The 98,308-nt window shown below is 48.9% G+C and carries 88 protein-coding genes, 2 tRNA genes and 1 other annotated feature; of the genes, 45 read left to right on the forward strand and 45 right to left on the reverse strand.

From position 1 onward, the window contains the following. The first annotated feature begins 80 nt into the window (after positions 1-80). The gene (locus CBE68_RS12820) at positions 81-3,233 is read left to right on the forward strand and encodes an efflux RND transporter permease subunit (protein ID WP_087506499.1); all 3,153 of its coding nucleotides are present in this window, start codon (positions 81-83) and stop codon (positions 3,231-3,233) included. Between the two features lie 7 nt (positions 3,234-3,240). On the opposite strand, the gene CBE68_RS12825 is transcribed toward CBE68_RS12820, so the two are convergent. From CBE68_RS12825 to CBE68_RS12835, 3 genes are all read right to left on the reverse strand, one after another. Further along, the gene (locus tag CBE68_RS12825; RefSeq protein WP_087506500.1) at positions 3,241-3,930 is read right to left on the reverse strand and encodes a hypothetical protein; all 690 of its coding nucleotides are present in this window, start codon (positions 3,928-3,930) and stop codon (positions 3,241-3,243) included. Between the two features lie 56 nt (positions 3,931-3,986). Further along, a complete protein-coding gene (locus CBE68_RS12830; protein WP_087506501.1) occupies positions 3,987-4,883 on the reverse strand; it encodes a TolB-like translocation protein in 897 nt (298 codons plus the stop codon). A 281-nt stretch (positions 4,884-5,164) separates the two neighbouring features. Next, positions 5,165-5,256: transfer RNA gene (locus CBE68_RS12835), tRNA-Ser, on the reverse strand. A 265-nt stretch (positions 5,257-5,521) separates the two neighbouring features. On the opposite strand from CBE68_RS12835, the gene CBE68_RS12840 reads away from it, so the two are divergent. From CBE68_RS12840 to CBE68_RS12865, 6 genes are all read left to right on the forward strand, one after another. Further along, positions 5,522-6,181: a Bax inhibitor-1/YccA family protein gene (locus CBE68_RS12840; protein WP_087506502.1), complete on the forward strand. Its 660-nt coding sequence runs from the start codon at positions 5,522-5,524 to the stop codon at positions 6,179-6,181. A 149-nt stretch (positions 6,182-6,330) separates the two neighbouring features. Next, positions 6,331-7,530 (forward strand): sodium/glutamate symporter, encoded by a 1,200-nt coding sequence (gene gltS, locus CBE68_RS12845; RefSeq protein WP_087506503.1) that lies wholly within the window; start codon positions 6,331-6,333, stop codon positions 7,528-7,530. Positions 7,531-7,600: 70 nt separating this feature from the next. After that, on the forward strand, positions 7,601-7,984 hold the full coding sequence (tusD, locus tag CBE68_RS12850; protein WP_087506504.1) for a sulfurtransferase complex subunit TusD: 384 nt from the start codon (positions 7,601-7,603) through the stop codon (positions 7,982-7,984). A 9-nt stretch (positions 7,985-7,993) separates the two neighbouring features. Next, positions 7,994-8,344, forward strand: a complete 351-nt coding sequence (locus CBE68_RS12855) for a DsrE family protein (RefSeq protein ID WP_087506505.1) — start codon at positions 7,994-7,996, stop codon at positions 8,342-8,344. Further along, positions 8,328-8,600, forward strand: coding sequence for a DsrH/TusB family sulfur metabolism protein (locus tag CBE68_RS12860; protein WP_158100599.1), 273 nt, complete (start codon positions 8,328-8,330; stop codon positions 8,598-8,600). The genes CBE68_RS12855 and CBE68_RS12860 overlap by 17 nt, the downstream gene beginning before the upstream one ends. Before the next feature lie 17 nt (positions 8,601-8,617). Further along, complete coding sequence (locus tag CBE68_RS12865) at positions 8,618-8,971, forward strand: TusE/DsrC/DsvC family sulfur relay protein (protein WP_087506507.1); 354 nt, start codon at positions 8,618-8,620, stop codon at positions 8,969-8,971. 45 nt (positions 8,972-9,016) lie between these two features. On the opposite strand, the gene CBE68_RS12870 is transcribed toward CBE68_RS12865, so the two are convergent. The 7 genes from CBE68_RS12870 to lrp form a co-directional block, all read right to left on the reverse strand. Next, positions 9,017-10,027 carry a hypothetical protein gene (locus CBE68_RS12870; RefSeq protein ID WP_087506508.1) on the reverse strand — a complete coding sequence of 337 codons (1,011 nt, stop codon included), beginning with the start codon at positions 10,025-10,027 and terminating at the stop codon, positions 9,017-9,019. Between the two features lie 163 nt (positions 10,028-10,190). Then, complete coding sequence (locus CBE68_RS12875) at positions 10,191-10,541, reverse strand: hypothetical protein (protein ID WP_087506509.1); 351 nt, start codon at positions 10,539-10,541, stop codon at positions 10,191-10,193. Between the two features lie 71 nt (positions 10,542-10,612). Then, entirely contained in the window at positions 10,613-11,893 is a 1,281-nt protein-coding gene (gene serS, locus CBE68_RS12880) for a serine--tRNA ligase (RefSeq protein ID WP_087506510.1), read from the reverse strand. A gap of 126 nt (positions 11,894-12,019) precedes the next feature. Then, on the reverse strand, positions 12,020-13,336 hold the full coding sequence (locus CBE68_RS12885; RefSeq protein WP_087506511.1) for a replication-associated recombination protein A: 1,317 nt from the start codon (positions 13,334-13,336) through the stop codon (positions 12,020-12,022). A 32-nt stretch (positions 13,337-13,368) separates the two neighbouring features. Then, complete coding sequence (lolA, locus tag CBE68_RS12890) at positions 13,369-13,989, reverse strand: outer membrane lipoprotein chaperone LolA (RefSeq protein ID WP_087506512.1); 621 nt, start codon at positions 13,987-13,989, stop codon at positions 13,369-13,371. Next, complete coding sequence (locus CBE68_RS12895) at positions 13,986-16,427, reverse strand: DNA translocase FtsK (protein WP_087506578.1); 2,442 nt, start codon at positions 16,425-16,427, stop codon at positions 13,986-13,988. The genes lolA and CBE68_RS12895 overlap by 4 nt, the downstream gene beginning before the upstream one ends. 138 nt (positions 16,428-16,565) lie before the next feature. Next, entirely contained in the window at positions 16,566-17,036 is a 471-nt protein-coding gene (gene lrp / locus CBE68_RS12900) for a leucine-responsive transcriptional regulator Lrp (protein ID WP_087506513.1), read from the reverse strand. 151 nt (positions 17,037-17,187) lie between these two features. On the opposite strand from lrp, the gene ald reads away from it, so the two are divergent. The 5 genes from ald to infA all read left to right on the forward strand — a co-directional run bounded on the left by ald (position 17,188) and on the right by infA (position 21,160). After that, positions 17,188-18,303: an alanine dehydrogenase gene (gene ald / locus CBE68_RS12905; protein ID WP_087506514.1), complete on the forward strand. Its 1,116-nt coding sequence runs from the start codon at positions 17,188-17,190 to the stop codon at positions 18,301-18,303. Positions 18,304-18,463: 160 nt separating this feature from the next. Continuing rightward, positions 18,464-19,423, forward strand: a complete 960-nt coding sequence (trxB, locus tag CBE68_RS12910) for a thioredoxin-disulfide reductase (RefSeq protein ID WP_087506515.1) — start codon at positions 18,464-18,466, stop codon at positions 19,421-19,423. Between the two features lie 15 nt (positions 19,424-19,438). Continuing rightward, positions 19,439-20,119, forward strand: coding sequence for a leucyl/phenylalanyl-tRNA--protein transferase (gene aat / locus CBE68_RS12915; protein WP_087506516.1), 681 nt, complete (start codon positions 19,439-19,441; stop codon positions 20,117-20,119). Between the two features lie 6 nt (positions 20,120-20,125). After that, a complete protein-coding gene (locus tag CBE68_RS12920) occupies positions 20,126-20,857 on the forward strand; it encodes an arginyltransferase (protein WP_087506517.1) in 732 nt (243 codons plus the stop codon). An 84-nt stretch (positions 20,858-20,941) separates the two neighbouring features. Further along, a complete protein-coding gene (gene infA, locus CBE68_RS12925) occupies positions 20,942-21,160 on the forward strand; it encodes a translation initiation factor IF-1 (RefSeq protein WP_087506518.1) in 219 nt (72 codons plus the stop codon). Positions 21,161-21,240: 80 nt separating this feature from the next. On the opposite strand, the gene clpA is transcribed toward infA, so the two are convergent. Further along, complete coding sequence (gene clpA, locus CBE68_RS12930) at positions 21,241-23,526, reverse strand: ATP-dependent Clp protease ATP-binding subunit ClpA (protein WP_087506519.1); 2,286 nt, start codon at positions 23,524-23,526, stop codon at positions 21,241-21,243. 71 nt (positions 23,527-23,597) lie between these two features. Continuing rightward, entirely contained in the window at positions 23,598-23,921 is a 324-nt protein-coding gene (clpS, locus tag CBE68_RS12935; RefSeq protein WP_087506579.1) for an ATP-dependent Clp protease adapter ClpS, read from the reverse strand. A gap of 212 nt (positions 23,922-24,133) precedes the next feature. On the opposite strand from clpS, the gene cspD reads away from it, so the two are divergent. The 10 genes from cspD to CBE68_RS12985 all read left to right on the forward strand — a co-directional run bounded on the left by cspD (position 24,134) and on the right by CBE68_RS12985 (position 33,392). After that, a complete protein-coding gene (gene cspD / locus CBE68_RS12940) occupies positions 24,134-24,349 on the forward strand; it encodes a cold shock domain-containing protein CspD (RefSeq protein WP_087506580.1) in 216 nt (71 codons plus the stop codon). Positions 24,350-24,693: 344 nt separating this feature from the next. Next, complete coding sequence (locus CBE68_RS12945) at positions 24,694-26,922, forward strand: NADP-dependent isocitrate dehydrogenase (protein WP_087506520.1); 2,229 nt, start codon at positions 24,694-24,696, stop codon at positions 26,920-26,922. Positions 26,923-27,023: 101 nt separating this feature from the next. Further along, positions 27,024-27,713, forward strand: a complete 690-nt coding sequence (locus tag CBE68_RS12950) for a pseudouridine synthase (protein ID WP_087506521.1) — start codon at positions 27,024-27,026, stop codon at positions 27,711-27,713. A gap of 41 nt (positions 27,714-27,754) precedes the next feature. Next, positions 27,755-28,204, forward strand: coding sequence for an NUDIX hydrolase (locus CBE68_RS12955; RefSeq protein ID WP_087506522.1), 450 nt, complete (start codon positions 27,755-27,757; stop codon positions 28,202-28,204). 90 nt (positions 28,205-28,294) lie between these two features. Continuing rightward, positions 28,295-29,440 (forward strand): tRNA 2-thiouridine(34) synthase MnmA, encoded by a 1,146-nt coding sequence (gene mnmA / locus CBE68_RS12960; protein ID WP_229744629.1) that lies wholly within the window; start codon positions 28,295-28,297, stop codon positions 29,438-29,440. Next, the gene (hflD, locus tag CBE68_RS12965) at positions 29,437-30,063 is read left to right on the forward strand and encodes a high frequency lysogenization protein HflD (RefSeq protein WP_229744628.1); all 627 of its coding nucleotides are present in this window, start codon (positions 29,437-29,439) and stop codon (positions 30,061-30,063) included. The genes mnmA and hflD overlap by 4 nt, the downstream gene beginning before the upstream one ends. A 28-nt stretch (positions 30,064-30,091) precedes the next feature. After that, positions 30,092-31,462 (forward strand): adenylosuccinate lyase, encoded by a 1,371-nt coding sequence (gene purB, locus CBE68_RS12970; protein WP_087506523.1) that lies wholly within the window; start codon positions 30,092-30,094, stop codon positions 31,460-31,462. Positions 31,463-31,682: 220 nt separating this feature from the next. After that, entirely contained in the window at positions 31,683-32,147 is a 465-nt protein-coding gene (locus CBE68_RS12975; protein WP_143824555.1) for a GNAT family N-acetyltransferase, read from the forward strand. Between the two features lie 127 nt (positions 32,148-32,274). Further along, the gene (locus CBE68_RS12980; protein ID WP_087506583.1) at positions 32,275-32,931 is read left to right on the forward strand and encodes a hypothetical protein; all 657 of its coding nucleotides are present in this window, start codon (positions 32,275-32,277) and stop codon (positions 32,929-32,931) included. Between the two features lie 80 nt (positions 32,932-33,011). Beyond that, positions 33,012-33,392, forward strand: coding sequence for a PH domain-containing protein (locus CBE68_RS12985; RefSeq protein ID WP_087506525.1), 381 nt, complete (start codon positions 33,012-33,014; stop codon positions 33,390-33,392). Between the two features lie 26 nt (positions 33,393-33,418). Here CBE68_RS12985 and CBE68_RS12990 read toward each other — a convergent pair whose 3' ends face one another. Beyond that, a complete protein-coding gene (locus tag CBE68_RS12990) occupies positions 33,419-34,147 on the reverse strand; it encodes a substrate-binding periplasmic protein (RefSeq protein ID WP_087506526.1) in 729 nt (242 codons plus the stop codon). Between the two features lie 125 nt (positions 34,148-34,272). Continuing rightward, positions 34,273-35,805 (reverse strand): DUF3612 domain-containing protein, encoded by a 1,533-nt coding sequence (locus CBE68_RS12995; protein WP_087506527.1) that lies wholly within the window; start codon positions 35,803-35,805, stop codon positions 34,273-34,275. A 233-nt stretch (positions 35,806-36,038) separates the two neighbouring features. Here CBE68_RS12995 and CBE68_RS13000 point away from each other — a divergent pair, with 233 nt between their 5' ends. After that, on the forward strand, positions 36,039-38,228 hold the full coding sequence (locus tag CBE68_RS13000; RefSeq protein ID WP_087506528.1) for a malate synthase G: 2,190 nt from the start codon (positions 36,039-36,041) through the stop codon (positions 38,226-38,228). 130 nt (positions 38,229-38,358) lie between these two features. Here CBE68_RS13000 and CBE68_RS13005 read toward each other — a convergent pair whose 3' ends face one another. The 8 genes from CBE68_RS13005 to CBE68_RS13040 form a co-directional block, all read right to left on the reverse strand. Continuing rightward, positions 38,359-38,922, reverse strand: a complete 564-nt coding sequence (locus CBE68_RS13005) for a DUF3833 domain-containing protein (RefSeq protein WP_229744627.1) — start codon at positions 38,920-38,922, stop codon at positions 38,359-38,361. 12 nt (positions 38,923-38,934) lie between these two features. After that, entirely contained in the window at positions 38,935-39,585 is a 651-nt protein-coding gene (locus tag CBE68_RS13010; protein WP_143824556.1) for a chalcone isomerase family protein, read from the reverse strand. A gap of 86 nt (positions 39,586-39,671) precedes the next feature. Continuing rightward, positions 39,672-40,208, reverse strand: coding sequence for a DUF2878 domain-containing protein (locus CBE68_RS13015; protein ID WP_143824557.1), 537 nt, complete (start codon positions 40,206-40,208; stop codon positions 39,672-39,674). 31 nt (positions 40,209-40,239) lie between these two features. Then, a complete protein-coding gene (locus tag CBE68_RS13020) occupies positions 40,240-41,496 on the reverse strand; it encodes an SAM-dependent methyltransferase (RefSeq protein WP_087506531.1) in 1,257 nt (418 codons plus the stop codon). A gap of 3 nt (positions 41,497-41,499) precedes the next feature. Beyond that, positions 41,500-42,246: a DUF1365 domain-containing protein gene (locus CBE68_RS13025; RefSeq protein WP_087506532.1), complete on the reverse strand. Its 747-nt coding sequence runs from the start codon at positions 42,244-42,246 to the stop codon at positions 41,500-41,502. Next, a complete protein-coding gene (locus CBE68_RS13030) occupies positions 42,243-43,538 on the reverse strand; it encodes an NAD(P)/FAD-dependent oxidoreductase (RefSeq protein WP_087506533.1) in 1,296 nt (431 codons plus the stop codon). The genes CBE68_RS13025 and CBE68_RS13030 overlap by 4 nt, the downstream gene beginning before the upstream one ends. Further along, on the reverse strand, positions 43,535-44,335 hold the full coding sequence (locus CBE68_RS13035) for an SDR family NAD(P)-dependent oxidoreductase (RefSeq protein WP_087506534.1): 801 nt from the start codon (positions 44,333-44,335) through the stop codon (positions 43,535-43,537). The genes CBE68_RS13030 and CBE68_RS13035 overlap by 4 nt, the downstream gene beginning before the upstream one ends. Further along, positions 44,332-44,757, reverse strand: coding sequence for a nuclear transport factor 2 family protein (locus tag CBE68_RS13040; protein WP_087506535.1), 426 nt, complete (start codon positions 44,755-44,757; stop codon positions 44,332-44,334). The genes CBE68_RS13035 and CBE68_RS13040 overlap by 4 nt, the downstream gene beginning before the upstream one ends. Positions 44,758-44,980: 223 nt before the next feature. Between CBE68_RS13040 and CBE68_RS13045 the strand changes: the two genes are divergently transcribed. Further along, on the forward strand, positions 44,981-46,327 hold the full coding sequence (locus tag CBE68_RS13045) for a GH1 family beta-glucosidase (protein ID WP_087506585.1): 1,347 nt from the start codon (positions 44,981-44,983) through the stop codon (positions 46,325-46,327). Between the two features lie 28 nt (positions 46,328-46,355). Here CBE68_RS13045 and phrB read toward each other — a convergent pair whose 3' ends face one another. From phrB to CBE68_RS13060, 3 genes are all read right to left on the reverse strand, one after another. After that, positions 46,356-47,798, reverse strand: a complete 1,443-nt coding sequence (gene phrB, locus CBE68_RS13050; protein ID WP_087506536.1) for a deoxyribodipyrimidine photo-lyase — start codon at positions 47,796-47,798, stop codon at positions 46,356-46,358. Positions 47,799-47,810: 12 nt separating this feature from the next. Continuing rightward, complete coding sequence (locus tag CBE68_RS13055) at positions 47,811-48,785, reverse strand: YbgA family protein (RefSeq protein ID WP_087506537.1); 975 nt, start codon at positions 48,783-48,785, stop codon at positions 47,811-47,813. Positions 48,786-48,887: 102 nt separating this feature from the next. Beyond that, positions 48,888-49,091, reverse strand: coding sequence for a DUF2517 family protein (locus CBE68_RS13060; RefSeq protein WP_143824558.1), 204 nt, complete (start codon positions 49,089-49,091; stop codon positions 48,888-48,890). A gap of 137 nt (positions 49,092-49,228) precedes the next feature. Between CBE68_RS13060 and CBE68_RS13065 the strand changes: the two genes are divergently transcribed. Then, a complete protein-coding gene (locus tag CBE68_RS13065; RefSeq protein WP_087506539.1) occupies positions 49,229-50,104 on the forward strand; it encodes a DUF1853 family protein in 876 nt (291 codons plus the stop codon). A 15-nt stretch (positions 50,105-50,119) separates the two neighbouring features. On the opposite strand, the gene CBE68_RS13070 is transcribed toward CBE68_RS13065, so the two are convergent. Genes CBE68_RS13070 through pheS form a run of 3 tightly spaced genes read right to left on the reverse strand, consistent with a single transcriptional unit; the run spans position 50,120 to position 53,808 of the window. Next, entirely contained in the window at positions 50,120-50,416 is a 297-nt protein-coding gene (locus CBE68_RS13070) for an integration host factor subunit alpha (RefSeq protein ID WP_087506540.1), read from the reverse strand. A gap of 2 nt (positions 50,417-50,418) precedes the next feature. Next, positions 50,419-52,800 (reverse strand): phenylalanine--tRNA ligase subunit beta, encoded by a 2,382-nt coding sequence (gene pheT, locus CBE68_RS13075; RefSeq protein WP_087506541.1) that lies wholly within the window; start codon positions 52,798-52,800, stop codon positions 50,419-50,421. Between the two features lie 27 nt (positions 52,801-52,827). Further along, complete coding sequence (pheS, locus tag CBE68_RS13080) at positions 52,828-53,808, reverse strand: phenylalanine--tRNA ligase subunit alpha (protein ID WP_087506542.1); 981 nt, start codon at positions 53,806-53,808, stop codon at positions 52,828-52,830. 310 nt (positions 53,809-54,118) lie between these two features. On the opposite strand from pheS, the gene CBE68_RS13085 reads away from it, so the two are divergent. The 3 genes from CBE68_RS13085 (at position 54,119) to CBE68_RS13095 (ending at position 55,426) form a co-directional block, all read left to right on the forward strand. After that, positions 54,119-54,195: transfer RNA gene (locus CBE68_RS13085), tRNA-Val, on the forward strand. A 177-nt stretch (positions 54,196-54,372) separates the two neighbouring features. After that, positions 54,373-54,639 (forward strand): hypothetical protein, encoded by a 267-nt coding sequence (locus CBE68_RS13090; RefSeq protein WP_087506543.1) that lies wholly within the window; start codon positions 54,373-54,375, stop codon positions 54,637-54,639. A gap of 226 nt (positions 54,640-54,865) precedes the next feature. After that, positions 54,866-55,426 (forward strand): DUF7010 family protein, encoded by a 561-nt coding sequence (locus CBE68_RS13095; protein ID WP_087506544.1) that lies wholly within the window; start codon positions 54,866-54,868, stop codon positions 55,424-55,426. Between the two features lies 1 nt (position 55,427). On the opposite strand, the gene CBE68_RS13100 is transcribed toward CBE68_RS13095, so the two are convergent. From CBE68_RS13100 to CBE68_RS13120, 5 genes are all read right to left on the reverse strand, one after another. Continuing rightward, positions 55,428-56,849: an ATP-binding cassette domain-containing protein gene (locus tag CBE68_RS13100; protein WP_087506545.1), complete on the reverse strand. Its 1,422-nt coding sequence runs from the start codon at positions 56,847-56,849 to the stop codon at positions 55,428-55,430. 11 nt (positions 56,850-56,860) lie between these two features. Next, complete coding sequence (locus CBE68_RS13105; RefSeq protein WP_087506546.1) at positions 56,861-57,739, reverse strand: fumarylacetoacetate hydrolase family protein; 879 nt, start codon at positions 57,737-57,739, stop codon at positions 56,861-56,863. A gap of 12 nt (positions 57,740-57,751) precedes the next feature. Further along, on the reverse strand, positions 57,752-58,885 hold the full coding sequence (gene dgoD / locus CBE68_RS13110) for a galactonate dehydratase (RefSeq protein WP_087506547.1): 1,134 nt from the start codon (positions 58,883-58,885) through the stop codon (positions 57,752-57,754). A gap of 7 nt (positions 58,886-58,892) precedes the next feature. After that, on the reverse strand, positions 58,893-59,759 hold the full coding sequence (locus CBE68_RS13115; RefSeq protein ID WP_087506548.1) for an NAD-dependent epimerase/dehydratase family protein: 867 nt from the start codon (positions 59,757-59,759) through the stop codon (positions 58,893-58,895). 137 nt (positions 59,760-59,896) lie between these two features. Continuing rightward, the gene (locus tag CBE68_RS13120) at positions 59,897-61,027 is read right to left on the reverse strand and encodes a hypothetical protein (protein WP_143824559.1); all 1,131 of its coding nucleotides are present in this window, start codon (positions 61,025-61,027) and stop codon (positions 59,897-59,899) included. Positions 61,028-61,295: 268 nt separating this feature from the next. Between CBE68_RS13120 and CBE68_RS13125 the strand changes: the two genes are divergently transcribed. Then, positions 61,296-61,487: a hypothetical protein gene (locus tag CBE68_RS13125; RefSeq protein ID WP_087506550.1), complete on the forward strand. Its 192-nt coding sequence runs from the start codon at positions 61,296-61,298 to the stop codon at positions 61,485-61,487. An 87-nt stretch (positions 61,488-61,574) separates the two neighbouring features. On the opposite strand, the gene CBE68_RS13130 is transcribed toward CBE68_RS13125, so the two are convergent. Then, positions 61,575-63,806 (reverse strand): S46 family peptidase, encoded by a 2,232-nt coding sequence (locus CBE68_RS13130; RefSeq protein WP_087506551.1) that lies wholly within the window; start codon positions 63,804-63,806, stop codon positions 61,575-61,577. Positions 63,807-64,318: 512 nt separating this feature from the next. On the opposite strand from CBE68_RS13130, the gene pulA reads away from it, so the two are divergent. The 4 genes from pulA to CBE68_RS13150 all read left to right on the forward strand — a co-directional run bounded on the left by pulA (position 64,319) and on the right by CBE68_RS13150 (position 71,103). Next, the gene (gene pulA, locus CBE68_RS13135) at positions 64,319-68,185 is read left to right on the forward strand and encodes a pullulanase-type alpha-1,6-glucosidase (protein WP_087506552.1); all 3,867 of its coding nucleotides are present in this window, start codon (positions 64,319-64,321) and stop codon (positions 68,183-68,185) included. 148 nt (positions 68,186-68,333) lie between these two features. Continuing rightward, positions 68,334-68,786 (forward strand): superoxide dismutase [Ni], encoded by a 453-nt coding sequence (locus tag CBE68_RS13140; protein WP_087506553.1) that lies wholly within the window; start codon positions 68,334-68,336, stop codon positions 68,784-68,786. 313 nt (positions 68,787-69,099) lie between these two features. Beyond that, complete coding sequence (locus CBE68_RS13145) at positions 69,100-70,017, forward strand: hypothetical protein (protein WP_087506554.1); 918 nt, start codon at positions 69,100-69,102, stop codon at positions 70,015-70,017. 141 nt (positions 70,018-70,158) lie between these two features. Further along, entirely contained in the window at positions 70,159-71,103 is a 945-nt protein-coding gene (locus CBE68_RS13150; protein ID WP_087506555.1) for a chemotaxis protein, read from the forward strand. Between the two features lie 48 nt (positions 71,104-71,151). Here the strand turns inward: CBE68_RS13150 and CBE68_RS13155 are convergent, their stop codons facing one another. The 10 genes from CBE68_RS13155 to CBE68_RS13200 form a co-directional block, all read right to left on the reverse strand. Further along, positions 71,152-71,643, reverse strand: a complete 492-nt coding sequence (locus tag CBE68_RS13155; RefSeq protein WP_087506556.1) for a DUF3106 domain-containing protein — start codon at positions 71,641-71,643, stop codon at positions 71,152-71,154. Beyond that, on the reverse strand, positions 71,640-71,888 hold the full coding sequence (locus CBE68_RS13160; RefSeq protein ID WP_087506557.1) for a hypothetical protein: 249 nt from the start codon (positions 71,886-71,888) through the stop codon (positions 71,640-71,642). Before CBE68_RS13160 ends, CBE68_RS13155 begins: the two co-directional genes overlap by 4 nt. 1 nt (position 71,889) lies before the next feature. Further along, entirely contained in the window at positions 71,890-72,282 is a 393-nt protein-coding gene (locus CBE68_RS13165; RefSeq protein ID WP_087506558.1) for a hypothetical protein, read from the reverse strand. Continuing rightward, positions 72,266-72,841, reverse strand: a complete 576-nt coding sequence (locus CBE68_RS13170) for an RNA polymerase sigma factor (RefSeq protein WP_087506559.1) — start codon at positions 72,839-72,841, stop codon at positions 72,266-72,268. Before CBE68_RS13170 ends, CBE68_RS13165 begins: the two co-directional genes overlap by 17 nt. A 122-nt stretch (positions 72,842-72,963) precedes the next feature. Then, positions 72,964-76,050, reverse strand: a complete 3,087-nt coding sequence (locus CBE68_RS13175; protein ID WP_087506560.1) for an efflux RND transporter permease subunit — start codon at positions 76,048-76,050, stop codon at positions 72,964-72,966. Then, the gene (locus tag CBE68_RS13180) at positions 76,050-77,138 is read right to left on the reverse strand and encodes an efflux RND transporter periplasmic adaptor subunit (RefSeq protein ID WP_087506561.1); all 1,089 of its coding nucleotides are present in this window, start codon (positions 77,136-77,138) and stop codon (positions 76,050-76,052) included. Before CBE68_RS13180 ends, CBE68_RS13175 begins: the two co-directional genes overlap by 1 nt. Positions 77,139-77,429: 291 nt before the next feature. Beyond that, positions 77,430-78,599 carry a beta-aspartyl-peptidase gene (gene iadA / locus CBE68_RS13185; protein WP_087506562.1) on the reverse strand — a complete coding sequence of 390 codons (1,170 nt, stop codon included), beginning with the start codon at positions 78,597-78,599 and terminating at the stop codon, positions 77,430-77,432. 7 nt (positions 78,600-78,606) lie between these two features. Next, positions 78,607-80,088 (reverse strand): putative basic amino acid antiporter YfcC, encoded by a 1,482-nt coding sequence (gene yfcC / locus CBE68_RS13190; protein WP_087506563.1) that lies wholly within the window; start codon positions 80,086-80,088, stop codon positions 78,607-78,609. Between the two features lie 83 nt (positions 80,089-80,171). Beyond that, positions 80,172-82,460, reverse strand: a complete 2,289-nt coding sequence (locus CBE68_RS13195) for a TonB-dependent receptor (RefSeq protein WP_143824560.1) — start codon at positions 82,458-82,460, stop codon at positions 80,172-80,174. Continuing rightward, positions 82,451-82,798 (reverse strand): hypothetical protein, encoded by a 348-nt coding sequence (locus tag CBE68_RS13200; protein ID WP_087506565.1) that lies wholly within the window; start codon positions 82,796-82,798, stop codon positions 82,451-82,453. The genes CBE68_RS13195 and CBE68_RS13200 overlap by 10 nt, the downstream gene beginning before the upstream one ends. Before the next feature lie 622 nt (positions 82,799-83,420). Between CBE68_RS13200 and CBE68_RS13205 the strand changes: the two genes are divergently transcribed. The 5 genes from CBE68_RS13205 to CBE68_RS13225 all read left to right on the forward strand — a co-directional run bounded on the left by CBE68_RS13205 (position 83,421) and on the right by CBE68_RS13225 (position 90,301). Next, a complete protein-coding gene (locus CBE68_RS13205) occupies positions 83,421-85,103 on the forward strand; it encodes a cyanophycinase (RefSeq protein ID WP_143824561.1) in 1,683 nt (560 codons plus the stop codon). Positions 85,104-85,288: 185 nt separating this feature from the next. Next, the gene (locus CBE68_RS13210; RefSeq protein WP_087506567.1) at positions 85,289-87,646 is read left to right on the forward strand and encodes a carbohydrate binding family 9 domain-containing protein; all 2,358 of its coding nucleotides are present in this window, start codon (positions 85,289-85,291) and stop codon (positions 87,644-87,646) included. A gap of 65 nt (positions 87,647-87,711) precedes the next feature. After that, positions 87,712-88,689: an NAD(P)/FAD-dependent oxidoreductase gene (locus tag CBE68_RS13215; RefSeq protein ID WP_087506568.1), complete on the forward strand. Its 978-nt coding sequence runs from the start codon at positions 87,712-87,714 to the stop codon at positions 88,687-88,689. 35 nt (positions 88,690-88,724) lie between these two features. Continuing rightward, positions 88,725-89,231, forward strand: a complete 507-nt coding sequence (locus tag CBE68_RS13220; protein WP_087506569.1) for a TspO/MBR family protein — start codon at positions 88,725-88,727, stop codon at positions 89,229-89,231. Between the two features lie 389 nt (positions 89,232-89,620). Next, positions 89,621-90,301, forward strand: coding sequence for an RIO1 family regulatory kinase/ATPase domain-containing protein (locus tag CBE68_RS13225; RefSeq protein WP_087506570.1), 681 nt, complete (start codon positions 89,621-89,623; stop codon positions 90,299-90,301). On the opposite strand, the gene CBE68_RS13230 is transcribed toward CBE68_RS13225, so the two are convergent. Continuing rightward, positions 90,298-90,603: a hypothetical protein gene (locus CBE68_RS13230; protein ID WP_087506571.1), complete on the reverse strand. Its 306-nt coding sequence runs from the start codon at positions 90,601-90,603 to the stop codon at positions 90,298-90,300. The genes CBE68_RS13225 and CBE68_RS13230 overlap by 4 nt on opposite strands. A 222-nt stretch (positions 90,604-90,825) precedes the next feature. Next, positions 90,826-90,956, forward strand: a sequence feature (His leader region). Between the two features lie 29 nt (positions 90,957-90,985). On the opposite strand from CBE68_RS13230, the gene hisG reads away from it, so the two are divergent. The 7 genes from hisG to CBE68_RS13265 all read left to right on the forward strand — a co-directional run bounded on the left by hisG (position 90,986) and on the right by CBE68_RS13265 (position 98,166). Further along, complete coding sequence (gene hisG, locus CBE68_RS13235) at positions 90,986-91,885, forward strand: ATP phosphoribosyltransferase (RefSeq protein ID WP_087506572.1); 900 nt, start codon at positions 90,986-90,988, stop codon at positions 91,883-91,885. A 20-nt stretch (positions 91,886-91,905) separates the two neighbouring features. Continuing rightward, positions 91,906-93,264 carry a histidinol dehydrogenase gene (gene hisD / locus CBE68_RS13240; protein WP_087506586.1) on the forward strand — a complete coding sequence of 453 codons (1,359 nt, stop codon included), beginning with the start codon at positions 91,906-91,908 and terminating at the stop codon, positions 93,262-93,264. Beyond that, positions 93,257-94,324, forward strand: coding sequence for a histidinol-phosphate transaminase (gene hisC / locus CBE68_RS13245; RefSeq protein ID WP_087506573.1), 1,068 nt, complete (start codon positions 93,257-93,259; stop codon positions 94,322-94,324). Before hisD ends, hisC begins: the two co-directional genes overlap by 8 nt. Continuing rightward, entirely contained in the window at positions 94,321-95,391 is a 1,071-nt protein-coding gene (gene hisB / locus CBE68_RS13250; protein WP_087506574.1) for a bifunctional histidinol-phosphatase/imidazoleglycerol-phosphate dehydratase HisB, read from the forward strand. Before hisC ends, hisB begins: the two co-directional genes overlap by 4 nt. Beyond that, on the forward strand, positions 95,391-96,005 hold the full coding sequence (gene hisH, locus CBE68_RS13255) for an imidazole glycerol phosphate synthase subunit HisH (protein WP_087506575.1): 615 nt from the start codon (positions 95,391-95,393) through the stop codon (positions 96,003-96,005). Before hisB ends, hisH begins: the two co-directional genes overlap by 1 nt. After that, complete coding sequence (gene hisA, locus CBE68_RS13260; protein ID WP_087506576.1) at positions 96,002-96,736, forward strand: 1-(5-phosphoribosyl)-5-[(5-phosphoribosylamino)methylideneamino]imidazole-4-carboxamide isomerase; 735 nt, start codon at positions 96,002-96,004, stop codon at positions 96,734-96,736. Before hisH ends, hisA begins: the two co-directional genes overlap by 4 nt. 311 nt (positions 96,737-97,047) lie before the next feature. Next, the gene (locus CBE68_RS13265; protein WP_087506577.1) at positions 97,048-98,166 is read left to right on the forward strand and encodes a phosphoribosylaminoimidazolesuccinocarboxamide synthase; all 1,119 of its coding nucleotides are present in this window, start codon (positions 97,048-97,050) and stop codon (positions 98,164-98,166) included. The last annotated feature ends 142 nt before the right edge of the window (positions 98,167-98,308 follow it).

Here is a 98,308-nt window from a genome sequence, read left to right on the forward strand (position 1 = left end):
ATGGACCATAGCCAGCATAAGAACATGGACCATAGCCAGCATAAGAACATGGACCATAGCCAGCATAAAGGAGAGCAAAAATGATTGCTGCCATCATTCGTTGGTCCATCAGCAACCGGATCACGGTGCTACTATTGACGTTAGTGCTTATAGGAGCTGGCGTTTGGTCGCTGAAACAGACTCCGATTGACGCCATTCCTGATCTCTCGGATGTTCAGGTTATCATCAAAACCAGCTACCCAGGGCAAGCACCAAAAGTCGTCGAGGAGCAAGTCACCTATCCGCTTACAACGGCAATGCTATCTGTCCCAGGGGCACAAACTGTCCGAGGTTTTTCTTTCTTTGGCGACTCATACGTCTATGTAATTTTTGATGATGATACCGATTTGTACTGGGCTCGTAGCCGAGTACTCGAGTATTTAAGTCAAATAAGCCCGCGCTTACCACAAGCTGCCACACCAGAGCTCGGCCCTGATGCGACTGGCGTTGGTTGGGTCTACATCTATGCCTTAGTCGATCGCACCGGGCAGCATGACTTGGCGCAACTACGCTCATTGCAAGACTGGTTTTTAAAATACGAGCTGCAGGCTGTTTCTGGGGTCTCGGAAGTCGCGACTGTTGGTGGAATGGTTAAGCAATACCAAGTTCATGTCGATCCAGATAAATTACGCGCATTTGATATTCCACTCAGCCTGATCCAAACCGCCATTCAACAAGGTAACCAAGAAGTGGGTGCTTCAGTTATTGAAATGGCTGAGGCTGAGTATATGGTCAGAGCAACGGGCTATATTCAATCCATCGACGACTTAAGTCATATTCCACTGGGAGTGAACAACCAAGGCACACCGCTGCTACTGCAAGACGTTGCCGATATCAAACTTGGACCGCAAATGCGCCGAGGCGTCGCTGAACTCAATGGTGAGGGTGAAACCGTTGGCGGCATTATCGTCATGCGCTTTGGCGAAAATGCCCAAGCAACCATCAAGGCAATTGAGCAACGCATCGAGCAATTAAAGCCAAGTTTGCCCGATGGCATTGAGATCGTTCCGGTCTACGACCGTTCGGACCTGATCGAACGCGCGGTCAACAATCTATGGCATAAGCTAGCCGAGGAGTTTGCGGCGGTTGCCATCATCTGCTTATTGTTTTTAATTCATGTGCGCTCATCGCTGGTTGCCGTGCTGACCATTCCTGTTGCAATTCTGGCGGCTTTTGTGGCGATGAAGTGGCAAGGGTTGAACGCCAACATCATGTCATTGGGCGGCATCGCCATTGCTATCGGCGCCATGGTCGACGGTGCCATCGTCATGGTTGAAAACATGCACAAACATCTTGAGCGGCAACACAAACAATCAACCAATCATTGGCAATTGGTCACTCAAGCGGCATCGGAAGTTGGGCCTTCATTATTCTTTTCCTTGCTGATCATTACCGTCAGCTTTTTACCCGTGTTTACTCTGGAAGCACAAGAAGGGCGGCTGTTTTCGCCTCTGGCCTACACTAAGACCTACGCCATGGCTGCGGCGGCAATACTGGCAATTACCTTAGTGCCGGTGCTCATGGGTTATTTTGTCCGCGGCCGCATCGTTGCCGAAAGCCGTAACCCACTAAACCGTTTATTGATGGCAGGCTACCGACCATTGATCAAAGGCGTGTTGGCCTACCCGAAAACCACAGTGCTGATTGCTGCGTTGATCACCGTAGTTGGCTTCTGGCCGGTGAACAAGATTGGTTCCGAATTTATGCCCCCTCTTGATGAGGGCGATTTAATGTATATGCCGACCACCTATGCCGGTATCTCCATTGGTAAAGCCCGGGAACTATTGCAGCAAACCGACAAATTGATCCGCACCGTGCCGGAAGTCAACAATGTCTTTGGCAAAGTCGGCCGCGCCGAGACCGCTACCGATCCGGCACCAATGACCATGATCGAAACCTTCATTCAACTCAAGCCACGCTCACAGTGGCGACCGGGCGTAACAACAGAATCGCTGCAACAAGAGCTCGATCAACTAGTCAATTTTCCTGGCCTCACCAATGCGTGGGTGATGCCAATTAAAACCCGGATCGACATGCTGGCAACGGGGATCAAAACACCGGTTGGGATCAAAGTAGCCGGAGCCGATATCGACGTCATTCAGGACATTGGCCAACAACTTGAAGCGCTGTTAAAGCCGCTAGCAGGAACAGCTTCTGTTTACTCCGAACGAGTCGCTGGCGGACGTTACATTACGTTGGATATTAACCGAGCAAAAGCCGCTCGATATGGACTGAACATCGCCGAAATCCAACAAGTTATCAGCGCCGCTGTTGGTGGCGTCACCATTGCCGAGACGGTCGAGGGATTAGAGCGTTACCCCATCAATATTCGCTATCCCCAGTCTTATCGAGATTCACCTGAGTCTCTGGCCCAGTTGCCCATGGTCACACCAAGCGGACAACGTATCGCTCTGGCTGATGTAGCAACGGTGAGACTCGAAGACGGTCCACCGATGATCAAAAGTGAGAATGCCCGAATCAATGGCTGGACTTACTTGGATGTCACCGGTATCGATATCGGCAGTTATGTGGTCAAGGCCCAGCAAGTCATTGATGAACAGTTAGCATTACCTGCGGGCTACTCCCTTAGCTGGTCAGGGCAATACGAATACATGCAGCGCGCACAACAGAAACTCGCCTATGTGGTGCCGCTTACCTTGGCCCTGATCGTACTGCTGTTGTACTTAAATCACCGTCGTATTGGTGACGTGCTAATCGTCTTGATGACATTACCGTTATCACTGATCGGCGGTATTGGTTTGCTCTACTGGCTTGATTTGAATTTTTCAGTGGCTGTCGCTGTTGGATTTATCGCCCTAGCAGGTGTTGCCGTTGAAACTAGCGTGCTGATGATGCTTTATCTCAAACAAGCCTATCAACAGTGGCTGAGTGATTGTCGAAGCCAACAACAACAGCCAACGTTGCATGGCTTGCGCGATGCCATGCTTGCCGGCGCCGTATTGAGACTGCGGCCAAAACTGATGACAGCGTCGACCATTATTATTGGCCTGATGCCAATTCTGTTCGCCACCGGCACCGGTTCAGAGGTGATGCAACGGATTGCCGCTCCTATGGTTGGCGGCATGGTCAGCTCACTGTTGCTGACATTATTAGTGATTCCGGCAGCCTATTATCTTGTTTGTAGTTATCGCTTGCAGGCTGATGATGCATTGGAGAATGACAACAATGACTAGGGCCTGTTTATGTCATTGCGTATTTAGCTAATGATTGAGTTGTTGTTCGTCGCTGATACCAATCATTAAAAACCAGTTCGAAATCGCTTAGCCTAGCAGTACCGAAGTGATGATCTCGGTACTGCTGGCAGCAATCCAAAAGCCGTTCAGGGTTATCGATTGGTGAACAAAATCGAATAGCCGAGCAATGAGCTGTGACTAGTTTGTAGCGACTATCAAAGCTAGTTTTGAGCGCGGTAGCATTGAAATTTCGCCGCAGCGTATCGCGCAACGTAGCCAACCCATCTCCCACCGGAAACCCTTGAATGACAATACAAGCGGGCGATGCGGTGATGCCGCGAAACTCAATATCGATTGGTCCACTTTGTAACAGCGCATGAGTAAAGACTTCCACGTAATCACCTGGCGCTATGGCGCAAAGCTGGAACCCTTCTATACAGGAAATAATCGACAACAGCGTCAAATGCACTTCATCAACTGGGTAGTAATACTGCGCAGGCTCAACGCCTTTCAATTGGGCAATAAAATTGGCAATTTCGTCGCTCACTGAGCGGCTATTGGCGCTAATGTACGCTAACGCGGTGAGTCCTCGGCGGGTATCTGCTGGGTTATGAATGTTTCGGTCGATTTGGTATTGGCGCTGCTGCAACGCGAAACAAAATTCGCGCCACATATCATCATATATTCGTTGAATCACAGAACACCTGAGGATGACAGCCACTTGGCGCCATCAAAATTTGACGATGCCACAGGTTACTGCGTTGATCGCAAGGTCTCAATGATCTGAGCATCCACCCAGTAAATATCAATATTGCGCTGTTCACTATCGCTACCATCATCAATGCGCCGATTAAACAGGATGTATTTGCCATCAGGTGTCACACTGGCATAAGCATCCCATTTATCAGAATTAACCTGTTCTCCCATATTGATGGCTGGGCCCCATGAACCATCCTGTTGGCGAAAGCTGATGTAAAGGTCTGAATCACCGAAACCTTCCTCTCGCTCACTATCCCAAATTAGATAACTCTCATCAGGCGCAATAAACGGATGGGCTGTCCATTGACCAGAGTTAACCATGGCATCCATTAACTTCGGCGCTTGACGTTGGCCATTTTCCACCGTCGAAATACGGATCACATCGTTACTTTTGTAATCGTCGAACACATAAGTACCCTTAGCAGATGCAGATAGGCGCATAATGCCCCAATCGTCGCGATCAATGAGTGGCCCAAGGCTTTTCCGCTCTGACCAGCTTTCTCCCTCTCGCTCCTTATAGCCCTCAGCCATGTACATTCGATTACCATCAGGCGAAAAGGTCACCTCGCCATCCCGGCGAAACTGCCAAAACTTAGTCCAAACGCCTTGCTCCTGACGAAAGCCAATCACAGTAGGCCGTTCATACTGGTCGTTGAACCCGGTGGTGAAGTAGAACTCATTCATTCCCGGCGCAAATACCCCTTCAAGCTCCCAGCCCGATTTGGAGATAATTCCAGGCGCAAATGGCTCTGCGACCATTCCTGGTGGTTTCTGGCCCATGTACGGCCCAGTTAACACTGGAAAGGATTCGTTGCTGTGGCTTGGATTGCTTAAGGTGAGTGACAACAACGAGGTGGCAATAATGATCTTTACGGGCTTCACGCGGGTCACGATTTAGTCTCCAATTTTGCTCGTATGCCACTATACACAGCAAATACCAGAGTTATCACGCCTTGGCGTTAACCGCTTCGTTACATAATGTGTCGACAGAAATTACCATTAGAGAATCAGGCGGAAGCTTGGAGGCGATGTTGTCTCGCGCTATGCGCTCGGCTCGAACCGTCGGGGGTTCTCACCCTCCCAATTGGCAATAAACCAACCGCTAAAGCATAAAGAGTTTACTGCGCTCAAAACGACGAAAGCCCGCTGTAAAAGCGGGCTTTCTGTGTAAGTGGCGGAGAGGGAGGGATTCGAACCCCCGGAAGGTTTAACCCTTCGCCTGATTTCAAGTCAGGTGCATTCAACCGAGCTCTGCCACCTCTCCGCAGCGAGTGATGCGCATATTAATGACGCCGTTGGTCGTTGTAAAGCAAAAATTTGCAAAAAAATGGCTTTCGCGTTCGAACGCTGAAAAATCAAACAAATTGATACATAAACAACCAGTAATAGTGCTAATTCCACACTGTTTGCGGCTTGAAAAAGGATCCAATCGTCGCCACTATAAGTACCAAATGATAACGAGTCTCGGGAACTCATTAGCGGGTCCTGAACTCTAATACCCTAGTTTGGTAACTAAAGGAGCCGAATCGATGGCACAACAAAGCATGTACAGCCCAGCGGTTGAAGCTGGTTCCATCAATAAGATGGTACGCAACACCTACAGCCTGTTAGGACTGACTCTGCTGTTCAGTACAGTCACTGCAGGTGTGTCGATGGCCATGAACTTGAGCCACATGGTGGCACTGGTGATGATGTTGGCCGCGTTTGGTTTATTATTCGTCGTCAACAAAAAAGCTGACTCAGCGTCTGGTTTGGGTTGGATTTTTGCCTTTACTGGTTTGATGGGCGCCTCTCTGGGGCCGATGCTCAATGCCTATGCCGCGCTTCCAAACGGCCCATCGCTAATCATGCAGGCACTAGGCGGCACTGCGCTGATCTTCTTTGCTCTCTCTGCCTACGCCATGAGCAGCAAAAAAGACTTCTCATTCATGGGCGGTTTTTTGATGGTCGGTTTAGTGGTTGCCATTGTTGCATCCATTGCCAACATCTTTTTGCAAATCCCAGCGATGAGCTTGGCTATCTCCGCAGGCATGGTGCTGATTATGTCTGGGCTGATTTTGTTTGATACCAGCCGCATCATCAACGGGGGTGAGACCAACTACATTCGCGCAACTGTTGCGCTGTATCTCGACGTATTCAACCTGTTCGTTCACTTACTGCACCTATTGGGCGTGATGAACGACGACTAATAGCAGCAAGACTGATCACCAAAGCCTCGCTATTGCGAGGCTTTTTTTCAGCTGCGATTCAACAATAACGTCCTAATATTTCTCACAACATGAGAATGCTTACGTTATGCTTAGTCACTAACCTTATGAATTAAAAGGCTTGGTTTGCCATGGAAAGTTTGCAAGTTCACGGTTTTGTCGCCTTCACCCTCACTATCGTTTTACTGTTTATCGGTAAAGTTGCCATTATGCGCTATCAAGTGCTCAGGACTTACAGTATCCCTGAGCCTGTGATCGGTGGTTTTCTTTGTGCCATTGTAGTGGCGCTGATCTACGCGGTCGCCGATATACAAATCAACTTTCAACTTGATGTGCGAGATTGGTTGTTACTGTACTTCTTTGCTGGTATTGGTCTTCGGTCCGATATCAAAACCTTACTCTCTGGTGGCAAACCGTTGGCAATCCTTGTATTGCTTGCTGTGGTGTACATCATTCTGCAAAACCTCATTGGTATTGGTGCTGCGACTGGCTTTGGCCTCGATCCCAAAACCGGCTTGATGGCAGGCTCGATTAGCTTGATTGGCGGAGTCGGCACTACGTTGGCATGGGCACCGACCTTCGTGGAAGACTTAGGCATTACCAATGGTATGGAAATTGGGGTGGCAGCCAACACCATTGGTCTCATTAGTGCGTGCTGCTTAGGTGGCCCGATTGCCAGTTATCTGATCAATAAACATAAACTCAAAACCGGCTCCCACGAAGATCTTGATGTCGGTGTCGCCCACGACAAAACCCACACCAAAATCGAGCATTACGCCATTTTATGGGCTTGGATGTGGCTCAATGTGGCGCTGATCATGGGCCACTTTCTAGACGTGTGGCTGACCGATCTCGGTGTTCAATTACCTAAGTTCGTTAGCTGTTTGATTGCCGGTATTTTTATTCGCAACGCCATCGCGCCGCTATTTCCGAAACTGCGTTGGCCGGGACAAGAGCAAGGCTTGGCGCTAATATCTGATATCTGCCTCGGTATGTTTTTAACCATGGCGTTGATGTCATTGCAAATATGGGAATTGAAAGGCTCACTGTTATTCCTCGGTACCGTCATGACGTTCCAAATCCTGTTATCGGTGGTGTTTACTGTCTTTGTGGTCTTCAAGGTGATGGGCAAAGACTATGAAGCCACCGTCATCTGTTCAGGATTTGGCGGTATCACCTTAGGCTCGACAGCAACAGCAATCGCTAATATGACAGCGGTAAGCCATCAGTATGGTGCCGCGCATCGGGCGTTTATTGTCGTGCCTTTGGTCTGCGGTTTCTTCGTCGACATTGTTAACGCCATTATTATTAGCTTCTTTGTAGGGCTTTGATTCGGTTGTCAGCCAATCCTGACATCGTTAGGATTGGCTCCCTCTATAACCAAAGGATATTTGCTGACTAATGGCTCGATTCACCTTGCTCATCGATAGTCCCCCAGAGCATTACAATGCTCATTTCAACGCCCTCGCCTATGCCAAGGCCGCGATAGCTCAGGGGCACAGTATTGAGCAAGTGTTCTTTTTCCAGCAAGCAGTCACTATTGCCGACGCCCATCTTGACTGGCCTGCCGACGAGTGGTGCCCTCAACATCATTGGCAGCAATTTGCCAAGCAATACCAGGTGCCTCTGGATATCTGCAGCGCAGCTGCTCAACGCAGGGGACTCGGCGGCGCCGAATCGCTGGAAGAGGCTGAGCAAGTGTTACTGGCCAAATATTTCAAAATTGGCGGCTTAGGTATACTGGTTAAAGCGAGTATCAATAGTGATCGCGTCGTGCAATTTTAGGAGCTGGCAATGATAGTTATTTGGTCAACTCAGCCAGTCATTGGCACCATCAAGGCACGTGAAACCCTTGATGCTGCCCTTGCCTTTGCGGCCTATGATCAACCGGTAAGATTACTGTTTAGCGGTCAAGGAATACGTCAACTGCTGCCAACCGCCAATGCCCAAGATTCCGGAGCGAAAAACCTCGGCAAGCTGTTTAACGCCTTGCCGCTATTTGATATCGACACCGTCTATGTTGCCGCAGACGGTCTTGATTCGATGGCCATCAACCAAGACACATTGATAGGCAACCCCGAGCTAATAACCAGCGATGCGATTCGCCAACTACTGTTGGAGGCAACACATGTCATCCGCGTCTGATACACCAACAGGCTTGCTTTATGTTGTCCGAGATGAATCTTCGTCCGACTGGTATCCCCTTGTTACTCAACATGATGTCATCGTGTTGACTGAAAATGGTGTCTACCGCAATCGCAATCAATTGCCACAATGCCGTCAGGTCTATGCGCTGGCCAATGACTGCACCGCTCGGGCAGTAGAACCGTGGGCAGCTGTGATTGATCACGATACCTGGGTTAGTCTCAGCCTAGAATGCCAGCAAGTTGTAAGAATTTAACAGCAAATAAAAACAGCATGAAAACCACACCACCAACACACCTCAAGCTCGACAACGGTATCGAACTTGCGCTCGACAAGCATGGTTACTTGGCCGACTTTGATCAATGGTCATTGGATGTCGCCCACGCATTTGCCGCACTGGAGCAGATCGAACTAACCGATGAACACTGGGAAGTGGTCAACTTCGTACGTAATTTTTATCAAGAATTTGATACCAGCCCAGCCATTCGTATGCTGGTCAAAGCGCTCAGCAAACAATGGCCCGAAGAGAAAGCCAACAGTCGGTATTTGTACAAACTGTTTCGCAAAGGGCCAGCCAAGCAGGCCACCCGCATTGCCGGTTTACCCAAGCCAGCTAAATGTATCTAATACAAAAACGCCGCCAATATTGGCGGCGTTATACACTTGCGAAGCTTAAATGGCTGCAATCATGGCATTGAGTTTTTGCAAGACTTTCGCCCGATTACCGATAGTCACAATGGTGCCTTTGCGGATACCCTTGCGAGTTTTCTTCAGAGCGTCCTTCACTTCCTTGGTTTGAGCGGCATCCAAACCTGCAACTCTGCGATTGATGTCGGCAACGGCCTGAGCAACTGTAACTTTACAGGTCCGCACAAAGGTCCAAGCACCTTGATACGCCTTGCGAGTTGCTGCCCAGCGCAGGCCTTTGTAGATGCCGTAAACAATCGTACCCAAAACAACTAAAGCAATCTGTGCCAATATCGCCGGCGGCGACCAACATAGCCAAGCTGGCGGGGCGGCAAAAATAATTAGCCCCATCACACTCATAACCTGATGCTGTGTCAGATAGCTGCCTTGCATATCGAGCAGGTTGAAGTAGATAGTGGTTAGCAGTAGATCTTGGGTGAACAACACATCTGCTTTGTTGGTATTGGCGCAATAGTTATTCGCTTCCATCACAAAGTTGCCAACATCCTGATGCAAGATAGCAAACTGCTCTTCGGGTAATTCAAAACTACTAATAAGATCTAAAACGCTTTCCGCGGCAGCTTGAACGTCTTCAGGAAATGGGCGTTTTTCCATATAGCTTGGCAAACCGGGCGGACGGTAAGGGTCGTCCGCGTAGATCTGGAAAAAACGCTCAGCGAACTCGCCACTATCCATCGCTAAAACACCAACATCGGCAGCGGTGTATGGTCGTATGTTTGCCAGGATGGTGTCGCTCAGTTTAAAACCAAGCCGCAAGCTTATGTTGCTACCAAGATTTCGCTTAATGGTTTGCATGGCAACAGCCATGCTGTTGTCGGCATCGCAATAATCGGCTTTCTTCAGTGCAGATTGCGCTTTATTGGCGAGGTAAATGAGCTCTTTACTGAGTGGCTTCGGTAAGCAAGACTCTTGTATTTGAGCCTCAAAAGCTTCGAGGGTTTTATTCAACTGCTTTGCATTTGGTCTGTCTTTCATGGTGACCTCCAAGGATCGGCAGGTTGACAGGGGCAAGGCGGCATTGTTGAGCTTAGTCGTTATAGCCAGAGAAACCAGTAAACACGGCTAGTTCAGTGCCGTTAATGGCAAGCCCGTCATATTATTCTGCAGAGGTTGGAAGTCACCCTAGGTCGCTCGCTGATCAATTGCGTTCATCTTGAACGATACGCAGCATAGGAATTTCATCGTAAAGATTGCATGACCGACGATCAAAACGGGAGCGTAGTGGCTTACCTGTGGCAATAGCCATCAGCGCCGTGTCGTACATCATCTGGCCACCGACGCTAGTGGCACTCCAAGTAATCCACTCCCCTTCTGGGCAGCTGTTCTTCGATTTCCATTTTTTGCAGGGTTTGATGTAAGCCTGAGCATTACTATCAACCTGAGCTTCACAAACATAAAAAGTCAGATCCTTTTGCTTTTTGTTTTTGTCTTTCGCCATGGCACTTGCGCTCAACACAGCCAATGCAATCAACAACACGAGATGTTTCATCTCACTGTACCGCAACACAAAACGCAAAAGGGAGCCATTTGGCTCCCTTTATTCAACGAATTTGCTATCCGTTAACCAATTTGAGTTTTGCCACCCATGTAAGATTGCAACGCTTCAGGAATATCGACCTTGCCATCGGCCGTCTGGTAGTTCTCCAGAATCGCAACCAAGGTGCGTCCTACTGCCAAACCAGAACCATTTAAGGTATGCACTAGCTCAGGCTTTTTCGCGCCCGCAGGACGGTAACGAGCTTGCATCCGGCGCGCTTGGAAGTCACCGACGTTTGAACAAGAAGAAATCTCGCGGTAGGTGTTTTGCGATGGTACCCAAACTTCCAAATCATAAGTTTTGTATGAACCAAAGCTCATGTCACCTGTGCACAGCACAACCTTACGGTATGGCAGATTCAATAACTGCAGCACTTTCTCGGCGTGACCAGTCAGTTCTTCCAACGCGGCGTCGGATTGTTCTGGTGCCACCACTTGTACCAACTCCACTTTATCGAATTGGTGCTGGCGGATCAGACCACGAGTATCACGACCGTATGAACCTGCTTCAGAGCGGAAGCATGGTGTATGAGCCGTCAATTTAATTGGCAGCTCAGCGGCGTCGATAATGGTATCGCGCACCGTGTTGGTTAGCGGAACCTCTGCCGTTGGGATCAACGACATGCCAACACCTTCTTCAGTGGCAGGCTGGGTGTGGAATAAGTCTTCGGCAAACTTAGGCAATTGGCCGGTGCCATACAAGCTATCGGCATTGACCAAATACGGCATGTAGCACTCGGTGTAACCATGCTGCTCGGTATGCAAATCCAACATGAATTGTGCCAATGCGCGATGCAATTTGGCGATCTCACCACGCATGACGATGAAGCGTGAGCCGCTGATCTTCACTGCGGTTTCAAAGTCCAAGCCATCGGCGCCAACGTCTACGTGATCCTGAACGTCAAAATCAAATTCACGAGGCGTTCCCCAGCGAGAAACCTCAACGTTGTCTTCCTCGTCTTTACCTTCTGGCACATCTTCCGCTGGAATGTTCGGCAGGCCAGCCATCAAGTCGGTCAGTTCTTTTTGCAGCTCGTCTAATTCTGCTTTGGCAGCATCGAGTTGCTTGCCCATTTCGCCCACTTCGGCCAGCAGAGGCTGTATATCTTCGCCGGCAGCTTTGGCTTTACCGATGCTTTTGGAACGGACGTTGCGCTCGTTTTGCAGGGTTTCTGTTTTGATTTGCAGATCTTTGCGACGGGATTCAAGACCAAGGTAAGCTTCCTTGTCAAACTCAAACCCTTTGCGGGCGAGTTGGCGAACCACATTGTCCAAATCATTCCTGAGCAACTTTGCGTCTAACATCGTCTATTCCAAATTGGTGCTGTTACCTTGAGCAGATCAACAGCGAATACAAACTAAAAATGAGGGCTGATTTTACCCATAGGATCCCCGAGAGGCAAAGGGCAATTTATTTGATTGGTGGCTCGATCAGCGCTTGTTATCAGAGGCTGCGTCTTGTTGCCGCAAATACGCCAGTTTGTCGGCGATTTTTTTCTCTAACCCGCGATCAGTCGGCAGGTAAAACTCGGTGCCAGACAAGGCATCTGGCAAATAGCTTTCACCTGCAGCATAGGCTCCCGGTTCATCATGGGCGTAGCGGTAACCTTGGTTAAAGCCCATTTCTTTCATTAACTGAGTCGGTGCATTGCGTAAGTGGTTTGGCACTTCCAGGGCGCCATGCTCTCTGACAGCAGCACGAGCTGCCTTAAATGCGGTGTAAACGGCATTCGACTTCGGCGCCACAGCCAAATAAACAATGGCCTGTGCAATGGCCCGCTCGCCTTCTGCCGGCCCAACTCGGTGATAACAATCCCAAGCGGCGAGCGCAATTTGCATGGCTTTAGGATCGGCATTGCCAATATCCTCCGAAGCAATGGCCAGCAATCGACGGGCGGCTAGTAACGGGTCCATACCGCTTTCGAGCATACAAGCAAACCAATACAAGGCGCCATCGGCAGAAGAACCGCGAATTGATTTGTGAAACGCCGATAGCAAATCGTAGTAACGATCGCCCTGCTTGTCGGCTGCTACGGCCTGTTCGCCGGCTGCTTCTTGAATGGCAGCCAAATCAATGACTGGTTGGCCATCTCGGCTCACTGATGCCAAATCACAGGCAATTTCCAAGGTATTCAGCAATCGGCGAGCATCACCGGAGGCGGCCCGCAGTAACGCTGTTTTGGCATCATCGGTAATGGCTTCATTGGATAAATTGAGACCAATATCAGACGTTAGCGCCCGATTCAGCAAATGAGTTAAGTCATCACTATCCAGCGACTTCAGCAAATAAACCCGAGCCCGCGATAGCAAGGCGTTGTTCAATTCGAATGATGGGTTCTCTGTGGTGGCACCAACAAACGTCACGGTGCCATCTTCAATAAACGGCAGCAAAGCATCTTGCTGTGACTTGTTAAAGCGATGAACTTCGTCGATAAACAGCAAGGTGCGTGAAGATTTACTTTGTGCCGACGCAATGGCCGCGCGTATCTCTTTGACTCCTGCCGTCACTGCTGAGATTCGCTCAACATGGGCATCAGTGTAACGAGCAATAAGCTCCGCCAGCGTGGTCTTGCCGGTGCCCGGCGGGCCCCACAAAATCATCGAATGACATTGGCCCTGCTCTAGCGCCCGGCGCAACGCTTTGCCTGCTCCGAGAATATGCGTTTGGCCGACATAATCGGCAAGTTCGGTTGGCCGCATACGAGCGGCCAACGGCTGATGATTGGGACTAGCAAACAAATCTTGCATGGGTTTAAGTAGCGTTGCAGAACTTGGCGCAATTAACCGGCAGAGCGCTGGTCATCGACTTCAACACCATCGGGTATGTCAAAGTGGAACAGCGTTAACTCAGCTGGCGCCTGCGCCGAGAATTGCTGCAACACAAACTGAGTCTGTTTGCCGGTGCTGTCCTGCATCAAAATGCTATCAATGACCTTGCCTTTTAAATTCACCTGCAACCATGCAACAGTGCCCGCAGCACGAGGCACGATACGATAGCCGGCTTCATTTTGGCTGATGTCATACTCATGCCAAATTGCCGGATCATCACTGGTCAACAGCATAAAGGGCGACTGGCCAATAGCCTCTTGCAAGTCGTAGATGCTCACTTGCTCAAGAAACGGGCTATACAGCCACAAGGCATCATTGTTGGCAATCAGTAGTTCTTCATCAGGGGTTTCAACCTGCCAACGGAGCATACCGGGACGCTTTATGGCTAGGTTACCCGTCGATTGTTGCAGCACTTGCTGTTGTTCATCGTAAACGGTCTGCTCAAACTTGGCAGTGAAGCCAGTCATCGAAGCTAAATACTGCTGTAATGATTGCGCATCAGCTTCGTTTGCTTGCGCGGTTCCCATCAGGCCACAAACACCCAGTGCGGCCAAGCGAATCCATTTTGTCATACATCTTTTACCGGTGGCGGAGCAAGGACATCGCGATTGCCGTTGTGACCCGGTGGCGACACAATACCGTCTGCTTCCATCTGTTCAATAATACGAGCAGCGCGGTTGTAACCAATTTTGAGTTTACGCTGCACACTAGAAATTGATCCGCGGCGGCTTTCACAAACAAAAGCAACGGCCTCATCATAGAGCGGATCATAATCTTCTTCGTTACCCGCTTTCTCGCCGGGGATCACCACATCATCGGCAATCTCACCCGCTAGAATTTCGGAAATGTAATTTGGCTTGCCGCGCTTCTTCCAATCATCAACGACAGCATGCACTTCATGATCGTCAACAAATGCACCGTGAACTCGAGTTGGTGTTGGCGAACCTGGCGGCAAATACAACATGTCACCCATCCCCAGTAGTGTTTCTGCACCCTGCTCATCGAGAATGGTCCGAGAATCAACGCGAGAGGAAACCTGGAATGCCATCCGAGTTGGAATATTGGCTTTAATCAAGCCTGTGATGACATCAACACTTGGACGTTGAGTCGCCAACACCAAGTGAATGCCTGCTGCACGGGCTTTTTGCGCGATACGAGCAATCAACTCTTCAACTTTTTTGCCGACAATCATCATCATGTCGGCGAATTCATCGACGATCACCACAATGCGTGGCAATGGTTCGAGCTCAGGCGGCTCGCTAGCAAATTGTTCAGTTTCTTTAAACAAAGGATCGAACAACGGTTGCCCCGAAGCTTTTGCTTCGCGAACTTTAGCATTAAAGCCATCAAGGTTACGCACGCCAACGGCCGACATTAATTTGTAGCGCCGCTCCATTTCGCCAACACACCAACGCAAGGCGTTGGCCGCTTCCTTCATGTCGGTGACCACTTCGGCGAGCAAATGAGGGATGCCTTCGTAAACCGACAGTTCCAACATTTTCGGGTCAATCATGATAAAGCGGACATCTTCCGGCGAGCTTTTGTAGAGCAGACTCACGATCATCACATTGACACCAACTGACTTACCAGAGCCTGTGGTACCTGCAACCAGTAAGTGCGGCATACGAGCTAAGTCAACCACCACTGGCTGACCGGAAATATCTGCGCCGAGCACCATGGCCAATGGCGACTTTGATTCCTCAAACTTCTTAGCAGTGATGACTTCACTTAAACGCACTACTTCGCGCTTCTTATTCGGGATCTCGATACCGACATAGGTTTTGCCCGGGATCACTTCCACGACTCGAACACTGACCGCAGACAAGCTTCGGGCCAAATCTTTTGACAAACTGGTCAGCTTGGCGACTTTAATACCCGGCGCTAAATCCAATTCAAAGCGCGTCACTACTGGGCCAGGGTAGACAGCAACTACTTTCGCTTCGATATTGAAATCAAGCAGCTTCACTTCCACCAACCGAGCAACGGCATCGAGTTCTTCTTGAGTAATTGGATTCTTGTTTTTGTCTGGTTTTTCTAGCAGTTCCAGCGTCGGCATCGGCGCAATCGGCGCTTCATCAGCCAAATCAGATTTCAAGTAAACTGTGCCATCTTCGATCAGGTAGTCTTTGTCATCATCGAGCTTGGCTTTTGGCTTATCGATATCGCCATCAAGTTCAAACGGCGGCTCATCATCAACGCTGTCACCATCTAATGAAGGTTCGATGCGCTCACTGATCTGAGGTTCAGGTTTGTCGTTGCCAATCAGATCTTTCAGCAGCTGGCTCATCGGGGCCGATTTTTCAGGTTCAGGCTCAGGTTCGTTGTCAAATTCAACCGATGGCTCATCCCGTTCAATTTGCTGATCGATGTCATTGTGCTGACTGGCATCGGATTGTTGTGGCTCAACCGCCGCATCTTGCTGGCGCTGGCGCCACCACGCCGGTACATCGCTCAAGCCGGTGAATAACCAAAACACGCCTTGGCCTATTCTTTCTGCGAGCCAAATCAGCGATACCCCAGTGAGTAGATTCATTCCCAATACGATGAGCGCCATCAACAGCAATTGACTGCCGCCAAGACCGACGATGGGTAATAAGCCCTGGGCAATCAAATCACCGACTAAACCACCAGAGCTGTAGTAGTAGAGATCATCGAAGTTAATGCTAGAAATGCCGGTGAGGCCCAGCATCAGACTTAAGCCGCCGATCAAACGTAAGCTAAGCGACAAGTAGTCCAGTTGAGAGAGAACGTATCTGTGGTTAAACAAGGCCCAGCCAAGGAGAGCCGTCAGTAATGGCGCAATGTAGCCAACCCAACCAAAAACAAATAGCAGAAAATCGGCGATCCATGCGCCAGCGGGGCCGGCGGCATTGTGAATGGAGCCGTGAAAGCTGGTTTGCGACCAACCCGGATCACCGGGATGGAACGTCATCAGGGCGATTAGAATAAATAACGCAGCGACCGAAAAGATAATAAGGCCGGCTTCAAATAACCGTTGTAAACCCGACATTTGGGGCCGCGCAACTGGTTCGGTTACAGGTTCGCTCAAAGTACAATCAGTCCGTGTAAAAAAACTGGCTACACCATAACAAAATCAACGTCCATGACCAACGCTTGTAGCCCGGTTTGGGGCACTGAGCCGCTGAATTTATTTAATCTGCAAACGTGTTTTTGCCTGCACTTCCTCCATCACCACGTAGGTTCGAGTGTCGCTGACATTGGGGAGTTTTAACAAGGTTGAGCTTAACATCGCCCGATAGGCTGACATATCTGCCACTCGAGTTTTAAGCAAATAGTCGAAATTACCTGAAACCAAGTAGCACTCAAGGATTTCGTCTAACTGCACAACCGCCGTATTGAAGCGTTCAAACACATCGGGGGCTGCTCGGTCGAGCGTTACCTCAATAAACACCAACAAGCTACCGCCAACTTTGGAAGGGTCTATATTGGCTTGGTAGCCAAGAATCACCCCCTGCTGTTCAAGGCGCCTTACCCGCTCTAAACAAGGGGTTGGCGACAAACCAATACGACGAGCCAATTCAACATTTGAAATACGACCGTTGAACTGAAGCTCTTGGACAATTCGCTTATCAATGCGATCAAGAGGTTTGTTTTGCATATAAAAGAATTAATACCAAGCAACACTGTAAATATCGCATTTTAGCAGAGCATTTCACTTTAAATCTGCAATATTTCAGTGACTAATTCGTTAAATGTACTTTTATACTTTGTTACGTTCTATACCGTCATCCTTATGAGAGATAAAAGCAATGTTGATTGGCGTACCAAAAGAGATTAAGAATCATGAATATCGGGTTGGCATGGTGCCAGCGAGTGTTCGCGAGTTGACCCAACGCGGTCATCAAGTACTGGTGCAAACCATGGCTGGCGACGGCATTGGTTTTAGCGATGATGATTATCGTGCCGCAGGCGCTGATATTGCCGATGATGCCGAAACCATCTTTGCCCGCGCTGAAATGATTGTGAAGGTAAAAGAACCACAAGCTGTTGAGCGTGCCATGCTTCGCCCCGATCAAATCCTCTTTACTTACCTGCATCTAGCACCAGATCCAGAGCAAACTAAAGATTTGGTTGACTCCAAAGCAATTTGTATTGCTTATGAAACGGTGACGGATGCTTATGGTGGTTTGCCGTTGTTAGCACCGATGTCAGAAGTTGCTGGCCGCATGTCGATCCAAGCTGGTGCTCAAGCGCTTGAGCGCAGTCAACTGGGCCGTGGCATGCTGCTAGGTGGCGTACCAGGTGTTGAACCTGCCAAGGTGGTCATTATTGGCGGTGGTATGGTTGGTGTAAATGCCGCCCAAATGGCTGTCGGCATGGGTGCCAATGTGGTGGTACTTGACCGTAGCATACCCGTTCTTCGCAAACTGGATGCTCAGTTTGGCCACTCGATTAACACCGTATTTTCTACCAGCGAATCAATTGAACAACATGTTTTGGATGCAGACTTAGTCATTGGCGGCGTGCTGATTCCGGGCGCGGCGGCACCAAAACTGGTCACCGCTGAACATATCCGAGCGATGAAAAAAGGCGCCGCGATTGTTGATGTCGCAATTGACCAAGGCGGTTGTGTTGAAACTTCAACAGCAACCACCCACGACCAACCAACTTATGTTGTGGACGACGTGGTTCACTACTGTGTTGCTAACATGCCAGGTGCCGTACCGCGCACCAGTACCTTCGCACTGAACAACGCGACCCTGCCGTATATTGTTGCACTCGCCGACAAAGGCTATGAAAAAGCCTTGCAAGAAGACGCTCATTTGCTCAACGGCCTCAATGTATTCCGCGGCCAAATCACCTGCCAAGAAGTCGCCGAAGCACTCAATTACGACTATGTCAGTGCCGAGTCTGTGTTGGCTTAGAAGCTTGCATAACTAAACGCTCTAACGACATAACAAATAAAAGGGCCACTCGGCCCTTTATTTTTGTCTATTTAGACCTACATCGTATTTACCAATAATTATTCTTACACGTACAATCGGCCACTTTGAGTTCGATTATAGATGGCTTGGGAGTCCTTTTATGAGTGAAGCCAAACACTGCAAGTTATTGATTTTAGGTTCAGGCCCTGCTGGATATACCGCTGCAGTTTATGCTGCGCGCGCCAACCTAAACCCTGTTTTAGTAACCGGCATCCAGCAAGGCGGTCAATTAACAACCACCACTGAAGTTGAAAACTGGCCCGGCGATCCAGAAGGTTTGACTGGCCCTGGGTTGATGGATCGCATGTTGAAGCACGCTGAACGCTTCGATACCGAAGTTATTTTTGATCACATTAATAAGGTCGATTTCAGCAAACGACCTTTCACCCTTACTGGTGATTCTGGTTCATTCACCTGTGATGCTTTGATCATCGCCACTGGCGCATCCGCTCAGTACTTGGGCTTAGAATCAGAAACAGCATTCCAGGGTAAAGGCGTTTCTGCATGTGCAACCTGTGATGGTTTCTTCTACCGCAATCAAAAAGTAGCTGTTGTTGGCGGTGGTAACACAGCAGTCGAAGAAGCGCTTTACCTGGCTAACATCGCCTCAGAAGTCCACTTGATTCACCGTCGCGATAGCTTCCGGGCGGAGAAAATTCTGGTCAAACGCCTAATAGACAAGGTCGAAGAAGGTAAAATCATCCTCCATACCGATCGCACATTAGATGAAGTATTGGGCGACGATATGGGAGTCACTGGTGTTCGCGTGCAGGACACCAAGTCGGATGCCAAAGAAGAATTTGACGTCGCTGGCGTATTCATCGCCATTGGTCACAAACCAAACACGCAGATTTTTGAAGGTCAGCTTGAAATGGCCAATGGCTACTTGAAAGTTCAATCCGGCACCGAAGGCAACGCCACCCAAACGAGCGTTGAAGGCGTTTATGCTGCCGGTGATGTGATGGATCATATTTATCGCCAAGCCATTACATCAGCTGGCACCGGCTGTATGGCGGCGTTGGATGCCGAGCGCTTCCTCGATGCCCAAGGCAAGTCATAGTAACCGAAGCCATCAATGCTGAGTCAGCTCAATGACGATCCGGAATACTTTCCGGATCCGTCACTCGCATTAGATGAACCGAATGGCTTACTGGCGTTTGGTGGCGACCTCAGTCCCAAACGCCTGATAGCAGCTTATCGTCGCGGCATATTTCCATGGTTTAGCGACGACGATCCAATTATGTGGTGGTCGCCAACACCTCGCTGTATTGTCTTACCCCAGTCCTACTCACCGGGACGAACGCTAAGCAAACTGTGGCGTAATCATGATTATTCAATCCGCTTTAATACCGCCTTTGAACAAGTGATTTGGGCTTGCTCTGAGCCAACTGAGCAGCGGCCCGATACTTGGATCACCGATGACATGATGCACGCATATATCCAATTGCATCATCAAGGTATCGCTCATTCGGTAGAAGTGTGGCGCCAAGACCTGTTAGTCGGCGGATTATATGGTTTAAAGATCAACGGCATGTTTTGCGGGGAGTCGATGTTTCATCGCCAAACTGGCGCATCAAAAGTGGCCTTTATAGCACTGATTGAGGCCATGAGAAAAAGCGCTATGACTTTACTTGATTGCCAACTTGAGAACCCTCACTTAATGAATTTGGGGGCCCAACTGGTTGATCGCCCACAATTCATCTTGCATTTGAACCAAGCTCTATTGATACAATGCGAGGAGTTCCCCAAAACATAACTCGACATGAGCTCAGACCCTTGGAAACACGATCAGCGCGCTCGTCTGGCACTTAGCCAGCCGTCCAGCTGTAGCTACATTCCCGGCAATGAGGAACAACTGCTTTTTGTGCTCGATCAACGGGTAATGAACGAATATGGCTACGACTATTTGTTGGCCCACGGTTTTCGACGCAGTGGCATGGATGTTTACCGCCCGCACTGCGCCAACTGCAACGCGTGCCAATCACTAAGAATAGCGGTCGCCGACTTTACCCCAAGCAAGAGCCAAAAGCGGGTCATTGCTAAATCAAAAAGTTATCAATGGTTGGTAACCGATGACGTGAGTGATGAACACTTTGCACTTTATAGTCGCTATATAGAGCAGCGTCATCGCAACGGAACAATGTACCCGCCAGATAGACAACAATTAATTCAGTTCGGTCGCTGCGATTGGCTATCGGTGCTGCATTTGGAGTGCTGGTATCAAGATCAGTTGGTTGCTGTTGCAATCACCGACGAGACACCGAATGGGTTATCGGCCTTGTACACCTACTTTGCCCCCGAACTCGCCCACCGTTCGCTCGGTAGCGCCTGTATTCTGCAACAAATTGAACTAGCCAAGGCTATTGGTAAAAAATATCTCTATCTGGGTTATCAAATCGATGCCTGCCAAGCGATGAATTACAAAACAAAATTCCAACCAAATGAAAAATTCATCGATGGCAAATGGCGTATGAGTAAAAAATCGGCAACCTAACCTTTACAGTCATAGGGATTTCGGGCACAATTCCGCGCGCTTAAATAGGTCCATACACTCATGGCAGTTGAACGAGAATCCTGAATGGCTAAAGAAGACAGCATTGAAATGGAAGGCACGGTTCTGGAAACCCTGCCGAATACTATGTTCCGAGTGGAACTAGAAAATGGTCACGTGGTTATTGCCCACATTAGTGGCAAGATGCGCAAGAACTACATCCGCATCCTGACCGGCGACAAAGTAACTGTAGCACTTACCCCATATGACTTGAGTAAAGGTCGTATCGTATTCCGTGCTCGTTAATTTTCGCTCAAAAGTTTCCAACAAAAAGGCCCGCTTTCGCGGGCCTTTTTGTATCTGGAACAAATCCAGCGTTGGCGTTGCTAGGTAGCGCAGTCTGCCGTTTCCTTACCGTAGTCAAAGACTAGCTTACCGCGCTTCAAGGTAATGGTGACCGAGCCGCCGTTGGCTAAACAGCCAAACAGTAGCTCATTGGCCAGAGGTCTTTTCACTGATTCTTGAATCACCCTCGACATTGGTCGAGCGCCCATCGATTTATCATAGCCTTTTTCAGCCAAGTGCTTGCGCGCTTTAGCATCAACATCAAGGGATACGCCTTTGGCATCCAACTGAGCTTGCAATTCGACAATGAATTTATCAACAACCTGCTGAATCACTTCTTCATTCAAGTGGTTGAACCAAATAATGTTATCGAGTCGATTACGAAACTCAGGGGTAAACACGCGATTGATTTCACCCATGGCGTCAGTGCTGTTGTCTTGCTCTTGGAAACCAATGGATTTTTTCACCGTCTCCTGCACCCCGGCATTAGTGGTCATCACCAAAATGACATTGCGGAAATCAGCCTTGCGGCCATTGTTATCCGTTAAGGTGCCATGATCCATCACCTGGAGTAGCAAGTTGTAGACATCGGAATGGGCTTTTTCGATTTCGTCTAACAACACCACACTGTGAGGATGATTCAACACTGCGTCAGTCAGCAAACCGCCTTGGTCGAAACCAACATAGCCCGGCGGTGCACCAATTAATCGGCTAACCGCGTGGCGTTCCATGTACTCAGACATATCAAAGCGAATCAATTCAACACCCATGAGCTTAGCTAACTGCTGAGTGACTTCTGTTTTACCGACACCAGTTGGCCCAGCAAATAAGAAGCTACCTACAGGTTTTTGCTCTTGTCCCAACCCAGAACGTTGTAACAAGATTGCGTCAGACAGCACCTCAATGGCCCGGTCTTGACCAAACACTACCATTTTCAGGTTGCGACCAAGGTTCTTCAGCACATCTTTATCTGTTGATGACACCGACTTGGCAGGGATCCGCGCCATTTTGGCAATAATGGACTCAATTTCATTAACACCAACAGTCTTCTTGCGACGACTCACGGGCACTAGGCGGGTATGAGCGCCGGCTTCATCGATGACGTCAATCGCTTTGTCGGGTAAATGTCGATCATTAATGTATTTAGCGGACAACTCTGCTGCTGCGCTAATTGCTGGTTTGGTGTAACGAACACCATGATGCTCTTCATACCGTGCTTTCAAGCCGAGCAGAATTTTGGTGGTATCTTCAACACTTGGTTCAGGCACGTCTATTTTCTTAAAGCGACGCGCCAAGGCGCGATCTTTCTCGAAAATGCCGCGATATTCCTGATAAGTGGTTGCACCGATACAGCGCAATTGGCCGCTGGTTAGCAGTGGTTTGATCAGATTTGACGCATCCATCATACCGCCGGATGCAGCGCCGGCACCGATAATCGTGTGGATTTCATCGATAAACATGATGGCGTGAGGCTTTTCTTGCAGCTCTTTGAGCAGCGATTTAAAACGCTTTTCAAAATCACCGCGGTACTTGGTACCGGCCAGCAATGCTCCCAAATCCAACGAATAAATCACGCTGTCGGAAATAATGTCTGGCACTTCGCCTTGCACAATGCGATAGGCTAAACCTTCAGCAATGGCGGTTTTACCAACGCCAGCTTCACCAACCAGTAGCGGATTATTCTTGCGCCGGCGGCACAACACTTGGATGGCGCGCTCTAATTCGTCTTCTCGGCCGATCAATGGGTCGATACCATCTTCGGCAGCTAACGCGTTGAGGTTAGTTGCAAAATTGGCCAACACTGAATCGCTCGCTGGGGCCGACTCAGAGCTCTCAACGTCATTGTCCAAGCGGTCTTGGTTAGACGCGGAAGATTCGCTGCCTGAATTCTCAACTTTACGTATTCCATGTGAAATAAAGTTAACCACATCGAGTCGAGATACAGATTCGCGCTTAAGGAAGTAAACCGCTTGGCTTTCTTGTTCGCTGAACATCGCAACCAACACATTGGCGCCAGTCACTTCACTGCGCCCAGAAGACTGGACATGAAACACGGCACGCTGTAACACGCGCTGAAAGCCAAGCGTAGGCTGGGTTTCACGTTCCTGATCTTCGGTTGGTATCAGAGGGGTTGTTTGTTCGATAAATTCGGTGAGGGAAACTTTCAAACGGTCAATGTCAGCGCCACACGCTTCTAAGGCTCCGACCGCCGCAGAATTCTGGAGAAGTGCCAGTAACAAGTGCTCCACCGTCATAAACTCATGACGCTTGTTACGGGCTTCTCGGAATGCATCATTCAACGAGACTTCTAACTCTTTATTTAACATAGGCACGCCCCTTACTAATCATTCCACCTACTAAGGTGTACTTCATGGTAATGCGGTTGGGATCAATGCAATTATTGCGCCTTCTCCATCGAGCAAAGTAACGGATGCTCATTTTCACGCGAATACTGATTGACTTGGACAACCTTGGTTTCAGCGACATCTCGGGTGTATACGCCACAAATTCCGCGTCCCTCGTTGTGGACTTCCAGCATGATCTGAGTCGCTCGCTCAGGTGAATGAGCAAAAAACCGTTGCAGCACATCGATGACAAAATCCATCGGAGTGTAATCATCGTTGTTTAGCAAAACCTGATACAGCTTTGGCTCTCTAACTTGTAATTCAGGCTTCGACTCGACCACATCTTCATGGGCCAAGTCTGTGTTTCTTTCACTCATAATCAATAGTAGCTCAAACCGATATACGAAAATTCGCGCGATAACGCACATTCAACTAACCGCACAAATTACCAACTTTGTATTAACGTTTCCTTGACTCGTACGAACTTTGTACTAGAGTGGCCAAAGGTACAAATTTTGTTCAATCAACGTCTGTCACACATTGATTTTGGCAGAACAAAGTTCAGTCGTAAATGGAAGGATGTAGAAGTATGGCTACCGGAAAAGTCAAATGGTTCAATAACGCCAAAGGGTTCGGTTTCATTTGTCCAGATGGCGGTGGTGAGGATGTGTTTGCGCACTACTCTACCATCGAAATGGATGGTTATCGCACACTAAAGGCGGGACAGGAAGTACAGTTCGAGTTGCACGAAGGCCCCAAGGGTAATCATGCGCTCAAAATCTCGCAGGTTAGCGACGAGAAATAACGTACCTAGAACTATATTTTATGAAGCAGGCTTCGGCCTGCTTTTTCTATTTTGTTACATTGTAAATTTAACCTGTTGTTATTTATATACTTTTTCTTTCAGCTTTAGACATTGGTCAAAGGCACTCATCAAGTCCTATTCAGCATCTCCATAACCCATTGTTAATAAAAGAATTACACCATTGAAAACGGGCTTTTTTCACGACTATTCTATTGCCATACATACTGCTATAATGTCCGCCGTTTTTTTGATCGACTTAACACTCTGACGTGCATCTGCATCTCCCAGAATGCGAATCACACAGCTGCTGGTGACGAAAAATATTTAATTAAAAGGGAAACTAAATGTCTGAGCCAACCTCAAAGATTATCTATACCAAAACTGACGAAGCCCCTGCCCTGGCAACCTATTCTTTACTGCCTATTGTTGAAGCATTTGCTAAAGCCGCCGATGTTGGCGTTGAAACTCGGGACATTTCTCTCGCTGGCCGTATTATCGCAACCTTCCCTGAAAATCTGACCGAAGAGCAGCGTATTTCCGACGCCTTGGCTGAACTCGGCGAATTAGCCAAAACACCAGAAGCCAATATCATCAAGTTGCCGAACATTAGTGCTTCCATTCCGCAGCTAAACGCCGCCATTAAAGAGCTACAAGAACACGGCTACGACATTCCAAACTTCCCAGAAGAACCACAAAACGAAGCCGAAGCCGAAATTAAAGCTCGCTATGCCAAAGTTCTGGGTAGTGCAGTAAACCCGGTATTGCGCGAAGGTAACTCAGACCGCCGTGTTGCAGCACCAGTGAAGGCATACGCTCAGAAGAACCCTCATTCCATGGGTGCCTGGGCTGCTGACTCAAAATCTCACGTTGCTCACATGAGCGAGGGTGATTTCTACGGCAGTGAGCAATCGGTCATTGTTGAACAGGCCGATGACGTAAAAATTGAATATGTTGCTGCATCAGGTGAAGCGCAAGTGCTGAAGGCGTCGACGCCGTTGCAAGCAGGCGAAGTCATCGATTCTGCGGTCATGAGCGTTGCCAAGTTGCGCGAATTCTTTGAAGCGCAAACACAAGAAGCGAAAGAGCAAGGCGTGCTGCTGTCTTTACACTTAAAAGCCACCATGATGAAGGTTTCTGACCCAATCATGTTCGGCCACGCCGTCACCGTTTACTACAAAGAAGTGTTCGAAAAGCACGCAGCATTGTTTGAACAGCTGGGTGTGGATCCAAGCAATGGTGTTGGCGATGTTTACGCCAAGATCGCCAGCCTGCCAGATGCGCAGCGCGAGGAAGTCGAAGCCGATCTGCAAGCCGTTTATGAAACCCGCCCAGCGATGGCAATGGTTGATTCTGACCGCGGTATCACCAACCTCCACGTGCCAAGCGACGTCATCATTGATGCCTCGATGCCTGCGGCAATCCGCTCTTCTGGCCAAATGTGGGGCCCGGATGGTCAGCTAGCCGATGCTAAGTTTATGATCCCAGATCGTAACTATGCCGGTGTTTACCAACAAACGATTGAGTTCTGTAAAGCCAATGGTGCTTTCGATGTGACCACTATGGGTAACGTTGCCAACGTTGGTCTGATGGCTCAGAAGGCTGAAGAATACGGTTCTCACGATAAGACCTTTAAAGCGCCGGGCACAGGTTCTATTCGCGTCGTCAACCAAGCTGGCGAGACACTGATGGAGCATACCGTTGCTGAAGGTGATATCTTCCGCATGTGTCAAACCAAAGATTTACCGATCAAAGACTGGGTCAAGTTGGGTGTAAACCGCGCCAAAGCAACAGGTAATCCAGCGGTTTTCTGGCTTGATGAAAATCGTGCCCACGACGCCAATCTGATTAAAAAGGTCAATGCCTACTTGCCTGAGCACGATACCACCGGTCTGGAAATCAAGATCTTAGCACCAGTCGATGCAACGGCTTACACTCTGGATCGAGTCAAAGCTGGCCAAGACACTATCTCGGTGACGGGCAACGTACTGCGTGACTACTTGACCGATTTGTTCCCAATCTTAGAGTTGGGCACCAGTGCCAAAATGCTGTCTATCGTACCGCTACTTGCAGGTGGTGGATTGTTTGAAACTGGCGCCGGTGGCTCTGCTCCTAAGCATGTTCAGCAGTTCGAGAAAGAGAACCACTTGCGTTGGGATTCTCTGGGTGAATTCCTTGCTCTGGCAGTATCTCTGGAAGACTTGGCAGCTAAGACAGGCAATGCCAAAGCGCAAGTACTGGCTGACGCATTGAATGTCGCAAACGGCTTGTTCCTCGATAACAACAAATCACCATCTCGTCGCGTCAACGAACTGGATAACCGTGGCAGCCATTTCTATTTGGCAATGTACTGGGCCCAGGCGATGGCAGCACAAACTGAAGATGCAGCGTTGCAGGCACAGTTTGCCCCTCTGGCAAAAGCATTGACGGACAACGAGCAAGTTATTGTTAACGAGCTGAACGAAGTACAAGGCAAAGCCATGGATATCGGCGGTTACTTCCAGCCAGACGATGCCAAAGGTGCCGAAGCAATGCGCCCAAGTGCAACCTTCAACAATGCCTTGGCCGCACTTTAAGCCAAATGAGTAACAATTCAATCTGATAAAAGGCAACGCTTCGGCGTTGCCTTTTTGTTTGTTAAGATTGCAGCGTTTATTCATCAAATTTTTGCCAATCAATGACACGTTCTGGTCCTGCCAACAAAGCAAATTCAACCAACAGCAATGGCGCTCGGAGCGGCAAACCGCCTCGTCGCGGCCACCACCATCGAGCAACAAAGCAAAACCGAAAAGCACATCACCAGACGACCAAAGGGCCAATTCAGGTCATCTTGTTCAATAAACCATTTGATGTGCTGTGCCAATTTACCGATCAAGCCGGTCGAAAAACCCTTGCAGATTTCGTCGAAGTCGCCGATGTCTATGCCGCTGGACGGCTCGATCGCGATAGCGAAGGCCTGTTGGTACTGACCAACTCAGGTAAGCTCAACGCCCAGCTGACCCAGCCCGGCAAGAAAACGCGTAAAACCTATTGGGTTCAGGTTGAAGGCGAGCCCAGCGAGTTAGATCTGCAATTGCTTAGAGATGGCGTCGAGCTAAAAGATGGCATGACACTACCGGCGCAAGTCAAACGCATTGATGAGCCCGACATCTGGCCTCGCAATCCGCCAATTCGAGTACGGCAATCGATCCCCGATAGTTGGCTTGAGATCAGTATCGTGGAAGGTCGCAACCGCCAAGTTAGGCGTATGACTGCCGCCATTGGCTACCCAACTTTGCGGTTAATTCGTTACCGCGTGGGCCGCTGGACGCTCGATGGCATTGCCAATGGCCAATGGCAACGGGCCGATACACCGGCCTCCAGATGACACTTGGGCAAAGCTAGTTGCCCACCAAATAAGGACAACCAATGACCGAGCGCTATCGTCCAAACACTACCGTTGCATGGGTAATTGAGTCGCCTGAGGGTTTTTTGTTTGTGGAAGAGAACATCCACGGCAACATGCAATTCAATCAGCCTGCGGGCCACATCGAAGCTGGCGAAACCCTTATCGAGGCGGCCAAAAGGGAGCTTCACGAAGAAACCAGCTTGCAACTTGAGCCTGAGGGGTTAGTTGGCATCTATCAGTTTCCCAACCAGAGCGGCAAGGTGGTTTACTTGCGCTTTTGCTTTTATGCCAAACTAGCTGAATCGCCGGCATTATTGCCCATTGACCCTGCAATTCATGCCTGCCACTGGCTGAGTCGCGACGACATTGCAAAACGTTCCTTACGTAGCCAGTTTGTGTTGACCTGTACCGACGATTACATCGCCGGTAAACGGTTTTCATTGGACTTATTGCACTGCCAATTACACTAATCCGATCCAAGCAGGTTTCGATGCTTACGGTCTGACCAGAATCGTGTTAGAATCGCGCGCCCAAAAATAGTGTGAGGACTGTTCTCTATCATGACTGATGTTGTCATCAATGATTGCTCTGAAAAACGCGTGATCGTCGGTATGTCCGGCGGCGTGGATTCATCTGTATCAGCCTATTTGCTGAAACAGCAAGGCTATCAGGTTGAAGGCTTGTTCATGAAGAACTGGGAAGAAGACGACACCGATGAGTATTGCTCAGCGGCTGAAGACTTAGCGGATGCCCAAGCCGTTTGTGACAAACTAGGTATTGAGCTTCACACCATTAATTTTGCTGCCGAATACTGGGATCGTGTGTTCGAGTATTTTTTGGCCGAGTATAAAGCTGGCCGCACCCCGAACCCGGATATTATGTGTAACAAGGAAATCAAGTTTAAAGCGTTTCTTGAATTCGCTTGTGACGATCTGGGGGCTGATTACATCGCCACAGGCCACTACGTTCGTCGTCGCCAAATCGATGGCCGTTGGCAAATGCTGCGCGGCTTAGATAACAACAAAGATCAGAGCTACTTCCTCTACACCTTGGGTGAAGAGCACGTTGCTCGCACGTTATTCCCTGTTGGTGAATTGGAAAAACCAGAAGTGCGCCGCATTGCCGAAGAGCAAGACCTCATCACTGCCAAGAAAAAAGATTCAACTGGCATTTGTTTCATTGGCGAGCGCAAATTCACCGACTTTCTAAAGCGCTACTTGCCTGCTCAACCGGGCAACATTATGAGCGTCGATGGCGAGGCAATGGGGCAGCATCAAGGCTTGATGTATCACACCTTGGGGCAGCGCAAAGGCCTTGGAATTGGCGGCCGTAAAGATGGCTCTACCGATCCTTGGTATGTGGTCGACAAAGACCTTGAACGTAACGAATTGATTGTCGCTCAAGGCGCTGATCATCCGCGCATGTTCTCCAACGGCTTGATTGCTGAACAACAGCATTGGGTGAGCCGAGAGCCATTAGTAGGCCCGACTCGCTGCACGGTGAAAACTCGCTATCGCCAACAAGATCTTCCGGCTACCGCCACGCCGATCGAGGATGGCAAAGTCGAAGTGGTATTTGATGAGCCACAAATTGCAGTCACACCTGGTCAATCTGTGGTGTTCTATCAACAGGAAGTATGCATGGGCGGTGCGATTATCGATCAGTTAATCCGCAGTCCAGAACAAGCAGGAGCAGTTGCTGAATGACCGACATGAGTATTTATGGCGAACGAATGATTGCCCTTTCGGCTGTTTGTCAAAGCGCCTACGTCGTTAGCCAAATCGCTCGCAACGGCAATGCTGATCAAGATTTGCTGGAAATATCCCTGAACAGTATTTTGTTGACCGAGCCAGACGATACCGCAGATGTATTCGGTGGTATCGGTAATGTTCGTACTGGTGCCCGCCATCTGCTGTCACACATCGAACCAAAATCACAGCCGCGGAATATGGATGTATTCCGCTATAGCGTCGCCCTATTGGCACTGGAACGCCGATTACGCAAAGCCAACGGCGCCTTTGCTGCTTTGGCTGAGCGTATCGAACACAGTAAGCGTCAGCTAGCTCATTCTGAGTTATTGGATGACCAAATGATATCGGGATTGGCGTCTATCTACAGCGATATCGTCAGCCCTGTCGGCCAGCGTATTCAGGTCGCCGGCGCACCAGCCAACCTGAAACCAACCGCTAATCAGAACAAAATTCGAGCCACTCTGCTCGCTGGCGTTCGCGCCGCCGTATTGTGGCGTCAGCTTGGTGGCAACCGACTGCAATTTCTGCTGGGTCGGAAAAAAATGGTCGCCGCCACCAAATCCATTATTTCGTTTTAATCGTTAATCGAGGCATCGGAGCAACCCCATGGAATTATCCTCTCTTACCGCACTTTCTCCTGTTGATGGCCGCTATGGCAGCAAAGCTGCAGATCTGCGCCCTTACTTCAGTGAGTTCGGCTTGATCAAATACCGGGTAACCGTCGAAGTACGCTGGTTGCAAAAACTCGCAGCAACATCAGCCATTGCCGAAGTGCCTGCATTATCTGATGAAGCCAACGCAGTGTTAGATGCACTGGTTGCCAATTTCTCCGAAGCCAACGCTCAACGCATCAAAGATATTGAGCGCACCACCAACCACGACGTTAAAGCGGTTGAATACTTCATCAAAGAGCAAATTGCTGACAACGCAGAATTGAATGCCGTCAGTGAATTTGTTCACTTTGCCTGTACATCAGAAGACATCAACAACTTGTCTCATGGCTTAATGTTGAGTGAAGCACGTAACGACGTGTTAGTGCCATTCATGACGCAATTAACTGACGCTATCAAAGCACTTGCCGTTGAATACAAAACCATTCCATTGATGTCTCGTACCCACGGTCAGCCAGCCTCACCAAGCACCATGGGTAAAGAGATGGCCAACGTCTACATTCGCTTGCGGCGTCAGCTTGAACAAGTAAAAGGCATTGAGATCCTCGGCAAAATCAACGGTGCTGTCGGTAACTACAATGCGCACTTGTCTGCTTATCCAGATGTTGATTGGCACAAGTTCTCAGAAGAATTTGTCACCAGCTTAGGACTAACTTGGAATCCGTACACCACGCAGATCGAGCCTCACGATTACATTGCCGAGCTGTTTGATGCCTATGCTCGTTTCAACACCGTACTGCTTGACTTTGACCGCGATGTCTGGGGTTACATCGCTCTGGGTCACTTCAAGCAAAAAACAATTGCCGGCGAGATTGGTAGTTCAACCATGCCTCACAAAGTAAACCCAATCGATTTCGAAAACTCAGAAGGCAACATTGGCATCGCCAATGCGCTGTTTGGTCACCTGGCGGCAAAATTGCCGGTCAGCCGTTGGCAGCGTGACCTAACGGATTCAACCGTATTGCGTAACATCGGCGTTGGCTGCGCTCATTCTTTAATTGCTATTCAAGCCACTCTCAAAGGCATCAGCAAACTACAAGTTAACGAAGAGTCGTTGCTTGCTGAATTGGATCAGAACTGGGAAGTACTTGCCGAGCCAGTACAAACAGTGATGCGCCGCTACGCGATCGAGCAACCATACGAGAAGCTAAAGGAACTCACACGCGGTAAGCGAGTCGATGGCCCTGGCATGGCTGCATTTATCGATACCTTGGAATTGCCTGAGGCAGTAAAAGATGAAATGAAGCAATGGACGCCAGCTGGCTACATCGGCCGCGCCATCGAATTTGTCGATGAACTCGCATAACGCATTGTCGATAAAATGATGAAGGGAGCTTTCAAGCTCCCTTTTTTATTTTTTATAAAGATCAAATAGTTAATTACCAATCAGTCAACAACAACAGTTTTGTAGTGCTTGCCGTAGCGTATTATTGCCAACGAAAATAGAACCTTACCATTAGAATTGTTGATTTTTTAACCAGCTAGGCTACGCTTTTTTGTTACCATTTCTGACCAAAGCGAAACCCATGGTAAGTAAATTCCAAGTGCGTCAGGTTAACTGGCAAGATGCACGGCAACTATTACAACAAGTTCGCTATCGTGTTTTTGTTTGCGAGCTTCGCGTCGATCCACGCAGTGAGTTTGACGGCAAAGATGAAAATGCTTGGCATATCCTGGCTTGCGATCGCGCAGGCATCCCAGTTGGTACCGGGCGGCTTTGTCGCAACGGAGAAATGGGACGCATTGCAGTGGTCATGGAGCACCGAAATCAAGGCTTGGGGTTAGCGATCACCAAAAGCCTATTTCGTGTTGCTCGCCACCAACAGCTGGCCGATGTGTACATGAAGCCAGAGCTTGACGACTTAGCAAAGTTTACCCAATGTGCCGCCAACCCTGTTGGCCCAGTATTCATGGAAGAAGGCATTCCGCACCAACAGCTAATTTGCTCTGCCGATAATGCTCAGCTACCCGACCTGTCTTATTTGCATTAATTGCGGCACCCTCAACGTATTTAAATTCTGCCATGATGAAATTTGATAAACGGCTTTGCCGTTTGTCATGCCATTGATACCATCCTCACAGCTTAACTCACTGGCCATTTCAGGAATTATCGGCAATATGTTGTTATCAATGATAAAAGCTGCGTTCTTGCAGAACATAAAGCCAGCTATCGCATTGCAGTCGTTGGCTGCAGCTTTAGTGCTTTGCTATTACTTCGTGCCGGCTACACTACCCGTATTCGATTTCTTCGCCGACTTAAAAGCCCAGTATGGTATTGGCTATGCAATGGTTTCGACGGCATTTTTTGGCGGTCTTCTGCCTTTTATCTATCTACTGCTGTCAGGCCGTATCGAACGACAACCAATCGCTCAACTGGCGTTTTACTTGGTGTTGTGGGCATGGTTAGGAGCCTGTGTTGATACCCTATATCGCTTCCAGGGCGACTTGTTTGGCCATGGCACCGACATCATCACCTTGGCAAAGAAAGTGGCAGTAGACCAGTTTATCTACAGCGCATTCTATGCCGCGCCTTTAGTCGCTCTGACGTTCTTATGGAAAGAACAGGGATTCAGCTTTAAACGCTGGCGCGCTGCGTTGAATCGGCAAACGTTCACGCTAAATATTCCCGCCAACATCGCCTCTAACTGGCTGGTGTGGATCCCAGCCGTAGTAGCCATTTATTCGATGCCCTCAGCATTGCAAATTCCCCTATTCAATGTCGTCCTGTGCTTTTATGTATTACTTGTCGCCGTACTCAACAAAGAAAAAAGCTAGTATAAAAACTCGCAAAATGAGCCAGTTGGCATAAGCTTGCAATCGACAAGTACTGCAATCAAATCAATACGGGAGTAACCATGGGACTACTGAGTGGCCTGATGGGCAATGCATCTGAAATCGATAGTGAAGAGCTCCAAGCCGAGTTCGACAATATTTTGTTTGACGGCGAGAGCATTACCCAGGCCTACAAACTGATTCGCGACATGTTCGTGTTCACCGAATACCGCTTGATTCTGGTTGATCGGCAAGGCGTCACTGGCAAAAAAGTCGAGTACCACTCGATTCCCTTCAAATCAATCAGCCAATTTGCGGTGGAAACCGCAGGCACCTTTGATATGGATGCAGAGTTAAAAATTTGGATTTCGAGCAGTAAAGAACCACTCGTGAAGCAATTTAAAAGCGGCGCTAACATCGTCGCTATCCAAAAAGCTATTGCTCAGGGCATTGCAGGCAAATAACGACTATTTCGCCAACGCCGCGACGGTTAATCGTGGCGGCAGTTAGCGATTTGAGCGTTAAATTTGGCCAGAAATTCGGGATTGCGGGAGACAAATCGTTTATCGAAATACACCCCAAGCGGCTTATTCAACAACGGATACGACTTCACTTCTGACAGTTGTCCCCGACGCACAAGCAACTCGGTCATCACACGCTCATTTGCTAAAATTGCATCAACACGTTGAGCTAACAACGTGCGCAACAGCTTCTCTGTCCCAGGTGGTCGAGCGACCACTTGAAAATCATTGGCTTCGAGCCAGGCCAGCATATTGGAACCGTCAAATCCTCCGACTCGCGCCTGATTCTTGAAACTGGCATCGTTGGGATCAAAAGTCGAGTCAGTCAGCAAGAACCACTGCCAGTTTTGTTCAGCGATGGTATCCGACATAACCGCGAACTCATCCCGTTCGGCTTTTTGCGAGGCCGCAAAAAAACCATCAACTTCACCAGATTGAGCCATTTGCTGGGCTCGAGTCCATGGCAGCACTCTTACTTCCAAGCGCCAGCCCATTTGCGCCACGACACACTGCACTGTTTTCACAGCAATACCACTAAACTGGGGATTATTAGCCTTAGACACGCCGACTGGGTAACAACCGTAAGGGCATAGATTGTGAGTTGCCAGTGTTAAGGTCGGCTGGTCTATGGCAGCAGCATTTGATAACCAAAGGCTGGCGCCGATAACAACGGACCGGACAAACTTGGAAATTGGCAATTGGGCTCCCTAACATCGAACGGTTGTTTGTTTTGCCAGAACGATATCTTTGATATACGTGAGTCGATCAAATTCGGCTCGTATTTTAACCCGTTCAGCTATGCGCAACAATTAGCCTAAACTGGTCAGATCAGGCTTTGCAGCGGCTCATAGCAGCTGGGTTCCCTCGGGCAAGCAGCACCGCGCGAACAAATCAATCGGGCATCATTGTAGATACCGCGCTCAATCCAGTTGATATTCAAAATTCGAGCAACACTCATTAAGTCATCCTGAATCTTAATCGGCATTTTTGCAGAACCACCGCCAGCGACACAGATGCGTCGCAAATCATCAGCCAACGTCAGACTGTCACCACCCTGGGCATCAATTGCCGGATTCAAGTCGATTCCGGCACAAAGCACATGACTGTTACCAGCTAAGTCCTTCACTTTGACCGATTCACAACAATAGATCCGAGGTTCATTGCCAACATTCAAGATCGAGATTTGCGCAGAAGTGCCTTTCGCAGGTTGATTGATCATCCGAAACACCGCCCAGTGCTGACAAGGATCTTCTACCGCTCGCATGTTGCCCCAAGGTAATGGAATTCCATTGCCTCGATACACAGCTTTCAACTTTCCCGGTGCGTAAGCATCAAAATAATGCCAGTGAGCATAAGGAGACACTGCGGTCATTCGGCGCATAGCGACCGAGGCCGAGACATCGATCATTTTGTTTACCGCAATTTCATATCCATGGCGATCCAATAACTGACGAAACGGGACTTTTGGACAAAGCAGTGCGCCGGCAAAAAAGCTCGATTCAAAATCGCGCCAAGCATGAAGAATGTCTTGTTGATCCATGGTCGATGACTGCACCGCGGCATTGCCATGTTCATCAACTAGATCTGAATCATGGCCGCCAACCCGCATGATGCTTTTTAGGCCATCTTTGTTATGAAGTACGCAATGGCCGATGTGTACTGCCAAGTCATACTTTAACCGGGTCGGAAACTGCTTGAGAATTTCGTTCAAGTGGAGGGTATGAGGCGGTTCAAAAAACGATGTAGTCACCCCTTTGCTAGTTGCCCCAATCGTCGTGTGAATATCACTCGGAGCACGCTCAAACCACTTTAATTTGACACCAAATCGACCAATGATTTCCATCAGCTCATCAATACTAAGGGGCATTCGTTTTTGGCCAATTTCCTCCGCTGCTCGTTCCAAATCGGGAAAATGATTCTGATGGTGCTCTTGGTGGGCACGGATCAAGAGGTGGGCAAACTGGCGTCCTGTGGTACCCGTTTGAGACAACATTTCAGGAATAGCGATCTGCAAAATGTCATTAGAAAACAAAAAGCTTGGCTCTAGCGCCATCCCATCGATGCCGCCGCGCGAGCCTTTGTTCGGCGTAATCGCCTGCTCTTCTGGGACATCATCAAGAAACCAGTCCGGCTGTTTCTGAAATACCGAAGCAATCACCTCTAACATGGCAACACTCGGTACCCGCTTACCGCGTTCAATCATCGAAAGATACGACACCGACGGTGCAGATTCGGGATCGAGTCGAACACAGCGTGACGACAAATCTTCCATGGTTAAATGGTTACGTTTGCGTAGGTTTCTAATCTTGGTACCGAGAAAGTGACTCTTTCTCATTAAGCTTTTTGTTGGCTTCATTTTGTAAAATTCACAGTGTGAAATTTTTATTGTGAAATTCTAGTTTCGTTTTCACTAGACTACAAAATAACCGAGCACGGCAACCGTCATTCAATGGCATGAATGAGAGGTGCTGCACAAAGTGAACGACCAACAAGTTCAACAAGGACGCAGCAGCCGCAGCTAGGGATCAACAAAAAATCACGCAACAACGTATTGCGTATTGGAGAGACTAAGTTTCGGAGGATCAGGCCATGACAATGCCAGCCCAACAAAACAGCCAGATAAATCAGGATTTCTATCACTTTATTAATAACGAAGTACTACCTGCCACTGACCTGAATCCAGTGCAGTTCTGGCAAGCTTTTGAGCAACTCGTGGATGATCTCAGCCCAGTGAACCAATCACTGCTGGACACTCGCGACCGCTTACAACAGCAAATCGATCACTATCACCATCAACACCAAGGTGAACGCTTCGATGCCGACAACTACCAAGAGTTTTTAACCAGCATTGGTTATCTGCGCGACCAAGGCGATGACTTCACGATCGAAACAAGCAATGTCGATCGTGAGATTGCCACCATCGCCGGACCACAATTAGTTGTACCGATCGCCAATGAGCGATTTGCTCTGAATGCCGCTAACGCTCGTTGGGGTAGTTTATACGACGCTTTGTATGGCACCGATGTCATTCCCCGTGTCAATGGTTTGAAACCCGGTAAGCGCTACAACGAAGCTCGCGGTAACGCGGTAATCAAGCAAGCTAAAGATTACTTAGATCGGGTCTTTCCGCTAGAGCACGGCTCTCACCACAACGTCAGCGCCTATGTGGTTTATTACAAACACTTGTTGGCATGTTTCCCAGATGGCACCCAAAGCGGTCTCCACACGCCTTGCCAATTTGTTGGTTTAACGGGCCACAAAGAACAGCCAACGGCGATTCTGATGAGAAACAATGGCCTTCATGTTGAGCTGATCATCAATCGCAAGGGCCGTATTGGTGAGCATGATTTAGCTGGCATCAATGACATTCTCATTGAGTCGGCAGTCACCACCATCATGGACTTTGAAGACTCAGTGGCAGCCGTTGATGCCGAAGATAAGATTCATGCCTACCGTAACTGGCAAGGACTGATCCGTGGCGATCTCCATGCCTCATTTGAGAAATCGGGTAGCACCATGTTGCGACGGATGCATAAAGACCGCTTCTATACCGGCAAAAATGGCGAAGAAATTCGCTTACATGGTCGCTCACTGCTGCTGTGCCGCAATGTTGGCCTGCTGATGACGACGGACTTAATGTCGAACAAGCATGGTCAGCAAGCACCAGAAGGTATTGTTGATGCTGTGGTCACTTGCCTGATTGCGATGCAAGACTTACAAAAATCAGAAACTGACAGCTTCCGTAATTCGCGAACCGGCAGTATTTATATTGTGAAACCGAAAATGCATGGCCCAGATGAAGTAGCGTTTACCTGTAATCTTTTTGAACGGGTTGAACAGATGCTCGGGCTAGCTGCTAACACTGTAAAAATCGGCATCATGGACGAGGAGCGCCGCACCACGGTCAACCTCAAAGCATGTATTCGCGAAGCCAAACAGCGATTGTGTTTTATTAATACCGGATTTTTGGATCGCACAGGCGATGAGATCCACACCAGCATGCATGCCGGTCCGTTCTTGCCCAAAGCCAGTATCAAAGAACAAACATGGATAAAAGCCTACGAAAACTGGAATGTTGATATTGGCCTAGCTTGTGGCTTGCCGGGCAAAGCGCAAATAGGTAAAGGCATGTGGGCAATGCCTGATGAAATGGCGCAAATGATGAAAACTAAGATTGATCATCCTCGCGCTGGCGCCAATACCGCGTGGGTTCCATCGCCAACAGCAGCGACTCTGCATGCCCTGCACTACCACGACGTTGATGTATTTGCTGTGCAGCAAGGCCTGAAACAGCGGCCAACTGCGAAGTTGGCAGATATTTTAACCATACCGCTGATGGCGGAGAGCCAGCAAAACTTCAGCCACGAGGACGTCGACCGCGAGTTGGAAAACAACATTCAAGGCATCTTGGGCTATGTCGTTCGTTGGATCGATCTCGGTGTGGGCTGCTCCAAAGTACCCGACATTAATCACATCGGCCTAATGGAAGATCGAGCAACGTTGCGGATTTCAAGTCAGCACATTGCTAACTGGCTCCATCACGGCATTTGCAATGATGGCCAGGTGCAAAAGGCGATGTTGCGGATGGCCCAAGTAGTAGACCAACAAAATGAAGGGACTGCGGGCTATCAGCCGATGTCGGCGAATCCAGATAAAAGTTTGGCATTTCAGGCAGCCAGAGCATTGATCTTCGAGGGCGAGCATCAACCTAGTGGTTACACCGAGCCGCTGCTCCATCACTACCGTCTACTGGTAAAACAAGGAGCTTCGACTCACTAGCACTTATTCATTTTAACGAGGTTACTAACAAACCCGTTATGTAAACCCCGTTGCGTCACGGGCTCCAACACTGTTGGAGCCCTTTTTTATCCGCCGCCTTAGGTACGCTGCTGTTAGCCCTATTGCTGCTTTAGTGCTGCTTTTGCATAAACAGCACCACCTGTCCGACCTCCAGACCAAATTTACGCAGAGTGCCGATATTGATAATGACGTTGTCATCAACTTGGTAGAGCCAATCGTTTACCCCTACCACCCACTCTTCGCCATCCACTTCGATAATGAGGTCATATTGCCAGTTCATTGCGTAAGCAACGACGCTACCTGAGGCCTCGCCGACCACATCGCCGGCAGTGCCGGTAATTTCGTCACCATTGACGGAGAGCTGCCAAATTCGGGTCTGCTGTTCACCATCGTCAAACTGAAAGACTTCGTCGAGCACTCCCGTATCGCCTTGCCAACTCGCATCAATCGTCGCGGTAAAACGGCGCTTCACCACGCCACTGCGGTCGCTGACAATGCCCCAGGCCATGAGCTTGCCATCAAAGTATTGTTTGACATCCAATTCACCGGTTTGACCTTGGTAATCATTGAGCGACTGCGAGCAACCGACCGTAACCACAACCATGACAGCAACAATGACCAACAACATGGGCTTGACGGTTATTGCGCCGACGCTCTTGAGCCTATTTAGCATTAACGAAACTCCTTAGTTGGCGCCTAGTAGCGCTAGTCGAAATTGCTGATGTTCTGCCCGCTCGAGCAACCAAATACTTAAAAAATCGCGAGTAAAACTGGCGGAATCAATACGCCCTAAGTTTTTCAATTCACTACCGCGACGAAACCAAAACTCCGAACTACCATCGTTCGCCACCTGAACAATCAGCTCATCGCCTTCTGTGACGTCGGGCCAGAGCTGGTGCAACTGCGTCAGCCACTGGGCTTGCTGTTGGTGATCGCCAATATCAAGCTGCTGCCACTGCTCCATGGTTTGTTCGAGCAAATCTTCTTTGTCGATGTCCATCTGATAGTTCAACAACAACACAGTGCCCGGCAGATTGTTAAAGTCAAACTGGCCGGTCGGGTGGAATAACTTGGCTTGGTAAATCGTCCACCACAGCCAGTCAAAGTCGGCTTTGCCAAGCATGAACTGATCGGACATTAGCTCACTTAAACCATCTCTCGACTGTGAGCTGCTTGCCTTGTCGCCAGCTGGTGCACTTCCCATACTCGCGGCATTGACCGGCGCTAGCGCAAATACCACCAGCCACACTGACAGCATTACAAGTGCCAGCCGGCGTTGTATTTTTAGAGAAAGCTGAACGATGTCGGGGGGATATGTAGTCGTTGACCTAGACATAAACGCTCCTTGGTTGTTATTTGTTTTAAGTAAAACAACAACCCAAGGATCAGTTCATATGGCGATCTATCTGTTGAACATGATGGCTATTTGGTGAATTGAAATGACTTCGGTACCAACCATATGGCACTGAGGTAGAACAAAATGGCCCATTCAATGGCAATCACAAAGGAGGTCGTTTGATCTAAATAGCCTCCTGCCAGCTTGGCGCCAGCAAAGTAACTCAACCAGCCGCCAATTGCAGCAAGTCCTGCTCCTAGCCATGGACGGGGTATTAACCAACGGATGCTGTGATTTAGCAGGGTTGCGAACAGAGGCCAGAAAGCGATCAGCCAAAGTGGCGGCACCGGCCCGCCATGATTCGGCAATACCAGCACCCCGCTGTACAGGTGAAACCCTTCGGCAATGATACCAATGGCGGCAAACACTCCCATCAGGTACCGGTCTGAATCGGCAGTAGGAGATAACGACCAGTGCCCAATCAGCCATGCGATGACCCAAGGAACCGCAGCATTTCCTAGTGTTACCAAACTAAACCAACACAACTGAAATGCAAAAATGTTAAGCAACATCCACCACAAAGGTGACTTGGGCAGCTCAGGTAATGCGGTTTGTTTTGGCAATGGCAATTCCTTTGTCGGTGTCTGCTAGTGGTTAGCGAGTCGGTTTATCCAAAACCATTTGCACTGTGCTGATCGAGCGCTCATGGAATCCGCCTTCACAATAGCATAGGTAGAAACGCCACATGCGAATAAATCTATCGTCAAAACCAAGTGCTTTAACCTGCTCCAACTGACCATCAAAATTATCGCGCCAATCTTTTAAGGTTCTCGCGTAATCGAGACCAATGTCGCGTACTTGCCGAATGGCCAAGTCACTATATTGAGCAACTTTATCAGCCAGCACAGCCACCGATGGCAGATAGCCGCCGGGGAAAATATATCGTTGAATAAAATCAACATTGCGGCGGTAGTAGCGCTCTCGCTGGTCAGCGATAGTAATCACCTGCAACAGCATCTTACCGTTGTCCCTGACCAGGCTCGAACAGCGGTCGAAAAACGTCGACAAATGTTCATAGCCGACCGCCTCGATCATCTCGATTGAGATCAACTTTGAATAAGTACCTTGCAGCTTACGATAATCTTCTTTTAATACGGTAACTTGCTGCTCTAAACCTGCATCTTTAACGCGCTGCTGAGCAAACTGATATTGAGCGTAACTAATCGTCGTCGTGGTGACTTTGCAGCCGTAATTCTTTGCGGCAAAACAAGCCAAACCGCCCCAACCAGTGCCAATTTCCAGCAAATGATCAGCATCTGTTAGCTCAAGATCATCACACACCAGTTTTAACTTGTGCTCAGAGGCTTGCAACAGGGATGACTCAGCGTCAGGATATACACCGCTTGAATACATCATGGTTTCATCAAGAAACAACTGATAGAACGCATTACTGAGGTCATAATGATGGGCGATGTTGCGCTTAGAGCCCGACACAGTATTGCCATTGAATTTGTGCACTAGCTTCATGATTAAGCGCTTTAACGGACTAGACTGCGACTCAATGGCATCGAGGGTGGCCATGTTAGCCGCCATCAATCGAATCACCATGGTCAAATCTGGGCTGTCCCACCAACCGTTCATGTAGGCTTCTGCAGCACCAATGCTGCCGCCGCTAACAACTGCTTTGTAAAACTGACTGTCGAGTACGACTATCTCAGCCGCTAAGTCTGATTGAGGGTCACCGTAGCTTTGTTGCCAACCGTTCTCATCACGCAGTGTCAATTGACCAACTTTCAGCTGCTCTAACAGTGCTACCAGCATGCGTGTAAGCAACTTGGGCGCGACTGCTGCGACATCAGGTTTTACGGTCGCCATTGTCTTCTGATTGGCAACGGAGGATTCACTCGTCATGCCTTAACTCCTGTGGTCCATGTTATGTGGAATGTAGGGCACCCCTTTGAGCCAGATTTTCAACGCCTGCCAATAAATCTTGGTGACCACGCTAACTGTCATAATGGGGGTTTTTATCAACTCTCGGAACAAGTTACGAGAGTTCAGTGGTTGTTGGATCATTGCTAATGTGGCATCGAAAATTTTGCCTTCACGATCGTGATTTTCGATATGCAAATGCAGGCGCTTGGCAGGCGGCTTGATCCGCCAGTGGTAGTCCATATCTAAGTCCATAAACGGAGAAACATGAAACGCTTTGTTCATAGTCTCAGGCGCCTCAAATGCGCGCCGACAGTTGACTGCATAGTAATGCTTTTCCAGCCATGGCGTGTTACTCACCTCAGCTAGCAAGTACTGCAATTCACCATCGCTGTCGTAGCAATAAAAGCAGTTAATGGGGCTAAAGTAGAGCCCCAGATAGCGCAACTGGCCAATCATCTCGATACGCCCATCGCAACGATAACCAGTTAATTCAAATAGCGTTTCTATGGCGGCCTGTTTGGCTGTCAAAGTCGGTTTGTTGGGGAAGTAATCGGAGCGACGAAACTGCGCCCAGTTAAATCGGTTAAATGAGAACCAACGAAGTTGTTGGTCGAGTTGCGGCAATTCGTCTAAATCGATGGCTGGCATAAACAGCGGATAGCAGAAACTGTTGTGCTTTGGTCGCAATCGCCGGTGGCGAACTTGGCCTCGATAAAGTCGCGATTTCATGCTGCATTCCTCGGCAATTCAGCACCTTTCGCAGCAATCAATTCGACCACGTCTTGCGCCGAGCGAACACCATCTTCGTGGAAGCCGTTGTACCAGTACGCACCGCAAAAATAACAGCCGTCAACGCCGTTGATTTCAGCCCGTCGCTGTTGGGCCGCGAAACTGGTGCGATTGAATACCGGATGATCATACAGGTAGGTACCAATAATCTTGTCTGGATCGATTTGCTCTGACTGATTAAGGCTTACACAATAGGTATGTTTGCTCTGCAAGCCCTGTAGAATATTCATGTTGTAAGTCAGTGTCGCTTGCGGGTGTTCACTGTCATCTAACATGTAGTTCCATGCAGCCCAAGCCGCCTGACGCTCAGGCAGCCTAGATGTATCGGTATGTAATATGACATCATTTTGTTGGTATGGGATATCACCGAGAATGTCATTCTCTAGCGCCGAAGCGCTCTCCCCTAGCAGCGTCAATGCCTCATCACTGTGGCAAGCAAAAACAACCGCATCGAACTCATCCTCGCCACTGCCATGACTAACGATAAAGCGTGTCGGTAGTGCGCCTTCGGCACTGTTTTTTCGACGGACCGAAGTAGCGCCGCTAGCAAATTCGATATCACCATCGACTTGCTCACGCCATGCTTTGACGTACTGATGCGAACCACCTTTAATGACATACCATTGCGGCCGGTCCGTGATCTCGAGCAAACCATGATTGACGAAGAATCGGATAAAGAACAAGGCCGGAAATTCATCCATGTCTTTGATTGATGATGACCAAATGGCTGCTCCCATCGACATCAAATAGTTGATCCGGAAGAACTGGTTGAACTTGTGTTGTTCAAGAAACTCGCTCAACGATGAATTTTCATCAATCTCACCGTTGGCATAACTTGCTTTAGCCAGCTTATTGAAGCGATAAATATCGTACAAAAAACGGTAGAACTTAGGATTGAACCAATTTCGCTTCTGCGCAAACAGGGTCGAGAAGGTGTGGCCGTTATACTCAAGATTTTCTGCCGGGTTACTGACGCTGTAACTCATATCGGTGTTTTGATACGGCACCTTAAGTTGCGCCAGAAAGGCTTGGAATCTTGGATAAGTACGGTCATTGAACACAATAAAACCGGTGTCAATTGCTTGCCCTTGATGTTCACCATCAAGTTCCTTGGTTGCCGTGTGGCCCCCCAAGTAATCATTTTTTTCAAACAACGTCACCTGATGCTCTTTACGCAAATGATAACTCGCGACGATCCCTGATATACCGCTGCCGATGACTGCTATTTTCATGTCCTTGTTTCACCCTGTTGATGGCGAGTGTGAGATTGCTTGCCATTGTCCTGATTCGATTTGACCATCTTGCCAGCGAGCCAAATTCGCGCTGACACTGGCAGTTTGTGTAATGTCCGCAGTATTGCGCAAAACAAACGCGGAAAATGAACTTCATGGACACCGCGCTCAATACCCCGGCGAATCGCTGCACTGGCACCATCGACAGTGGCCAGCATTGGCATATCGAAGTCGTTCTTACGGGTTAATGGCGTGTCGATAAAACCCAATATTACGGTTACCAATTGGATTCCCTTGGGCTTTAAACTCGTGCTCAATACATGCCCCATGTACTGCAGTGCTGCTTTCGATGCACCGTAAAATTCTGCACGGACAAACGGCAAGTAAACAGATGCGCTAGACACCAGCGCCACTTTCGGTTTACTGGCTCTTTGCAACAGCGGCGTGAGACTTTGCAGCACTCTCACTGGCGCCACTACATTGACGTCGAGTGTTTGCTGCAACACCTCGGCATCAAGGTCACCATCGTCGACGTAGTGACAAACACCGGCATTGAGGATCACCACATCAATGTTGTGATAACGCTCTTCAAGTTGCCACACACTGGTTTGCCAAGCATTGCCATCAGCCAGATCGCAACAGACTGTGTCTGCGCCCGATTGCTGTAAATCAATTAGTTGGTCCTTATTGCGACCAACAGCGATCACTGTGTCTCCAGCGTCCAAGTAATCTTTGGCGAGTTGATAGCCGATGCCAGAAGTAGCGCCAGTGATCAAAACCACTTGTTTCGTGTTCATGCCGCCACCATGCGCCCTTTGACAAAGCGAATTGCCGTACCCAACACTGGCAGGTGCTCGTAGAGCATACTGCCGCCGTCGAAATAATCTCGATGCTGGATAATCAAACCGTCCTTGAGGGTAATTCTGCTCACCCCTTCGAGTTCCACTTCCCGGCCCCGATTGATTCGCGGATGTTGATAAGTCATGGTCCAGCCAATCACCACCTGCGACTGCTCAGCAACTTGCCAGTTGTAGTTAAAGCCGATGGCTTCAACGTTGCTGTACAAAGCGGCAAAGTATTCTTTGATATCGGCGAGCCCATCGATGCGATGAAAAGGGTCAATAAACGACGCTTTGGGGTGATAAAACTGGTCCAGCAACTCAAGGCTATGGGCGTCTAGCTTGGTATACATATCTTTAAAATTTTCAATCCATTGCATCAATGAAGACCTCTTGAAAAAAATGTGCTTACGCCACTTCAATTGAGTGTATCAGCTTGTTCAGTATTAGCTCGTTCAACGTCAATTTTTTGTTAGCGGATCAGTCAACTATCGGCAATTTGTGTGGTTGAAGGATTTTTGAAAGACAAAATGATAGCGCTTTCATTTTCTCAAAAATGTGTTTTAATAGCGCCCATAACGATCTTGCAGTAAGGGTTTTATGATGAAAAACAGCTATCAATTTCCAGCTGACTTCGAATGGGGAGCAGCCACCGCCGCCTATCAAATCGAGGGCGCCTACAATGAAGATGGTCGCGGTATGTCGACTTGGGACACATTCAGCCGTTTGCCGGGTCGCACCCTAAATGGCGATACCGGCAACGTTGCATGTGATCATTATCATCGTACCGAACAAGACATCGCCCTGATGAAACAGTTAGGCCTCAAGCACTATCGCTTCTCGATTGCTTGGCCTCGTATCCTGCCAAATGGCGAAGGTGAAGTGAACCAGGCCGGTATCGACTTTTACAGTAAGTTGGTTGACGACCTACTAGCTGCCGGCATTGAGCCGTTGATCACCCTATTCCATTGGGATCTGCCACAAGCGTTGCAAGACAAATATGGCGGCTGGAAGTCGCGAAAAGTCGCCGAATTGTTTGCCGAGTATGCTGATATTGTTACTAAAGCGCTGGGCGATCGGGTCAAACGCTGGAGCACCATTAATGAAATCATGTGCTTCACCAACATGGCCCACAAAACGGAGCAGCACGCACCGGGTGGAAAAGAAACTGACCAAGTTGCCAACCAAACCGTTCACCATGCCATGATTGGCCATGGATTAGCTGTGCAGGCGATTCGCAACAATGTGCCAGATGCTATCGTCGGTATTGTCGAGTGTTTGTTTGCCCCGTGGCCGCTTCACAACACCGAGTCTCACTTGGATGCCGCACGCAAAGCATTTAAAGATCGCAATGCTCAGATCCTATTCCCATTGCTGACTGGCGAATATGACGAAGTGGCTTACCAACGCGAGTTTGGTGATCTGCCTGAGTACAGCGCTGAAGATATGAAAATCATTAGTGAGCCGCTCGACTACATCGGTTACAACTTCTACAACCATCCACCTGTGCGACCAAGTGACAAGCCTTGGGGTTTTGATATCGTCGACATGCCAGAAGCCTACCCTCGCACCGACATGGGCTGGCCCATTACGCCAGATGCGATGTACTGGTTGTTGAAGTTCTCACAAGAGTTCTTTGGTGATCTGCCTATTTACATTACCGAAAATGGCATGGCTGCGGCCGACAAGGTCGAGCGCGATGGCACCGTACAAGACATGGATCGCATTGAGTTTCTGCGCACTCACCTACGTGCTTGCCAACGTGCGATTAGCGAGGGTGTGCCACTCAAGGGCTATTACGTTTGGTCATTGTTTGACAATTTCGAATGGGCTTTTGGTTACGACAAACGCTTTGGAATTATTCGTGTTGAGTACGATACTCAGCAGCGGATTATCAAAGAATCGGGTCACTACTACAGCGCCGTCATGGCAGAAAATGCAGTGCTGTAATTGAACTTCGAAAATAGTAGCGGGCTTATTAGCCCGCTTCTTTTTTAAGGCTTTGCTGATAAAGCTCCAAACACATTTGTCGGCGCTCTTTGTGATCAACCACCGCCGGTAGATAATTTCCACCTGCGCCAGCCTGATGGAGCAATTTCGCCTCTAGCCCTCGCAATTGCTCAACATACTGTTGAATGAATAAGCCTTTGTCATCAAAACGTTTTGATTGGGTTTCCGGATTAAAAATTCGAAAATAAGGCGCGGCATCAGTACCTGTCGAAGCGGCCCACTGCCAACCGCCATTATTAGCAGCAAAATCACCATCAACCAGCTTGCTCATAAAGTAGCGTTCGCCCCAACGCCAATCGATCAACAAATCTTTGCAAAGAAACGATGCCACGATCATTCGCAGTCGATTATGCATCCAGCCTGTCTGGTTCAGCTGCCGCATTGCGGCATCGACTAAAGGAAAGCCAGTCTCGCCTCGGCACCAACTGTCGAACAGCTGACCATCATTGGTCCAGGGAATGGCCTCATAATCAGGTTTAAAGGCTTTGTCCTTGCAAACGTGTGGCCAGGCAACCATCACATGTTGATAGAACTCGCGCCATATCAGTTCAGTTAACCAAGTTTTAGCACCTTCAGCTAATTCCCACGGCGAGCCGTGATCGTGACTGAGTCGCGCTAAACATTGCCGAGCAGACAAGCTACCAATAGCTAAATATGGCGATAGCACTGAGGTGCCGTCAATGGCGGGAAAATCTCGGTCGGCACGATAACGCGCTGCTCGCTCAGCACTAAACTGGCGCAATTGCGCGATAACTTCCTGACCGTCGGCGGCGTAAGCACTACTGTCAGCGCCGGCATAGGGCCAACTGTCCGCCTCGAGAGAACAAAGCGGCAATGTGGAATCATCGATATCAGTGATCAACTTCGGCATTTGTTGCGGTCGGCCTAAACACTGCCAACCAACCGAGTGCAGCTCTTTCAACCAAGCTTTACTAAACGGCGTGAATACCTTGTAAGGCTGGGCGCTGCCATTAAGTACTGAATTTGGTTTAATAATGCAGCGGTCATCGAACCAATGAAGGTCCAAATTGCCCTCGATGTCGTGTTGTAGCGCATTGTCTCTGGCGACTTCATCAACTTCGTATTCTCGGCTAGCAAAAAGCGCGTCTATTCGCCATTGACCTATACACTGTTGCACCAAGGCCCGCTGTTCAGCAAAGCTCCCTGCTTGCAACACCACCAGCGGGACGTTGAGCTGCGCCAACTCGCTGCGCAGATGAACTAACGTGCGCCGAATTAAATCAGCTTGAATGGGACTTTTGTGATACTGCTGCCACTGCTCCGCTGGAACCACATACAGGGCAACAACAGCTTCGCTGGCATCGCACGCATGATAAAGTGCTGGGTTATCGAGGATGCGCAAATCGCGACGCAGCCAAACGCAGCTGCGCTGATAATGTCTGTCAGTCACGCCTCACCTCAGCTACAGCTGCTGTCGCAATGCCAGCTTGTCGGGGTGGGGTCTGATGTAGACCTGATTGCTAAGGTATTCGTTGGGAAACTTGACCAATAGATGTTGAATCAAGGTCATTGGCGCCATCAACGGCAACAGTCCCTGCCTGTATTTATCAATCACATCTGCTAATGCTTGTCGCTCTTCAGTACCGATAAACTTCTTAAAATAGCCCTGCAAGTGCATCAAGGTATTCGTATGGCCTTTGCGATTTGCTCGTTGCTTTAACGCCCACATCAATCCATAAATGTACTCATCAGCAACGTCTTGCAAATCATTGCTGCTGAGATCAGAAATCAACTGGCCAAGGGTGCGATAGGAGGTTTGATGGCTAGCCATCACCATGAACTTATAGCGGGAATGGAATTTCACCAGCTTATCAGCCGTCAGACCAGAGTGAATCATCCGCTGCCAATCTTGCAGAGCATAGACTCTGGTGACGAAGTTTTCCCGCAACACAGGGTCACATAGCCTGCCGTTTTCTTCGACCGGCAGCAGTGGGTAACGCTCCATCAATGCTTTGGTAAAGACACCAACCGAGTCGTGCCTTAGGGTATGACCATCAGGATGATAGACCTTAATGCGTTCCATACCGCAGCTCGGCGACTTAGCGCAAACGATAAAACCACTTAAACCGTCCAGTGTTTGGCTTTGTTGCTGGCTGAACGACGACATAGCGTCGGTTACGTTAAGAGTCGAATCGGTAGAGCCGACGATTTCAATGGCGCCGTCGACTTCAACTTGGCGGATGGTGGGGCGCGGCACGCCCATACCAATTGCCACTTCTGGGCATACAGGTACGTAGGAAACGAATTCTCGCAGGTCGCGGTCGGCAAAGCCCAAACGCTTGTGACCACCGTCGAATCGAACGCCTTGTCCAACGACACAGGCGCTGACCCCGATTTGAATGGAATCGGGTTTGAATTGGGTTTGAACTAGTTTCATCCTTGGCTCGCAGACTGTGATTACTACCTTACAGTCTACGGCAAGTTGCTCAAGTTAGTTCAGCGTTTGAGCTCAAAATCAACGTCTAGTGTTGCAGTCGGCTCAGAACTGAATTGAGCCGGACGCTTTCTCTTGGCACTGCAACCACACAGGTTTATCACCATTTTTCACCCAAGCACGGTGAAACAGGCTGCCCATTTGCGCGGTTTTATTGCTAATCAAAGCAAATGGCATCACGATAACCGCCAAGCAAAGCAAAATGACTCGGCGCATAAAAACAACGACTGGTGAGTAAAACTTGAACATGGCATCGCCTCCTGTTTGAAACAACAACAGGTTAGACCAGATAAAATGTGATTTCAATCACAAATGTCATTTTATTACCGATTTATTGACCGAGAACATTTTTTTAACACGACGGACATCACGCAAACTGCGACAAAATGAAAAAAAATTACGAAATTATCGATGATCTTCGAGTATTGCTCTTCGGCACAGCCCCTATTGATCAAACACTCCCCTTTGGCCACGACCGAGCATGGTTAGATTGTTTTCGTCAACGCTTACTGCATCATCAACCCGACATTGCAAGCATCGCAGAGCAAGTTCAGCGGCCTCATTCAGTAAGACTAGGACTGTATGTCGAGCAGTTATGGTTGGCATTGATTAGCGCCCATCCTGACTATCAATTGCTCAGTCACAATCTACAGGTGATTGACAACAAGCAAACTGTCGGCGCTTTTGACTTTCTAGTACGCCACCTTAATGTCGGCGGCAATAGCAACAAAACTCGAATTGAACACTGGGAGCTAGCTTGCAAATACTATTTGGCGGTAACACCTGAGGTTGAGGAGCTTGCCCCAGACATCTGGCTTGGCCCCAACCTAAATGATGATTGGTTGAGTAAACGACACAAGCTAACTGCAAAACAAATTAAGCTTGGTGAATTGCCTGCAGCGCAGGTTGCATTGTCTCGGCTTGGCATCGCACAGATCGACCACCGGATGATCTTGGCCAGTGGCAGAGTATTTTTGCCTGCAAGCAGCAATAGCTTGCCGCAAGATGGTCATTGGTACACTCAACAACAATGGCGAAAATTCGACAATCTGCCAGCCACTTATCTGCAAGATAAATTGGATTGGTTGCAACCCAAACTAGCAGGCCAAGTGTTAGATTGTCATTCACTGCAATTGGCCAAGCCTGTTTTTGTTACTACCAAAATCAATTCTGACAACAAGGCTTGTTGCTTTATCGTTCCAGATGACTGGCCTTTACGGGCACAAAAAAAAGCGGCTGCAATACATGCAGCCGCTTTGTAACTTTTTCGATGCCTATCAGTCGATTGGCTTGGCGTTCTCAACCCGAGCTTTGAGCTTTTGCCCCGGACGGAAAGTAACCACACGACGCGAAGAAATCGGAATATCTTCGCCTGTCTTTGGGTTACGTCCCGGACGTTCGTTTTTCACTCTCAAATCAAAGTTACCAAAGCCAGACAATTTGACTTGTTCACCATCTTCCAGACATTGGCGGATCTCTTCAAAGAATGTTTCCACCATTTCTTTAGCCAATTTCTTATTAATGCCATGCTTCATAAAAAGCATTTCAGCCATGTCTGCTTTAGTGAGCGCCATAATCACTCCCTTAGTGTCGCGTTGAACTCAGATGTTACCGCTGTGATGACATTATCAGTTAAGACGCTGATTTCCTTGTCTTCAAGTGTTCGTTCCAAATCTTGTACCGTAATTGAGATCGCGAGGCTCTTTTTGCCCTCAACAATCCCTTCACCTTGATACACATCGAACAAGTTTACGTTAACGACTTGATTCCCGCCAACTTTTTTCACCAAGTCGATCACATCGCTGCTAGCAATGGCTTGATCGACGACAAAAGCGAAGTCTCTACGGTTCGCAGGGAACTTGCTTACCGGCACAGCTTTTGGAATCAGTTTTTCACCCAGCGCTTCAATTAATAGCTCAAAAGCGAAAATTTTTCCTTTAATTCCGAGTGATTTAATTGCACTTGGATGCAATGCGCCGACATGTCCAACTATAGTATCGCCGCGATAAATTGCAGCCGATTGACCCGGATGCAAGGCTGGATGGGCTTCAGCGACGAAACGGAATGGATCTAAACCACCAAAATTCGCCAACAGAGCTTCAACATCGCCTTTAATATCATAAAAATCAACGGCTCCGGCACCTTCGCTCCAGTGCTCATCAAAACGAGAACCAGCAATCACACCAGCCAACATCTTGTTTTGAGTCACTTGAGTTTCTGACTCTGGCAAGAAGCGCAAACCAAGCTCAAACAAACGAACGCGGTTCTGCTGGCGGTTCTGGTTGTATTTCAGCGTTTGCAGCAAGCCAGGCAGTAAGCTCACGCGCATAGCTGACATATCCGCAGAAATCGGGTGCGGCAGAATCAAGTCGTTTGCTTCTGGGAACAAGATTTTCTGAACTTTAGGATCAACAAAGCTATACGTAATTGCTTCTTGGTAACCACGATTGACCAGCGTATCTTTCAACTCGTCTTCGGTCATATCCGCTTCCGGGTGGCGATTCATCACCAGCGAAGCTGTCGGTGCAACATTAGGAATGTTGTTGTAACCAAAAACACGTGCGACTTCTTCAATCAAGTCTTCTTCGATGGCTAAATCAAAGCGATATGAAGGCACAGTTGCCGTCCAACCACCGTCGATAGTCTCAACGGTCAAGCCCAAACGCGTCAGAATCTCTTCAACCTGAGCATTGTCAAAGCTAATGCCGATGCGGCTTTCGAGCTTTGCTTTGCGCAGCGCAATAGGCGCCACTTGTGGTAAATCGTCTTGGCTAACCGCTTCAACCACAGGCCCTGCTTCACCGCCCACGATATCAAGCAGCAACGCCGTTGCTCGTTCCATTGCTTTGTGCTGCAATTCATAATCAACGCCACGCTCATAACGATGCGACGCATCAGTGTGCAAACCATAACTACGCGCTTTACCAGCGATAGCAAGCGGCGCAAAGAAGGCACTCTCAAGCAAAATGTCTGTTGATTCTGCGGTCACTCCACTATCGAGACCACCAAAGATGCCGGCCATGGCCAACGCTTTGTTGTGATCGGCAATCACCAAGGTGTCATCACGCAAAGTTGCTTCGTTGCCATCAAGCAAGGTCAGTTTTTCTTCCGGCTTGGCCATACGTACGACAATACCACCGTCGATTTTGTCCAAATCGAAGGCATGCATTGGGTGACCGAACTCAAGCAACACGTATTGGGTAACATCAACCACAGGATCAACGCTGCGCACTCCGCAGCGACGCAACTTTTCCACCAGCCATAATGGTGACTGTACCGTTGCATCGACACCTTTGATCACCCGCGCGAGATAGCGTGGGCAGGCGGCTGGGGCTTCGAGCTTCACCGCAACAGTGTCGGCTAACGATTCCTTGGCATTTTCCCAGCTTGGTTCGGTGACTTCACAATTGTTGAGGACACCAATTTCACGGGCTAAACCGGCAATACCGAGGCAATCACTGCGGTTAGGCGTTAAATCCACTTCAATGGTTTTGTCATCGAGTTTGAGGTATTCGCGGATATCCATGCCGATTGGTGCATCAGCGGGCAGCTCCATGATGCCATCAGACTCTTCTGCCATGCCCAGCTCTGCTTCGGCACACAGCATACCCATCGATGGTTGACCACGCAGTTTGGCTTTCTTGATCTTAAAATTGCCCGGCAATACCGCACCAACGGTCGCCACCATCACCTTCAAGCCCTGACGGCAGTTGGCAGCACCACAAACGATATCAAGTAGTTCATCGCCACCGACGTTAACTTTAGTGACGCGCAACTTATCGGCATCAGGATGTTGGCCACATTCAACCACTTCACCAACAACTACGCCGGTAAACGCACCCGCAACACCTTCAACACCGTCTACTTCAAGACCGGCCATGGTAATTTGTTCAGCCAGCTCATCAGAGCTAATTGCAGGGTTGACCCATTCACGGACCCAGGATTCACTGAATTTCATTTTCTGTGTTCTCTCTTAACGACTGGCTTAGTTAAATTGCTTCAGGAAACGCAGGTCGTTCTCGAAAAACGCCCGCAAGTCGTTGACGCCATAGCGCAGCATGGTCAGACGCTCGACGCCCATACCAAAGGCAAAGCCAGAGTACTTCTCAGGATCAACACCAACACTACGTAGCACGTTTGGATGCACCATGCCGCAGCCCAACACTTCTAGCCAACCATTTTCACCCAGTACATCAACCTCTGCTGATGGCTCGGTGAAAGGGAAATAAGAAGGACGGAAACGAATGGTCAAATCCTTCTCAAAGAAGTTTTGCAAAAAGTCATGGAGAATGCCTTTCAGCTCGGTGAACGACACTTTTTCGTCGACCATCAAGCCTTCGACCTGATGGAACATCGGCGTGTGAGTCTGGTCGTAATCGTTACGATACACTCGGCCTGGAGAGATAATCCGCAGCGGTGGTTGCTCGTTTTCCATGGTGCGGATCTGGACACCGGAGGTTTGAGTCCGCAGTACCAGCTCGGGATTAAAATAGAAGGTATCGTGATCGGCACGGGCCGGGTGATGCTCAGGAATGTTTAAGGCATCAAAGTTGTGGAACGAATCTTCCACTTCCGGCCCCTGCTTGACTTCAAAGCCAAGCTCACCGAAGTAAGTTTTGATGCGGTTAATGGTGCGCGACACCGGATGCAAACCCGCTTCTGGCATACGACGGCCCGGCAAGGATACATCAATGGTTTCTGATGCCAGCTTAGCATTAAGTTCAGCCTGCTGTAGCGCCTTCATTCGCTCAGTAATAGCCTGTTGCACTTGCTGCTTAGCCTGATTGATGGCTTGACCAGCGGCAGGTCGCTCTTCTGGGCTTAACTTACCCAAGGATTTCAATTGTTCGGTCAGGCGACCTTTCTTACCTAAAAAGTTAACGCGCACTTCATCAAGCGCGGCCACTTGTTGTGCACCGTCAATAGCGGCCAGAGCCTCGGCCACCAGTGCGTCCAGGTTCAGCATATCGTTTCTCTTTATCTACGATTGTCGACTCTGTTACCAGAGCCAATGCGAATGGCAAAATTTTGTAGCCGGTAAGTCTACCTAAAAACGGCGCCAATTAAAGCCCGTCGCCCGATATTCACCAACAAAAACAAGGGTAATGTTGCCAGATACTGGTTAGATTGCGTTCAAATTGGTGATGGACTGAGCAAACGGCAGCATTTCCGCCTATTTCGACAAAAACTTTCGATAAAAACTATTGCAAGGAAAAATAACCGCCGCTATTATAGCGCCCACTTCGCGGACAGGTGCTTCACCTTCCCGATATTGTACGACCGTAGCTCAGCTGGTTAGAGCACCACCTTGACATGGTGGGGGTCGGTGGTTCGAGTCCACTCGGTCGTACCAATTTTCTGCTTCTGCAGTACGTCGGCGTCTATCAACGCCAAACAAATTCCTTATTAGACTCAAGTTCTGAAAACCCACAATCTTCCTTCGCTCAGACTATACTGCTTCTGACAACTCACTATTGCTAAAAATTAGCGGCTGAACCCCGCGCAAAGGTAAATCACAAGGACTGTGACTATGGAAATCACCCTCTCATCGGCACTGAATTATGCCGTCTTACTCATTGCATCGATTACTGTCTATGTTGCCCTCACTCGCTTGTGGCCTGGCCAAAAACCTCGACCTGCGGATCGTCGTAAAGCGATTGGTTATGGCTTTGTTGGGGCGGGTTTGATGCTGATGGGATTGGGAGAGTTTTTTCAACCCGACAGTTCAATATGGTTTTATGTTGCTTTGCCAATTATTTGCGTTGGAGCCAGTTTCACTCGTAAAGTCAACGGCTAACCGGCAATTGCAGTGTTCAGAGTAGCAATCCGAGCGAGGTTCTCCAGATTCACTTTCAACGGCATTGCTTTATCCAAGCAACACCTGTTGTTTGATTTCCTTCGCGCATTCCGGCCATTAAATGTTTTTGGTTGCTGTCTTTCATTTGCGCAATTGAATGTTGGCCGCTAACTTCATGGATTGTGTTTGCTTTGTTAACAATCTAATTATCAGGAAGATAGCGAGTATGAAGTGTTTCAACGACGCGCAGCTGGATATGCGAAATGCCTATCACCACGGTGCACCCGGTGTGCTTTGTTCTGGTTTAGTATGGTTAATTGCCGGACTGGTTGCTGTGTTCAGTAGCGCTGTTGCTGGAATTTTAACGCTGGTAATTGCTGGCATGCTGATATTCCCAGCATCAGTATTAGTTTGCAAACTTTTGGGAAGAACCGGTAAGCATTTCATCACCAACCCGCTTGCGCCGTTAGCGATTGAGGGGACTTTCTGGATGTTGCTGTCGATACCAATTGCCTTAGTTTTAGCGATAGACCAACCCCAGTACTTTTTTCCAGCCATGATGCTGGTTATCGCAGGCCGCTACCTCACCTTCCGAACCTTGTACGGCCTAAAAACTTTTTACCTATTCTCTGCCGTGTTGGTCGCTGCAGCATTTGCTATTGTTGCAGCTCAAAGCCCGCCATATGTTGCTGGCATCGTTGGAGGATTAATTGAGATCGGTTTTGCTATCGGCCTGTTTGTTATCGCTAAAAGCGACACAACAAATCTAGCAATTGAAAGAGCTTAACTTAGTTAGCCACGTTAATGGGCAATTGCAGTGTTCGGCAATCGCAATGCAAACCTGGTTCTTCGCGATGGCTGACATATAGCAGCTGACTGCTACCAGACTCAATAATGCGATTGACCGCAGTTAGAACCAGTTGCGCATTCGCTTCGTCCAGGCCTTGTAGTGGCTCGTCCAAGATCAGTAGCAGCGGCGATTTAACCAAGGCTCTGATCACTAAGATCAACCGCTGCTCACCGTAGCTTAATTGATGAAATAGTTTTTTTGCTAGATGCTCAGCATGGAACCATTTGAGCCAAGCCAAGGCGTGAGTTTTATGATGTTGGTTTACGTGGCGATACACGCCTATCGAATCAAAATAGCCCGACAACACCACGGTGAGTACCGTCACCCTCACCCGATAATTGAGTTGTAGTTCTGAGCTGACCATACCAATGTGGCGTTTGATATCCCATATGCTTTCACCGTTGCCACGTTGAATACCAAACTGGCGAATATCGTTGCTATAGCATTGAGGGTGGTCGCCGCAAATGAGTTTCAGCAAGGTCGATTTACCCGAACCGTTGGGACCAATCACTCGCCAATGCTCGCCTTGCTGAATAGCCCAATCTAAACCATTAAACACCACATTAGCGCCATAACTAACACGACCACGACGCAACTCAAAGACCGGCTCATCGGCGGCCAACGTGGTTGCAGTTTCTGACACCGGCGGCGGCTCATTTGGTGCTTCAGACAAATTAAGGGTTAACCAATGACTCGATTGTTGAACCTCTGACGCTTGACCGCTGGCAACGAGTTGGCCTCCGGCGAAAACGGCTATGGACGGCAACCAAGCAGGCAAATCACTCGGCCGGTCAACCATCAATAACAACTGTATGCCCTGCACAGCCAATCGCTCAAGCAATTCACTAATGTCATGCCGAGCTTGAACATCAAGCCCTTCGAAAGGATCTTCGAGTAGTATTACCTGAGGTTGGCTGAGCAATGCCCGCGCCAGCATCAGTTTGCGTGTTTCCCCCGTGGACAAGGTGCGAAAGCCTTGCTGCAACAAATCAGTCAAGGCAAATTGTTCCGCCAGCGCCAGACATTGCTCAGACGGAGCGCCAGTCTCATGCAATAGCTCGATGACCAAGGTGCCAGGGTCGAATTCATCGAGCAGATCGCTCTCATCATTTTTGAGTTCCCGGGCAACCAGCGCTTCCTGCTCACCAAAGCTCACAGTGGCTATCGCGCTGGGCACACCCGACACGCAGCCACTGAAACGCAAGTTTTGCTGCAATAATTCGAAAACGAGTGCTTTGCCGCTATCGTTGCGGCCAACAATGCCCCAGCTTTGTCCACCAATCGACCAATTGTCGATGGTCAGAAGCGGCTCATTGAAAACGCTTTGGTTCGCTTCAATGCAAATGTTCTCAAGTTTCATGCCATGCTCACTTAAGCTGTGAGGGTGTTGCGTAAAACCCCCAAGCCTTCAATTTCTACCTCATAGGTATCACCAGCTTTTAGCCACTGCTGATTATGGAAACCGAGGATGACGCCCTCTGGTGTGCCGGTAATGATGACATCCCCCGGCTTTAGGGTCATGTACTTGCTAACGTAGGCGATAATGGTTTTGACATCAAAAATCATATCAGCAGTGTTACTTTGCTGACGCACTTCACCGTTTAAGCGACCGACGATGGTTTTATCATTGGGGTTACCGAATTCATCCGCGGTCACCAGCCAAGGCCCCATGGGTAAAAAATCATCCAGCGTTTTGCCGTGTAACCACTGACCACTATCAAACTGCAGCGCGCGCTCACTCAAATCGTTGGCATTGCAATAGCCAAACACATGATCAAGGGCGTCATCAGCAGCGATGTGCTTGCCTTCTTTACCGATCACCAAAGCCAATTCTGCTTCGTAGTCGAGCTGTTCAAGGCCAGTAACATCAACATCTACGCCATGACCACACAAGCTGTTGGCAAACTTACTGAACACCACTGGATTGGTCGGAATCGCCATGTTGGCTTCTTCGGCATGTTTTTTGTAGTTCAGACCGATACAAATTACTTTCTCTGGGGCGTCACTCAAAGCACCATAACTGACTTCTGATAATGGCATCCAAAGCGCTGTTTCAGCTTCGACGTCAGTGGCCAATTGCTGCAATTTAGGCAGTGCGGCCAAGCCCTCGCTATAAAGGTCATTGAACGTTGTTGGCACTGCTGTGCCTGTTTTTGCTGCCGCAGCGGCGACATCTAGAACCAGATCGCGGTCTAGAATGCCAAGATTCGGGCTACTCTGACCCGGCTTCATAAATGAGACAAATTGCATGATTGTCCTTAACTACCAGTTAGTAAACGCACCGTCGGGGCGGTACAATTGCGGCAACTCTGTTGCCTCAAAGGGATATTTATCGAGCTGGGCTGAATTGAGTGCGATCCCTAACCCTGCCGACTGCGGTACTTGTAGGTAACCGTCTTGCCACTCGATGTCGGTGGTGAAAACTTCCGGCATGGTTTCGGTCGGGATCCGTGGCAGCTCCTGAATCGCAACATTCGGCATGGCGATGTTGAGGTGCAAACTGGCCGCACTTGACACGGGACCCACCGGATTGTGAACGGCTAGATCAATATCATGGGCTTCACACATGGCCGCGATTTTTTGTGCCTCGGTAAGGCCACCAGCAATGCAAACATCGACGCGTGCTAAGTCAATCAAGCGCTCCTCAATCAACTGACTAAACTGCCACTTGGAGCCAAATTGCTCACCTGCCGCCAATGGCACGGAGGTCGCTTGGCGTAGCTCTCTGTAATGCGCGGGCTGTTCACTGCGTAACGGATCTTCAACAAATAGTGGATTCAGTGACTCCACCGCTCGGCAGAATCGTTTTGCCTGTGCTGGTGACAATTTAGTGTGTGCGTCGAAACAGAGCCTAACGTTCGGCCCCAGCTGCTCATGCAGCATCTGCCATTCATCAATACTGCGATCGATGGCTGCGTCGGCATCAAACAAGCCGCCTTGTTGTGCAAATGGCTCCCAGCGCATGGCTCGCCATCCGGCCTGCTTGCGCTCTTTAGCACTGGCAAGTAGCTCGGCAGGGTTAGCGCCGTGTAAATGGCAATAGGTCAGCACTCGGTCCCGACACTTGCCACCGAGCAATTGATACACCGGACGGCCAATGGCTTTGCCTTTGATATCCCAAAGCGCCATATCAATAGCAGCGATTGCAGCCCCCGCCCAAGCGCCGCCGGGATAGAAACCGCCACGCCAAAGTCGTTGCCAAATCGCTTGGCTATCAAATGGGTCTTTGCCAATAACAGCATGTTTAAAGTGTTCAATACCGCCAGCGATGGCAAGTTCGCGACTGGTGATACCTGACTCACCAATACCGACAATGCCTTCATCAGTTTGAATTTCGACAAACAAAAACGTCCGCCACTCTTTGGCCAAGTGAAGGCTAATATCAGTTATTTTCATTGCGCATTTAGTCGTTGAGGTCTAACACGTTGCGCCACGAATACTGCGGCGTATAGCCCAACTCTCGCTTGGCTTTATCGATACTAATGAGCGTTTGATGATCCGATGTGTCCGGACGAATCGGCACTTCGGGGTAAACCGCCGCCATCAATTCAGCGTTGGTTTGCTTCATGATGGTGTCTACCGCAGCGATGATATAAGCCCGGCTGTCAGTGAATGTTGACTCCAATGCCAAACGTGCGGCAACCGCACTATCACGAGCATCGACATAACCCCAAAGGTTGAATTTACGACTTGCTGGATCGGACCAATAGTCAGGAATGGCCTGATAATTGGCAGGATGGTCGGTATGGGTGTACAAAATGTTTGAATAACGCAGACTGATAATCGACACCCCATAAACGGTGGCGAAGTGATCGGCAATGGTTTCAAGGGCTACTTTGGACAGTGCATAACTGTTTTGAGGTTGTACGGCATCATCTTCTGTCACTGGCACCACAACTGGTTTGTTGTTTTCAAATGGAAAACCGAGAACCGTTTCGCTCGACGCCCAAACCACTCGCTTGAAACCATGTGCCGCCGCCGCTTGAAACACATTGTACGTTGCTAAGGTATTGTTTTTGAAACGTTCAGCGCCGGTATCAAAGTCAAAATCAGGCTCCGGCGACGAAGCGAAGTGAACCACCGAGTCAACCTCCCGTAGTGCCCCCTGAACCGCCTGATAGTTGGTTAAATCAATTTTTTGAAATGGGCAGAGTTTTTCTGTGGGCTCAGCGATGTCGAGATTTAGTACGTCATAGCCGTGGTTCAATAGCTCTTGAACGACATAACGACCAGCGCCACCACTGCCACCTGTGACTGCAATTCGTTTCATAATAGGCCCTTGCGATTGATAATTGTTACCGCTAACAATTAACCGTACATGTCGAACATGCACAAGGTCAAGTAGAGAATTGGAAACTCGGCGTTAGAGCACAGATTGACGCGCCTGAAAGCAATCGATAGTTTTTGTTACGCCTCGCCGTCTGATACCAGCGAAATCAAATAATCTGGCCAAAAGCTTAAGGCGAAGCCACTGATTAGCAAGGTATCCAATGCGGTGGCAATTAACTTAGCATTGAATGGCCGAATATCTTGATAATTATCCCTATCGTGATCAACTAATTGTCCTGTCCGCTGTCGATACCTAAACCACTGTAATTCAATGAAGTAACGAGGCAACGAAACAAACACCACGCCGATCAATGTGACAAAAAGCCCAGCTATCCAAAGGTTATCTGTATTGCCGAGCGCCGAGCTTTGCCAAAGCAGAATATTGATCATGTAACAGAAGGTGATGCTTTTTCCAAGCAAATAGGCTTCTGTAAACGCTTCGAGCTTAATTCGAATGACATTAAAATCTAAACATCGCTGTTGTGAATAACTTTCTAGTGAAGAGCCTATTGATATAGCCGATGAAAAGATCGACATAAAAAACGTGATGGTTAACAGAGTAATGAACAACAGAACGAAATTTAGCAAAAAATAATACACCCCCAGCGGGCCAATTATTCTTTCATTGAAATGAGTTTTATCGACAAACCAGTAATCGACGCTAACTTTGCTCACATCTGAGATATCAGAAATATAACTCGCAGTGCCTAATAAGGAGATGGCTAACAATAAAACGAAAAGGAGAAACTCTCTAAAGAGAAGGCCTTGTCTCGGTGGCGATGCTTCGCCCTGTATCGATTGTGAATAAAGCTTAAGTTCACCCGAGCTATGGATGGAAACAAGCCATAGCCAAACCCCCAACCCAACATACAAGGGGCAAATCAAAGTATAGAGAATGAGATTGACGGTATCGTCCGAAAAGTACAACCGACCAGCGTCAGAACCGGAGAACGTCCCTTCTGATAACGTCCAGATTGCCGGAATGCAAAAGCAAAAGATGAACGTTGCCAGCGCTGCGGCTAACCCAACCCTTCTGCCGGTATAACCGACCGAACTATTCCTTAAAGATACAGGGATTTCTGGAGCTAGCTCGATAAAAACATAGCTAAAAGGAGCTTTGAGAATTTTACATGGATAGGCGTTTGCTAGGTTCAGCAATAAAGAATAGATCCAAATTTTCGGCTCATCTGGAGCAGAATTCCTTTTCATGTTCATTCCTTACCGAACACACAATCAATTGAAAACTTTCAATAACCAGAGGATTCAAGTTGCAACGACTCTGCTGAACGCGTCACCACACCTAAAAAGTAGTCGTTGCCTAAGGACCTTTCAAATGAGCTCCTTTCAATGCAGTACCTCGCTGTGGTTGGCGTTATTTGAGTTATTTGTCGAAACAGAACTATCTGCTAGTGTTAAACAGACTGGATAGCAACAGGAAGCTATCAAATAGGTTCGCCTCATTCACGGAGGACAGTTGATGATCCCTTTCGTTTTGTTAGCACTGGCTTTACTCGAATTATATGTTGGCATTCGAGATAGTTCGTTACTCGACTTATGCGTTGGCATTTTGGGCTTTGCAATAGCACTATCGATGCTCTATGCCGCGAGAACCGGCCAAACGATCACTGGCGACCTACGGCAATGGATCGCTAACCGACATAGCAAATAATCATTCGGCAGTGCGCTAGCTAATAAAAAGCCGTGGCAAGACCATCTCGCTACGGCTTCTGTTTGCTTCATTGGCAGTAATTCGCGGTTACTGAACCAATGTCATCTCATCAAGCAAATAACCAGCATTGTCAACTTCGGTCATCAGCCAAAGCACATAACGAATATCGACATGAATAGCGCGAGTGATCTTGCCGTTGAAATACCAGTCTTTGGTGATTGACTCGTAGGTAGAATCAAAGTTCAAACCAACCAATTCGCCCTTTCCGTTCATGACCGGAGAGCCCGAGTTTCCGCCCGTGGTATCGGCGCTACTCAAGAAGTTAACCGGCACCGAGTTCACCTCCAGAGGACGAGCGGCTGTCGCTTCACAGCCAAAGCTCAACAAACCACAAGTTACAGCTGCCAAGCCTAAATCACCACGATAATAATCACCATAGGCTTTGTTTTGATGGGCCATCAATACTTTGTCAGTGGCGATAAATGGTTTTTCACCTGTGTGTTTGGCAACCAAACCCCGCAATGAGGTAAATGGCGTTTTGTAGACGCCGTCGGCTGCCGGATAACCATCCACTTGGGCATAACTGACTCGCAACGTTGAATTGGCATCCGGGTATACGGGTTTGCCCTGAGCATTATTGTAAGCAATGACTGCTTCCATATATTGCGGCCGAACTTCCGCTAAGCGGCCAGCCATTTCTTTTTGCTCAGCTTCAATGGTCATGTTGGCATCATACAATGCCACGGCTAACTGAATCAGCGGGTCGGTCGATTGCTCAAAGTCACTGGTCGCTTTGCCAATCCAGGCCACACGCGTATCAGCATCTGCTAGCTCTGTTTTGTCATAAATGTCTGCCACCAGCGCTTTTAGCTCGGCATTGCTGATTTGGCTATTGAGACCTAGTGCTTTATCTAAATCGGCCACGTGTCGCGCAGCATCTTGCTTGACATATGTTGCCAAATAACTTGCCCACAAGGCTTGATCAACTTGGGGGTCAAATTTAGTTTGCAGGCGCTGCAAACGAGCTTTAAGCATAGGTAAATCACGTTGTTGATAACCCATTTCACGTTCGGCATCTGGCTTTTCATTTTCCTTTGCCAAGCGATACAAGCGAATGGCAGCATTGAGCAAGTCAGAATTGATAGCGTAGTTGTAGTAGAACTGTCGCTGTTGTTGAGCATGGGCATCGGTCAGCAATGCTTGTAACTGTTGGTGCGCCACGGTATACGATTGACGAGATGGCTCTTTGCCAAACCAGTTCAAGTACTGTTGTTCTTGGGCACGCTTAATGCCTTCGATGTCTGTTGCTTTAAAGCCATCTTGCAGACCCAGCAGTTTCTTTAGGCGATTATTAATGCTCTTAACCCGCGAGGCATATTTAACCTCTGCTGCTTCTCGACCATTGGTCGCTTCGGCAATCGTATCGAGCGTCATGTAATAGGTATCAAGCAGTGTTGGGTAATACCAATTAGCAGAATAATTCACTTCATCTGCAAGCTTGTAACGGCTGGTACGACCCGGATAACCAGCGACTAATACGCCATCACCCAATTTAACACCACTGGCATTGACTTTAAGAAAGGACTTGGGCTGATAAGGCACATTGTCTTCGCTGTATTCAGCAGGCTTGCCATCTTTGCCGACATAGCCGCGAACAAAGGTAAAATCTGCGGTATGACGCGGATACTCAAAGTTATCAATATCGCCACCGAAGTTACCAAGCGCTTCAGCTGGTGCGTAAACCAGGCGCACGTCTTTAATCATCAATTGTTTGATCAGAAAGTATTCCAAGCCATGATGAAACGCCCGTACCGAGCAGCGGTAGTTGGGATCTGTTTCGCACTCACCGATTAACGCTTTGCGCTTCGCCGCGATGGCATCATAGCGCGCTTTACCGTGTAAATCGTCAGCCAATGAGCCTGTTACTTGGGCAGTCACATCTTCGACAGACTCAGTGACATACAAACGCTCTTGTGGTCCGGCAGGCAGTTCTCCGGCCATAGTTCCGGCAAGAAAGCCCTTGGCAATCAGATTGTTGTCAGGCGTGCTGTTGTTCTGAATAGCACCATAGGCACAGTGGTGATTAGTCACCACCAACCCCTTCGGTGATACGAATGAAGCCGAGCAATACCCCAACCCGACGACGGCATTGAGCGGATACTGATTCAAGTCGGCAACTTGTGATGCCGGCAATTCAATGCCAACACGATCAAATTCGTCTTGAAGTTGCGTCAACTGGTGGGGCTGCCATTGCCCCTCATCGGCGCCAGCAGCAGCGGCAAATGCTAGTGCCGCAACAATTGTTAGTTTTGTTTTCATGGAAGTCCTGACTGGTTAATTCGCTGCGGCTTACTTGTAGAGGTTTTGCCGCGAACCAAAATTAGCGCCAACATTTAACCATAGCTTCAACAGCAAGGCGTATGTCGTGGTCAAATTTATCCTGCCACGGCCGTAAAAGTTTTGTTTCACAGATGCTGCGATCGAAGCCAAACCGCTGAAAACATAGCGCAATAATTCACCTCTCTAACTAATTGTTATAGCGACTATTTGTGTGATCCACTACACAGCTTTGGCGGGAAACCGGTTGCACCAGATCAAAGCAAAATCGACGCATCGGTGACAGATCACATTTCCTCAGCGCCATCACTTCTACTCTAATCAGCGATTTTAGAGTCACCAAAGAAGTGACCAAAAGGCTAGTACCAATAACCCATGACAGTGTTTGCTCAACAGAGATGCAAAAGCACCAGAGCAATCCTGAAGCGGATAGCTTCAAGCACAACTATGGCGCATCGGTATCAATCAAATTGACTTGAAAAAGGCTAGGTAACATGAAAAACATCCTCAATCGAGGGGTGATGGGTACTGCAATTGTGGCTGCCGCATTAAGTGGTTGTGGCGGTAGCAGCAACAACTCAAACCCTCCTGCGAGCGAATTGGTTGAAGTTGGCGAAAACCAAGTTGCTCTTTATTTTAATTTGCAAGATTCAAGTGCCTCATACGAGGATTGGGGGCTACACCTGTGGAATGGTGGCAGCTGCCCTGACGGCTATAGCCAAGCGATGATGGACCGAGCTGGCGACAATTTCGAAAACTGGGATGATCCATTCGCATTCGAAGGTGAAAGTGACACCTACGGTATTTACTGGGTTTTGGACATAAACCCAGATGCTGAGTGTGCCAACTTCATCATTCACAAAGGCGACGAAAAGGGCATGGGCAGTGCCGATGGCCTGCTGGAGATTGCCAAAGCCGATGACTACGCCTTTACCTTTAAGGATGTCTCTAGCGTTTTTTATGACGTCATTGAAACGCCACCAGTAGCCATTGAGGGCGCCGCCGCTCACCTCACCAATGAAGAATCGGTCCGCTGGAATGTGCCAGACTCAGCCAGCAGTATCATGCTACTAAGCTCTGCTGCCGCTAACATTGCACTGAATGCTGACGGCTCCCTTGCTGGTGACTACACCACCATTGATCTGACTTCAGCATCAGCCACTGACAACGCCCCACCGCATTTGTCAGGCTTTGATGCGTTTACCCATGAAGCCTCGGCAGATGAGTTGAAAGCCGCGCTGAAAACCCAACTAGTCGCAGTGGCGATGAATGGCGATGCGCAAATCGTTGCAGCGACCAATGTCCAAATTCCGTTGGCGCTTGATGCTCTATACACAGCCGGTGACAACGATGCCGATGAAGCCGACTTAGGTGTTTCGATTGTTGGCAGCAGCACTGATTTCAGTGTTTGGGCACCAACAGCAACGCAAGTTGAATTGCTGGCATTTGATGCCGATACCAAGGTTCAGTTGGCTGAGTCGCCCATTGCCATGAGCGAAGATCCAGCGACAGGTATTTGGTCTGCATCAACCGACTTGCCTGAAGGCACTTTCTACCAATACCGAATTGCCGTTTATCACCCGTCTACAGGTCGCAATGAGTCTTTAGTCACCACCGACCCATATTCAATTAGCTTGTCGATGAACTCGGTATACTCGCAAGTAGTTGATCTCGATAGCGCAGCATTGAAACCTGCTGGTTGGGATGATCATGATGTACCAATGATCGAACCCAAAAACATCGTAATTTATGAAAGCCACATTCGTGATTTCAGCATCAGTGATCCAACGACTACCGAAGCATATCGTGGTACCTATAAGGCATTCACCGAAACTGAATCCGACGCTATGAAGCACATTCTGGCATTGCAAGAAGCGGGGTTGACCCACTTCCACTTACTGCCAGCAGCGGACTTTGCGACTACCAATGAGGATCCAAGCCAGCGTATTGAGATCACTAATACCGTTGGTGAGCTATGTGCTATTCGCTCATCTGCTAGCGTTTGCGGTGAAGATGCCGGCGCAACTCTATTGAGCTTGCTCGAACAATGCGATCCAGCCACACAATGTGCAGAGACGATTGTCGATGATATCCGCGATTTGGATGGTTTCAACTGGGGTTACGATCCACTGCACTTTGGTGTTCCAGAAGGCACCTACTCTACTGATGCCGATGGCACCACACGTATCGTTGAGTTCCGTGAAATGGTGCAAACCCTGCACGAAAATGGCCTCAACGTGGTCATGGATTTGGTTTACAACCACACCAACGCGTCAGGCACCGGCGACAAATCGGTACTCGATAAAGTCGTTCCCGGCTATTACCACCGTCTTGACGAGCTAAGTGGCGGCGTTACTAAGTCAACGTGTTGTGACAACACGGCAACTGAACACGTGATGATGGCCAAGTTGATGACCGACACCATTCTGATTTGGACCGAGCATTACAAAGTTGACGCTTACCGCTTTGACTTGATGGGCCATCAGCCAAAACAAGCGATGATTGACTCACTAGCAGCTGCTCGTGAAGTAAACGAAAATGTTTACTTCTACGGTGAAGGTTGGAACTTCGGTGAAGTTGAGAACGATGCGCGCTTTGTTCAGGCTCGCCAGCACAATATGTACGGTACAGGCATAGGTACCTTCTCTGACCGCGGCCGTGATGCTATTCGTGGTGGTGGACCGTTTGATGGTGGCGATGCCATTCGCACCAATCAAGGCCTTGGCAACGGCCTATACACTCTGCCTAATGAGCATAACAGCGGCAGCGCTGATGAGTTGAACAACTGGCTGAAACAAGCTGACATTGTTCGCGTTGAGCTGACCGGCAACTTAGCTGACTTCATCCTCATTGACCGTAATGGCAACACCAAACGTGGTAAAGACGTTGATTATAACGGTCAAGAGTCAGGTTATGCCGCAGCCACTTACGAAACCCAAACCTATGTATCGAAGCACGATAATCAAACCCTGTGGGACAACAACCAATACAAGTTGCCTACCGGCTTAAGTGCCATGGATCGTGCTCGCATGCAAGTATTGTCCGTCAGCTTCCCGTTGCTAGGCCAGAGCATTCCATTCATGCACATGGGCGCTGACTTGCTGCGCTCGAAATCAATGGAGCGCGACAGCTATGACTCGGGTGACTGGTACAACAAAGTAGACTTCAGTGCCGTTGACAACAACTGGAACAAAGGTCTGCCTCGTGATGATAAAGACGGCAGTAACTACGATCTGATTCGTGAAGTAATTGCTGATACTAGCATTGAAACCAGTGCATCTGAGCTTGAGTACAGCCGTGACATGTTCATGGAGTACCTCAAAATCCGTAGCAGTTCTCCATTGTTTGGTTTGGGTGAAGCCAGCGTCGTGATGAAGCGTGTTGACTATCACAACACCGGCACTGAGCAAACGCCAGGATTGATCGTGCAGTCAATTGACGACGGTGTAAATGCCGGTACCGATCTCGATAGCAACTATGATGCGATCATGGTGATCTACAACATGGATGCCAATGTCCATTCGGTCGCCGTACCTGCGAATGCCGAACTCCACCCGGTACAACAAGATTCTGTTGATGCCGCTATTGCCGCCGTCGAAGTATCATCGGGCAGCGTTGATGTACCAGCATTCAGCACGGTTGTGATTGTGGTACCACAAGAAGGTGCACAAGGTGCTGGTATCCCTGTATCGAACAAAAACATGGATAACATTGCGCCGTTTGGTGATACCAAGGTCTACATCCGCGGCAGCATGAATGACTGGGGCACAGCAAACGAAACGCTATTTGTTGGCGAAGGCGTCTACACGACCAACATCACGCTTGATGCTGGCAGCTATGAGTTTAAGTTTGCCGATGCAGACTGGGCTGACGTCAATTATGGCTTTGGTGGAATCACTGAAGGCGCAGATTCTCTGGCATTGTCAGATGTCAGTGGCAATATCGCAGTAACAATTGAGACTGCCGGAATCTATAAATTTGATGTCGACGCGACTAACACCGACCAATTGGTTGTCACCGTTAGTGCCAGCGAAGACACGCCAACCTTTGGTGCAACTGGTGTTTACTTGCGCGGCAGCTTTGACCCGGGCTGGGCAGCCTTGGAAGACTATCAGTTCACTTATGTCGGTGGTGGTATCTATGAGCTTAATGCTGAGCTGAACGCTGGCGGCGTTAATTTTAAAGTTGCCGACGACAGTTGGGGCGATATCAACTTCGGCCAGGATGGCGGTGTTGTTTCGCTGGATACTGAAATACCCCTGGAATATAACAAAGGTGACTTGAGCTTTGATGCGCCAACTGACGGCACTTATACCTTGGTATTTGACGCCGTCAATTTAACACTCACCGTAACCCAATAAACGTTGCTTTCTCTGAGTGTTGTTTCATTTTTGCCCGGCCTAGCGCCGGGCTTTTTTGTGGCGAGAATGACTATTGTTATCTATAACCAAAGCTTCTGGTATCGCGTTAGCACTACCTTGTCATGTCATTTATACGGAGATAAATCCAATGAATAAACTACTCAGACCATTATTGATTGCCGCTAGTTTGTTTTGGCTCATCAGTCCTGCTGCATATTCCCACTGTCAAATCCCTTGTGGCATTTATGATGACCATGCAAAGGTCAAAGAAATGCTACAAGACGTCGCAACAGCTCGCAAAGCGATTAGCCAAATTCAAAATCTTACTGGTAAATCAGATCCACAATCGAATAACCAATTAGTTCGCTGGGTGATGAACAAAGAACAGCATGCTCAGAACATCATTGCCACCATCAGCGACTACTTTCTAACTCAGCGGGTCAAAGCTAAACAAAAAGATTACAGTGAACGCTTGATTCGTCACCACAGCGTTATCGTCAGCGCCATGAAAGTGAAGCAAAATGCCGACATCAAGTACGTCGATGAACTAGAAAAAGCCGTTAAGGCATTGGCCGATTATTACCCCGAACACAAACATTAAGATGGCTCACCCTGCCGGGGCCATCGGCTTATCGACGCTGATGAGAGCGGCGATATCAGTCTAGATGAATACTCAGCGGCGAAGCAATCTTCGAAAGCAACACGTCAAGCGATCAAGTCATGTATTGATGAGCTGACCGTGGAAGAAGCATTCGAATAAAGCTTGATCAATTCCCTCTATTGCTGATTTAAGCACATGCCCGGTCAAAACCATGTGTTTAAATCAGCTTTTTATCAATGAGGCCGGTTAACCAATTGTTAATTGATCTTTGATCCGTTAACTTCGTTACTACTTAACTCCATGTAATGAAGTCATGCGTTCGAACCCTGTTGCCTTCGCCCCAAATTGTCGTTGGGCGCTCGCCTTACTCACCACAGCTTGTATCACCACTCCTTCGATCAGTTTCGCCAGTGCGATATACCTTGGCTACGGCCAATCGGAGCAGACCACTCAAGTCAATGAACGAGTGATTCACTTTAAACCAGCAGGCAAAACAGCATTGCTGTCTTTCGATCTCACTGACAATTTATCGATTAGTGGTGATGTCTACATTGCCGATGAAACTGAGCAGGTGACCGACCGAGTAGATAGTTTTCTCGATATTGACAGCTGGAGTGTCGGCATCGGTTACTATGTTGAAAACTGGGCCTTCTCAGCCAGTTACAACAACTGGCAAGATGAACTTAAACTCAAGACTGGCAAAGAAAATCGCATCACATTTGAGCGCGACACTGAATCACCTTCTTACTCGTTGAGTGGTGGCTACGATTGGTACCTTGAAGACTGGCAACTGGGCGTTGGTTTGGGTGTTCACTACAATGACTGGCAAATGACTCAGCGCAGGGATAAAAGAGAAGAGCCAGATGCATCGTCGAAAGAACAAGGTAATACAACCTTTATCAGTGCCAGTTTATCAGCTTCATATTATCTCGAATTGAACGCTGATTACGGCGTGCTGACAGGAGCGTCGATGCAATGGAGTCAAGTGACTGATAGTGAATCGCAAATCGTTTCTCGCAATGGCCGAAACATCAGCCAAGTCAACAACCGTCGCAACGGTAGCTTAATCAATTCACAGTCAGCATTAGGCAGTGAAAGCTACGGCCAGCTCAACACTTATGTTTCTTTTGATCTGTTCAGTGCTTGGATCGTCGATTTAAACGCTTCGTTCGATTTCGGTGGTGATGAGACGTCCACCGCTTGGACCGCCAATTTGGGCTACCTGTTCTGACCATGCCCTTGCCCGGAAATCGATCTGGGGACGAAATTGTGGCCAAACGTTAACTAACTGATCTCTCCCCTTTTCGTCACTGTTGGATGATAGTAGGGTAACAACATAGCGATTAGAGAACGCCGTTCTAGTGAGCAACCAATGACCAAAGCAACCAGCCAGACTCAGGGTTTACTGCATTTTTACCTGACATCGACTCAGCTCTTTGCCATCGGCACGTTGAAAGTCAAAGAAATTGTGCCTTACATGCAGTTAACCGCGTTACCCAAATCTCATCACCACGTATTGGGTTCGGTATCGATGCGAGGTACCACGCTGTCTGTCATCGATTTAGCCGCCGCCGTTGGCTTCCCGCCGGTAGCGCCAGAAGATCGGCAATCTTGCTCTATCATCGTGGTTGATATTTGTCGCCAAACCGTTGGCTTTCTGGTCCGCCAAGTTGACAAGATTAGTGAATGCCGATGGGACGACATTCAGCCAGCCCCAGCATCAGTCGGCAAACATGCATACATTTCAGGGGTCACTCGCAACGATGAAAAGTTGATTCAGCTACTCGATATAGAAATGCTGCTAGAGGCGATATACCCCGAACAGTTTAATCAAACCAATGTCGAGTTAAGTTTGCCCGACCAAGCGCTACTTAGCCGCATGAACATTCTTCTGGTGGATGACTCAGCTACCGCTCGAAAACAGCTAAGTGGGGCACTTGATAGCATTGAGGTTGACTATCAAGTGACTGATAACGGCAAAACCGCTTTACATATGCTTGAACAAGCAGCGGCACAAGACAACCCCTTTCAAATTGTCGTCAGTGACATTGAAATGCCTCGGCTTGATGGCTACGAGCTGACTTTTGAAATTCGCTCCAACAAAGCACTCAGCAATGCGTTTATCATCTTGCATACCTCACTATCGAGTGAAATCAGTGTCGATAGAGCAAGACAAGTTGGCGCCAACGAAGCACTCACTAAGTTTGATGCTAACGAGCTGACTCAGGCCATGCTCAAAGGCGCGAGAACCTTTGAAAATGACAATGCCAATGCCGCAATGACCGAACAAGACACTGACATTGATTCGTTGATCTAGCAGGCTACCCCAGCCGGCATCAATGTTTCGTAATGAAACACTGTTGAGTTAGCGTTTTGCTGGCCGATTCTTGGTTTTATTCTGACGCATTTGCTTCTGCTGCTTTTGCCGCTGGAGCTTTTGCTGCTGACGAAGTTTTTCTTGCGATTGTTTAAACTCTTGGCGCAATGCCTTGCGTTGTTCAGGCGGTAAGCTGTTGAACTGCTCGTAGGACTTTTTTACTTCAGCTTGCTGCTGTTTAGGCATCTTTTTGAACGATTTAAAATTTTCCTGCAATTGCTGACGTTTTTCCGGTGACAGTTGGCGCCATTTTTCGTACTTCGCTGACACCTTCTGTCGCTGGTTGTTGTCCATTTTAATCCAACGTTCTGCACCCAATGCCAGTTTTGCTTGTTTGTCTTCATTGAACTGCGACCATTGACCTTTGAAGTTTTTCAGCACCTGCTGTTGTTCGCTACTTAGTTGATCCCATTTTTGCGCACTTGCAGGCAAGGCTATCGTTAAGCACAGAAACGTAATGAGCAATAACAATGGTCTCATTGTGCATCCCCCTGCTCGTTCAGCGAGTTATCTTCGGTCAAGGTGACCTGGTGCTTAACCTTGTCATTTGCCGTGGGTTCCTTGCCCTCGGCTACATCGAGCGCAGAGACCCATTCGCCATCAACCTGCTCTAGCTCAGCCAAGTACTCAAGAAACGCCATCGTTGGTGGTTCTTGCTGGCTTGATGCTGCTTGTTCATCAGTGCTAGCGTATGCCGATTGATAGACACAGGTTGCGAGCATCATACTAATGACCTGCCTCCTGCTGCCGTTGCGCCAACCATGTAGCAAACTCTAAATCCTCAAGTAATCCCAAATCTGCTGCTGGCACATCAGCCAACACCAGCTCCTGCGGCAATGCTGGGATTGTTTGTCGTGAGGTGTAAGTTACTAACATGACTGTCGCCAAAGCAACCATTGGCATAGCGTATTGCCAACGTGGTCGATGAAAAAGTGAGGTAATCAGACTTGACCATGCCCTAGGCTCGTTACCAAGCTTGGCTGTTCGCGCCGTCGCTAAAGCAGTTAAGCGAGCGGAAGCAATATCATTGCGAACAACATCATCCAATTGCGCACTGCTGGCATCGAGTTGCTGATTGACCAGTTGTTCCACTTCGTTGTCTTTAGATGTGGATGTCATATTGTTGCTCCAACAGTTCTCTAATCTTGGTCGTTGCTCTGAAATAGTGGGTCTTTACCGTGCCCGGTGAGCAATCCATCGCGGCCGCTGTCTCAGCCACCGACATCCCCTCCCAACTACGAAGCAAAAAACATTGCTGTTGCTTCAGTGGCAAATCGTTGAGTACTTTAAAAACCGCTTGTTGTTGTTGCTGTTTTTGCCAGGCGAGTTGAGGAACGGAATCTGGATGAGGCTCGCTATCAGGCGGCTCGACAGGTTCTTCGCGGCTGGAACCAAAATTAAACAACTGAACAAAACTGCGTACTTTGCGTTTACGGTGAAAATCCGTGATGCGATTCTGCAGAATTCGATAGAACAGCGGCTTCCACTCCGTTGCTGCACGCTGCTGATAATTGGTGACCAGCTTAATCATGCTATCTTGAATGATGTCCAAAGCATCGGCATGCTCACCAACAGCAAACAACGCAATGCGATAGGCTTTTACTTCGATCGCTTGCAGAAATTCATCCATGTTCACCGGCGTCGACTCGGTGTTATCACCCACGTCGGATTCAATCACAGGATCGCATCATGTCTCAAAGCTTAATCACTCCGCCGGTCGCGCCGACATAGCCGTTTTTATCTTCTCATTAGCCATAACGGCTGATAGGCCATTTGGTTGACACTGCAGCAAAAACTTTTTTAAGCCGCTTTCGATTGTTGCGCAGCGAGCTCCTTCTGCAAACCCTTGAGCGCTTGTTTGTCTTCAGCTAGCCATAAATAGAATGCTGGTAGCACCAACAGCGTAAAGAAAGTACCAATGAACATGCCGGCGACCAGAATAATGCCGATACTGTTGCGGGCTTCAGCTCCTGCGCCAGTAACCAGCACCAGCGGAAAGTGACCCAACACGGTTGCCGCAGTGGTCATCAATACCGGTCGCATCCGAGTCATTGCCGCTTCTTTGACCGCCTCTACTTTGGTTTTGCCTTCGGCTTGCACATGGTTAGCAAACTCAACGATCAAAATACCATTTTTGGCAATTAGACCTATCAGGGTAACGAGACCAATTTGCGAATAGATATTGATGGTAGTGAGCTCAAAGAATGGCAATGCCAGAGCGCCTGCCAGTGCCAATGGCACACAACCAAATAGCACCACCAATGGATCTCGGAAGCTGTTGAACTGGACAGCGAGAATCAGGAATACGATCAGCGATGACACCGCCAATACTGATAGCAGGGTGTTACCCTCTTTGCGCATTGCTCGAGACTCACCGGCGTAGTCAATGCTGTAACCTTTCGGCAGAATCGTAGCCGCGGCTTGTTCTATCGCCACTAAGGCTTGTTCCTTCGTAACGCCTGGTGCTGCGCCACCATAAATCTTAAACGAGTTTTGTTGTGAAAAAGTGCTTAAGCTGCGCGGCTGCACATGCCACTCAATCGATGCCACCGACGATACCGGGATCAAGTCACCGGCCGGCGTCTTGAGGGTCAAGTTAAGAATTTGCTCGGGACGCGAACGAATATCATCGCCAACAATTGGGATCACCCGATAAGCTTTACCATCAGAGTCAAAGCGGTTGACATAATTGCTCGACAGCAAAACAGCTAGCTGGCCACTGACATCCGTTACTCTCATGCCCAAATCGGCTATTTTTTGCTTATCAAGTTCCAAACGGATTTGCGGCATGTCTATCTTCAGATCAGTATCAGCAAATAGAAACTTCCCTGAGCCATAAGCTGCGCCAACCAACTCATCGGCAATCAACTTCATTTCTTGATAACTGGCGCTGGATTTAACCACCAATTCAACGTCAAATTGGCCTGCAGATGGCAGTGATGGCGTTAAAATAGGCAACATGTCCAAGGCAGCAAATTGACTCAAGGTGCCATAAACCTCAGGCAACTTGTCCTGAGGCGCAAAATCACGCTCATGAGGTTCAACCATATCTAAACCAGCAAAGCCGCCACTGGTCAGCATCACCTGCCACATTTCATTGACGCCATCGATCTCCAACATTTTGTCGACCACAGGCCGCACGTGTTCGACGTTGTAGCTCAATGATGATTGCGGTGGTGACTGAACAATCATGAAGATATGACTTTGATCTTCAATCGGTGCCAGCTCTTTAGCGCTAAACATATAAAACGGAACTGCCAAAGTCGCTAGTATTGCCGCACCGACGATCAACTGATTACGCCAACTAAAGAGTTTATCGAGCAAACGTCCATAGCTCTGCTGCAGCCGCTCAAACACCAAGTTGACTTGTTTGGTTAAGCGCCCTTCTCGACCACCATCGGCATTTACGTATGCGCTCATAATCGGTGACAAAGTTAACGCCACAACACCAGATACCAATACCGCCACAGCCAAACTGAAGGCAAACTCTTTAAACAGCGTGCCGGTTAACCCCGACAAAAAACCAATGGGTGAGTAGACCGCCGCCAACGTTAAGGTCATCGCAATGATCGGTACCATGAGCTGGCGCGAGCTCATCAACGCAGCTTGCAAGCGAGGCACGCCTTGACGCATCAATCGCGCGACATTTTCAACCACCACAATGGCATCATCGACAACTAGGCCGACCGATAGCACGATCGCTAACACGGTCAATAGGTTGATGGAAAAGCCCATCACCGCCATTGCCGCTAAAGCACCGAGGATAGAAATAGGAATAGTCACTAAAGGCACTAACGCCGTTCGCAATGAGCCCATCATGAACAGCACCACAATGCCAACCAAGGTGACGGTTTCGACCAGTGTGGTTAAAATTTCCCGCAGCGCATTGCGCATATAGAGGGTGCCGTCATAGGCAAAACCAATTTTCATCCCCATTGGCAGCGTTGGGTTAATCGCCTCAATTGCTTCATAGAGTTGATCGCCAATGTGGATCTCGTTGGCTCCCGGTAACGGCCAAACCGCGATATAAACAGTGTCCTTATTGTCGAGTCGGGCGGTCACGTTGGCATCTTCAGATCCCAGTTCAATGCGCGCTACATCACGCAAGTAAACCGTGGTGTTGTCGAGCTGCTGCACCACCAGCAACTCAAACTCACTGACGTCACTCAGTTGGGTATTGGCGACAATATCAATACGCTGGGAATTACTCTCGCTAAAGCCGAGCGTGGAAATGGTGTTGTTCGCTGCGAGCGCGTCAAATACTTCAACAGCACTTAAGTCAAACATCGCCAAGCGATCAGGGTCGAGCCAGACTCGCATCGCTGGCGTTCGAGCGCCTTCGATGGTGATCCGTTGTACCCCTTCGATGGTGGTCAAACGTGGATTTACTTGCCGCGTCAAATAGTCCGTCACGGCTGATGCAGATAACCCTTCGGACGCCACATCTAAGTAAAACACCGCAAATGGCCGATCGGCGCGACGAACTTCAACGACCGGGTCTTCTGCCCCGGGAGGTAACTCATAACGAATTTGGCTAAGACGGGTATTCAGTTCAGCAAGGGCTCGGGTGCTATCCTCGTTGAGGTTCAGCCAAGCAGTCACGGTGCTTAAACCTGAAGTGGTCAACGAATCGACGTACTCGACGCCGGGGACGGTGGCAACCACTCGTTCAATGGGTTCAGTAACAAAGCCTTTGACGACTTCAGCCGAGGCGCCAGTGTAATAGGTATTGACGATTAACGATGAGCTTTCAATTCGTGGGAACTGCAACACTGGAATTTTGATGGCAGCCCAAATACCTAACAAGCAGATCACGACTGACAACACGATCGATAGCACTGGCCGCTTGACAAAGATGTCCATTATGTTTGCCGAAGACTGCTGCATTAAAGAGCCTCCGATTCAGCACTAACGACATTAACTTTGGCCGATGGAAATAGCTTAAACGAACCCTTGGTCGCGATCTGTTGCGAAGGCTGCAGTTCGCCCTGAAGCACTGCCAAGCCATCTTCCGTTGCCAACACTTCAACTGCCGTTCGTTTCGCTCGCAAATCGCCTTCTTGCTGTTCCAATACATAGACATAAGCGCCGAACTGATCCCTAGCCAACGCCAATTCAGGTACTTTGATGACAGACTGAGCTGCCGACACCGGTACTCGAATGGTAACCAGCGTATTTGGATAGAGCTGAGCAATAGCAGAGTCAGCCAGCGTCAGCTTTGCCCGGTAGTCAAAGCTACGAGAATTGCTGAGTTGCGGCGATACCGCGACAATCTCAGCTAAATGGCTGCCATTCTTACCAATCAGTGATACCTCGACTTGGTCGCCAAGCGCCAGTGGTAGGTAGGATTGCGGCAATTGAAAGTCAACCCATACTGAATCGCTTAAACCCACCAGCGTTGTGATCACCGTATTGCTGTCGAGGTATTGACCAAGTTCGAGATCATGAATACCAACTCTGGCGGTAAACGGCGCCCGAAATACTTTCTTATCGATAATGGCTTGTAATTGAGCGACTTCTGATTCGGCAAGTTTGACATCAGCTTTGACTTCATCAACTTGCTCTTCACTAATTTGTTTTTTAGCTTGCAGCGACACCAGTCGCTTCAAGCGAGTCTGAAACAGCTCCAACTTGGCATGAGCGCCAATCAATTTGGCGCTCTCCTCTGAGTGCTCTAACTCCACTAGCACCTGATCACGTTGGACCACGCCACCCATTGGTAAATTCAAGCGTCCAATGGTGCCTGCCAGTTCAGTTGTTAACTGCATTTGCTGTAACGCGTTGACTTCCCCTGTCACTTCAATGGTCGGGCTGTATTGAGTTTGCTCAACGACTAGCGCCTCCACTGTCATGACAGGCTCGCCACCAGCACCCATAGCGGTTTGGTCGGACATCATTTGTTGCTTGGATAGGGTGATAATGGCGATGACGGCAACGATAACAACAGCACTAATTGCCCAGCGTTTGAAACTCATATGTACAACCTCAGTCGAATTCCTTGTCGAGATATCAAGTCGTTATGGCGGCAAAAATGGCAGCAAAGAGCACCGACGACTTAACAAAGGCGAGAAGCAATGAACTCTCACAAATTAATAGACCTTGTTTAGCGCCAAATAGTTACATGTTTTGCGATTGTATAAAATCTACTTTAAGAAAAAATTAACAAAGTCGGCGCATATTTTATCTGATAACGGCACAACAGGATAATATTGGCGCGAGAGGGTGATATTCAGAGGGCGCAGGGCCGCTAGCCCTGCGGTAACAATTTATTCAAACATCCCTTTGCAAGCGGGTTCACCATTGACAACCAGTTGCTTGCCTTTGGCCCACACTTGCTCGATGGCAAAGCTAGCAGGATCAACACAGATGAAGTCAGCATCCTTGCCGACTTGAACTCGACCTTTCTGAGCTAACCCCAGTACCTTGGCTGGCGTCGCGGTGACTGCGGTCAGTGCTTGTTCGATCGGAACATCGAAATCTTTAATGGCCTGACGCAAGGCACTAAATAAACTGTCGACCCTGCCCACTTCAAGGCCGATTAATTCACCGTCGCGACTAAATATCGGCAGGCTGGCATTGCCATCAGAGCTCATTGTCAGGTTATTGACTGAAATGCCACGATTAATCGCTAGCGCCAAAGCTTCAGCGGCAAGCACTTCACCATCATCAATAATTTGTTGATTATGACTGGTGGTAAAGTCAATCACGCCGCCTGCTTCGGCAAAGCGGAAGCCACTATTGAGCAAACCAGGGTTGCGATTAATATGGGTTGGATAAAACTGACGAATTGGGATTTCACTCGTCGCTACAGCTTCCAGCAACGGATCGAGTTGATCGCCACCATCACCGACGTGAATACTAACGACACCACCTTTACCAGCCAACATCCCACCGACGCGCGCTTCACTCGCTAAACGAATCAACTCTGCGACGCTCGGATGACTGCCACGATGATCGGAAATTGCTACTTCACCAACGCCAATAAATTTGTCGATAAGGACAATATCATCCGTCACTGATCCTGTGATTGTGCGAACTGGATATTGATAGCTACCGGTGTGGCAATAAGCCGAAATACCCTCTTCCTCTAGCGCTCGTGCTTTGGCCACCAAATCAGCTAATGAGCGCGTCGTGGCATCAGTACCCAGCGCGCCGACAACAGTAGTGACGCCGCCTCGTGTTGCTTGAGTGAGAGTCATTTCCGGAGTGCGAGTGGCAAAACCACCTTCACCGCCACCGCCGGTGATGTGAACTAACGAATCGACCAACCCTGGCGCCACGATCAAGCCGTTGAGATCAACAGTCCGGTGCGGAATAGAGCCTGACAGAGTTAATTCAGATTCCATCGCCAAAAGCTTGCCGCCGGCAATCAGCAGGTCATGTTTACCGAGTGGTTCAGGTGCATAAACCTTGGCGTTTTTTAATAAAGTCAGCATAGATACATCACGTAAAGTCAATCAGTACAGCAATTGCCATCGCGGCAGCGGCAGTGCCATACAAAGCTAGCTGGAGCGGCCATATAAAGCGAAACCAAACGCCCCAATCAATCCGAGCAACGCCGAGACAGCCAATTAATGACGCAGACGTTGGAATAATAATGTTGGTCAATCCATCACCGAGCTGGAACGCCAACACCGAGATTTGGCGTGACACCCCAACTAAGTCAGATAACGGCGCCATCAACGGCATGGTCAACGCCGCTTGACCAGAACCCGAGGCGATAAAGAAGTTAAAGACTGATTGGAATAGCAACATTAATTGGGCAGAGGTCATTGATGAGAACTCGCCGAGCCCTTGCCCTGCCCAATGTAAAATAGTGTTTAGCGCCGACGGCTCAGTAGCATCATCGCCACCGAGAAGCATCAGTACCCCCTTGGCCAAGGCGACGATCAAGGCCGCAGGCAGCAAATCAGCCGCGCCCTGCTTAAAACCGTCAGCAACATCGTTGGCGCTCATACCATTGAGCCGGAATACCATGGCAATGATGCCGCACAACAGCCCGATGGTGAAAAATTGACTAGCAATTTCGGGGATATAATAGTGGCGCCAAATCACGCCCCAAATCACCCAGATGATACCGCCGAGTAACGTTAGCAAAACTAACGCATCACCTTTACTAAAGCTCTGTTGCTGGTTTTCCTCGCTGTGTTGCAGACGGAAAAAATCGTCCTGACCATAAACCGGAGAAGATTGCGGATTAGCCGCAATGCGATGAGCGTGGCGCATGGTAAACCACAAACCTAGGCCAGTGAACACCAGCCAGCATCCAGCACGAAATGGCATTCCGGACAGCGCTGGTACATCAGCAATGCCCTGAGCAATGGCAACACTAAACGGATTCATCCAACTGGTGGCGAAACCAATTTGGGTCGCCACATAGGTAATAAGTACCGCAGTGATACTATCAAACCCTAGTGCCACCACCATGGGTACCAGAATAATACAAAAGGCGATGGCTTCCTCGCCCATGCCAAACACCGCGCCGCCAAGTGAAAACAAGACGAAAATCACCGGCAACATAATATTCAGAGCCCGTTCACCAGAACCAATCAGCTGGCGAATCCCACGATCGACTGCGCCGGTTTTCATGATAATGCCAAAGGCACCACCAACCACCAGAATAAACGCAACCACGCCGATGGCACTGCCCCATTTAGAGCCAGAGACTAAGCCTTCAAACGGGACATTGAGCAAGCCTGGTTCGCCGCCTTCAGCAAACAGTGGAATTTGACTGTTTTGCAACTCTGGCGCTTGACGCTGGTAGCTATCGGGATCGATAACGGTCCGAGTCGAACCATTGGCTAAGGTTTTTTCAACGGTTTGATATTGCCCTTCGGGGATCCACATGCCGGCAAACCAAGCCAGCACAGCAACAACAAAGAGAATCACAAATGCATCGGGCATTTGGCGAGCAGTTGTTTTCATAATGAACCACAAACAAGAGACTAGAAGACAGGGACGAGTCTACCTCGTCCCTGCTGTTATTGCCCTAGCAACTGAGCTCCGGCTTAGAACCGCGCCGAGAATGCCAGTGTCCAGTAGCGTCCCAAGGTGTCATGGTTAATGAAGTCAACACCCGCAGTTGGACTGGTTGCCATTGGCGGCGCATCGTTGGCGATGTTACGCACCGTCAAGCTAACATCGTAATCATCACCAATGTAGTAGGTGACATTACTGTGCCATACCAACCAACTATCTACCGTTGGGTGATCATCATACTGGTAAGGACCATCGTTGTAGCTGTCGGTGTAATCACCAGTCAGTGACACGCGCCATTGCTTGTAATCCCAACGCAACGTTGACAGCGCAATCCACTCGGGGTAAGTCCAATCACCGGCCAGTTGCTCAGGTTCAGAATCAGAGGTCAGCCAGCGCTTGTAGTTATCAAGATATGTTGCATCGACTAACAGCTCAAAATCACCCCAGCCGTCGGTCTCAAGACCATAGGTGATGCCGATGTCAAACCCTTCAACTTCTTGCTTACCAATGTTGATGTAGCTGTTTTGAACCTTGTGCAAGTCACCATCACTGTTGATTTCAAGACCGACCTCGCCTTCAACTAACTCACCAGGAGCCTTGGCATCAAGTTCGCCACGCAAGTAAGCTTGCAGAATGAAGTCTTCGTCAACATCGATCAGATCTTCGTAGTCATAGCTCCAATAATCTAACGTCACGTTAAGATTCTTGGTGACATCCCATGATAAGCCGAGATTGTAAGTGTCCGCCGTTTCTGGTTGTAGATTCGGATTACCACCAAAGACCCGATCATACTCAACTTCGCCGACATCGATGCTGTCATCGGAACAGAGTGCTTCGTACTCATTGTCACATGGTAAGTAGCCTTCACCTTCGGTGATCCCTGCGCCTGTTTGCGACAATGACGGGGCCCGGAAACTGGTACCGTATGACGCTCGGAGAACCAAGTTTTCAAATGGCAGGTAACGCAAGCCGATTTTCGGGTTGAAGTCATCACCAGCATCTTCGTAATCGTCATAACGCAATGCTAATTGGGCATCAAAGTTATCGGTGACCGGCACATAAAACTCAGCAAATGCAGACCACTGATAACGATCCGCTTTGGCTTCAGTAACACCAAGGTTGATGATCTTGCCGTCCTGAGCCAACTGATCCGGTTTATCTTCGATTTCTTCATAGCGATACTCAGCACCAGCGGCCATGCTGAGCATACCTGCAGGAAGCTGCCATACATCGCCAGAAACCTTGGCGTCGAAGGCGTACATGGTTGATTCGCCTTTACGAGGAGCACGCTCTTCCATCAGTTCAATCACTGCCCGATCAGCATCGGCGCCACGATTGAACGGGTTGTACCAGAGGCCACCAGAGTCTGGCGAACAATCAATGCTGCCATCGGCGCATAGTTCACCACGGAGTGCCGCTTGAACTTTGTCTTCGTGGTAGTAGCCACCTACCGCTTTGATGGTGTTTTCGCTATAGCCATAGCTTGCCGCAGTTTCCCAATACCAATCAGATAGCTCGCCATTAAAACCAAGTACGGCGCGGTAGGCATCAAGTTCAGCTTCTTTTTGACGGCGATCTGGGAAGCGGGTGTAGGTCGTCAGATCATCATCTGGGTAACCATCTTCGGCATTAATATCAGCGTAGTACTGCGGCATATCAGGATGATCCCAAGGGATCGAAAAGCCGCTAATGCTCGATGGCGCATCATATGACTGACTCTCGTTGTGCTGATAAGCCAATTCCACGAACATTGCCGTGTTGTCGCTTAGCCGCGTATCGTTGAATAGGTAAACCCCGAGAGATTCACGATCAGGGATGGTGGCACGGTACTGCACATAGTTGTAGAAACAACCCTGACCGTATTTGGTATCAACCACATCCTCTTCCGGGCAATCCCATGGGTCCGGATAGTCACTGTAATCAACGTCAATGGCGGTATCTAGCCAGAAAGTAGCATCACGGGTGCGTTTACGATCTTCGTGCATCAAGGCATCGCGATCGAAGTAGTCGAACACCAAAGTGGTATTCGATTCGCCATAGCTAAAACCAACCACCGCATTTAGGTTAGTTTTGCCGTAATCGTCGTCTTGCGTGGTTTGGCTGTATGAGCCACTCAGTTCCACGCCTTCATAATTGCGTTTCATAATGAAGTTAACGACACCTGCAACGGCATCAGCACCATACAATGCCGATGAGCCATCCATAAGAACCTCGATGCGCTCGACCGCAGCAAGAGGAATGGCATTGATGTCGATAAACGAGTCTGACTCATTGGCAAAAGAGCTGACCTGTACGCGGCGACCATTGATCAAAACCAACGTCGACGCCGTACCCAAACCACGGAGCCGGCAGGTTGGCTGCCAACTTTGGTGGTTCCGCCTTGGGTAGTAAACGTGCCTTGCTGGAACTGCGGAATATCCTTTAACAATTCGGAAATGGTGTTGGCACCACTACTTTTGATGTATTCCTCATCAATGTTGAGCAGCGGCGTTGCGCCTTCCATGTCGACGCCTTTGATATGGCTACCTGTGGTGATGATGCGCTCGACATTGTCGTTGCTAGCATCATCTGCCGTTGCTGAAGTTGCCATCACGGCCGGCGAAAGCGCGGCGCAAAGCGCCCAAGCGCGCATAATTGGATTGAGTTTCGGGGTCATCTGACTCTCCCATTCTTCCTGAAGTTTAAATGCGAATGCTGGCGCCAGTTGGACAACGTCGATTGTGGCGATACCCGGTTGTGAAAAACCACGGGCAGCAACAGGCCAGAAATCGAATCGGCGTTATCGTCTGAAGCTCAATTAGCAATTTTTTATTTGAAAATACTTAGTGCTGCCGATGACGCTCAGCAAAGCGTGACGGGCAAGGATCAGATGGCTGATCTGCCGTCAATGGAACCGCAAGTGGCTATTCGTCGAACCACTCGCTGAGGTAGAAGTTTTGGTAGTAATAGCTGGCCAAGGACCAGGCTTTCTTCAACATGACTGGTTAATCCGTCGTCGTTTTCACTACAAAAATGAGACCTTGGTCGGCCTCGGTATATTTACGATTATCACTGTGTTGCAATCGTGTCAACACCATGTTACTCGCTTAAAAAAGACATTTATTAGATTGGATAATGCCTCAATGCCAAGCTTAAATCGGCCATTTAAGAAAGTTACAAATTCAGCAAAAATAACACTTCTTGCTTGCTTTATGCTGCCTTTTGCTGCCAAAACACAACAACAAGAAACAACGTACAACTTACTTTTAGCCGGTGGAGGGCTGGCAACTTGTAGCAGCATGGCATCAAAAAATTGTGTCGAAACGCCTTCATTTTTTATCAACAGCAAAACATCGTTGCGGTTCAAGCTAGGCCAACAGCAAATAAAAGCGGCAACCAACCCTGTCATTTGGGCAGCTCACCGACAAACTTTGGCGGGCCATTGGCGACAGTTGCTAACTGCCATCGCATCGCCACTAGGACAGCAACAATTATCGAAACACGAATTGGTGGATTTAATTAAGGCCAGCCGCATCGAGTATCAAGGCAACACCATTAACGGCTATGATCTCTATCGCCAATCGTCTGATGCCGAATGGTATCGGATTCAAGATCACCTAGAAGTGGGTCAGTTCCAGCAAAACGGCCAACGACTGACCGAGAACGTTGCTTTAGAGCACAACAAAAACCTTCACTCACGGCACATTTATCAACAATTTATCGCCATGGCCAAGCAAGTTAGTACTGCACAATCACCATCTATCTTGGTGGTCACGGCATCTGCCCGCGATCCCTTTGAAGCCGTTGATTTCTATCGAAATGCCTTCATCAGCGCGGGCGCCAAATCAGTCCAATGGTTACCTTTGGATGCGGCACTGCAACATGCTCGTCGCGCCAACCAAGGGGCTGATTGTCAGCAGTTACCGCAACTCCACGCCACTATTCAAGGGGTCCATAACCGCGCAGCTGTTTACCCCGACTTAGTCGAGTTGCAACAGCAACACTGCCACAAGCCAGAGCTAACACTGGCAATGATTGAACAAGCGGATGGCATTTTTATCAACGGCGGCGACCAGTCTCTGACCGTCCAAGCATTTCGCCACAGCGATGGCAGCGACTCGGCAGAACTGACACTGATCAAACAGAAACTAGCCGCTGGTAACTTAGTGGTTGGTGGCACCAGTGCTGGCACTGCCGTTCAGTCGGGTAACCCGACAGATTCACTCGCCATGATCACCAATGGCTCCAGTATCAATGCAGTGCGATACGGCGCATTTGCCAGCCTTGCAACCGCTGAAAACTGCGACAAGGATGGTAGTTGCGGCGAATTGCCAGATAATGCCCTCAGCTACAAGCAAGATGGCGGTTTAGGCTTGTTTCATTGGGGCATTACCGATACCCACTTTGCTGAGCGAGGGCGTCACACCCGACTTGCGATATTGGCCAAGCAAACCGGCTCTCGCTTGGGCTTTGGTGTCGATGAAGCGACAGCTCTGTTGGCCAACACCAAAGTTCCCGAGCAAGCAATGCAGGTAATCGGCCAAGGCGGCGTGCATGTGTTAGACATTCATCAAGCCACCCTTGCACAATCAGATGCAGGCATCAGTTTTAGCAATGCTCGCTGGCATGGCTTCTTTGCCAATGATCAATTTCAAGTGGCAGCCGACGGTTCGGTGCAGTTTGTCGACAAAGACCAAGAAACCGTTAACGAGGCGAAGAAACCAACCCAACCTGTGTCAGTGACCTTGGCTGACGACAGTGGCGTGTTCTATAACGCCACCTTGCGTCAACAAGGCCAATGGCTAGCGCAGCAAGTTGTCACCGGCGACATAAAGTCGCCAAGCCAGCAACAGACTGCCAGTGAGTTTACTCTGTCATTGACTGCCGATCAGCAAACCTACGTGGTTTGTCAGCCCGAGTCTCAGCAACCCCAGTGCTCTTGGCTCAATATGGCGCTTTCGGTATCGCCAGCACCACACTAATCTGCGGCTCGCAATGACTGTTATGACCAATTAATAGGATGTTTGTCATGGCCAAAACGACCAGTTGTTAGCAATGAAAATGTTAACATTAGGGCGTTTTGCGCCAAATTAAGTTACAAACCGGTAAAAAGTGATATTAAAGGCGCTGTCACCTACTGATTAGTTGTAAGGAATATCAGTTGCCAATGCGTGCCCTATTAGCTGTTGTCTGCTTAATGCTCACCTTGAGTTCGGCGCAAGCCGCCACTCAATCGTCCAGTGAACAGATCATCACCATTCCGAAAACAGAGCTTGCCATCACCGTTGATGGCAAGCTAGATGATGCGGCTTGGCAGCAAGCTAGCGTTGTTGAAATAGACATTGTCACTCGGCCATTCGACAACACACCAAGCCCAGTGACGACTCGAGCACTGCTAATTGAGAATGGTTCAAGTCTTTACATCGGCTTCATCGCCGACGATCCCGACCCAAAACAGATTCGGGCATTTTTGAAAGACCGCGACAAATCCTGGGGCGACGATATCGTTGGCGTCAAACTCGATACCTACAACAATCAAAACTTAGCTTATCGCTTTTTTAGCAACCCGCTTGGGGTCCAAATCGATGGCATTGAAAATGAGCTGACCGGCAATGAAAGTGACGCTTGGGACGGCATTTGGGATAGCAAAGGGCAAATCAACGAGCATGGCTATGTCGTTGAAATGGAACTGCCGTTTCGGATGCTTAACTTTGCTGAAAGCCAGCAACCACAAGACTGGGGTATAGAATTAGTGCGTCGTTACCCACGCGAACAGAACCTGCGGATCTCTCATATTCGGCTTGAACGTGGTAACAAATGCGAATTGTGCCAACTGGCAACCGCCCGTGGCTTTAGCAACGTCAAACAAGGCCAGAATCTGACCATTGCGCCGGCGTTGGTTGTTGCTCGCGATGAGACGCGAGACGATGATGGCCCTTGGCAGTCAGACAACGAGTTTGAGCCCAGTCTTGATGTCCGCTGGGGGATCACCCCCGATATCCTGTTCAATGCCACTCTGAATCCAGATTTTTCAACGGTCGAAACCGATCAGGCGCAGCTCAGCATTAACAATACCTTCGCTCTATTCGTGAAAGAGAAACGGCCATTTTTTCTCGACAATGCCGATTATTTTTCGACAGATTACAACCTCGTGTACACCCGAAACATCTACGCGCCTAACTACGGCGGCAAGCTAACCGGGCGTCACAACAATCACTCCTTAGGTGTCTTTATCGCCGATGACGAAACCACCAATATCCTAATTCCTGGCAACCGTGGCTCATCCGTTGCTGAGTTGGAGGGCGAATCCACCAACGCGGCTTTGCGCTACAACTACGACTACACCCAAGACATTACCGTCGGCTGGATCTCTACCGTGCGTGACGCCGATGATTATCGGAATCAGGTCCATGGCGTTGATACCCGAGTGCGGTTTAACGACACCGATGTGTTTCAACTGCAGAAACTATATTCACGTACCGAATACCCCGACGATCTGTATCAGCAGTTCTGTGACACCGACGACGATGCAGACTGCCAACCGCAGCACGTCGAAGACTGTGATTTGACCGGCTGCGACATCAACGAGCAAGTATTGCGAACCAACAAGGAAGGAACCTTCTCTGGCCATGCCCTAAAGACTGACTTTAGCCATGACGGCAAATACTGGTTTTACAAGCTAGGGTACGAGGAGCAAAACAGTGGTTTCCGTGGTGACTTGGGCTTTATTGGCAAAGTCGATTACAACCGCAAGCAAATTGCCGGCGCCCGCTATTGGTATAACGATGAAGATGGCGCTTGGTGGCAAAAATTCCGACTCTACTCGGACTGGGATATCACCCATAACGACAATGATGAACTGATCGAAAAGGAATTTGATATCAGTGCCAGATTAGACGCCAACTACGAAAGCGAACTGTTTTTTGCCTACACTCGGCGCGATTTGGTCGGTCCGCGAATTGATCAAAGCAAACTCGACATCGACGGCAATACGACCCTATTTAGTATGGATGTGTTCCAGCTATTTGGTGAAGTAAAACCCTTTTCCGGCTTGTACTTAAATACCAAACTTGAGTACGGCGATGCGATTGATTTTGCCAGCAACCGTTTGGGAACCAAACGATTGCTACGCACCGTCATTGACTGGAGCCCAAACCAACATTTGCAATTAAAACTGCGCCAAACCTACCGCGATCTGGATGCCGACGGCGCCAATGTGTTCATTGCTCGACTGACTGATTTTCGCGTCACTTATCAGTTCAATGTCCAAAGCTTTGTTCGCGGCAGCTTGATATACAAAAACAATGCCCGTAACAAAAATAATTACCTATACGATGATCCAGAGGACATTGACGCTCACAGCAGAAACTTCTCATTTGAGTTGTTGTACGCCTACAAAATCAATCCTCAAACGGTGTTTTACGCTGGCTATTCCGAGTATCAAGACACCACCGAAGACTTTTCAGATTTAGAAGCGAATGACCGCCGAGCCTTTGTCAAAGTCAGCTATGCATGGATTCGATAAGTTGATCATTCAGCATTAGTCACTCGTAACAATCGCTGACAACCCGCAAATAAAGGACAGCGAAAGTGACTCGAGTTGCAGTAATTGGAGCAGGAATCGCCGGACTTACCGCAGCCAAAGAGCTGCAGTCGCTCGGCTACCAGGTCGATGTGTTTGAGAAGTCTCGTGGCCGAGGCGGCCGTCTAGCCAGCAAACGGTTAAGTTGGGCAACCGTCGATACTGGCGCCCAATATTTCACCGCAAGGCATCCGCGTTTTCGTAGGGAAGTGAGCCGTTGGGTTGACCACGGCGCAGCCCAACCTTGGCAATTTACTCCGCACAAGCTAATCAATGGTGAACTCCACCGGTCACCCGATGATACCGAGCGTTTTGTTGGTACGCCCAACATGAACAGCATCGCTCATCAATTGGCGACAGACCTAAACTTGAATCTTAATATCACCATTACCAGCGTCGAACGACGCAACCACAGTTGGTATCTCACCGATCAAAGTGAGGCTGAATGGGGCGCCTATCATTGGCTGGTGGTAGCCATTCCACCAGCGCAAGCACGCTACTTGTTGGCACAACACATGTCTGAAGTGAGCGAGCAAGAACCGCTCTTGCTGCCCTGTTGGGCAACTGTGCTGGCCACCAAGGGAGCGGTTTGTCCGACCATTCAAGGCGTGTTTGGTGATAAAACGGTATCTTGGCTATCGCGGTTGTCGGCCAAACCCGGCCGAGTTAAACCCGCTCATAGCGACGACGTATGGTTACTGCACTTTTCACCACAGCACTCTGCTGATCGCCAAAGTGACAAGTCAGAACAAATCATTGCCGAGGCAACATCGTGGTTAACGACGCACTTAGATAGTGAGCTCGCCATCACTCATGAATACGCCCACTTTTGGCGCTATGCTCATATGGCAACCCCCAACCAGCAACAGAACCCGAATATCTGTCAGCAACAACAGTTAGCGGTGGTCGGTGATTGGTGTCAGGGCGGTCGAATTGAAGGCGCTTATTTATCGGCCACTAATATGGTCAGAGAAATGATCGCTTGAGCGCTGCTCTTCTTGATACAAAAGGACCAGTAGTAATGGCCACAACGTTGCATAATCTAAGCATCAAACAACAAGCTCTGGCCTTGCTGGGTTTTATTGGTTTGTGTTACTTGGTATCTGCTGTCGGCGCTGCGGCATCAATCAATGGCAAAGAGTTCTACGCGCTATTGCAACAACCAAGTTGGGCGCCACCCGGTTGGCTGTTTGGACCGGTCTGGCTCACCCTTTATACCATGATGGCCATTGCAGGCTGGCTGATTTGGCGCCAGCAAAACCTCCCGGCTCGTCGCTCATCACTGATACTTTTTTTGTTTCACCTATTGCCCAACGCTCTGTGGAGTTGGCTGTTCTTTGCATGGCAATTGGGAGCAGCATCGTTTGTCAACATTGTGGTCCTTTGGTTGCTCATTTTAATCGTCATTGTTCGCTTTGCCAGCATCAGCAAGCTAGCGGCATTGTTGCTGCTACCTTATCTGTGCTGGGTATCCTTCGCGACCATGTTGAACTTATGGCTGTGGCAAAACAATCCGTCGCTGTTGTGATACCAAACCATTAGTGCTTTTGTTATCAGCCCACAACTTGTTCAGCATTTAGTCAGCTAGTTGCTTCTATCCTGCCTTTCTGATTTTTCAGTTAAGGTTTTATACCAATCCATGTAGACATTTGCTCCGCTCAGAGCGAAGTCAGAGTCGCTAGTTTCAGGCATTTTAAGTTAGGAATAGTCATTCTATTTCAACTTGAAATAACGTAAAAATAGCGACTCTGGAATGCTCCCTTCGGGCGTTAAGAAAAAGCTGTCACTCATCGTCATCGAACTTACTACGTAGAACCACTACGCCGTAAATCCTCTTTCTCGATTGACTGCTTTTTCTAAACGCTGAGAGGGGTAAATGTCTACATGGATTGGTATTAGTACGGTCGGGTAGATGCAATGAAGTACTTTGATATCCAGCAATTCAGTTACCGCCGCCTAATCCAAGCGGCGGACGGGCCATTGCAAGCTGATGTGTATGAAGTTCAACGCGATAACAACAAATACATCCTCAAAGATTACTCTGCGCGCCCCAAGCTATTTCGCCGCACTATTTGTCGTTGGCAGCTTCGTCGAGAGTGGTTAGCCTTACTCAAACTGAGGCATGTTAAGCATGTTCCCAAACCGATTGCATTCGGCGGCAACAAACTGCTGATGAGTAAACTGGCTCAATGTAAAGCCAGCATCAACCAGGACAATAGTGACTCACTGGAAACTAAAGTAGCGCAGATCCACCAAGCGGGCGTCTGCCACAACGATCTGCACAGTAAGAACTTAATGCTGAATCAAACCCAAGCATTCATTTTTGACTTCGGTGCCGCCACCTTTAGCCCCAAAGATAACAATAGTCTGAGTGACAAGGTCAAAGGCCAATTGTTTAAGCTATGCCAGCTCATCGATCGTATGGCGGTGGTGAAGTACAAATGGAAGCGTGACCGCAAGTTACTGCGACCCGATGAAGCTCACTTGGTGTCGTTAGTGGAAAAAACCCGCTGGCTGAGTCGCTGCTGGCGCCGCTTCAAGCAGTGGCACAAGCAAAAATCGCATAGCCCGAACAACGAGACGGTTAACAGCCCCTAGGCAGTGATATCAAAATGCGGATCGTCTTTGTCATCGCGCTCTTGTTCATCAAAACGTTGCTGCATCTGCTGCAGCTTTTTCAGTTTCTTGTTTTGCGACTGAGGATGACGTTTACGCTGGCGGTCGCGCTGTTCAAGCGCTCGAGCAATACGGTCGAGTTCGTCTTCGGCGGGTTGGTGCTGCTCTTGCTCTGAAGTCGCAATGACCGGACGCTCAGAAATCTGACGCACCTTGCTTTTTTCCCGCTCCACTCTCGGAGCCGGACGCGGCAAGATTGGGAAGATCAGATCTTGGTTCGGCATTACTTTTCCTTTTCAATAAGTTAGCTATCTCACTTCCTTTATCGGCCTATCTTGACCAAACTTTAGTCAATCGTCAATTATTTGACACTTACTTAGCTTTCAACGTTCCTTGAATAGGATCACAAAATTTCTTGCATTTTTATTCAAGCTTGGGTAGGTTCAACGACCTGATTATAAATCACCAAATTATGACGTGGCTGACATGCTTTTGAACAACACACTCCATCATCATCACCATCCAGAAAGTTGACCTTTCAGGAGCGGGATGCGTGGAAGGTCGATAAGCCTTCCAGCGGTGTGTCAGCCATAGTGCAAAAACCCTCGGAAGGCCCGGCCACCGAGGGTTTTTTATTTTTTAGCTTTGCTTTTTAGGAAATACATCATGTTGGACAATTCAAGACTGCGTATCGCGATTCAGAAATCTGGTCGCCTCAGTGAAAAAACTTATGCCCTGCTCGCTAGCTGTGGTGTGAAATTCAATATTCACGATCAACGCTTGATTGCTCATAGCACCAACCAACCGATTGATGTTTTGCGTGTTCGTGACGACGACATTCCCGGTCTGATCATGGACGGTGTCTGTGATTTAGGCGTTATCGGCGAGAACGTTCTTGAAGAAGAAACCATGATGCGCGAGCGCGCCGGTGAGCCATCAGAATTCAAATCACTGAAGCAACTCGGCTTTGGTGGTTGCCGTTTGTCGCTGGCAGTGCCGAATGAGATGAGTTACAACGGCCCGAAAGATTTGGATGGCCTGCGTATCGCGACCTCTTATCCAGAATTACTGCGCCGTTACCTCAATGAGCAAGGCGTCAAGTTTCAACCTTGTATGTTGACCGGCTCAGTTGAAGTTGCTCCACGCGCAGGCCTTGCTGATGCAATTTGTGATTTGGTCTCTACTGGTGCCACCTTGGAAGCCAATGGCTTACGTGAAACAGATGTCATTTTCCGCTCCCAAGCTCGGTTGATTCAGCGTAAAGATCCGCTCGAGCCAGCGAAACAAGAGTTAGTGGATAAGTTGCTCACTCGCATTGGCGCGGTGATGCAAGCAAAAGAAAGCAAATACATCATGCTGCACTCGCCAAAAGACAAATTGGAGCAAGTGGTCAGCTTGCTGCCTGGTGCAGAAAATCCGACCGTTCTACCATTGGCCCACACCGACGAAGCCGTGGCCGTTCACGTGGTTAGCTCTGAGAATCTGTTCTGGGAAACCATGGAACAATTGAAAGAGTTAGGCGCCAGCTCAATTCTAGTATTGCCGATTGAAAAAATGATGGAGTAACACCTGTCATGACTCTTAGCATGAAAAAGGTTTTATGGTCAGCACTCTCTCCCGAGGAGCAGCAACAAGTATTGTTGCGCCCGGCGATGGCAGCATCTGATAGCATCACCGAAACGGTAACCGGCATCATAGAGCGGGTTAAAACCGAAGGTGATGATGCGCTCAAAGCCTTGAGTGCCCAGTTTGATAAAGTTGAATTAGATGATATCCGGCTCACTAGTGAAGCCATGCAAACCGCTTGTGATAGCCTGCCATCATCATTAAAAACTGCACTGCGCGAGGCCTATCGCAACATTCGTAGTTTTCACGCAGCGCAAGTACATCGGCCGTTGTCGGTCGAAACCCAACCTGGCGTATTATGCGAAATGCACAGCCGAGCTATTGAAGCGGTCGGCTTGTATATTCCAGGCGGTTCAGCACCTCTGCCAAGTACCGTGCTAATGCTTGGCGTGCCAGCCGAAATCGCCGGTTGTGGTCGTAAGGTATTGGTATCACCCCCACCTATTGCTGCGGAAATTGTTTATGCCGCAAGTTTGTGCGGTATTGACGAGATCTATCAAGTGGGCGGCGCGCAAGCTGTTGCCGCGCTGGCATTTGGCACCGAAAGTGTTCCCAAAGTCGATAAGATTTATGGCCCTGGTAATAGTTTTGTGACCGAAGCCAAGCGCCAGGTTTCGCAAGCCATTGGCGGAGCGGCGATTGATATGCCAGCAGGCCCATCAGAAGTACTGGTCATGGCCGATGAACGCGCCAATGCCGACTTTATTGCGGCCGATCTGCTGTCACAAGCCGAGCATGGCCCAGATTCACAAGTGGTCGTCGTGACTCCATCAGACAAGCTCGCCGATGAAGTTAACGAAGCTTTGGCTCGTCAACTGGCGGAACTTAGTCGCGCAGGTATTGCGGAGAAAGCACTGGATAATAGCATTGCCATTGTTTGCGCCGATATGACCGAAGCAGTTGCCATCTCCAACGAATACGGCCCCGAGCACTTGATTGTCCAAACCGAAAATCCACGCCAGTACTTGAACGCCATTCAACACGCTGGCTCGGTGTTTTTAGGCGACTGGACACCAGAATCTGTGGGTGATTATGCCAGCGGTACCAACCATGTTTTGCCAACCTACGGCTATGTGCGGACCTATTCCAGTCTCAGTTTGAATGACTTCTGTAAGCGTTTTACCGTGCAAGAGCTCACCGCTGACGGTTTAGCGGGTCTGGCGCCGATTGTCACTGCGATTGCCGATGCTGAAGGTTTGGACGCGCACCGCAATGCGGTCACCGTCCGTACTTCGCTACTCGAGGCACAGCGTAAAGAAGGGGCTGGTGGTGTGGGTGGCGAGCATATTATTGTCGCTAAAGGGGCAAATAATGAGTGATCTAGCCGCCCGCCTGCTGCGTCAGCAGCTCAGCGATTTAGTGCCTTATGAGTCGGCTCGCCGTTTAGGCGGCGATGGTGAAATTTGGCTCAATGCCAATGAAAATCCTTACGCTCACGACTACCAGTTAGATGACTCGCGCTTTGGTCGTTATCCGGAATTTCAACCACCGGAATTGATTGACCGCTACGCGGCGTATGCCGGAGTCAATAACAAGCAGTTGTTAGCCACTCGTGGTGCCGATGAAGGCATTGAGCTATTGATTCGAACTTTCTGTGAGCCGCAGCAAGATAAAGTCATTATCTGCCCGCCGACCTACGGCATGTATGCCATCAGCGCCAGAACCAACCTTGTTGATGTGGTGAATGTGCCGCTTGATGGCGACTACCAAGTCGATGTTGACGGCGTGCTAGCCAACATGGACTCAGTGAAACTGGTGTTTGTTTGCTCACCAAACAACCCAACTGGCCATGATATGCAGCCAGCAAAGCTACGTCAGCTGCTCGAAGCATTGAAAGATCAAGCCTTGGTGGTTGTCGATGAAGCATACATCGAGTTTTCAGAACAACCATCGGTGCTCAACTGGCTTGGTGAGTTTCCGAACTTGGTGGTATTGCGGACCTTATCTAAGGCGTTTGCTTTAGCCGGTATTCGTTGTGGCTTCACCTTAGCCAATGAAGCCGTTATTCAGCAATTGGCCAAGGTGATTGCACCTTATCCAGTGCCAGAGCCGGTCGCCCAAGTCGCGATTCAGGCGCTGTCCGATGACAACCTCACGGCTGTTGCCAATGAAGTGGCAGGACTAAATGCATTACGCGCTGAGTTTGCCGCAACCATGACTGGCCTGACCGAAGTATTCCCATCCAGTGGTAACTATGTGTTGTTTCGAGTGCCTGACGCCCTCGCTTGTATGCAAGCGATGGCGCAAGCCGGCATCATTCTGCGCAACCAAAGCAAGCAACTGACGTTGCAAAACTGCATTCGCGTTACCATTGGTACCGAACAAGAAATGGCGCGCACCACAAGCGCGTTGCAAGCATATTTTAAGGAGGCCGTGTGAGCCGCCAAGCAATTCTATTTATCGACCGTGACGGTACTCTTGTTGAAGAGCCGCCGGTTGATTACCAACTCGATACCCTAGAAAAACTGGTTTACGAACCAGCCGTTGTTCCTGCCTTACTGCAATTACAAAAAGCGGGCTTCCGCTTGGTCATGGTCAGTAATCAAGATGGTTTAGGCACCGACAGCTTCCCGCAAGCGGACTTCGATGCGCCACACGATAAGATGATGCAGCTGTTCGAATCTCAAGGCATTGTTTGGGATGATGTCCTGATCTGCCCACACTTCGATGAAGACAACTGTACTTGTCGCAAACCCAAGCTTGGTTTGGTTCAGTCTTATCTGAGCGAAGGAAAAGTCGACTTTGAAAACTCATACGTCATTGGCGATCGCGCCACCGATATGCAATTGGCCGAGAACATGGGCATTGTCGGCCTGCAATACAACCGTGAAAATTTGGGTTGGAATGAAATTGTCGATCAACTACTGCACCAAGAGCGTGTTGCCGAAGTAACCCGCAAGACACGCGAGACCGACATTAACGTCAAGGTCAATCTCGACAAGCAAGGCGGCAACGTGTTGAAAACTGGCGTTGGCTTCTTCGACCACATGCTTGAGCAGATCTGTACTCATGGTGGCTTCCAACTGCAGTTAACCTGTGATGGCGATATTCACATTGATGATCACCACAGTGTGGAAGATTGTGCCTTAGCGTTGGGCGAAGCACTGAAAAAGGCATTGGGCAACAAGCGCGGCATCGGTCGCTATGGCTTTACCCTGCCAATGGATGAAGTCGAAGCGAGTTGTAGCCTAGATTTGTCTGGCCGACCTTACTTTGTTTTTGATGCTGATTTCGATCGCGAAATGGTTGGCGAACTGGCCACCGAGATGGTGCCACACTTTTTCCACAGTCTCAGCACTACACTTGGCGCAACCTTGCATTTAAAAGCAGGTAAAGGCAATGCTCATCATCAAGTCGAAGGCTTGTTCAAAGTATTCGCCCGCACTCTGCGTCAAGCCATTGAGCTGAAGGGTGATGCCCTACCGAGCTCTAAAGGAGTGTTGTAATGGTCTGCTCTAATCTGAAAATCGTTATTGTCGATACTGGCTGTGCCAATATTGCTTCAGTCAAGTACGCCGTCGAGCGGTTGGGCTACAGCCCGATTGTTAGTGGTGATCACGAGGTCATTCGTAGCGCCGATAAAGTCTTCTTACCAGGAGTTGGCAGCGCTGGCGAAGCGATGAAAAATCTAGCTGAGCGCAATTTGATTGAACTGGTCCGCAATTTAACACAACCGGTACTAGGCATTTGTCTTGGCATGCAGCTACTGGCGGAATACTCAGACGAAAGCCATGTCGATATGCTTGATTTGGTTCCTGGCACTGTCAAAGCGATGCATGCTGAGGACGGCTTGCGACTGCCACATATGGGCTGGAACAGCATTACACCAGTTGGCGTCAACCCACTGTTTAAAGGCATTCCAACCGGCACGTATTTCTATTTCGTGCATAGTTTCTGCTTACCAGTGTCCGATGTTTACACAGTCGCGAGCTGTGAATACGGCGATGTATTTAGCGCCGCGGTGTGCAAAGACAATTTCTATGGCGTGCAATTTCACCCCGAACGCTCGGCAGAAGCTGGCGCCAAACTGTTGAAGAACTTCCTGGAGTTAACGGAATGATCATCCCTGCCCTGGACTTAATAGGCGGCGAAGTTGTTCGCCTATATCAAGGCGATTACGCCCAGAAAACCACCTATAGCTTTAATCCGGTCGAGCAATTTCAACACTATCAGCAAGCCGGAGCCGAATGGTTGCATTTGGTCGACTTAGATGGCGCGAAAGATACCAGCGCTCGTCAGCTCACCACGATTGCTGAATTAATCGAAAAAACCGATGCCAAAATCCAGGTTGGTGGCGGCATTCGCTCCGAGCAAGATGTGCAACAGTTGTTGGATATCGGTGCCAAGCGAGTGGTGATTGGTTCACTGGCAGTGAAAGAGCCTGAGTTAGTAGCCAACTGGATGCGCAAGTACGGGGCTGAGCACATTGTTCTTGCGCTTGATATCAATATTGATGAAGACGGCAATAAGCACGTTGCAATTTCTGGCTGGCAAGAAAGCTCAGCGATGACTTTGGAACAGCTTATCGAACACTATGAGGCCGCTGGCCTCAAGCACGTGTTGTGCACTGATATTAGTCGTGATGGCACCTTGCAAGGCTCAAACGTCGAGCTTTACGCCGAAATGACCCGCAAATACCCGGGCATTGCCTGGCAAAGCTCTGGCGGTATTGGCAACCTTGATGACATTGCGGCGCTCAAACCAACCAAGGTCGCTGGGGTGATTGTCGGCCGAGCATTGCTTGAAGGTAAGTTCAGTGCCAAGCAAGCTTTTGATACTTGGGCTGATTAGTTTCACCTTAAGCAAGCAACCGAGTTGTTGCTATCTCGAGACGTCGTGAAATCGTCCCTGATGACTCAACGGCAGCGTCCTTGCTGCCGATGCTCGAGCTAGTAACAACTCTATTGCTTACTCTGGAAAATATATTGTTGCTTCGTCATCAAAGCGCAGTCCCCAATCTCCTTAGCCGTGTTCGTTCATAGCTTTCTGACTGTAATTATCCAACTCAGCTAGAATGCTCTTACTGGTCATGGCAGCGATGATAAATTCTGATATGATCCGGCCCTGTTAAATTGCCGCATCACTGTTTAGGACCATTCATCATGAGTGCAGCTGATACCTCATTAGCTAACAAAGTTCTCGCTGTTAACAACGATCTTCCAATCCGTACCGACAAGCCTGTCCACAGCGGCAAGGTCCGTTCGGTTTATTGGCTAACAGAAGCCGATAGTCGCCGCTTAATTGCAGAAAAAGGCTATGACGTCGCGGCCGATGCACCGTTAGCGATTATGGTGATCAGCGATCGCATCTCAGCATTTGACTGTATTTGGCATGGTGAAGGCGGCCTCAAAGGCGTTCCAGGTAAAGGAGCGGCCCTCAATGCAGTGTCCAATCACTGGTTTAAGTTATTCAAAGACAATGGCTTAGCTGATAGCCATATCCTTGATATTCCCCACCCATTTGTCTGGATTGTGCAAAAAGCTCGTCCGGTGATGGTAGAAGCCATTTGCCGTCAATACATCACCGGCTCGATGTGGCGTGCCTATGCCAACGGCGAACGTGAGTTTTGCGGTATTGAAATCGCCGAAGGCCTAGAAAAAGATCAGAAACTGCCAGATCTGCTGGTCACGCCATCAACCAAGGGTATTCTCAAAGGGATCCCTGATGTGCCAGAAGCCGATGATGTCAACATCACCCGCCAAGCCATAGAGAACAGCTTTACTGCTTTCGGTTTTCAGCAACAAGCAGACATCAGCCTGTATGAGAAATTGCTGCAAGAAGGTTTTGGCGTCATTAGCTCAGCGCTGGCTGAACTAGACCAAATCTTTGTCGATACTAAATTTGAGTTTGGTTATGTCACCGATGCCGCTGGCAACGATAAACTGATCTATATGGATGAAGTAGGCACTCCCGATTCATCGCGGATTTGGGATGGCGCCGCTTATCGAGAGGGTGAAATTGTCGAAAACTCAAAAGAAGGTTTTCGCCAGTTTCTTCTCAATCATTTCCCTGATCCAGATATTTTACTCAACAAAGAGCGTATGGCTGAGCGCGAAGCATTAGCGCGTGACAATGAGCTGCCACTTGCCGCACTAATGGCCGTGTCTGAAACCTACGTTGGCATTGCTGAGAAGATTACCGGTCAAAAGCTCCACCTCTCGGATAACCCAAAAGCAGAAATCATCGATATTTTGCGTCAGCAATATGGCTTGATTGACTAGCCACCACAGCGCAATAAAAAAGCCCGCTCAAAGCGATGCTGTTCACTTAAGAGGAGCGGCATTGCGGTTTACCGGATAACGGGTCTTGGATATTTTCACCGCCCTAGGCCTTGACGGCCTAGGGCGTTTCTCTATGAATAGG

The organism is Neiella marina (genome assembly GCF_002165625.1).
Lineage (GTDB): Bacteria > Pseudomonadota > Gammaproteobacteria > Enterobacterales > Neiellaceae > Neiella > Neiella marina.

Bases quoted from the DNA above. Each gene is read 5' to 3' on its own strand.
- CBE68_RS12820 (WP_087506499.1), top strand. From the start codon at position 81: ATGATTGCTGCCATCATTCGTTGGTCCATCAGCAACCGGATCACGGTG.
- CBE68_RS12840 (WP_087506502.1), top strand. From the start codon at position 5,522: ATGGCACAACAAAGCATGTACAGCCCAGCGGTTGAAGCTGGTTCCATC.
- gltS (WP_087506503.1), top strand. From the start codon at position 6,331: ATGGAAAGTTTGCAAGTTCACGGTTTTGTCGCCTTCACCCTCACTATC.
- tusD (WP_087506504.1), top strand. From the start codon at position 7,601: ATGGCTCGATTCACCTTGCTCATCGATAGTCCCCCAGAGCATTACAAT.
- CBE68_RS12855 (WP_087506505.1), top strand. From the start codon at position 7,994: ATGATAGTTATTTGGTCAACTCAGCCAGTCATTGGCACCATCAAGGCA.
- CBE68_RS12860 (WP_158100599.1), top strand. From the start codon at position 8,328: ATGTCATCCGCGTCTGATACACCAACAGGCTTGCTTTATGTTGTCCGA.
- CBE68_RS12865 (WP_087506507.1), top strand. From the start codon at position 8,618: ATGAAAACCACACCACCAACACACCTCAAGCTCGACAACGGTATCGAA.
- CBE68_RS12870 (WP_087506508.1), bottom strand. From the start codon at position 10,027: ATGAAAGACAGACCAAATGCAAAGCAGTTGAATAAAACCCTCGAAGCT.
- CBE68_RS12875 (WP_087506509.1), bottom strand. From the start codon at position 10,541: ATGAAACATCTCGTGTTGTTGATTGCATTGGCTGTGTTGAGCGCAAGT.
- serS (WP_087506510.1), bottom strand. From the start codon at position 11,893: ATGTTAGACGCAAAGTTGCTCAGGAATGATTTGGACAATGTGGTTCGC.
- CBE68_RS12885 (WP_087506511.1), bottom strand. From the start codon at position 13,336: ATGCAAGATTTGTTTGCTAGTCCCAATCATCAGCCGTTGGCCGCTCGT.
- lolA (WP_087506512.1), bottom strand. From the start codon at position 13,989: ATGACAAAATGGATTCGCTTGGCCGCACTGGGTGTTTGTGGCCTGATG.
- CBE68_RS12895 (WP_087506578.1), bottom strand. From the start codon at position 16,427: ATGTCGGGTTTACAACGGTTATTTGAAGCCGGCCTTATTATCTTTTCG.
- lrp (WP_087506513.1), bottom strand. From the start codon at position 17,036: ATGCAAAACAAACCTCTTGATCGCATTGATAAGCGAATTGTCCAAGAG.
- ald (WP_087506514.1), top strand. From the start codon at position 17,188: ATGTTGATTGGCGTACCAAAAGAGATTAAGAATCATGAATATCGGGTT.
- trxB (WP_087506515.1), top strand. From the start codon at position 18,464: ATGAGTGAAGCCAAACACTGCAAGTTATTGATTTTAGGTTCAGGCCCT.
- aat (WP_087506516.1), top strand. From the start codon at position 19,439: ATGCTGAGTCAGCTCAATGACGATCCGGAATACTTTCCGGATCCGTCA.
- CBE68_RS12920 (WP_087506517.1), top strand. From the start codon at position 20,126: ATGAGCTCAGACCCTTGGAAACACGATCAGCGCGCTCGTCTGGCACTT.
- infA (WP_087506518.1), top strand. From the start codon at position 20,942: ATGGCTAAAGAAGACAGCATTGAAATGGAAGGCACGGTTCTGGAAACC.
- clpA (WP_087506519.1), bottom strand. From the start codon at position 23,526: ATGTTAAATAAAGAGTTAGAAGTCTCGTTGAATGATGCATTCCGAGAA.
- clpS (WP_087506579.1), bottom strand. From the start codon at position 23,921: ATGAGTGAAAGAAACACAGACTTGGCCCATGAAGATGTGGTCGAGTCG.
- cspD (WP_087506580.1), top strand. From the start codon at position 24,134: ATGGCTACCGGAAAAGTCAAATGGTTCAATAACGCCAAAGGGTTCGGT.
- CBE68_RS12945 (WP_087506520.1), top strand. From the start codon at position 24,694: ATGTCTGAGCCAACCTCAAAGATTATCTATACCAAAACTGACGAAGCC.
- CBE68_RS12950 (WP_087506521.1), top strand. From the start codon at position 27,024: ATGACACGTTCTGGTCCTGCCAACAAAGCAAATTCAACCAACAGCAAT.
- CBE68_RS12955 (WP_087506522.1), top strand. From the start codon at position 27,755: ATGACCGAGCGCTATCGTCCAAACACTACCGTTGCATGGGTAATTGAG.
- mnmA (WP_229744629.1), top strand. From the start codon at position 28,295: ATGACTGATGTTGTCATCAATGATTGCTCTGAAAAACGCGTGATCGTC.
- hflD (WP_229744628.1), top strand. From the start codon at position 29,437: ATGACCGACATGAGTATTTATGGCGAACGAATGATTGCCCTTTCGGCT.
- purB (WP_087506523.1), top strand. From the start codon at position 30,092: ATGGAATTATCCTCTCTTACCGCACTTTCTCCTGTTGATGGCCGCTAT.
- CBE68_RS12975 (WP_143824555.1), top strand. From the start codon at position 31,683: ATGGTAAGTAAATTCCAAGTGCGTCAGGTTAACTGGCAAGATGCACGG.
- CBE68_RS12980 (WP_087506583.1), top strand. From the start codon at position 32,275: ATGTTGTTATCAATGATAAAAGCTGCGTTCTTGCAGAACATAAAGCCA.
- CBE68_RS12985 (WP_087506525.1), top strand. From the start codon at position 33,012: ATGGGACTACTGAGTGGCCTGATGGGCAATGCATCTGAAATCGATAGT.
- CBE68_RS12995 (WP_087506527.1), bottom strand. From the start codon at position 35,805: ATGAAGCCAACAAAAAGCTTAATGAGAAAGAGTCACTTTCTCGGTACC.
- CBE68_RS13000 (WP_087506528.1), top strand. From the start codon at position 36,039: ATGACAATGCCAGCCCAACAAAACAGCCAGATAAATCAGGATTTCTAT.
- CBE68_RS13005 (WP_229744627.1), bottom strand. From the start codon at position 38,922: ATGCTAAATAGGCTCAAGAGCGTCGGCGCAATAACCGTCAAGCCCATG.
- CBE68_RS13010 (WP_143824556.1), bottom strand. From the start codon at position 39,585: ATGTCTAGGTCAACGACTACATATCCCCCCGACATCGTTCAGCTTTCT.
- CBE68_RS13020 (WP_087506531.1), bottom strand. From the start codon at position 41,496: ATGACGAGTGAATCCTCCGTTGCCAATCAGAAGACAATGGCGACCGTA.
- CBE68_RS13025 (WP_087506532.1), bottom strand. From the start codon at position 42,246: ATGAAATCGCGACTTTATCGAGGCCAAGTTCGCCACCGGCGATTGCGA.
- CBE68_RS13030 (WP_087506533.1), bottom strand. From the start codon at position 43,538: ATGAAAATAGCAGTCATCGGCAGCGGTATATCAGGGATCGTCGCGAGT.
- CBE68_RS13035 (WP_087506534.1), bottom strand. From the start codon at position 44,335: ATGAACACGAAACAAGTGGTTTTGATCACTGGCGCTACTTCTGGCATC.
- CBE68_RS13040 (WP_087506535.1), bottom strand. From the start codon at position 44,757: ATGCAATGGATTGAAAATTTTAAAGATATGTATACCAAGCTAGACGCC.
- CBE68_RS13045 (WP_087506585.1), top strand. From the start codon at position 44,981: ATGAAAAACAGCTATCAATTTCCAGCTGACTTCGAATGGGGAGCAGCC.
- CBE68_RS13055 (WP_087506537.1), bottom strand. From the start codon at position 48,785: ATGAAACTAGTTCAAACCCAATTCAAACCCGATTCCATTCAAATCGGG.
- CBE68_RS13060 (WP_143824558.1), bottom strand. From the start codon at position 49,091: ATGTTCAAGTTTTACTCACCAGTCGTTGTTTTTATGCGCCGAGTCATT.
- CBE68_RS13065 (WP_087506539.1), top strand. From the start codon at position 49,229: ATGAAAAAAAATTACGAAATTATCGATGATCTTCGAGTATTGCTCTTC.
- CBE68_RS13070 (WP_087506540.1), bottom strand. From the start codon at position 50,416: ATGGCGCTCACTAAAGCAGACATGGCTGAAATGCTTTTTATGAAGCAT.
- pheT (WP_087506541.1), bottom strand. From the start codon at position 52,800: ATGAAATTCAGTGAATCCTGGGTCCGTGAATGGGTCAACCCTGCAATT.
- pheS (WP_087506542.1), bottom strand. From the start codon at position 53,808: ATGCTGAACCTGGACGCACTGGTGGCCGAGGCTCTGGCCGCTATTGAC.
- CBE68_RS13090 (WP_087506543.1), top strand. From the start codon at position 54,373: ATGGAAATCACCCTCTCATCGGCACTGAATTATGCCGTCTTACTCATT.
- CBE68_RS13095 (WP_087506544.1), top strand. From the start codon at position 54,866: ATGAAGTGTTTCAACGACGCGCAGCTGGATATGCGAAATGCCTATCAC.
- CBE68_RS13100 (WP_087506545.1), bottom strand. From the start codon at position 56,849: ATGAAACTTGAGAACATTTGCATTGAAGCGAACCAAAGCGTTTTCAAT.
- CBE68_RS13105 (WP_087506546.1), bottom strand. From the start codon at position 57,739: ATGCAATTTGTCTCATTTATGAAGCCGGGTCAGAGTAGCCCGAATCTT.
- dgoD (WP_087506547.1), bottom strand. From the start codon at position 58,885: ATGAAAATAACTGATATTAGCCTTCACTTGGCCAAAGAGTGGCGGACG.
- CBE68_RS13115 (WP_087506548.1), bottom strand. From the start codon at position 59,759: ATGAAACGAATTGCAGTCACAGGTGGCAGTGGTGGCGCTGGTCGTTAT.
- CBE68_RS13120 (WP_143824559.1), bottom strand. From the start codon at position 61,027: ATGAAAAGGAATTCTGCTCCAGATGAGCCGAAAATTTGGATCTATTCT.
- CBE68_RS13125 (WP_087506550.1), top strand. From the start codon at position 61,296: ATGATCCCTTTCGTTTTGTTAGCACTGGCTTTACTCGAATTATATGTT.
- CBE68_RS13130 (WP_087506551.1), bottom strand. From the start codon at position 63,806: ATGAAAACAAAACTAACAATTGTTGCGGCACTAGCATTTGCCGCTGCT.
- pulA (WP_087506552.1), top strand. From the start codon at position 64,319: ATGAAAAACATCCTCAATCGAGGGGTGATGGGTACTGCAATTGTGGCT.
- CBE68_RS13140 (WP_087506553.1), top strand. From the start codon at position 68,334: ATGAATAAACTACTCAGACCATTATTGATTGCCGCTAGTTTGTTTTGG.
- CBE68_RS13145 (WP_087506554.1), top strand. From the start codon at position 69,100: ATGCGTTCGAACCCTGTTGCCTTCGCCCCAAATTGTCGTTGGGCGCTC.
- CBE68_RS13150 (WP_087506555.1), top strand. From the start codon at position 70,159: ATGACCAAAGCAACCAGCCAGACTCAGGGTTTACTGCATTTTTACCTG.
- CBE68_RS13155 (WP_087506556.1), bottom strand. From the start codon at position 71,643: ATGAGACCATTGTTATTGCTCATTACGTTTCTGTGCTTAACGATAGCC.
- CBE68_RS13160 (WP_087506557.1), bottom strand. From the start codon at position 71,888: ATGATGCTCGCAACCTGTGTCTATCAATCGGCATACGCTAGCACTGAT.
- CBE68_RS13165 (WP_087506558.1), bottom strand. From the start codon at position 72,282: ATGACATCCACATCTAAAGACAACGAAGTGGAACAACTGGTCAATCAG.
- CBE68_RS13175 (WP_087506560.1), bottom strand. From the start codon at position 76,050: ATGCAGCAGTCTTCGGCAAACATAATGGACATCTTTGTCAAGCGGCCA.
- CBE68_RS13180 (WP_087506561.1), bottom strand. From the start codon at position 77,138: ATGAGTTTCAAACGCTGGGCAATTAGTGCTGTTGTTATCGTTGCCGTC.
- iadA (WP_087506562.1), bottom strand. From the start codon at position 78,599: ATGCTGACTTTATTAAAAAACGCCAAGGTTTATGCACCTGAACCACTC.
- yfcC (WP_087506563.1), bottom strand. From the start codon at position 80,088: ATGAAAACAACTGCTCGCCAAATGCCCGATGCATTTGTGATTCTCTTT.
- CBE68_RS13200 (WP_087506565.1), bottom strand. From the start codon at position 82,798: ATGACCCCGAAACTCAATCCAATTATGCGCGCTTGGGCGCTTTGCGCC.
- CBE68_RS13205 (WP_143824561.1), top strand. From the start codon at position 83,421: ATGGCATCAAAAAATTGTGTCGAAACGCCTTCATTTTTTATCAACAGC.
- CBE68_RS13210 (WP_087506567.1), top strand. From the start codon at position 85,289: ATGCGTGCCCTATTAGCTGTTGTCTGCTTAATGCTCACCTTGAGTTCG.
- CBE68_RS13220 (WP_087506569.1), top strand. From the start codon at position 88,725: ATGGCCACAACGTTGCATAATCTAAGCATCAAACAACAAGCTCTGGCC.
- CBE68_RS13225 (WP_087506570.1), top strand. From the start codon at position 89,621: ATGAAGTACTTTGATATCCAGCAATTCAGTTACCGCCGCCTAATCCAA.
- CBE68_RS13230 (WP_087506571.1), bottom strand. From the start codon at position 90,603: ATGCCGAACCAAGATCTGATCTTCCCAATCTTGCCGCGTCCGGCTCCG.
- hisG (WP_087506572.1), top strand. From the start codon at position 90,986: ATGTTGGACAATTCAAGACTGCGTATCGCGATTCAGAAATCTGGTCGC.
- hisD (WP_087506586.1), top strand. From the start codon at position 91,906: ATGAAAAAGGTTTTATGGTCAGCACTCTCTCCCGAGGAGCAGCAACAA.
- hisC (WP_087506573.1), top strand. From the start codon at position 93,257: ATGAGTGATCTAGCCGCCCGCCTGCTGCGTCAGCAGCTCAGCGATTTA.
- hisH (WP_087506575.1), top strand. From the start codon at position 95,391: ATGGTCTGCTCTAATCTGAAAATCGTTATTGTCGATACTGGCTGTGCC.
- hisA (WP_087506576.1), top strand. From the start codon at position 96,002: ATGATCATCCCTGCCCTGGACTTAATAGGCGGCGAAGTTGTTCGCCTA.
- CBE68_RS13265 (WP_087506577.1), top strand. From the start codon at position 97,048: ATGAGTGCAGCTGATACCTCATTAGCTAACAAAGTTCTCGCTGTTAAC.